Source organism: Novosphingobium sp. Leaf2 (genome assembly GCF_001421325.1).
Taxonomy (GTDB): Bacteria; Pseudomonadota; Alphaproteobacteria; order Sphingomonadales; family Sphingomonadaceae; genus Novosphingobium.
Genome location: NZ_LMJY01000001.1, coordinates 171,550 through 282,261, shown reverse-complemented (window position 1 = coordinate 282,261; position 110,712 = coordinate 171,550). Strand labels below are relative to the sequence as shown.

At 65.0% G+C, this 110,712-nt stretch carries 123 protein-coding genes and 2 tRNA genes (2 of these 125 cut by a window edge); 82 read left to right on the top strand and 43 right to left on the bottom strand.

The genetic code is table 11. The features are described from left to right. Together ASE49_RS01490 and ASE49_RS01485 are read left to right on the top strand one after the other, a co-directional pair. A protein-coding gene (locus ASE49_RS01490; RefSeq protein ID WP_056768631.1) for an AMP-dependent synthetase/ligase crosses the window boundary here: on the top strand, positions 1–537 show its end. Its footprint begins 1,293 nt before the window's first position; the window shows 537 of its 1,830 coding nt (coding positions 1,294–1,830); the start codon falls outside the window, past its left edge; it ends in the stop codon at positions 535–537. 60 nt (positions 538–597) lie between these two features. After that, positions 598–1,716, top strand: a complete 1,119-nt coding sequence (locus ASE49_RS01485; RefSeq protein ID WP_056767932.1) for a zinc-binding metallopeptidase family protein — start codon at positions 598–600, stop codon at positions 1,714–1,716. A gap of 10 nt (positions 1,717–1,726) precedes the next feature. Here the strand turns inward: ASE49_RS01485 and ASE49_RS01480 are convergent, their stop codons facing one another. The 3 genes from ASE49_RS01480 to ASE49_RS01470 all read right to left on the bottom strand — a co-directional run bounded on the left by ASE49_RS01480 (position 1,727) and on the right by ASE49_RS01470 (position 3,224). Next, positions 1,727–2,524, bottom strand: a complete 798-nt coding sequence (locus tag ASE49_RS01480; protein WP_056767929.1) for a bifunctional sulfur carrier protein/thiazole synthase protein — start codon at positions 2,522–2,524, stop codon at positions 1,727–1,729. A 52-nt stretch (positions 2,525–2,576) separates the two neighbouring features. Continuing rightward, on the bottom strand, positions 2,577–2,789 hold the full coding sequence (gene thiS, locus ASE49_RS01475) for a sulfur carrier protein ThiS (RefSeq protein WP_056767926.1): 213 nt from the start codon (positions 2,787–2,789) through the stop codon (positions 2,577–2,579). Positions 2,790–2,852: 63 nt separating this feature from the next. Continuing rightward, complete coding sequence (locus tag ASE49_RS01470) at positions 2,853–3,224, bottom strand: MerC domain-containing protein (RefSeq protein WP_056767922.1); 372 nt, start codon at positions 3,222–3,224, stop codon at positions 2,853–2,855. A 144-nt stretch (positions 3,225–3,368) separates the two neighbouring features. On the opposite strand from ASE49_RS01470, the gene ASE49_RS01465 reads away from it, so the two are divergent. The 3 genes from ASE49_RS01465 (at position 3,369) to rpsI (ending at position 5,594) form a co-directional block, all read left to right on the top strand. Beyond that, complete coding sequence (locus ASE49_RS01465) at positions 3,369–4,439, top strand: COX15/CtaA family protein (RefSeq protein ID WP_056767919.1); 1,071 nt, start codon at positions 3,369–3,371, stop codon at positions 4,437–4,439. A gap of 151 nt (positions 4,440–4,590) precedes the next feature. Beyond that, positions 4,591–5,070, top strand: a complete 480-nt coding sequence (gene rplM, locus ASE49_RS01460) for a 50S ribosomal protein L13 (protein ID WP_056767914.1) — start codon at positions 4,591–4,593, stop codon at positions 5,068–5,070. Further along, a complete protein-coding gene (rpsI, locus tag ASE49_RS01455) occupies positions 5,070–5,594 on the top strand; it encodes a 30S ribosomal protein S9 (RefSeq protein ID WP_056767912.1) in 525 nt (174 codons plus the stop codon). Before rplM ends, rpsI begins: the two co-directional genes overlap by 1 nt. A 19-nt stretch (positions 5,595–5,613) precedes the next feature. Here rpsI and ASE49_RS17990 read toward each other — a convergent pair whose 3' ends face one another. Then, positions 5,614–5,880, bottom strand: a complete 267-nt coding sequence (locus ASE49_RS17990) for a hypothetical protein (protein ID WP_156370021.1) — start codon at positions 5,878–5,880, stop codon at positions 5,614–5,616. Between the two features lie 115 nt (positions 5,881–5,995). Between ASE49_RS17990 and ASE49_RS01450 the strand changes: the two genes are divergently transcribed. Next, positions 5,996–6,991 carry a sterol desaturase family protein gene (locus tag ASE49_RS01450; RefSeq protein ID WP_056767909.1) on the top strand — a complete coding sequence of 332 codons (996 nt, stop codon included), beginning with the start codon at positions 5,996–5,998 and terminating at the stop codon, positions 6,989–6,991. Then, positions 6,988–7,662 carry a hypothetical protein gene (locus ASE49_RS01445; RefSeq protein ID WP_327195737.1) on the top strand — a complete coding sequence of 225 codons (675 nt, stop codon included), beginning with the start codon at positions 6,988–6,990 and terminating at the stop codon, positions 7,660–7,662. The genes ASE49_RS01450 and ASE49_RS01445 overlap by 4 nt, the downstream gene beginning before the upstream one ends. Before the next feature lie 72 nt (positions 7,663–7,734). Here the strand turns inward: ASE49_RS01445 and phbB are convergent, their stop codons facing one another. Both phbB and ASE49_RS01435 read right to left on the bottom strand, forming a co-directional pair. Continuing rightward, on the bottom strand, positions 7,735–8,457 hold the full coding sequence (gene phbB, locus ASE49_RS01440; protein ID WP_056767906.1) for an acetoacetyl-CoA reductase: 723 nt from the start codon (positions 8,455–8,457) through the stop codon (positions 7,735–7,737). A 137-nt stretch (positions 8,458–8,594) separates the two neighbouring features. Further along, entirely contained in the window at positions 8,595–9,365 is a 771-nt protein-coding gene (locus tag ASE49_RS01435) for a hypothetical protein (protein ID WP_200921936.1), read from the bottom strand. A gap of 292 nt (positions 9,366–9,657) precedes the next feature. On the opposite strand from ASE49_RS01435, the gene ASE49_RS01430 reads away from it, so the two are divergent. The 5 genes from ASE49_RS01430 (at position 9,658) to ASE49_RS01410 (ending at position 15,784) form a co-directional block, all read left to right on the top strand. Then, on the top strand, positions 9,658–10,122 hold the full coding sequence (locus tag ASE49_RS01430) for a DUF3576 domain-containing protein (protein ID WP_082456244.1): 465 nt from the start codon (positions 9,658–9,660) through the stop codon (positions 10,120–10,122). 41 nt (positions 10,123–10,163) lie between these two features. After that, on the top strand, positions 10,164–12,683 hold the full coding sequence (gene leuS / locus ASE49_RS01425; RefSeq protein WP_056767902.1) for a leucine--tRNA ligase: 2,520 nt from the start codon (positions 10,164–10,166) through the stop codon (positions 12,681–12,683). Then, entirely contained in the window at positions 12,680–13,180 is a 501-nt protein-coding gene (gene lptE / locus ASE49_RS01420) for an LPS assembly lipoprotein LptE (RefSeq protein WP_056767901.1), read from the top strand. The genes leuS and lptE overlap by 4 nt, the downstream gene beginning before the upstream one ends. A 6-nt stretch (positions 13,181–13,186) precedes the next feature. After that, positions 13,187–14,242 carry a DNA polymerase III subunit delta gene (gene holA, locus ASE49_RS01415; protein WP_056767898.1) on the top strand — a complete coding sequence of 352 codons (1,056 nt, stop codon included), beginning with the start codon at positions 13,187–13,189 and terminating at the stop codon, positions 14,240–14,242. 141 nt (positions 14,243–14,383) lie between these two features. Beyond that, entirely contained in the window at positions 14,384–15,784 is a 1,401-nt protein-coding gene (locus ASE49_RS01410) for a sugar transferase (RefSeq protein WP_056767895.1), read from the top strand. Positions 15,785–15,818: 34 nt separating this feature from the next. Here the strand turns inward: ASE49_RS01410 and ASE49_RS01405 are convergent, their stop codons facing one another. After that, the gene (locus ASE49_RS01405) at positions 15,819–17,111 is read right to left on the bottom strand and encodes a capsular biosynthesis protein (protein WP_082456243.1); all 1,293 of its coding nucleotides are present in this window, start codon (positions 17,109–17,111) and stop codon (positions 15,819–15,821) included. 243 nt (positions 17,112–17,354) lie between these two features. Here ASE49_RS01405 and ASE49_RS01400 point away from each other — a divergent pair, with 243 nt between their 5' ends. Together ASE49_RS01400 and ASE49_RS01395 are read left to right on the top strand one after the other, a co-directional pair. Then, positions 17,355–18,833 (top strand): LTA synthase family protein, encoded by a 1,479-nt coding sequence (locus ASE49_RS01400; protein WP_056767891.1) that lies wholly within the window; start codon positions 17,355–17,357, stop codon positions 18,831–18,833. Between the two features lie 77 nt (positions 18,834–18,910). Beyond that, positions 18,911–19,315: a hypothetical protein gene (locus ASE49_RS01395; RefSeq protein WP_056767888.1), complete on the top strand. Its 405-nt coding sequence runs from the start codon at positions 18,911–18,913 to the stop codon at positions 19,313–19,315. A 9-nt stretch (positions 19,316–19,324) separates the two neighbouring features. Here ASE49_RS01395 and ASE49_RS01390 read toward each other — a convergent pair whose 3' ends face one another. Beyond that, a complete protein-coding gene (locus ASE49_RS01390) occupies positions 19,325–20,140 on the bottom strand; it encodes an SDR family NAD(P)-dependent oxidoreductase (RefSeq protein WP_056767884.1) in 816 nt (271 codons plus the stop codon). A gap of 119 nt (positions 20,141–20,259) precedes the next feature. Here ASE49_RS01390 and ASE49_RS01385 point away from each other — a divergent pair, with 119 nt between their 5' ends. Together ASE49_RS01385 and ASE49_RS01380 are read left to right on the top strand one after the other, a co-directional pair. Then, positions 20,260–20,871 (top strand): sterol desaturase family protein, encoded by a 612-nt coding sequence (locus ASE49_RS01385; RefSeq protein WP_056767880.1) that lies wholly within the window; start codon positions 20,260–20,262, stop codon positions 20,869–20,871. 119 nt (positions 20,872–20,990) lie between these two features. Next, a complete protein-coding gene (locus ASE49_RS01380; RefSeq protein ID WP_056767878.1) occupies positions 20,991–21,836 on the top strand; it encodes an NAD(P)-dependent oxidoreductase in 846 nt (281 codons plus the stop codon). A gap of 18 nt (positions 21,837–21,854) precedes the next feature. On the opposite strand, the gene ASE49_RS01375 is transcribed toward ASE49_RS01380, so the two are convergent. The 9 genes from ASE49_RS01375 to ASE49_RS01335 form a co-directional block, all read right to left on the bottom strand. Continuing rightward, positions 21,855–22,670, bottom strand: coding sequence for a helix-turn-helix transcriptional regulator (locus ASE49_RS01375; protein ID WP_235522780.1), 816 nt, complete (start codon positions 22,668–22,670; stop codon positions 21,855–21,857). Next, positions 22,667–23,572 carry a nuclear transport factor 2 family protein gene (locus ASE49_RS01370; RefSeq protein ID WP_056767875.1) on the bottom strand — a complete coding sequence of 302 codons (906 nt, stop codon included), beginning with the start codon at positions 23,570–23,572 and terminating at the stop codon, positions 22,667–22,669. The genes ASE49_RS01375 and ASE49_RS01370 overlap by 4 nt, the downstream gene beginning before the upstream one ends. 17 nt (positions 23,573–23,589) lie before the next feature. Beyond that, positions 23,590–26,004: a TonB-dependent receptor gene (locus tag ASE49_RS01365; RefSeq protein WP_056767873.1), complete on the bottom strand. Its 2,415-nt coding sequence runs from the start codon at positions 26,002–26,004 to the stop codon at positions 23,590–23,592. A gap of 143 nt (positions 26,005–26,147) precedes the next feature. Then, a complete protein-coding gene (locus ASE49_RS01360; RefSeq protein WP_056767869.1) occupies positions 26,148–26,888 on the bottom strand; it encodes a glucose 1-dehydrogenase in 741 nt (246 codons plus the stop codon). A 2-nt stretch (positions 26,889–26,890) separates the two neighbouring features. Beyond that, the gene (locus ASE49_RS01355; RefSeq protein WP_056767866.1) at positions 26,891–27,349 is read right to left on the bottom strand and encodes a nuclear transport factor 2 family protein; all 459 of its coding nucleotides are present in this window, start codon (positions 27,347–27,349) and stop codon (positions 26,891–26,893) included. Positions 27,350–27,392: 43 nt separating this feature from the next. Then, positions 27,393–28,184 (bottom strand): SDR family NAD(P)-dependent oxidoreductase, encoded by a 792-nt coding sequence (locus ASE49_RS01350; protein ID WP_056767864.1) that lies wholly within the window; start codon positions 28,182–28,184, stop codon positions 27,393–27,395. Further along, complete coding sequence (locus ASE49_RS01345; RefSeq protein ID WP_056767860.1) at positions 28,181–28,957, bottom strand: ThuA domain-containing protein; 777 nt, start codon at positions 28,955–28,957, stop codon at positions 28,181–28,183. The genes ASE49_RS01350 and ASE49_RS01345 overlap by 4 nt, the downstream gene beginning before the upstream one ends. 22 nt (positions 28,958–28,979) lie before the next feature. Continuing rightward, positions 28,980–30,317 (bottom strand): aromatic ring-hydroxylating oxygenase subunit alpha, encoded by a 1,338-nt coding sequence (locus tag ASE49_RS01340; protein WP_082456242.1) that lies wholly within the window; start codon positions 30,315–30,317, stop codon positions 28,980–28,982. Between the two features lie 116 nt (positions 30,318–30,433). Then, positions 30,434–33,118: a LuxR C-terminal-related transcriptional regulator gene (locus tag ASE49_RS01335; protein WP_156370019.1), complete on the bottom strand. Its 2,685-nt coding sequence runs from the start codon at positions 33,116–33,118 to the stop codon at positions 30,434–30,436. Positions 33,119–33,305: 187 nt separating this feature from the next. Here ASE49_RS01335 and ASE49_RS01330 point away from each other — a divergent pair, with 187 nt between their 5' ends. The 4 genes from ASE49_RS01330 to ASE49_RS01315 all read left to right on the top strand — a co-directional run bounded on the left by ASE49_RS01330 (position 33,306) and on the right by ASE49_RS01315 (position 36,373). After that, positions 33,306–34,073: an SDR family NAD(P)-dependent oxidoreductase gene (locus ASE49_RS01330; RefSeq protein ID WP_056767849.1), complete on the top strand. Its 768-nt coding sequence runs from the start codon at positions 33,306–33,308 to the stop codon at positions 34,071–34,073. A 137-nt stretch (positions 34,074–34,210) separates the two neighbouring features. Beyond that, positions 34,211–34,558, top strand: coding sequence for a thiol-disulfide oxidoreductase DCC family protein (locus tag ASE49_RS01325; RefSeq protein WP_056767846.1), 348 nt, complete (start codon positions 34,211–34,213; stop codon positions 34,556–34,558). Further along, positions 34,555–35,049 carry a DUF427 domain-containing protein gene (locus tag ASE49_RS01320; RefSeq protein ID WP_056767844.1) on the top strand — a complete coding sequence of 165 codons (495 nt, stop codon included), beginning with the start codon at positions 34,555–34,557 and terminating at the stop codon, positions 35,047–35,049. The genes ASE49_RS01325 and ASE49_RS01320 overlap by 4 nt, the downstream gene beginning before the upstream one ends. A gap of 4 nt (positions 35,050–35,053) precedes the next feature. Further along, positions 35,054–36,373, top strand: coding sequence for an ABC1 kinase family protein (locus tag ASE49_RS01315; protein ID WP_056767842.1), 1,320 nt, complete (start codon positions 35,054–35,056; stop codon positions 36,371–36,373). A gap of 120 nt (positions 36,374–36,493) precedes the next feature. On the opposite strand, the gene ASE49_RS01310 is transcribed toward ASE49_RS01315, so the two are convergent. The 7 genes from ASE49_RS01310 to pepN all read right to left on the bottom strand — a co-directional run bounded on the left by ASE49_RS01310 (position 36,494) and on the right by pepN (position 43,732). Then, positions 36,494–36,567, bottom strand: a tRNA-Gly gene (locus tag ASE49_RS01310). A gap of 111 nt (positions 36,568–36,678) precedes the next feature. Further along, entirely contained in the window at positions 36,679–37,215 is a 537-nt protein-coding gene (locus ASE49_RS01305) for an adenine phosphoribosyltransferase (protein WP_056767839.1), read from the bottom strand. An 89-nt stretch (positions 37,216–37,304) separates the two neighbouring features. Beyond that, a complete protein-coding gene (locus tag ASE49_RS01300) occupies positions 37,305–38,165 on the bottom strand; it encodes a cytochrome c1 (protein WP_056767837.1) in 861 nt (286 codons plus the stop codon). A gap of 28 nt (positions 38,166–38,193) precedes the next feature. Beyond that, positions 38,194–39,534 (bottom strand): cytochrome b, encoded by a 1,341-nt coding sequence (locus tag ASE49_RS01295; protein ID WP_056767834.1) that lies wholly within the window; start codon positions 39,532–39,534, stop codon positions 38,194–38,196. Positions 39,535–39,560: 26 nt separating this feature from the next. Beyond that, a complete protein-coding gene (gene petA / locus ASE49_RS01290; RefSeq protein ID WP_056767832.1) occupies positions 39,561–40,094 on the bottom strand; it encodes a ubiquinol-cytochrome c reductase iron-sulfur subunit in 534 nt (177 codons plus the stop codon). A 226-nt stretch (positions 40,095–40,320) separates the two neighbouring features. Next, positions 40,321–41,085 (bottom strand): peptidoglycan editing factor PgeF, encoded by a 765-nt coding sequence (pgeF, locus tag ASE49_RS01285; RefSeq protein ID WP_056767829.1) that lies wholly within the window; start codon positions 41,083–41,085, stop codon positions 40,321–40,323. Further along, positions 41,078–43,732, bottom strand: a complete 2,655-nt coding sequence (gene pepN, locus ASE49_RS01280) for an aminopeptidase N (RefSeq protein WP_056767826.1) — start codon at positions 43,730–43,732, stop codon at positions 41,078–41,080. Before pepN ends, pgeF begins: the two co-directional genes overlap by 8 nt. Before the next feature lie 106 nt (positions 43,733–43,838). Here pepN and ASE49_RS01275 point away from each other — a divergent pair, with 106 nt between their 5' ends. Beyond that, positions 43,839–44,684: an NAD(P)-dependent oxidoreductase gene (locus ASE49_RS01275; RefSeq protein ID WP_056767825.1), complete on the top strand. Its 846-nt coding sequence runs from the start codon at positions 43,839–43,841 to the stop codon at positions 44,682–44,684. Here ASE49_RS01275 and ASE49_RS01270 read toward each other — a convergent pair. Continuing rightward, entirely contained in the window at positions 44,594–45,508 is a 915-nt protein-coding gene (locus ASE49_RS01270) for a DMT family transporter (RefSeq protein WP_056767822.1), read from the bottom strand. The two genes, ASE49_RS01275 and ASE49_RS01270, sit on opposite strands and share 91 nt — an antisense overlap. Continuing rightward, a complete protein-coding gene (locus ASE49_RS01265; RefSeq protein WP_056768626.1) occupies positions 45,505–46,500 on the bottom strand; it encodes a threonine aldolase family protein in 996 nt (331 codons plus the stop codon). Before ASE49_RS01265 ends, ASE49_RS01270 begins: the two co-directional genes overlap by 4 nt. Positions 46,501–46,564: 64 nt before the next feature. On the opposite strand from ASE49_RS01265, the gene ASE49_RS01260 reads away from it, so the two are divergent. Then, entirely contained in the window at positions 46,565–46,855 is a 291-nt protein-coding gene (locus tag ASE49_RS01260; protein WP_056767818.1) for a GNAT family N-acetyltransferase, read from the top strand. Between the two features lie 27 nt (positions 46,856–46,882). Here the strand turns inward: ASE49_RS01260 and ASE49_RS01255 are convergent, their stop codons facing one another. Together ASE49_RS01255 and ASE49_RS01250 are read right to left on the bottom strand one after the other, a co-directional pair. Beyond that, positions 46,883–48,097 (bottom strand): M20 metallopeptidase family protein, encoded by a 1,215-nt coding sequence (locus tag ASE49_RS01255; protein ID WP_056767815.1) that lies wholly within the window; start codon positions 48,095–48,097, stop codon positions 46,883–46,885. A 43-nt stretch (positions 48,098–48,140) separates the two neighbouring features. Next, positions 48,141–49,508 carry a lipopolysaccharide biosynthesis protein gene (locus ASE49_RS01250; protein WP_056767813.1) on the bottom strand — a complete coding sequence of 456 codons (1,368 nt, stop codon included), beginning with the start codon at positions 49,506–49,508 and terminating at the stop codon, positions 48,141–48,143. Between the two features lie 146 nt (positions 49,509–49,654). On the opposite strand from ASE49_RS01250, the gene ASE49_RS01245 reads away from it, so the two are divergent. After that, complete coding sequence (locus ASE49_RS01245) at positions 49,655–50,413, top strand: phosphocholine cytidylyltransferase family protein (protein WP_056767809.1); 759 nt, start codon at positions 49,655–49,657, stop codon at positions 50,411–50,413. Positions 50,414–50,447: 34 nt separating this feature from the next. Here the strand turns inward: ASE49_RS01245 and polA are convergent, their stop codons facing one another. Further along, positions 50,448–53,303 carry a DNA polymerase I gene (polA, locus tag ASE49_RS01240; protein WP_056767806.1) on the bottom strand — a complete coding sequence of 952 codons (2,856 nt, stop codon included), beginning with the start codon at positions 53,301–53,303 and terminating at the stop codon, positions 50,448–50,450. A 231-nt stretch (positions 53,304–53,534) separates the two neighbouring features. Here polA and ASE49_RS01235 point away from each other — a divergent pair, with 231 nt between their 5' ends. Further along, on the top strand, positions 53,535–53,861 hold the full coding sequence (locus ASE49_RS01235) for a hypothetical protein (RefSeq protein ID WP_056767802.1): 327 nt from the start codon (positions 53,535–53,537) through the stop codon (positions 53,859–53,861). Positions 53,862–53,933: 72 nt separating this feature from the next. Here the strand turns inward: ASE49_RS01235 and bla are convergent, their stop codons facing one another. The 4 genes from bla to ASE49_RS01215 form a co-directional block, all read right to left on the bottom strand. Next, on the bottom strand, positions 53,934–55,004 hold the full coding sequence (bla, locus tag ASE49_RS01230) for a class A beta-lactamase (RefSeq protein WP_082456240.1): 1,071 nt from the start codon (positions 55,002–55,004) through the stop codon (positions 53,934–53,936). Positions 55,005–55,164: 160 nt separating this feature from the next. Beyond that, complete coding sequence (locus tag ASE49_RS01225; RefSeq protein ID WP_056767799.1) at positions 55,165–56,466, bottom strand: amidohydrolase family protein; 1,302 nt, start codon at positions 56,464–56,466, stop codon at positions 55,165–55,167. Beyond that, a complete protein-coding gene (locus tag ASE49_RS01220) occupies positions 56,463–57,845 on the bottom strand; it encodes an amidohydrolase (RefSeq protein WP_056767796.1) in 1,383 nt (460 codons plus the stop codon). The genes ASE49_RS01225 and ASE49_RS01220 overlap by 4 nt, the downstream gene beginning before the upstream one ends. Positions 57,846–57,874: 29 nt before the next feature. After that, the gene (locus tag ASE49_RS01215) at positions 57,875–59,530 is read right to left on the bottom strand and encodes a peptide MFS transporter (RefSeq protein WP_056767793.1); all 1,656 of its coding nucleotides are present in this window, start codon (positions 59,528–59,530) and stop codon (positions 57,875–57,877) included. A 279-nt stretch (positions 59,531–59,809) separates the two neighbouring features. On the opposite strand from ASE49_RS01215, the gene ASE49_RS01210 reads away from it, so the two are divergent. Continuing rightward, positions 59,810–60,091, top strand: coding sequence for an integration host factor subunit beta (locus tag ASE49_RS01210; RefSeq protein ID WP_056767790.1), 282 nt, complete (start codon positions 59,810–59,812; stop codon positions 60,089–60,091). A gap of 1,127 nt (positions 60,092–61,218) precedes the next feature. On the opposite strand, the gene ASE49_RS01205 is transcribed toward ASE49_RS01210, so the two are convergent. The 3 genes from ASE49_RS01205 to ASE49_RS01195 all read right to left on the bottom strand — a co-directional run bounded on the left by ASE49_RS01205 (position 61,219) and on the right by ASE49_RS01195 (position 65,173). Next, on the bottom strand, positions 61,219–62,034 hold the full coding sequence (locus tag ASE49_RS01205) for a DNA adenine methylase (RefSeq protein ID WP_056767786.1): 816 nt from the start codon (positions 62,032–62,034) through the stop codon (positions 61,219–61,221). A gap of 143 nt (positions 62,035–62,177) precedes the next feature. Continuing rightward, the gene (locus ASE49_RS01200; RefSeq protein WP_082456238.1) at positions 62,178–63,251 is read right to left on the bottom strand and encodes a phage portal protein; all 1,074 of its coding nucleotides are present in this window, start codon (positions 63,249–63,251) and stop codon (positions 62,178–62,180) included. Positions 63,252–63,262: 11 nt separating this feature from the next. Further along, a complete protein-coding gene (locus ASE49_RS01195) occupies positions 63,263–65,173 on the bottom strand; it encodes a terminase large subunit domain-containing protein (RefSeq protein ID WP_056767783.1) in 1,911 nt (636 codons plus the stop codon). Positions 65,174–65,354: 181 nt separating this feature from the next. Here ASE49_RS01195 and ASE49_RS01190 point away from each other — a divergent pair, with 181 nt between their 5' ends. From ASE49_RS01190 to ASE49_RS01070, 29 genes are all read left to right on the top strand, one after another. Next, positions 65,355–66,194, top strand: a complete 840-nt coding sequence (locus ASE49_RS01190; protein ID WP_056767780.1) for a GPO family capsid scaffolding protein — start codon at positions 65,355–65,357, stop codon at positions 66,192–66,194. A gap of 50 nt (positions 66,195–66,244) precedes the next feature. Further along, entirely contained in the window at positions 66,245–67,342 is a 1,098-nt protein-coding gene (locus tag ASE49_RS01185; RefSeq protein ID WP_056767776.1) for a phage major capsid protein, P2 family, read from the top strand. Positions 67,343–67,473: 131 nt separating this feature from the next. Next, on the top strand, positions 67,474–68,262 hold the full coding sequence (gene gpM / locus ASE49_RS01180; protein WP_082456237.1) for a phage terminase small subunit: 789 nt from the start codon (positions 67,474–67,476) through the stop codon (positions 68,260–68,262). Beyond that, entirely contained in the window at positions 68,262–68,453 is a 192-nt protein-coding gene (locus ASE49_RS18415) for a hypothetical protein (RefSeq protein ID WP_162234209.1), read from the top strand. The genes gpM and ASE49_RS18415 overlap by 1 nt, the downstream gene beginning before the upstream one ends. Positions 68,454–68,572: 119 nt before the next feature. Further along, the gene (locus tag ASE49_RS01175; RefSeq protein WP_056767769.1) at positions 68,573–69,067 is read left to right on the top strand and encodes a head completion/stabilization protein; all 495 of its coding nucleotides are present in this window, start codon (positions 68,573–68,575) and stop codon (positions 69,065–69,067) included. Between the two features lie 34 nt (positions 69,068–69,101). Beyond that, positions 69,102–69,314: a tail protein X gene (locus ASE49_RS01170; RefSeq protein WP_056767765.1), complete on the top strand. Its 213-nt coding sequence runs from the start codon at positions 69,102–69,104 to the stop codon at positions 69,312–69,314. A gap of 3 nt (positions 69,315–69,317) precedes the next feature. Then, on the top strand, positions 69,318–69,806 hold the full coding sequence (locus ASE49_RS01165) for a phage tail protein (RefSeq protein ID WP_056767762.1): 489 nt from the start codon (positions 69,318–69,320) through the stop codon (positions 69,804–69,806). Between the two features lie 3 nt (positions 69,807–69,809). Next, on the top strand, positions 69,810–70,286 hold the full coding sequence (locus ASE49_RS01160; RefSeq protein WP_056767759.1) for a phage virion morphogenesis protein: 477 nt from the start codon (positions 69,810–69,812) through the stop codon (positions 70,284–70,286). A gap of 52 nt (positions 70,287–70,338) precedes the next feature. Continuing rightward, the gene (locus ASE49_RS01155) at positions 70,339–70,584 is read left to right on the top strand and encodes a BrnT family toxin (RefSeq protein ID WP_056767756.1); all 246 of its coding nucleotides are present in this window, start codon (positions 70,339–70,341) and stop codon (positions 70,582–70,584) included. Further along, entirely contained in the window at positions 70,581–70,847 is a 267-nt protein-coding gene (locus ASE49_RS01150; RefSeq protein ID WP_056767752.1) for a BrnA antitoxin family protein, read from the top strand. Before ASE49_RS01155 ends, ASE49_RS01150 begins: the two co-directional genes overlap by 4 nt. 77 nt (positions 70,848–70,924) lie before the next feature. Continuing rightward, positions 70,925–71,830 (top strand): baseplate assembly protein, encoded by a 906-nt coding sequence (locus ASE49_RS01145; protein WP_082456236.1) that lies wholly within the window; start codon positions 70,925–70,927, stop codon positions 71,828–71,830. After that, complete coding sequence (locus ASE49_RS01140) at positions 71,827–72,456, top strand: phage tail protein I (RefSeq protein ID WP_056767748.1); 630 nt, start codon at positions 71,827–71,829, stop codon at positions 72,454–72,456. Before ASE49_RS01145 ends, ASE49_RS01140 begins: the two co-directional genes overlap by 4 nt. Next, positions 72,456–73,592, top strand: a complete 1,137-nt coding sequence (locus ASE49_RS01135) for a hypothetical protein (protein ID WP_056767745.1) — start codon at positions 72,456–72,458, stop codon at positions 73,590–73,592. The genes ASE49_RS01140 and ASE49_RS01135 overlap by 1 nt, the downstream gene beginning before the upstream one ends. Before the next feature lie 10 nt (positions 73,593–73,602). Continuing rightward, positions 73,603–76,755, top strand: coding sequence for a hypothetical protein (locus tag ASE49_RS01130; protein WP_056767744.1), 3,153 nt, complete (start codon positions 73,603–73,605; stop codon positions 76,753–76,755). Between the two features lie 14 nt (positions 76,756–76,769). Beyond that, positions 76,770–76,928, top strand: a complete 159-nt coding sequence (locus ASE49_RS17985) for a hypothetical protein (protein ID WP_156370017.1) — start codon at positions 76,770–76,772, stop codon at positions 76,926–76,928. Further along, positions 76,928–77,632, top strand: coding sequence for a glycoside hydrolase family protein (locus ASE49_RS01125; protein ID WP_235522779.1), 705 nt, complete (start codon positions 76,928–76,930; stop codon positions 77,630–77,632). The genes ASE49_RS17985 and ASE49_RS01125 overlap by 1 nt, the downstream gene beginning before the upstream one ends. A 16-nt stretch (positions 77,633–77,648) precedes the next feature. Then, a complete protein-coding gene (locus ASE49_RS01120) occupies positions 77,649–78,026 on the top strand; it encodes a phage holin family protein (protein ID WP_056767741.1) in 378 nt (125 codons plus the stop codon). After that, the gene (locus tag ASE49_RS01115; protein ID WP_056767738.1) at positions 78,023–78,403 is read left to right on the top strand and encodes a hypothetical protein; all 381 of its coding nucleotides are present in this window, start codon (positions 78,023–78,025) and stop codon (positions 78,401–78,403) included. The genes ASE49_RS01120 and ASE49_RS01115 overlap by 4 nt, the downstream gene beginning before the upstream one ends. Beyond that, the gene (lysC, locus tag ASE49_RS18590) at positions 78,333–78,626 is read left to right on the top strand and encodes an Rz1-like lysis system protein LysC (protein ID WP_235522778.1); all 294 of its coding nucleotides are present in this window, start codon (positions 78,333–78,335) and stop codon (positions 78,624–78,626) included. Before ASE49_RS01115 ends, lysC begins: the two co-directional genes overlap by 71 nt. Further along, on the top strand, positions 78,623–79,180 hold the full coding sequence (locus ASE49_RS01110; RefSeq protein ID WP_056767736.1) for a phage baseplate assembly protein V: 558 nt from the start codon (positions 78,623–78,625) through the stop codon (positions 79,178–79,180). The genes lysC and ASE49_RS01110 overlap by 4 nt, the downstream gene beginning before the upstream one ends. A 19-nt stretch (positions 79,181–79,199) precedes the next feature. Next, positions 79,200–79,559, top strand: a complete 360-nt coding sequence (locus ASE49_RS01105) for a thermonuclease family protein (RefSeq protein WP_056767734.1) — start codon at positions 79,200–79,202, stop codon at positions 79,557–79,559. Between the two features lie 69 nt (positions 79,560–79,628). After that, a complete protein-coding gene (locus ASE49_RS01100; RefSeq protein WP_056767730.1) occupies positions 79,629–79,979 on the top strand; it encodes a GPW/gp25 family protein in 351 nt (116 codons plus the stop codon). A gap of 11 nt (positions 79,980–79,990) precedes the next feature. Continuing rightward, complete coding sequence (locus ASE49_RS01095; RefSeq protein ID WP_056767727.1) at positions 79,991–81,145, top strand: phage tail sheath subtilisin-like domain-containing protein; 1,155 nt, start codon at positions 79,991–79,993, stop codon at positions 81,143–81,145. A gap of 40 nt (positions 81,146–81,185) precedes the next feature. Then, complete coding sequence (locus ASE49_RS01090; protein ID WP_235522777.1) at positions 81,186–81,689, top strand: phage major tail tube protein; 504 nt, start codon at positions 81,186–81,188, stop codon at positions 81,687–81,689. A 127-nt stretch (positions 81,690–81,816) separates the two neighbouring features. Continuing rightward, positions 81,817–82,173, top strand: coding sequence for a phage tail assembly protein (locus ASE49_RS01085; RefSeq protein WP_056767721.1), 357 nt, complete (start codon positions 81,817–81,819; stop codon positions 82,171–82,173). Then, a complete protein-coding gene (locus ASE49_RS17560; protein WP_327195740.1) occupies positions 82,170–82,310 on the top strand; it encodes a GpE family phage tail protein in 141 nt (46 codons plus the stop codon). Before ASE49_RS01085 ends, ASE49_RS17560 begins: the two co-directional genes overlap by 4 nt. Next, on the top strand, positions 82,307–84,541 hold the full coding sequence (locus ASE49_RS01080) for a phage tail tape measure protein (protein ID WP_056767717.1): 2,235 nt from the start codon (positions 82,307–82,309) through the stop codon (positions 84,539–84,541). Before ASE49_RS17560 ends, ASE49_RS01080 begins: the two co-directional genes overlap by 4 nt. Next, a complete protein-coding gene (locus ASE49_RS01075; protein WP_235522776.1) occupies positions 84,541–84,945 on the top strand; it encodes a phage tail protein in 405 nt (134 codons plus the stop codon). Before ASE49_RS01080 ends, ASE49_RS01075 begins: the two co-directional genes overlap by 1 nt. Then, the gene (locus ASE49_RS01070) at positions 84,945–85,940 is read left to right on the top strand and encodes a contractile injection system protein, VgrG/Pvc8 family (RefSeq protein WP_056767713.1); all 996 of its coding nucleotides are present in this window, start codon (positions 84,945–84,947) and stop codon (positions 85,938–85,940) included. The genes ASE49_RS01075 and ASE49_RS01070 overlap by 1 nt, the downstream gene beginning before the upstream one ends. Before the next feature lie 5 nt (positions 85,941–85,945). On the opposite strand, the gene ASE49_RS17555 is transcribed toward ASE49_RS01070, so the two are convergent. Further along, on the bottom strand, positions 85,946–86,599 hold the full coding sequence (locus ASE49_RS17555) for an Ltp family lipoprotein (protein ID WP_082456233.1): 654 nt from the start codon (positions 86,597–86,599) through the stop codon (positions 85,946–85,948). A gap of 34 nt (positions 86,600–86,633) precedes the next feature. Further along, entirely contained in the window at positions 86,634–87,293 is a 660-nt protein-coding gene (locus ASE49_RS01065) for an XRE family transcriptional regulator (RefSeq protein WP_056767710.1), read from the bottom strand. Between the two features lie 85 nt (positions 87,294–87,378). On the opposite strand from ASE49_RS01065, the gene ASE49_RS01060 reads away from it, so the two are divergent. The 21 genes from ASE49_RS01060 to ASE49_RS00960 all read left to right on the top strand — a co-directional run bounded on the left by ASE49_RS01060 (position 87,379) and on the right by ASE49_RS00960 (position 98,127). Next, positions 87,379–87,723 carry a transcriptional regulator gene (locus ASE49_RS01060; protein WP_082456232.1) on the top strand — a complete coding sequence of 115 codons (345 nt, stop codon included), beginning with the start codon at positions 87,379–87,381 and terminating at the stop codon, positions 87,721–87,723. Beyond that, positions 87,720–88,181 carry a hypothetical protein gene (locus ASE49_RS01055; RefSeq protein ID WP_056767707.1) on the top strand — a complete coding sequence of 154 codons (462 nt, stop codon included), beginning with the start codon at positions 87,720–87,722 and terminating at the stop codon, positions 88,179–88,181. The genes ASE49_RS01060 and ASE49_RS01055 overlap by 4 nt, the downstream gene beginning before the upstream one ends. Continuing rightward, positions 88,178–88,546, top strand: coding sequence for an ogr/Delta-like zinc finger family protein (locus ASE49_RS01050; RefSeq protein ID WP_082456231.1), 369 nt, complete (start codon positions 88,178–88,180; stop codon positions 88,544–88,546). Before ASE49_RS01055 ends, ASE49_RS01050 begins: the two co-directional genes overlap by 4 nt. Positions 88,547–88,610: 64 nt before the next feature. Continuing rightward, positions 88,611–88,763 carry a hypothetical protein gene (locus ASE49_RS17975; protein ID WP_156370011.1) on the top strand — a complete coding sequence of 51 codons (153 nt, stop codon included), beginning with the start codon at positions 88,611–88,613 and terminating at the stop codon, positions 88,761–88,763. Beyond that, a complete protein-coding gene (locus ASE49_RS01045) occupies positions 88,760–91,405 on the top strand; it encodes a toprim domain-containing protein (RefSeq protein WP_056767700.1) in 2,646 nt (881 codons plus the stop codon). The genes ASE49_RS17975 and ASE49_RS01045 overlap by 4 nt, the downstream gene beginning before the upstream one ends. Further along, positions 91,402–91,920 (top strand): hypothetical protein, encoded by a 519-nt coding sequence (locus tag ASE49_RS01040; RefSeq protein ID WP_056767696.1) that lies wholly within the window; start codon positions 91,402–91,404, stop codon positions 91,918–91,920. The genes ASE49_RS01045 and ASE49_RS01040 overlap by 4 nt, the downstream gene beginning before the upstream one ends. Continuing rightward, complete coding sequence (locus ASE49_RS01035) at positions 91,920–92,114, top strand: hypothetical protein (RefSeq protein WP_056767693.1); 195 nt, start codon at positions 91,920–91,922, stop codon at positions 92,112–92,114. The genes ASE49_RS01040 and ASE49_RS01035 overlap by 1 nt, the downstream gene beginning before the upstream one ends. A gap of 15 nt (positions 92,115–92,129) precedes the next feature. Beyond that, positions 92,130–92,348 carry a hypothetical protein gene (locus ASE49_RS01030; RefSeq protein ID WP_056767689.1) on the top strand — a complete coding sequence of 73 codons (219 nt, stop codon included), beginning with the start codon at positions 92,130–92,132 and terminating at the stop codon, positions 92,346–92,348. After that, complete coding sequence (locus ASE49_RS01025; RefSeq protein WP_056767685.1) at positions 92,345–92,527, top strand: hypothetical protein; 183 nt, start codon at positions 92,345–92,347, stop codon at positions 92,525–92,527. The genes ASE49_RS01030 and ASE49_RS01025 overlap by 4 nt, the downstream gene beginning before the upstream one ends. Further along, positions 92,524–92,703: a hypothetical protein gene (locus ASE49_RS01020; protein WP_056767681.1), complete on the top strand. Its 180-nt coding sequence runs from the start codon at positions 92,524–92,526 to the stop codon at positions 92,701–92,703. Before ASE49_RS01025 ends, ASE49_RS01020 begins: the two co-directional genes overlap by 4 nt. Continuing rightward, a complete protein-coding gene (locus tag ASE49_RS01015; RefSeq protein WP_162234208.1) occupies positions 92,700–93,020 on the top strand; it encodes a LexA family protein in 321 nt (106 codons plus the stop codon). Before ASE49_RS01020 ends, ASE49_RS01015 begins: the two co-directional genes overlap by 4 nt. Further along, positions 93,013–93,273 carry a hypothetical protein gene (locus ASE49_RS01010; RefSeq protein WP_156370009.1) on the top strand — a complete coding sequence of 87 codons (261 nt, stop codon included), beginning with the start codon at positions 93,013–93,015 and terminating at the stop codon, positions 93,271–93,273. Before ASE49_RS01015 ends, ASE49_RS01010 begins: the two co-directional genes overlap by 8 nt. A gap of 27 nt (positions 93,274–93,300) precedes the next feature. Beyond that, positions 93,301–93,552, top strand: coding sequence for a hypothetical protein (locus tag ASE49_RS01005; protein ID WP_162234207.1), 252 nt, complete (start codon positions 93,301–93,303; stop codon positions 93,550–93,552). Beyond that, on the top strand, positions 93,549–94,070 hold the full coding sequence (locus ASE49_RS01000; protein ID WP_056767664.1) for an ASCH domain-containing protein: 522 nt from the start codon (positions 93,549–93,551) through the stop codon (positions 94,068–94,070). Before ASE49_RS01005 ends, ASE49_RS01000 begins: the two co-directional genes overlap by 4 nt. Next, positions 94,067–94,345, top strand: a complete 279-nt coding sequence (locus ASE49_RS00995; protein ID WP_056767661.1) for a hypothetical protein — start codon at positions 94,067–94,069, stop codon at positions 94,343–94,345. Before ASE49_RS01000 ends, ASE49_RS00995 begins: the two co-directional genes overlap by 4 nt. Beyond that, the gene (locus ASE49_RS00990; protein ID WP_056767658.1) at positions 94,342–94,572 is read left to right on the top strand and encodes a hypothetical protein; all 231 of its coding nucleotides are present in this window, start codon (positions 94,342–94,344) and stop codon (positions 94,570–94,572) included. Before ASE49_RS00995 ends, ASE49_RS00990 begins: the two co-directional genes overlap by 4 nt. Before the next feature lie 505 nt (positions 94,573–95,077). Further along, on the top strand, positions 95,078–95,836 hold the full coding sequence (locus tag ASE49_RS00980) for a DNA methyltransferase (protein ID WP_235522775.1): 759 nt from the start codon (positions 95,078–95,080) through the stop codon (positions 95,834–95,836). Further along, on the top strand, positions 95,833–96,135 hold the full coding sequence (locus tag ASE49_RS00975; RefSeq protein ID WP_156370005.1) for a helix-turn-helix transcriptional regulator: 303 nt from the start codon (positions 95,833–95,835) through the stop codon (positions 96,133–96,135). The genes ASE49_RS00980 and ASE49_RS00975 overlap by 4 nt, the downstream gene beginning before the upstream one ends. Next, positions 96,122–97,171 (top strand): tyrosine-type recombinase/integrase, encoded by a 1,050-nt coding sequence (locus ASE49_RS00970; protein ID WP_082456229.1) that lies wholly within the window; start codon positions 96,122–96,124, stop codon positions 97,169–97,171. Before ASE49_RS00975 ends, ASE49_RS00970 begins: the two co-directional genes overlap by 14 nt. 80 nt (positions 97,172–97,251) lie before the next feature. Then, positions 97,252–97,335: transfer RNA gene (locus ASE49_RS00965), tRNA-Leu, on the top strand. Between the two features lie 177 nt (positions 97,336–97,512). Next, the gene (locus ASE49_RS00960) at positions 97,513–98,127 is read left to right on the top strand and encodes a PilZ domain-containing protein (protein WP_056767645.1); all 615 of its coding nucleotides are present in this window, start codon (positions 97,513–97,515) and stop codon (positions 98,125–98,127) included. A 14-nt stretch (positions 98,128–98,141) separates the two neighbouring features. On the opposite strand, the gene ASE49_RS00955 is transcribed toward ASE49_RS00960, so the two are convergent. The 4 genes from ASE49_RS00955 to ASE49_RS00940 form a co-directional block, all read right to left on the bottom strand. Further along, positions 98,142–98,936: a COG4705 family protein gene (locus ASE49_RS00955; protein ID WP_056767643.1), complete on the bottom strand. Its 795-nt coding sequence runs from the start codon at positions 98,934–98,936 to the stop codon at positions 98,142–98,144. Positions 98,937–99,024: 88 nt separating this feature from the next. Next, positions 99,025–99,513: a peptide-methionine (R)-S-oxide reductase MsrB gene (gene msrB, locus ASE49_RS00950; protein ID WP_056768622.1), complete on the bottom strand. Its 489-nt coding sequence runs from the start codon at positions 99,511–99,513 to the stop codon at positions 99,025–99,027. Between the two features lie 56 nt (positions 99,514–99,569). Beyond that, positions 99,570–100,808, bottom strand: a complete 1,239-nt coding sequence (locus tag ASE49_RS00945; RefSeq protein WP_056767640.1) for an ABC transporter permease — start codon at positions 100,806–100,808, stop codon at positions 99,570–99,572. After that, entirely contained in the window at positions 100,805–101,797 is a 993-nt protein-coding gene (locus tag ASE49_RS00940; RefSeq protein ID WP_056767637.1) for an ABC transporter ATP-binding protein, read from the bottom strand. The genes ASE49_RS00945 and ASE49_RS00940 overlap by 4 nt, the downstream gene beginning before the upstream one ends. A gap of 19 nt (positions 101,798–101,816) precedes the next feature. Here ASE49_RS00940 and queG point away from each other — a divergent pair, with 19 nt between their 5' ends. Both queG and ASE49_RS17550 read left to right on the top strand, forming a co-directional pair. Beyond that, positions 101,817–102,923, top strand: a complete 1,107-nt coding sequence (gene queG, locus ASE49_RS00935; protein ID WP_235522774.1) for a tRNA epoxyqueuosine(34) reductase QueG — start codon at positions 101,817–101,819, stop codon at positions 102,921–102,923. Positions 102,924–103,370: 447 nt separating this feature from the next. Beyond that, complete coding sequence (locus tag ASE49_RS17550) at positions 103,371–104,285, top strand: alpha/beta hydrolase (protein WP_082456228.1); 915 nt, start codon at positions 103,371–103,373, stop codon at positions 104,283–104,285. A 126-nt stretch (positions 104,286–104,411) separates the two neighbouring features. Here the strand turns inward: ASE49_RS17550 and ASE49_RS00920 are convergent, their stop codons facing one another. After that, complete coding sequence (locus ASE49_RS00920) at positions 104,412–105,746, bottom strand: glycosyltransferase family 39 protein (RefSeq protein ID WP_056767625.1); 1,335 nt, start codon at positions 105,744–105,746, stop codon at positions 104,412–104,414. Between the two features lie 117 nt (positions 105,747–105,863). Here ASE49_RS00920 and ASE49_RS00915 point away from each other — a divergent pair, with 117 nt between their 5' ends. The 5 genes in view from ASE49_RS00915 to ASE49_RS00895 are tightly spaced (at most 49 nt apart) and all read left to right on the top strand, a layout consistent with a single transcriptional unit that may run on beyond the window. Next, entirely contained in the window at positions 105,864–106,631 is a 768-nt protein-coding gene (locus ASE49_RS00915) for an alpha/beta hydrolase (protein WP_056768621.1), read from the top strand. A gap of 6 nt (positions 106,632–106,637) precedes the next feature. Further along, complete coding sequence (locus ASE49_RS00910) at positions 106,638–107,528, top strand: tetratricopeptide repeat protein (protein WP_056767621.1); 891 nt, start codon at positions 106,638–106,640, stop codon at positions 107,526–107,528. 9 nt (positions 107,529–107,537) lie between these two features. Further along, entirely contained in the window at positions 107,538–108,542 is a 1,005-nt protein-coding gene (locus tag ASE49_RS00905) for an LLM class flavin-dependent oxidoreductase (protein ID WP_056767617.1), read from the top strand. 33 nt (positions 108,543–108,575) lie between these two features. Further along, complete coding sequence (locus tag ASE49_RS00900) at positions 108,576–109,802, top strand: NAD(P)/FAD-dependent oxidoreductase (RefSeq protein ID WP_056767614.1); 1,227 nt, start codon at positions 108,576–108,578, stop codon at positions 109,800–109,802. Between the two features lie 49 nt (positions 109,803–109,851). Beyond that, positions 109,852–110,712, top strand: the 5' portion of a protein-coding gene (locus ASE49_RS00895; protein ID WP_082456227.1) for a TraB/GumN family protein. 129 nt of this gene lie beyond the right edge of the window; 861 of the gene's 990 nt are visible here — the first part of the coding sequence; its start codon is at positions 109,852–109,854; the stop codon falls past the right edge of the window.

Genomic DNA, 110,712 nt, shown 5'->3' with positions numbered 1-110,712 from the left:
CTGGTGATGAACGGCTATTGGCAGAACGAGGCGGCAACCGCCAACGTGCTGAAAGATGGCTGGCTGCACACCGGAGACATCGGCCATATCGACAGCCAGGGGCGCATCGCGATCACCGACCGCAAGAAGGACATGATCGTGAACGACAAGGGCGACAACGTCTCGCCCCAGAAGATCGAATCGATGCTCACCCTGCAGCCGGAGATCGCGCAAGCCATGGTTTCCGGGGATCGCAGGCCTTACGTGGTCGGGCTAATCGTGCCGGATGCCGATTGGGCTTTGCAATGGACGCGGGACAACGGCGAGGTTTTCGACTTTCGCAAACTGCAGGATCTTCCCGCCTTTCGCACCGCCCTTCGCACCGCAATCGACCGGGTCAACGCCGACCTTTCCGTCACTGAGAAGGTCCGCCAGTTCGCCTTTGCCGAGGAGCCGTTCTCGATCGACAATGAGGAAATGACACCCAGCCTGAAAGTGCGCCGGCACAAGCTGAAAGAGCGTTACGGCGCCAGGCTGGACGCTTTGTATCGCGCATGATCGGAAACGCGCACGCAACTGCGGCGTTCATTGGCCAAAGTCATAGAAAGCCAATACCCGATGCGTGCGTTTCCTTGCCCCAATTGCAGCCGCCTGAACCATTTCGAGGTCCGGGTCTGTCCCGGCTGCAACGCCACCGTCGGCTTCGATCCCGCCATCGATGCGTTCCGCTTCCTGGCCGATGCAGCCACCGTATGGCGGGACCGCGCGGGCCACACCGCCGATGTGGTGGTGTGCGCCAACAATAACGACTTCCAGATCTGCAACTGGCTGGTGGACGCTGCCAGTGCCACGCCGTTGTGCCAGGCCTGCCGCCATAACCGCACCATCCCCGACTTGTCCGAGCCGTCGGTACCGGTGCGCTGGGCCAAGATCGAAGCGGCCAAGCGCCGGCTGTTCTACTCCCTCATCCGGCTGGGCCTCCCGCGTGAGACCAAGGCGCAGGAAGGCGCTGGCGTGCAGGGCCTGGCATTCGACTTTCTGTATGATGCGCAGGCTGAGCAAGACGGCAATCCCAAGATTTACACCGGCCACGATGGCGGGATCATCACGCTCAACCTGATCGAGGCGGACGATGCGCAGCGCGAACGCATCCGCCTGGCCATGCGCGAACCCTACCGCACGCTGCTGGGGCATTTCCGGCACGAAGTGGGCCATCACTACTGGTCTCGGCTGATCGAAAACGATCCCGCCCAGCTGGACGCGTTCCGCGCGGTCTTCGGTGACGAGCGCGAGGATTACCAGCAGGCCCTGCAGTCCCACTATTCCGACGATGGGTCCAAGATCTGGACCGACGATTTCGTCAGCTATTACGCCACCATGCACCCGTGGGAGGATTTCGCCGAAACTTTCGCGCATTATCTGCACATGGTGGACGTGCTGGCCACGGCCGGCGGCTTCGATTTGTCACTGGCGACGATGCCGGGCCAGGATGAAGGGCTTGCGGAACATTCCGCCTTCGATCCCTACACCGCCGACGCCCGGGCTCTGGCCGACGCAATGGGGCCACTGGCGTTCGCCATGAACGCCATCAACCGGTCCATGGGCCAGCCGGATCTCTATCCGTTCCGCCTATCGAACGCCGTCGTAACCAAGATCGCCTTCGTGCAGCAAATGGTCACCACGGCCCGCAACGCCCGGTCCGCCCCCGAACCTGAACCCCATGCGGTCGCCGCCTAAGCGGGCGCGATCAGATCAGTCCGGCCAGGGGGCTGGACGGATCGGCATACCGGCGCGTCGCCATGCGGCCCGAAAGGTACGCGTGCCGGCCCGCTTCCACCGCCAGACGCATCGCCCGGGCCATGCGGATCGGGTCTTTCGCTTCGGCAATGGCAGTGTTCATCAATACCCCGTCACATCCCAGTTCCATGGCCACGGCTGCGTCTGACGCGGTACCCACGCCCGCATCCACCAGCACCGGCACCTTGGCACCTTCCACGATGAGGCGGATCGTCACCCGGTTCTGGATGCCAAGCCCGGAACCGATCGGCGCGCCTAGCGGCATGATCGCCACCGCGCCTGCGTCTTCCAGCTGTTTGGCGGCAATGGGATCATCGACGCAGTAGACCATCGGCAGGAAGCCCTCGCGCGCAAGGATCTCGGTCGCCTTCAGGGTTTCGCGCATGTCTGGGTAAAGCGTGCGCGCTTCGCCCAGCACTTCCAGCTTCACCAGATCCCAGCCACCAGCCTCGCGCGCCAGACGCAGGGTGCGGATCGCGTCCTCGGCGTTGAAGCACCCGGCGGTGTTGGGCAGATAGGTCACCTGGCGCGGATCGATGAAATCGGTGAGCATCGGCGCGTTTGGGTCGGAGACGTTGACCCGCCGAACGGCAACGGTCACGATTTCAGCGCCGGATGCCTCCAGCGCCGCCGCATTCTGGGCGAAGTCCTTGTACTTGCCCGTTCCCACGATCAGCCGGGAGGTGAACGTGCGCCCGGCCACTGTCCAAGTGTCGGGCGTGGCAAGGGTAGTCGGGTTCTCGGTCACAGTTCGCGTCCTTTCGGGGAGCGTAAACGATCAGGGCTGGAACGCGGCAAAATCATCCACCGCCCACGAAGTGCACGATCTCCAAGGTATCGCCACTGTCCAAAATGGTGTGGGCAAGCTGGGAACGCGGGGCGATTTCGCCGTTGCGCTCCACCGCCACCTTTTGCGGGTCGAGGCCCAGCCCCGTCACCAGATCGGCAATGCTCGATCCGGGCGCGATGCGGCGTGGTTCGCCGTTGACGGTAAGCAGAAGTTGCGCAGTCATCAGCCGCAGATAGCGTTCAGCGCAGGGAGCGCAAGGTATCCCGGCGTGATGGCTGACGCATGTTCAGTGTGCGGCGTGCACGTTCCGGATATGGCCCAGCGCCACCAGGCTCACGCCCATGATCGTCAGCACGGCTTCGGGCGTTCCATGGCCCACCAGCAAGGCCCCGGCCATAAGCGACAACCCCGCCCCGCCGATGATAAGCGGCGCGATCCGGCCATGACGGCGCACACCGAGGCCCAGCGACAGAAGGCCGACGCCAAGCGCCAAGCCCAGCCCGACGCGATGGATAGCGGGCGACAGCAGCGCCTCTCCGCCCAGCCCCAGAACGCCCACCAGAACGACGCCCAGGATGCAGTGCACGGCGCAAAGGCCGCTCAGGATGATCCCGGCGCGGTCAAGGCGATCACGAATCGAAAGGAAGGCTGCTTGCATACCAAGGTATCTATGTGATGTTGTAACATCATTCAAGACCCTTTGCCGCAGCGTTGCTGGTGGCGGGCGCTTTGCGACGCTAGAGGGTTGCGAAAACCATCGCTACGCCGCACTGGTGAGCGGCATCAGGAGAGAAACGTCAGCATGAGAGTGAACGACGGCCGTCCGATCATCGGCACCAGCGACGACATCGCGCCCATGATCCGCTGGCTGCTGAGCGTGGCCGTGCTGGTGGTGCTGATGGTGGCGGTGGGGGGCATTACCAGGCTGACCGAGTCCGGCCTGTCGATCACCCAATGGAAACCCATTACCGGCGTGATCCCGCCGCTGACGGACGCGCAGTGGCAGGCCGAATTTGCCCGTTACAAGCAGATCCCCCAGTATCTCGACGTCAACGGCCCTGCCGGCATGACCTTGGCGCAATACAAGTTCATCTTCTTTTGGGAGTGGGTGCACCGGCTGCTCGGGCGCGTGATCGGCTTGGCTTTCGCGGTGCCGCTGGCGTGGTTCTGGTTCAAACGGACCATCCCTGGCGGCTACAAGCCGCGCTTGCTGGCCCTGCTCGCGCTGGGCGCGCTGCAAGGGGTGGTTGGCTGGTGGATGGTGTCCTCCGGGCTCAGCGCGCAGGCGATGGACCGGGTGAGCCACTTCCGCCTGGCCGCGCACTTGCTCACGGCGCTGTTCACGCTGGGCGGGTTGGTCTGGACCGCGCTGGACCTCAAAGCGCTGCAACGCGGCGCGGCGCGATCGCGGCTTACCGGCTTTGGCACGGTAGTGCTGGCGATGCTGGCGGTGCAGCTGTTCATGGGCGCGATGGTTGCGGGCCTGCGCGCGGGCTATGTCGCCGGCGCCGGCTGGCTGCGCTGGGATGCCTGGCCGCTGATGCAAGGCAGCGCCTTCCCTGACGGGGTGGACTGGTCACGCGGGCCGCTGCATGCGCTGGTGAATGACCCGTACCTCACCCATTTCGTGCATCGCTGGTGGGCATGGGCGGTGGTCGCCGCGCTGGTGGTGATGGGCCGCAAGCTGCGCGCCATGGGCCACCGCAACGTCTCCATGGCGGCGCACATCGCGGTCGGCACGCAAGTGCTGCTGGGCATCTTTACCGTGTGGTCGGGGGTGACGCTGTGGATCGCGGTGGCGCACCAGCTGTGCGGGGCGCTGCTGGTGGCCGCGACCGCGTGGGGCGCGCACACCCTGGGCCGGCGCGGTTGACACCGGCGTGAATCGCAGCGGTATTATTTTACCTCTCTGAAATGCCGCGGATTGCTTGACTTTGCAGGCCGTTTCGACGATTTGGCCGCTTCCGCGCTGCTCGGGGATTCCTCTCACGGGTGGCGCACGAATTTATAGGGATAGACCAGCCATGAAGGCGCTCACGAAGGTCACCCGGTCGATCAAGCCGGCCGAGGTGGAAAAGAAGTGGCATCTAATCGATGCCGAAGGGCTTGTTGTCGGCCGCCTCGCCGTCATCATCGCCGACCTGCTGCGCGGCAAGCACAAGCCCAGCTTCACCCCCCATGTCGATTGCGGTGACCATGTCGTCGTGATCAACGCGGAAAAGGTGCGCTTCACGGGCAACAAGCTCAAGCAGCAGACCTATTACAAGCACACCGGTTATGCCGGCGGCATCAAGGAAGTCACCGCAGACAAGGTTCTGGCCGGCCGTTTCCCGGAGCGCGTGCTTGAAAAGGCGGTTGAGCGCATGATCCCGCGCGGCCCGCTTGGCCGTGACCAGATGCGTGCCCTGCACCTGTATGCCGGCACCGAGCATCCTCATGGTGGTACCCAGCCCGAAGCGCTCGACGTCGCTTCCATGAACCGCAAGAACAAGGTGGGCGCGTAATGTCCGACAACGAAACCGTTCAGAGCCTGTCCGACCTCAAGGACATCACCGGCGACGTCACCGTTGCTGACAACGAAACCGCTGCCGTCACCCCGCGCGTGTCGACGATGCCGCTGCGCGAGCAGCAGATCGACGCCCAGGGCCGCGCGTATGCAACCGGTCGCCGCAAGGACGCCGTAGCCCGCGTCTGGATCAAGCCCGGCTCGGGCAAGATCATCGTCAATGGCCGTGACCAGGAAGTGTACTTCGCCCGTCCGACCCTGCGCCTGGTGATCAACCAGACGTTCCAGGTCGCTGGCCGCGAAGACCAGTACGACGTGATCGCCACCGTCAAAGGCGGCGGTCTGTCAGGTCAGGCCGGCGCTGTGAAGCACGGTATCGCCCAGGCGCTGACCCGCTACGAGCCGGCCCTGCGCGCCGCCGTCAAGGCTGCCGGCTTCCTGACCCGCGATCCGCGCGTCGTCGAACGTAAGAAGTACGGCCGCGCCAAGGCACGCCGCAGCTTCCAGTTCTCGAAGCGCTGATACGGGCCGCAAGGTACCTTCAGTTTACCAAAAAGGGTCGCGGGCAACCGCGGCCCTTTTTCTTTGCTTTGTGCAGGTTTGTTGATGAAATACACGCGCGCACGTGCTGTTTGAAATGCGCCATGGACCACGATTGCAAAGAGCCGATGCGAACATAGCGGCGTTTGCCGATGTAGGAAAATGCCAAGCGCTGAGCCTTGCCGGCGTGGGCATGATCTGGCCGGTTGCCGGCATCCCCGTCAGGGCGCTGCAAGCCAAAACATTTGGCGCTGACAATCAAGTTCAAACCCAGAGGCCGCCAATCGTCAAGTCTTGGCCATAGACTGCACTAAGTCCACGTATTACCATGCCTGCAAATAGTATTACTGAATCAGGCTGTCAAGTATTACGAGGCGTGGGCAATGAACGGAGTGCGTGTAGGTAACCGGATGATCGGCACCCAGTCCCCGGTCACCGTGGGTTGGGAGAACATCCCCCGTGTGCAAGGCGGGCCGTTCAAGCAGTTCTTCTTTACCTGGTTCCAGCCCACCGTCCTGTTCGGCCTGATCGCGTTCTGGTACTATGCCCCCAACTCCATCGCCAAGGCGTCCACCGCGATCGGCATCGGCATCGGCTTCAGGGTGCTGCTGCTGATCATGGAGTGGGCCTTTCCCCGCCATGAAAGCTGGAACCTGACGTGGAAGGAACTGGTCACCGACCTGTTCTACGTGGGGCTGGGGTACACTATCCTGCGCATGGTGGATGGCTATATCGGCGATGGCCCGATCATCGAAGGCATTCAGAACTATTTCCATTCGGAAAAGTTTACCTGGTTCACCGGCATGCCGCTGCTCGTGCAGGCGTTCATGATCTCGTTCATCTTCGATTTCGGGCAATATTGGATGCATCGCGGGATGCACAACTGGTACCCGCTGTGGCTGCCGCACTCCGTCCACCACTACATCACCCAGCTGAACATCAACAAAGGCGCGGTGGGCAATCCGGTAGAGCTGTTCCTGATCGGCCTGGGCGTCGGCGGGTTTTTCGACTTCCTGCCGCGCGCTGCGCTGCTGGCGGGTGCGATCGGGCTGGCGGTCGGCAGCTATCAGCACATCAACGTACGGTTCAATTCCCCACGCTGGTGGCGCTTCCTGTTCAACACCACCGAACATCACAGCGTCCACCACTCACAGGATTTCGAAGCCACCCGCAGCAATTACTCAAACACCTATATCTTCATCGACCGCATGTTCGGCACATGCATCGACGGCGAGGCTGAACTGCTGGGCATGGAAGGCGGTCGCCGCATGTCGATCCGCGAGCAGATGACCTACCCCTTCACCGAAGGCTGGAAGACGCTGCGCGAGCGGTATGGCCGCACGGCAAGCGCCACCGCAACTGCGGTGCCAGCGGAATGAGCGGCTCTGCGTCCACCATGCGGTATGATGCGGGGCAGGCCACGCCGGCCAAGCGCGGACCCATCAACCTGCGCCTGATCGACTGGATCTGGCACGTGCGCGGCAGCTTGCCGCTACCCTCCGGACAAACCGCCGACGAGGCTTTCGAAAAGCTGCGCCCGGTGTTCTTCCAGCCCGGCACGGCGCACGAGCAGGCGCAAGACATGCTGGTCTTCAGCAAGAAAGACCCCGCCGCGCAGGACAAGATGTCGATTTTCGATGGCGGTGTGCTGCGGGTGGACCACAGCCCGCAAGGCCCCGTGCTGCGCTACCACCTGATAAGCCGCGCCTTGCTGTTCTGCTTCCTGGCGCCGCTGCTGTTCCTGGCTTTCGCGCAACTGACCATCACTGTGGGCAAGTTCGAAAAGCCGGCGGCCGAAGCCAAGGATGAGGGCAAGAAGGCCAAGAAAGACACCGCCATCCAGCTTAACCCGATCGACAAGGCGCTTGGCGCGCCCGAACCGGAAAAGCCGAAGAAGGACGCGGACAAGGGCAAGGACAAGAAGCATTCGCCCACCGCCGCCTACGTCTTCGCCGCAATGTTCGCCGCGCTCTACGTGGTCGGACGCGTGCTGGAAGACCGGCTGGTGAAGGCGCTCTTCCGCAAGCGGCTGCGGGGCGTGCAGGCCTGATCTATCGGCCTTGACCGTTACGCGATGCTGCGGCCATGAGCGGCGTTACCCGCTTCATGGCCGCACCGCGCATCAATACATGTGCTGACCGCCGTTGATGCTCAGCGTCGATCCGGTGACGAAGCCGGCGTTATCCGAACACAGGAACGCGCAGCCACGCGCGATCTCGTACGCGTTGCCCAGGCGGCCGACCGGGATCTTGGCGACGATTTTCTCCAGCACCGGCGGTGGCACGGCAGCGACCATATCGGTATCAATGTAGCCGGGCGCGATGGCGTTGACGGTAACGCCGTATTTCGCGCCTTCCTGCGCCAGTGCTTTGGTGAAGCCGTGGATGCCGCTTTTGGCCGCGGCGTAATTGACCTGGCCGTATTGGCCGGCCTGCCCATTGATCGACCCGATGTTGACGATGCGACCCCATCCGCGGTCACGCATGCCCGAGAACGTCGCCTTGGCGGTGTTGAAGCAGCCGCCGAGGTTGACGCGCATCACATCGTTCCAGTCATCGAAACTCATCTTGTGCAGCACACCATCACGGGTGATGCCGGCATTGTTGATGACGATATCGATAGGCCCCACTTCGGCGGCGATACGCGCGCAGCTTTCCTGCGTCGCTTCGAAATCGCCGACGTCCCATTTGTAGGCGGAGATCCCGGTGCGCTGCGTGAAGGCCTGCGCCTTTTCATCGTTGCCCGCATAATTCGCAACCACAAGGTGGCCGCGCTCCTTCAAGGCCAGCGATACGGCCTCACCGATCCCGCGGGTTCCACCAGTAACAATCGCAACGCGCGCCATATGTTGAGCCTCTCACCGTTAAGCATCCGGAGCCAAGGCTATGCAAGGAACATGATGGCGGCAAGGCCTACCAGTGACATAAAGTGATTTGTCGCAAGACGTTGACGCGGCGCAAACCAACGTTGGCGTGACAGGGCTCAGAACTTGAACTGCGTACCTACGTACACTGCCTGGCTGTCCTGCTTGCCGTCGGTCAACGGCGCCAGCCGCTCGCGGTCCTGCGAATACCGCAGGCCGGCGGTCACATCGATGTGGTCGGTCACGCGATATGCGCCACCCAGATCGACTTCGCTGCCATCTGCCGCAAACGTGCGCGGCGCGCGCCCGGCCAAGCGCTTCTCGTCCACCGAAATGCGCGGCGAAAAGCGCGCGACATCCGGCTTGCTGGTGCTGGGCGCGAGGTTGAATTTCTTGAGGTCCGGCACCTCCGCCATCGGCCGCGAGGGGGTTGGCGTCACAAGGTTCTGGGCAAAGTTCTGATACCCGCGTGAGACGCCCAGGTTGAACGCGGTGGAGGAAATCCGCAGGTTGCCGGTTTCCGGCACGGTTTGGGCAAGGGGTGTGGTGCCGCGCACGATAATCGCCTGCGCGGCTTGGGGATCGACACGCACCGCCACCGTCACCGCCCGGTCCAGCCGGCTGGGCGCGCCCGCCGGCGTGAAGGGAAACGCCTGGTCCTTGACCAGCGAGCGCAGCGCGACTGCCTGCGACAGCGATTCGGGCGGCGATTCTGGATCAAGCGAATCGATCTGCCCGGCATTGCGGGCAGCATTGCGAAACGTGGTGGAGAATGCGAGCACAGCGGTAGGCAGAGCCAGCAAGGTGACGCAGCCGGCGAGCAGCAGCCCCGCCTTCATTCCGCCCCCGGGGGGTGCGGCAACAGTGCCCGTCCTCCCATTGCTGTTCATGCCGATTGCCCTGTATTCCCTGGCGCGAACCACGCCGCGCTGCAGATGGTGTTGTCGCTGCAGTCACCTTAACATGCACTGACCCGGCTTGGAAATGCCGTTATCGGGCAACCCCGCGTGCATACCCCGGTTCAGCCGGCGCTCAGCCGCGCGCCGCTTTAGGCAGGTGCGACGAAAAGGCGCTCTTGCCGCTGCGGGCGTGGCGGTTATAGAGGCGGATTAACGATGGGTGCGGCGCTGCCGGCTCTCGGCTCGGCTTTTGGGCCGCGAACACGCAAGACTGGGAACGAATATGACAGGCAGCACCGATACCGGCCTTCTTACCGTGCGCACGCTGACGACTGCAGGACTGTGCGCGGTGGCAGCCCTCGCTTTGGCCGGGTGCGGCGGCAAAAAGCCGGTGCGCGCCACGCTGGCGCCCTCGCAGGTCACCACGATCGGCGTGAACAGCTACCTGTGGCGTGCCAGCCTCGATTCGATCTCGTTCATGCCGCTGCTCCAGTCCGACAGTGCAGGCGGCGTGATCATCACCGACTGGTACGTGAACCCCAAAAGCCCGACCGAGCGCGTGAAGGTGTCGATCGCCATCCTCGACCAGGACCTTCGGGCCGATGCGCTGCGCGTCACCGTCGTGCGCCAGGTGCAGCAGGGCGGCGGCTGGGTGGCTGCGCCGGTCCAGGCCGCCACCGTCCAGAAGCTGGAAGACGTCATTCTCACCCGCGCCCGTGACCTGCGCCGCGATTCCATCGGCGGCTGAATTTCGCGGGGCCATGTGCACCCGCAGGAGACCTTGAAGACATGACCGAGCGGTTCGATCCCGCCCAGGCGGACACGCGCTGGCAAGCCGCGTGGGACGAAGCGCAATGCTTCCGCGCCGACGATACGTCCACCCGCCCACGCAGCTACGTGCTGGAAATGTTCCCGTACCCGTCGGGCCGCATCCACATCGGCCACGTACGCAATTACACGATGGGCGACGTGCTGGCGCGCTACAAGCGGATGCGCGGCCACGAAGTGCTGCACCCGATGGGGTGGGATGCGTTCGGGATGCCGGCGGAAAACGCGGCGATGGAAAAGGGCGTCCACCCCGGCGGCTGGACACGCGAAAACATCGCCAACATGAAGGCGCAGCTGAAGCGCCTGGGCTTCGCGCTGGACTGGAGCCGCGAGATCGCCACGTGCGAGCCGGAATATTACGGCCACGAACAGGCGCTGTTCCTTGACCTTTACGAACACGGACTGGTCTATCGCAAGGAATCGGCGGTCAACTGGGACCCGGTGGACCACACCGTGCTGGCCAACGAACAGGTGATCGACGGGCGCGGCTGGCGCTCCGGCGCGCTGGTCGAGAAGCGCAAGCTGAGCCAGTGGTTCCTCAAGATCACCGACTTTGCCGACGAACTGCTCGATGGGCTCTCCACGCTCGACAAGTGGCCCGAAAAGGTCCGCACGATGCAGGAGAACTGGATCGGCAAGAGCCAGGGCCTGCAGTTCCGTTTCGATCTTTCCACCGGCGGCACGGTGGACGTTTACACCACCCGCCCCGATACGATCTTCGGCGCCAGCTTCGTGGCGGTTGCCGCCGATCACCCGATTGCGCAGGCCGCTGCTGTCGGCCGGCCCGAGGTGGAAGACTTCATCGCGCTGTGCAAGCAGGGCGGCACCACGGCTGCGGAAATGGAAACGGCGGAGAAGCTGGGTTTCGACACCGGCATCACCGCGCGCCATCCCTTCACTGGCGACGCCCTGCCGGTCTACATCGCCAATTTCGTGCTGATGGATTACGGCACCGGCGCAATCATGGCGGTGCCCGGCCACGACCAGCGCGATTTCGAATTCGCGACCAAGTACGGCCTGCCGATCGTGCGCGTGGTCGCCGCCAGCGTTGAAGACGCGGCCACTCCCTTTGGTGACGAGGCCGAGGCGGGCGACGGCGTGCTGGTCAACTCCGGCTTCCTCGATGGGCTCAGCGTGGCCGATGCCAAGCGCCACGTCATTGCCCGGGCCGAGGCCGAAGGCTGGGGCGAGGGCAAGACGGTGTGGCGCCTGCGCGACTGGGGCGTTTCGCGCCAGCGCTATTGGGGCACGCCGATCCCGTTCATCCACTGCGAAGTATGCGGCGTGGTGCCGGTGCCCAAGAAACAGCTGCCGGTGGTGCTGCCCGAAGATGTCGATTTCGCGACGCCCGGCAATCCGCTGGCGCGGCACCCCACCTGGAAGCACGTGGATTGCCCGCAATGCGGCCACCCCGCGCGGCGCGAGACCGACACGCTCGACACGTTCGTGGACAGTTCGTGGTACTTCCTGCGCTTCGCCAGCCAGCCCGGCGACCGTCCGTTCGACCCCGCGCAGATCGCGCAGTGGTTGCCGGTGGAGCAGTATATCGGCGGCATCGAGCATGCGATCCTGCACTTGCTCTACGCCCGCTTCTGGACCCGCGCGCTGGCCCGGATCGGCAAGATCGAGGTGACCGAACCGTTCGCCAGCCTGTTTACGCAAGGCATGGTGACGCACGAGACCTATTTCCGCATCAACGACGCCAACGGCCAGCCGGTGTATTTCACGCCCGGCGAGATTGAGCGCGCTTCGGATGGGGCCCTGCTCAAGGCGGACGGCGCACCGGTCGAAGTGGGCCGCGTGATCAAGATGTCGAAGTCGAAGAAGAACGTGGTCGATCCCGACGAGATCGTGGCCACCTACGGCGCCGACGCAATTCGCTGGTTCATGCTGTCAGACAGTCCGCCCGAACGCGACCTGCCATGGTCCGAGGCCGGGATCGAGGGCTGTGCGCGCTTCGTCCAGCGGCTGTGGCGTCTGTTCGGCCAGTATGACGCTGCCGCCACCGGCGAGGACAAGGCGCTGGACCGCAAGGCGCACCAGACGGTGGACGCCGCCGCGCGCGATATCGAGGCGCTGGGCTTCAACAAGGCGGTAGCTCGCATCTACGAACTGACCGCCGCGACAGAGAAAGCCGCGCCCTCCGCCAGCCGCTCTGCCGCGATCCGCACCGTGCTGCTGCTGGTCGCGCCGATGATGCCGCATCTGGCCGAGGAAGCTTGGGCGACCATCGGTGACGGCCTCATCGCCGATGCTGCGTGGCCCGAAGTGGACCCAGCGCTGCTGGTGGACGACGAGGTGACCGTGGCCGTGCAGGTCAAGGGCAAGCTGCGCGATACGCTCATCGTGGCCAAGGGCACCTCCAGGGAAACGCTTGAGGCGCTTGCCCTTGCCAGCGAGAAAGTGCAGCGTGCGCTGGATGGAGCTGAAGTGCGCAAAGTGATCGTGGTGCCCGATCGTCTGGTCAATCTCGTCGCGTGAAGGGGCTTGCAGTTCTCCTTGGCGCGCTGGCGCTCGCGGGCTGCGGCCTGAAACCGATGTATGCGGGCGGTGGCAATGCGGCCGTGGCGCAAGGGCTCGCCGGGGTTCAGGTGTCCGCGATCCAGGGCAAGGCCGGCTGGCTGGTGCGCAATGCGCTGGTGGACGAGCTGGGCATGTCCGGCGCGAAGGGCGTGACCCCACGCTATCGGCTGGACATCCGGCTGGATGACAAGCTGGAAAGCTTCGCGCTCCTGTCTGACGATACGGTGGGCCGGGAACGGCGCACCCTGCGCGCCCGCTATCAGCTGGTGGATATCGGCAGCGGAGCAGTGGTGCTGGACGAAACCGCCGGCACCGATGCGGGCATCGATGTCGTCTCGTCAGACTATGCCACCATCGCTGCCGAGCAGACCGCGCTGGAAAACATGGCGAAGGATCTGGCCAGCCGCATCACCACCAATATCGCCCTGCGCCTGCGCGGCAATACCCGCCAGTAAAGGCCGATGAAGGCCACGCAGAAGGAATTTGCCGGCATCGCGCAGCGCGCCGCAAAGGAGGCGCGTGTGTTCTTCTTTTGCGGACCGGACGAATCCGGCGCAACCGATGCGGCCATGCGGATCGTCTCGCTGCTGCCTGATCCCGGCGAGCGAATCGAAATGGCGGGCGCGGACTTGCGCCGCGATCCGGTGCGGCTGGGGGACGAAGCGCGGTCCACCTCGCTGTTTGGGGGCGCCCGGCACATCTGGGTGCGGGCCGCCGGTGACGAGGCGCACGATGCCGTGCAGACGCTGCTGGAAAACGACGTGCCGGGCTGCCCGGTGCTGATCGTCGCCACCGCCGCGACCGACAAATCGCGGACCGCCAAGCTGCTGGCCGCCCGGCCCGATGCGCTGGTGGCGATGTTCTATCCGCCGGACATGGCCGCGATCACCGCCGCGGTGCGTACGATGGCGAACGCGGCCGGGCTCAAGCTGGGCAGCGAAATGGCCGAACGCATCGCGCGCGGGGCCGGCATGGATACCCGGCTCGCCCGCTCCGAAGTGACCAAGCTGGCACTCTATCTCGATGCCTCCCCGGAAACGCCGCGCGCTGTATCCCTCACCGATATAGATACGGTGAGCGCGACGACGGAGGATGATGATTTCGGACCGGTGGTCGATGCCGTGCTGGGCGGGCACCGCGATGCGATCGGCCCGCAGCTGCGGCGCATCCACGATCAGGGCATGAACCCGGTAGGACTGCTGCTGGCGATCGAGCGCCGCGCCGCGCAGCTGGCCGGGCTGAACGCGCGATTCGGTGACGGGCGTGATCTTGCCGGCTTTCTGAAGGTGGAGGCAGGCGCGCGCCGGATCTTCTGGAAGGATCAGGCTGCGCTTGGCTTGCAGATGCAGGCATGGCGCGGGCAGAAACTGGAGCGGCTGGTGGCGCGATTAATCGAACTGCATCAATCGCTGCTTGCCAATAGCCGCGACGCAGAACTGCTTTTGTCCAGTGGTTTGCTGGCAATAGCGCGCTCTGCGCGTGCCAACACTGGACGCCGGACAATAAACACGGCCTGACGGATTCGTCTTTTCCGATTGCTTGCTTCCAACATACGGGCGTATACGTACCGCATCGCAGCATGGCATGCCCGTGCAGCGGGACGACAAACTGCTTGAGGGGGCAGTCGGCGTGAGTTCGCAAGCAGGAGTGCACAACCGATGAACGCGCCACTCGCCGCGCGTCCGCTCCTGACGGAGCACATGGACGCCGAAGAACTGCTGGTCGCCCCATCGCGTGAGCGACGCCGGCTGCAATGCTATCTCGCCATGGTGGTTACCGATTCGCTGGCGATATTCGCCGGCTTTGCAGCTGTTGGCTATCTGCTTTCAGGCGTGCAGGGCATCCCCGGCGCGCTGGTTCACGCGCAGCTGATCCTCCCGATTTTCCTGACCCTGGCGCTGTACAACGGATCGTATTCGATCGCGACGCTGCAGGAAGGCTGGCGCGGTATCTTCCGGGCGGCGGCAGCCATGGTGATCGCCATAGCCGTGGTGGTCTTCGTGCAGTTCCTCATCCGCCCCGGCACTGACGTGTCACGCGCGGCATTCAACGGCGGCGCGCTGTGCGCGATGCTGGTGATATCGTGGGGCCGCCTGCAACTACGCAGTTTCGTGGCGTGGCGCTGCGGCGAGACTGTCATCAACGAGTTGATCATCGACGACGGCGGCCCGCAGGTGAACTTGCGCGGCGCGATTCGCATTTCGGCGGCGGCGATGGGCCTGCGCCCCAACCTCAGCGATCCGCATGCGCTGGACCGGGTCGGGCTGGTCCTGCGCAACATAGACCGGGTGATCGTCAGCTGCCCCGCAGGCCGCCGCGCCGATTGGGCGATGATGCTCAAGGGCGCCAACGTAGACGGCGAAGTGTTGGACGATGAGGTGGCCCGGCTGGGTGCGCAAGGCGCGCGGGTGGTGGGCAAGCACGGCCTGCTGATGGTATCCGCCGGGCCGCTCGGCCTGCGGGACCGCGCGATGAAGCGCCTGTTCGATATGGGTTTTGCCGGTTGCGCCATCCTCGCGCTGTCGCCGCTGCTGCTGGCGGTGGCGCTGGCGGTGAAGCTGCAGGATGGCGGGCCGGTGTTCTTCACGCAGCGCCGCATGGGCCGGGGCAACCGGTTCTTCAACATGTACAAGTTCCGCTCCATGACGCAGACCCTGGGCGATGCCACCGGCAGCGTCTCGGCATCGAAGGACGACAAGCGCATCACCCGCGTGGGGCGCTTCATCCGCAAGACCAGCATCGATGAACTACCCCAGCTATTTAACGTGCTGCTGGGTGACATGAGCCTGGTCGGCCCGCGCCCGCATGCCACCGGATCGCTGGCGGGCGACAAGCTGTTCTGGGAAGTGGACAGCCGCTACTGGCAGCGCCATTCGCTCAAACCCGGCTTGTCCGGTCTTGCTCAGGTGCGCGGCTTTCGCGGCGCCACCGATCACGAATCGGATCTGGTCAACCGTCTGCAAGCGGATCTGGAATACCTGGAAGGCTGGACCATCATGCGCGATATCCAGATCATCGTGCTGACGATCCGCGTGCTGGTGCACGACCGGGCATTCTAACCTGGCTGGCGACCGCCGCCAGCCTCTCGCTACGTTATTCCGGAAGCAGTGCGCGCCCTTCGAAGCGCGCGATCGCATGGCGCACCACCTTGTCCAGCGCTTCGTCCGAGAAGAAGCCGCCGGGGATCAGGCAGCGTTCCACCAGCACGCGCCGGAACGCGGCAAACGTCTGCACATCAGGCGCCACCGGATCGGCCCAGAAGGCGTCGATGCCCTTCTGGTAGGTGATGTCGGCAATGTCGTACACCGCATGGCCCAGCGCCACCACCGGAACGCCGGTGGCGAGCGCGAACGTGCCGCTGGTGCTGTTGATCGTCACCACGCCGCGCGCGCGCTGGGTGACCGGCACGATATCGCCCCACGCCAGGTAATCGACCCGGTCGGCCACGCCGAACAGCTCGGCGGTGTCTGCGGTCTCCTGCCGCCAGTCGCGCACGCCGTTGTCCAGCGGATGTTCCTTCACCACCAGCCGCACGTCCAGCGGCGCATGTGCGGCGAACGAGCCGATAATCAACCGCAAGGCATCGGCGATCCCGGCGAAAGGCGAGTGCAGCCGGATCTGCGCATCCGAATCGAGCTGCAACGGAAACAGGAAATACGTGGCGCCGGACGCTTCCAGGTCGTGCAGCAGCTGGATACTGCTGGCCTCGCGTTCCTTGCGGCGGCGCAGCTTGCGCACCCAGCCCATCGCTTCCACCAGCGGATGCCACGGGCGATGGTTGCTCCAGTGCGGATAGTGCCAGCGCGTCAACACATCGGCAGCGTTATACAGCAGCCCCTCGATCGCGCGTCGACGGAACGAGGAGGGGACCTGCGCATGCGGCGGCACCGGCGGCAGCGCGGCGGCGGTTTCCCGGTACCACGCGGGATCGCGCGGAAGCGACGAATGGCCGTTCACCCCGCCCAGTTCCAAGGTCACCCAGTCAGGCCGGATATACCCTTCCTCGAACACGTGGACCGGCACCCCCAGATCGCGGCACAGGCGAATCGCGGGCATGTGATGGTCCCGGCAATCGCCGAACAGCGTGACGTCGGTTACCCCGCGTTCACGGATAACCTGCTCCAGCCAGCCGGGCCAGTCTTCCAGCGAACCGCGATAGTCGATGCCGTTGGGCAACCGCCAGAACAGCCGGTCCCCGCCGTTGAAGTTGATCTTGTGGACGGTATGCCCGGCAGCAATCAGCCCTAGGCCCAGCTTGCGGAACAGCGGGCCCATCAGGCCCTGCAGCATCAGCACCGTGCGCTTGCCCGGCGCCGTGTGCGTGTCGGCAGCGCTGTCGATCGGCGCTGCAGCAACGCCGGCGGGCGCTGCGGGAAATCCTGACATCGAAAACCTGCTCCGTATGGGCGCATCCGCTAAATCACGGATTCGCCTGCCGTTCGGGGGCCCGCCGCCAACGCGCCTGTCATGTCATAACAGCCGTTAGTGTGCATGAACCCTTGCGGCAACCCTGCCGGCATTGCGTATACGCATGAAGGACTGGATGGATGACAGTCTCGATCATGGCGGTTATGAGCGCCGCTCACTTCACCAGGGCCCGGATGTCGCGGCCCGCAACCCTGCAGGACAGTGGCGCGCTTAGCAGTCATATTCACCGTATTGCAGGTGGCCGCCATCGTGCTGGACGCGTTGGTGCGCCCGCGTGTGGACCGGCGCGGCGGTGCGATGGTGCGCAGCGCGGCAGGACTGTGGCTGAATGCGTGCATGATTGCAGCGTTGCTGGGCCTGTTTCTGGCGCTGTGCGGCAACCCTGTGCTGGCCGCTTTGCTGGCGCTGGCGGCCCCGGCCCTGCTGGTGCTGGCGTCCAACGCCAAGCACGCCATGCTGGGCGAGCCGCTGCTGTTCTCCGATCTGGCGCTGGTGGGCGCCATTTTCCGTCATCCCCAGTTTTATCTGTCCGCCGTGCAGTTGTGGCAACGGATTGGCGTGGCGATAGTGGGCGCGGCGCTGCTGGCGATCGTGGGATGGCTGTTCGTACCGGCATTCGCGCCGCATCTTGCCGGCCTGGCGCTGACGGTAATCGCGCTGGCAGCCTTGGGACTTACCCGGCGCGCCGCGCCAATCGGCCGCCTTGCCACGATACCGGATGCTGCCGCCGACGTGCGCCGGCACGGCTTATTGCCCACCCTGCTGCTCTACTGGCTGCGCTGGCGCGACAGTCGCGACCCGCCGCCATGCGGTGCAATCGGGCGCAACCCCACCGCCGACGCGCCCGAACTGGTCGTGGTCATCCAGTGCGAAAGCTTTGCCGATCCAGTCGACCTGTTCGGTGATCCGGCTCTCGCGCTGCCCGGCCTGGCCGCCGCCCGCGCGCAGGCCTGCCACTGGGGTGATCTGCAGGTCAGCGGCTTTGGCGCCTACACCATGCGCACCGAATACGGCGTGCTGTTCGGCCGGGATGAGGACGCACTGGGCTTTCGGCGGTACGATCCGTTCCTCACCGCGCTGGGCGAGGCCTCGTATGCCCTGCCCGCGCGGCTGGGACGCCCGTGGCACAGCCTGTTCGTCCATCCCCATGACATGCGCTTCTACGGGCGCGATGCGATCATGCCGGCAGGTGGCTTTGCCGAGCTGGTCGGCGAGGACCGGTTTACCCCGCCCCGGCCAGAGGAGGGCCGCTACGTCACCGACGCGGCGATGACGGACGTGATCCTGGACCTTGCGCGGACGGCAGACGGGCCGGCGCTGTTGTATGCGGTGACGATCGAAAACCACGGCCCTTGGGCCTCCGACGATGCTGCCGGGGCCGGCAGCGCCGATCTGGTGGGCAGCTATTTGCGCCTGGTCAGCCATAGCGATGCGATGCTGACCGCGCTGGTCGACGGGCTCGCCGCTATCGGCCGCCCCGCGCTGCTGGTGTTCTTCGGCGATCATCGCCCCAGCATTCCGGGCGCGAGCATGCCGGGTGGCGTTCGCCACACCCCGTATGTCATGCTGCGAACCGATGGCGCGGGACACGTCATTGCCGGGGCGAACCGGCGACAGGACCTGACGCCCGCAGGCTTGCATCACGCCATCCTGGATGCGGTGCTGGGGCCGCCCGCCTGACTGCGATACCAAAGCGCAATAGAGCCAGCCGTTGCTGGGCTTAGACTGCCACAAACGCGTAGAGGAAAGGCGGCATCGTGCGGATCATCTATGGCTTGGGGATAACCGCATCATGGTGCATTCTGGTCGCTGCGGTGCCCTCTGGCGCGGCTAGCGCCGGAAACGGGTGGGACCAGACCTGGGGCGCCTATCGCGTCGAACTGGCCCGCCGGTGCCCTACCAAGCACTTGGAACTGCTGGCGCCGGCAGACCTGCGCGATGTGCTCGATACGTTCAAGGCGAAGCAACCCCCACACACGCGGCGACTGATGGATAGCGCGCAACATAGCGCGTGTGTTCACAGCATTGCCGGCACCACGTGCGACAATGCCGGCGATATCCGCGTGGCGCAAAGCCAGCGGCTGCTGCCACGCCTGGTCGCCGCGGTATGTGGCAGCTTCACCGGCTGTGCGAGCCAGTCCGACTGCACGGCCAAGCGCTGACGGCGCCCCTCATTGTCGCGGCGGCGCCAGGCTCAACAGCAGGCGGTCGCGAAGCGGAGTGGGCAGCAGGCGATCAAGCCAGCGTAGCACCGCGAACGGCCACGGCGTGATCAGATGGGCCCGGCCCCGTGCCGCCGCTTTCGCGATTCGTGCCGCCATAACATCGGGCGCGATCAGCAGCGGTTTGGGGCCGGGCACCGTCCGGCCCGCCGCGGTATCGATAAAGCCGGGCGACACCAGTGTAACCGTCACGCCATGGCGGCGCACGCTCAGCCGCAGCGCATCCGCAAAGCGCGCCAGCCCCGCCTTGGTACCGGCATAAGCAGCGGCAAACGGCAGCGCGTGGAAGCCTGCCGCCGACCCGATGAGGACAATTCCACCCCTGCCGCGCTGCACCATCCGCTCCCCCAATGCAGCAGCCATCGCCGCCGGCGCGGTGAAGTTGACGGTGCCGAGCAATGCCACCAGGCCTGCGTCCTCCACCAGATCGTCGGGCGCACGGATGTCGCCCCTGCCGGATGCAAACAGCGCAAGATCGATTGCATGCGCACTGTCGTCATCCAGCAAGGCCTTGATGGCCGCGTCGATAGCGGTGATATCCTGCGCGCGAATCGCAACTTGTGCACCGGCTGCCCGGCACTGCTCGGCCAGTGATTCGAGGCGGGGCATATCGCGGCCCCATAGCGCCAGTCGCACTCCGGATTTCGCGTAATGTCGCGCCAGTGCGCCGCCCAGGCCACCCGACGCGCCGGTAATCAAGATATGCGTCTCGGCACATGCCGCATTGCACAAAAGTATCGGTGCCGGGTGTGTCCGTTCGGCCATGAATCGCCTTTGTATATGGAAGAACACGCAAATCTGGGCTCGCCTTGCCCAAAGTTCATCTCGTTTGGAGGCATCCTGCCTTGACAGGCGCCGCCCCGTGCTGTCCAGAATTACATCCAATGCCCTCCCCCGTTTCCAGCCCCCCACGCATCCGGTTGTTCAAGAGTGAGCGTCTGGAACGGCTCACGCTGATATCACCGCGCTTGTTCGCGGTGGTTTGGGCGGTCCTGCTGCCGCTGTTTCTGCTCGCCGCGTGGGGTACTGCAACGCCATTTTGGGCGGTCGGGCTGCTGGCTGGCGGACTGTTGTTCTGGTCGGTGTTCGAATACGTGATGCACCGCTTCCTGTTTCACCTGGATTCCGATCAGCGTGTGATCAAGTGGCTGGTATTCCTGATCCACGGCAACCATCACGATAACCCGAACGACCCCATGCGCGGCATGATGCCCCTGGGTGTAAGCCTGCCGGTGGCGGCGCTGGTGTGGGCAGCATGCGTGGCGCTGATCGGCGCTCCGGGAACATGGCTGTTCCTGGGCTGGATCAGCGGATACGTGCTGTATGATGGCCTCCATTTCGCCTGCCATCAATGGCCGATGCGTGGCCGGCTGGGGAGTGCGCTGAAACGTCACCACATGCGCCATCACTATGTGGACGACGGCGGCAACTTCGCGATCACCGCCATCTTCTGGGATCGCGTACTCGGTTCTCGGATAGATTCGCTCAAGCGTTGAGCCCGTCGGTTTCGGACGGCGCTGCAATTTCGGATAAATCGCGGAAGGCGCGCATTGCCATGCGGTGACCGCGTTCGCACATAACCTGCCGAGAACCGCACACAGCAAGGAAACTGGGCATGGACGTCGCGTTTATCGGACTGGGCCAGATGGGTAGCGGCATGGCTGGCTGCCTCATGGATGCCGGCCATGCGGTTACCGTGTGGAACCGTGACCCGGCAAAAGCGCAGCCGTTTGCCGACCGAGGCGCCGCCCTCGCCACCAGCCCGGCGCAGGCAGCCGGATCCCGCGTGGTGTTCACGATGCTGGCCAACGACGACGCGCTCGAAGCCGTCTGCTTCGGTGATGATGGCCTGCTCGCCGCCGGGCCGGGCCTGCTGCATGTCTCGTGCAGCACCGTCAGCGTCGCCCTGACTGAACGTTTGACGCAGGCCCACACCGATGCCGGTCAACGCTTCGTTTCCGCGCAAGTGCTGGGTCGGCCGGACGTCGCCGCGGCGGGGAAGCTGTCGATCGTGGCAGCAGGTCCCCCAGCGGATCTTGATGCCGCGCAGCCCGGCTTCGACGCATTCGGCGCCAGGACGATCCGCCTGGGTGACCGGCCTGCCATGGCGGCAGCCGCCAAAGTCGCCCTCAACTTCGGGATCGCCGCCGTGATCGAGACGATCAGCGAACAGATCCGCATTGCCGGTGCGCACGAAGTTTCCGCCACGCAGATGGCGCAGCTGCTGGTGGAGAGCGAATTCGGCGCGCGGATGTTTGCCAGCTACGCGCCGATGATCGCCAGCGAACGCTTTGAGCCCGCGGGTTTTCCGTTGTACCTTGGTCGCAAGGATGTGGGGCTCGCCATCGCCGCAGCGGACGGTGCGCCGTTGCCACTGGCACAGCTGCTGGCCGAGCGCATGGACGCGATCATCGCTGCTGGCGGCGGCGCGCGTGACTGGTCTTCGCTAGGTCAGGTCTAGGCGGCCAAGGCCGCCTGTTCAATGCGAAGCGGGCAGGTAGCCCAGCTGGCTGGCCTTGAACACCGCATGGTCGCGGTTGACCGCGTCCAGCTTGGCGGCAGCGTTGCGAATGTGGAAACGCACGGTCGCCTGGCTCAGGCCGACGATGATCCCGGTCTCCACGTTGGTCTTGCCCGCCGCCGCCCAGCGCAGGCATTCGACCTCGCGGCAAGACAGCACCGGGGCACGGGCGAGGCGCGAAACCGTCTGAACCATGCCCGCATAGCTGCTAACGAAGCAGGAGGCGTAAAGCGCGAGCACGTCCGCGCAGGCATCGAACGTTTCGCCCAGATCGTCGCAGCCCGGATCGGGAGAGACGATGCCCGCAATCCCAATCTGGCCCAACGGCAGATGCACGGGAACGACGATTGCGCAGCGTGCCAAAGCGCGCTGCGCGAAATCCGCCAGATCCACCTCGGGCAGAATGCGCCGACCCCCGCGCGCCCAGATCCCGCGCGCATTGCACCAGAAGGGCTGGGCGCTCAGCCGCGCGGCGGCGATCAGGGGCGAGCGTAACGCCAGCGTCCGGTCCAACCACCAGCGCTGCGTACGTGCCACCGGGAATATGCGCGCCGCCAGCACTTCGCCCTCTGCGTCTCGCATCGGGCGAGCGCGGGCGATGCTGTCACTGGCAGTGATATCGAGCCCGGCATGGATCCGCACCGTATCGCGCAGGAGGATGGCGGCATCGCGTATATCGTTTGGCGTGGCTATGCGCAGGCGGCGGTAGACGGCGGGGTCGAACGGCATGCCGTGCACGCCGGCGTTAACGCCCGGATCCGCAAGCGCGGTCATGGCGCGGGGCCGAACGCCTGCAACACATCGAAGGGCGGCTTGATGCTGTGCGACGGAGCGGGAACGATCCGATTGCCAAACTGGTGCGCTTCGGCAGCCACCGTGTCGAAGAACACAGACAGGCAGCCGATGCGCGGGCCGTCAGCCTCGATGACCAGTCCGTATTGCTGCGCATAGCCCTGGCCCGCATGCGCGAGCACCACCGCCGCGCCGCGGTCTGCCGCCACGACACGGTATGGCCCCAGGCCATCGGCGAAGATGCGCGCGATCAACGCACTATCGTGGAAGCGGCCCGAAACCGGCGTCGATCCGATGACCCCAATTTCAGCCATATCGGCGATGCAGCCCTGCGCGGCGGCGAAGTCCTGGGCAGCAAGGCCTTGCGCGAAACGCTCGGCCAAGGCCACCATTCCTGCACGGTCCAGCGCGGAAGCCAGCGAGGGCGCGTCCAGGTCGAACGGCGCTTGCGGCAAGTGGCGCGGTGTTTCCAGGCGATTCTTCATCAGCGCCGTTTCCACCATCACCGTATCGAACAGTTCGACGATTTCGCGGATCAGACCGTTCTGAAAACGGAATATCTGCAGGTAGAACTGGTCATAACGCCCGCCGTCCTGCGCCGGCAGGCCACCGTGCAAGAGCCCCACGGCGAACGCCCCGTCCGTCAGCACCAGGCGCGAGCCTTTCACATAAGGCTCGGTGCCTGACACCAGCGGGCCGAGCACATGCTCGCCCATATGCGCATACAAAGCATCGCGCTGCTCGAACCGGCCCGAGACCAGGCTGGTGCCCGACATCCAGCAGGTGACGTCCGGATCGTGGAGGGAAACCACGTGCGCGAAGTCCCCCTCCCCCATGGCGCGGTAATAATCACGAACCGTGTCTTCGTTCGGGTTTTCGGTCATGGGCGTTGGCGATCCTGTCAGAACTTGTAGCCGACCTGCAGCATGACTTCGCGCGGGCGTTCGACATAGCCGATGATGTCGGCATTGGTCGAACTGGCAGTGCCTGCGCCCCGCCCGGTGCCCGGACGATCGCTGCCGCCTGCGATAACATACTTGTCGGTCAGGTTCTTGCCGATCAGCGCGACCGACCATCCCCCGTTGGGCTGGTAGAAGCGCAACGCAGCGTCGATCTTGAAGAAGCCGTTCTGCAACGTGCCGGGCCCTTCGGTTTCGCTGAAGAAGTACTTCGAGGTGCCGTTGACGTCGCCAGACAACGCCACGTTGAAGCTGTCGTTCACCGGCGCATCATAGGTTGCGCCGATGTTGCCCGACCAGTCCGGCGCGCGGACCAGCGGCGCGCCGCTCAGGTCCTGGCGCGTGAAGACGCCGGTATTATCGGGCTGCATGTTGCATCCATCGGCGATGGTCTGGCCCGCGTAGCATGCGGACAGAAAGTTGCGGTAGCGCGCCTTGTTGTAGCCAAGCCCGGCCCGGAACGTCAGCGCCGCGGTGGCCTTGTAGCGCAAGTTGAACTCCGCCCCCTTGGTGCGCGCCGATCCGGCGTTGAAGACCTGATAGGTCACCTTGGTGCCATCGAAGATATCGACCTGCAAGCCCTTGAAGTCGTACAGATAGACAGCGCTGGAGAACGTCAGCGCACCGCCCATGAACTCGCCCTTGAAGCCCACTTCGCCGCCCTTCACCTTTTCCGGCCCGAAGGTAAAGTCGGCGTTCGTGGTGCCGGTGCTGAGGATGGCGGGCAGGCCGAAACCGCCAGACTTGTAGCCGGTCTTGTAGGCCGCATAGAGCGTGGTGTGGTTGGTCGGATGCCAGGTCAGGGTAGCCTCTGGCGACCAGTTGTTACCCTTGAACTTGCCGGCGAATTCCCGGAGCGGGAACAAGCCGGCAAGCAGCGGGTGAACATAGATGTTGCGCTGCGCAACTTGCTTTTCTTCCCGCGTCCAGCGCACGCCGCCTGCAAGCTCAAGTTCCGGCAGGATCTTGTAAGTCAGCTGACCGAAGGCGGAATACGTCTTGCCGTCCAGCGTCCCGGTCTTGGAGATGCTGGAATAGTACCCGGTGGCCGGGTCCTGAGGCAGCGCGGCGATGCGGAAGGTCTGGCCGTTATCCAGCGACGTATCCTGGTAGAATGCCCCCACCATCGCGTTAAGCGGCCCGTCGAACGTGGTGAGCGCGCGCACTTCCTGCGAGAACGAATCGTATTTCTCGATCTGCGAGCCCAGGTTGTAGGCATAGCTCGATTTCTCGAAACCGTTCTGCAGGTAGCCCAGCTTGTAGCGGAAATACCCGGTGACCGACGTGACCGCGATCGTGTCCGACTTCCAGTTGGCCGTCAGCGAGGCCAGGATTGGCTTGTAATTGGAATACGGCGTTCCGTCACCGCCACCGATGTAGCCGGCCAGCAGCTGCGGCGGCGGGATGGCGCCCGCAACCTTGCGGTTCTTTTTGCAATCCTCGTACGGGTCCACCAGTCCGTTGACCGGGCCGCCGCCGCAATAGACGATCTCGCCGTTGGTACCTTCGCCGTTGTCTTTCGAAACGCCGGTGGTGAACTTGAAGTTGAAGTCCAGGTTCGGCGTAGGCTTGTAGACCAAGGTCACGCGGCCGATGATTTCTCGCTGCTTTGGCCCCCACTTGTCCGCCGCCAGCATGTCGAGCCCGGTTGCCGGTTCGTGGTTGGGGATGCCGGTGGCCGGCACCGTTTCCATCCATCCGCGCATCGTGCGGGCCTGAAAGGCCACGCGGATGCCCAGCGTGTCGGTGATCGGGGCGGAGATGTAGCCGGAACTCGTCCATTCGCGCGCGCGGAATTCATAGCCCGCCGTGATCCCGCCGGACAGTTCGGGCGTGGGGTCGGCAGTGCGCATCGAGATTACGCCGGCGGGGCTGTTCTTGCCGAAGAACAGGGCCTGCGGCCCTTTCAGCACTTCCACCTGCTGCACGTCGAAATAGCTTTGCTGGAGCGAGCGGCCACGCCCGGTCTGGACCCCGTCGACATTGATGGCGACGGACTGGTCGAAGCCGGTGTCCAGCGTGGACGAGCCGATGCCGCGAATGACGAACGAGGAACCGCCGCCGCTGGCCTGCTGGGCCACGCGCACTTGCGGCGCCATCTGGGCGATATCGCTCAGGCTGTTGGCATTGTAGCGCTGGATATCCTGTTGGTTGAGCGCGGTGACCGCAACCGGAACGTCGATCAGCCGCTCCGCGCGCTGTCGGGCGGAGGTGACGACGATCTCGCTCGCTTGCGGCGCGCTGGCCGGCGCATTCTGCGCCGTTGCAGCGGCGTCCTGCGCATGCGCCATTGCCGGCACGATGGCGACCAGCGCGACCGAGGCAAGCAGATAGGTCTTGGGCGAAAGCCTTGGCATCGTATTCTCCCCTGTTTTTACTTTTTGCTGAATACGCTGGTAGCCGTCCACGAAAGGGCCGCGAACCACCTGCAAGGGTGGGTGGGTGGCACCCGGCTGGCCCTACCCTTCCTTACGACGCGGTTTACCAGCGGCGGCGCTGCTCACCGGGCGGTAAAGCCGCCGTCCACCGCCAATTCCGCGCCGGTCATGAACGAGGCATCTGCGCTGGCCAGGAACACGACGCCGCGCGCGATCTCCATCGGATCGGCAAGCCGGCCCAGCGGATGCAGGATGCGCAGCGCCTCCTGCTGCTCATCGTTCAGCGTTTCGGCAACGGACGGCGTGCGCACATAGCCGGGGTGGATGGAGTTCACCCGGATGCCGGTGCCCGCCTCGGCACATTCCAGCGCCACCGCTTTGGTCAGCATCGTCACTCCGCCCTTGCTGGCGCAATAGGCCGCCGTGCCAGAATTGCCGACCGTGCCATACATCGACGACATATTGACGATCGCGCCGCCCCCGCTGCGCTCCATCAGTGGGATCGCGTGCTTCATGCCCAGGAACATCCCGTCCAGATTGACCGCCATCAGCCGCCGCCAGTCGGCAAGCGCGATCTGCGTCACCTTGCGCAGCCAGCCGAACCCGGCATTGTTGACCAGCACGTCAAGCCTGCCGAAATCCGCCTCGACTTGCGCCACCAGCGCCTGCCACCCGGCCTCGTGCGCCACGTCTTGCAGATGCGCGATCTGTCCCAGTTCAGCGGCAAGCGCGTGGAGTTGATCCTCCAGCAAGTCGGTCATCACCACTGTTGCGCCTTCCTCATGAAAAGCGCGGGCAATGGCCGCACCGATGCCGCGCGCGGCGCCGGTGACGATGCACACTTTGCCGTCCAGCTTTCCCATCGTCAGTACTCCATCCGGGCAACGCCGTGCGCGCGCGGCTGGGTCAGCGGGTTGTGGAACAAGGCCCGCTCGGCCAGCGCTGTGTCGAAAAAGGCGTGCATTTCGATGATCTTGCCGTCCTGGAAGCGGAATATCTCGCAGTACGTCTGGTCGTAGCGGTCGCCCGCCGTGGTAGGGCCGCCCCCTTCCATGATCGCCACCACGCGCACCTCGTCGGCGCACATGATCTTCCAGCGGCTGGCAAAGCGGATGGCTTCGGGCACCAGCGCGCCGTGGACCTGCTCGGCGATCAATGTGTCGGTCACCGCCGCTTTGCCCGCCAGCCGCCCCGATGCAGGCGTGGTGCCGGCCATGTGGATCACGATGTCGTCGTGATACATAGCCTCCACCGCCTCCCATGCGCCTTCCTGCATCAGCGTGAAGTAGCGGTTCAGCAGATCGATGTTGTCCTGGCGGCTCACAGATCACTCTCCTCTTAATATGATGGGGGCAAGACGATCGGCGTTACCCGCGCCGCGCGCCATCCATCGCTGCCAGCACCTGCGCCTTCGACGGATTGCCGCGCAGCATAAGTCCGCCGCTGACGTGCAGGTTCTCGCCGGTCATGAAGCATTCGTCTTCGGCCAGGAACAGCGCCGCCGCCGCAATCTCGTCCACCGTCGCGGTGCGGCCCAGCGGAGAGGTTCGCGCGAATGCGGCGACCGCGCCTGGATAGGCCCAGACCGCCTCGGTCATCGGGGTGCGCACCGCGCCCGGGCTGATCGAATTGACGCGGATACCGCGCGCGCCGAACTCGTCGGCAACGCTGCGCGCCACTTGGTCCATCGCCGCCTTGGTGCCGCGATAGGCCGCGTAGTCGTCCAGCAGGATGGTGCCGGCGGCCGAACTGATGCGGATGATCGCGCCGCCGTGAACCATAGCCTCGACCATGACCTGCAGGAACTGGAACGGGGCCCTGAACTGCAATTCGAACAGAGCGGCAAGGTCTTCGCCGGTGGTTTCGAGAAACGGCCGGGCGAAATTGCGCCCGGTGCAGTCCACCGCGATATCGATCCGCCCGAACGAGGTGATGGCCGTTTGCGCCAGCGCCTCGACGGAGGCGCGCTTGCACGCATCGCACAGCGCGGTCACGCCGCCGATCTCGTCTGCAAGCGTATCAAGGACCGCCGCATTCCGCCCGGCCACGACCACGCGCGCGCCTTCTGTGGCGAACCGCCGGGCAATCGCCTGCCCCATGTTGTCCTGCCCGCCAGCGCCCAGCACGATCGCCACTTTGCCGGCCAGCCGTGCGCTCATTGCCCGTCCGCCCCGACGGCCCAGGCCACCGCGCGGTCCAGTACCTGCCGGAAGCCCGGCGCTTCCCACGGCCCGCGCGTGACCGGGCCCTCCTCCATCAGCGGCTGGAAATCGTGCCTGCCGCTGCTGTGGCCCAGCGCGAGATACAGCACACTACCCTTGCCATGCGGGCGCAGGTACATCTGCACGCGGTCGACCGGGTCGGGCCAGTCCGACAGCACATAGCCGGGATTGGAGCCGGAAAAGCGCGCAGTCAAAAGCACTTGCGCCGGTGCGGTCAGCTCTAGAACGTAGGGTTCATCCTCCACCGCGAAGGGCGCGATACCCGCCACCAGCGGGTGGTCTGGCGCTGCGATGTCCACCTGCATCGGCGCCAGCAGCAGGTGCGCCAGGAACCGGCTGCCCAGCAGGCGGGTGAAGCGTGGATTGGTGTCCGTGGTGTCCACCTGGCCGGGGATCGCGATGCCCTGCGCCACGATCGGCGGCCCGTCGGTAAACCGGATCAGTGCATTGGTGGCATGCATCGCGAACAGCCGCCCGCCGCGATCAAGGAACGCCTCCAGCGCGTCCAGCGCCGCCGCATCCGGCGACACATTGCAAGTGTACGCCACGATAGCGTCGGCAGCCACGATTTTGGCGATATCCGAAAAGTCGTCACCCACCGTCACCCACGCGTCCTCATGGCGTTGCAGCGCCGTGAGCAGTTCCACCCGCACGTAGCCGGTGTCATGCGTGGGCGCGCCGCAGATCACGTGGATGCGTCTTGCCGCCATGGCGATGCCCCTTGTTTGCGCGTCAGGTGCCCGGATGGGCGTCGGCCTCGACCGGGTTGACCGCGATCAGGTCTCGTACTGACCGGCCCTGGATCAACGCATCGATGTTTTCGTGAAAGTGCGTGATGCGCCGCTCGTCCGTGCTGAGGATCGCGTCGGTAAAGCTTTGCGAGCGCTGGCCGCGCTGGACATGCTCGACCAGCCCGACGTCCTGGCCCAGCACTTCGTCAACGATGGGGTGCTTGCGCACGCCCCACTTGAGCACCTCCTCAACCGGCTCGTCGCCGCCGCGCACCACGCGGTGGGTATAAGGCGGCACCGTCTCGCCCGCTTCCATCGGCGCGCACATGATGAAGTCGAAATACATCTTCTCCGGATCGCCGCCGGGGTGCGGACGATAGCGCAGCGCGACGTAGAACTCGGGGAACAGATTGAAGTGCGTGGTGGGGAACAGCATGTAGTGATAGGCATCGCTCAGCTGGCTGTCAGTCAGGTTCTCATACGGAAACACCGCCTGCCCCTGCCGGGCGCGCTTGGCTTCCTGCACGGCGCGGCGCACGTCGGTGGCCTTGCCGGTGAAGCTTTCCACGGCGATGCCGTTGGTCGTCAGCAGCATCTCCAACTGCGGGTTCAGCGCCTCCTGCTCGGGATACAGGGTGCTGGGCTTGCCATATTCGTTGACCATGTAGCTGTGGATACCCAGCAGGGTGATCGGCGCATCCTCGTTGCCCCAGGCGAGGATTTCGGAATGCAGCGTCTGGAAGTGGTAGCTTTCGTTGAACGCGTCAAACGTGGTCTTCCAGTTGCAGGCGAATTCGAACGTCTTGTAATCGACGATCGTCGCGCGCTCCATCTTGTAGGCGTCCAGCCGGTCAGCCAGCGGGCCCAGATAGTCGCGCAAAGGGGGCGCGGCCGCGTCCAGCGTGAACCACAACCAGCCGGCGAACGCCTCGACGCGGAAGGTGCGCAGCGACGAGCAGGCCGGATCGTCTATCACCGCCGGGTCGAACCGCTCCTTGTACGGTGCATGGACCAGCGTGCCTTCCAGATCATACACCCAGCCATGGAAAGCGCAGGTGAACTGCGGTGCGTACACCGGCCCGTCCTCGGCCAGCAGCAGCCGGTTGCCGCGGTGCCGGCACACATTGTAATAGCCGCGCACGCTGTCATCGGCCATGCGCACGAACAGCAGGCCTTCGCGGCCAAGGGTGTGGACGAAGACGTCGCCCTCTTCGGGGATTTCCTCCGCGCGCGGGCCCATGTGCCAGACTTTCGCCCACATGTGCTCCCACTCCTGCGCCGCGCGCTCGCGGCTCCAGTACCAGGACGGGTCAACCCGGAATGTGGCTGCCGCTGTCATCTCGATCGCTCTCCTCGGCGCGCGCCGCGCCTTGTCTTTGCACGTTGGGCCAGGAATGGAGCGCGAAGCCGCAGGGCGGAACCACCCTGTCGCTTGGGTAGGGTGGGTGGAGCGCTCTACAGCAGCGCCAGGTTCGCCAGTTCGGAGCGGCGGGTGATGCTGGCCTTTTCGAAAATATTCTTGAGATGCCACTTGATGGTGTTCTCACTCACCCGCATCCGCTCTGCGATCTGCCGGTTGGTGAGGCCGGCGCGCACGAAGCGCACCAGTTCGATCTCGCGTTCGGTGAGCAGGCTATCCGGGTGGTCGCGCCGTTGGCCGCCCGTTTCCCGCACCGCCAGGCTGGGATCGAAGGCTTCGCGCAACTGCTGCATCAGTCGTGCCTGATGGCGGTCTGCAGGCTGCCACCCCTGCGCGATGATCGCATCGAGCATGGCGCGGATATCGCGTCCGCCATCGATCAGCGTGCGCTGGATGCCGCTGCGCGCGGCATAGCGCACCAGCCGCCGCAGGATGGACAAGGCGCGGGCCGACTGGCGCATACGCCACAAGGCGCGCACGCCCAGCACCGCGTGATGAAACGCGCGCAGGTTCCAGCCGCCCGCCAGGTCAAGCGCAACCGCGCGCCGCAGCGGGTCGAGCGCGCGTTCGGGCGCGCCGAGTTCGATATCCAGATGCGCCTGCGAGCCCAGGATCGCGGCCTCCACATAGGATTCAAGCGGATGTCCGGTCGGCAGCCGGTCCCGCTGCTCGCTCAGCGCACGCGCATAGGCGCCCGCCGTGCGCGTATCGTGGTGATCGAGCGCGACAATAACCTTCTCGGACAGGACATCGACCTGCAAGCGCGTCAGCCGGATCGCCGGGCCGGCATCCAGCACGGTTTCCAGCGCGGTGATCGCGGCGCGATATTGGCCGCGCAGCGACAGCATTCGTGCCTTGGCACGATAGGCCTGGAAGCGGGCATCGGTGAACAGGTGCGCGTGCAGCGACCAGGCGAACCCCTCGATCACCTGCTCCACCCGGTCCAGTTCGTTCTGCTCGTACAGCGCGCCTGCCAGCAGGCCGGCCGCCATCACGGTGCCGGTGGACTGCTGGCTCATGTCCGCCTCGGCGCGCTTGAGGGCGCTGGCGAAATGCGCTTCGGCATGGCGCACCTGCCCGTCTCGCAAGTCGATCAGTCCCAGGATGCACCGCGCATAGATGGTGGCGTACGGGTTGGTTTCGTAGCACGCCGGCAGATAGGCGCTCTCCAGCGTGAGGCGCGCTTCCGCGACCTCTCCAGTGAGCGCGAGGCAAAAGGCGATCGAATTGTCGACCACCCGCCCGAACCAGTCGCTCGCCCCCGGATTGCGTGCGCGCCAGAGCCGCCCTTGCGCACTTGCATGCGTAAAGTCATCGTGCATCGACAGCACCATCACCTGCAGCGCCGACAGGTTCGCCACCAGCGCCGGGTCGGGCGCGGGATCGCTGGCCAGCTGCGCCGCAAGCGGCGCCACCAGCGCTTCGGCCTCGTCAAGCCGGTACAGCAGCGACAGCGCCCAGGCCACGGCGAGCAGTGCCGTTGGCCGCTTGCGCAGATCGTCCACCGGAAAGCGCGGCAACCACGATTGCAGTTCGAGTACATAGCCCTGCGCGATCATCGCAAAGCCGCAGCGCTCCACCAGTTCGATGGCGCGGCTGACATCGCCGCCGTCCATTGCGTGGGCTGCGGCCAGCGCGGACTGCCCCCGCGCCTCGAACCAGTCACAGCAGCGCAGATGCAGCGCGGCCTGCTCCTCGGGGCTGCACAGGCTCTGCACGCGCGAGACGTCGACCAGCAGCGGCATCGCTTCATACGTGGTGCCGGCACCCTTGGACTGCCGGGTCAGCAGGCCCTGGGCGCGATACTCCTGGATATGCGCCTCGGCATCTTCGTGGCCGGCCAGCGCGACCATCAGGTCATGATCGAGCCGGTGCGGCACCAGCATGGCATCGAGCGCACCACGCGCCGCGTCCGACAAGTCTCGGAACAGCTCCTCCTCGAAGTATTCCAGAATGTCGCGCCCGATCGCGAAGCCGCCGGTCGCGCTGCCCTCTCCGCTCTTGCGCAGGCGGTTGCGCGCCAGCAGCCGCACTGCGGCCACCCGCCCGCCGGTGCGCGCCCACAAGGCCCGTGTCTCCGCCAGAGTGAGCGCGGGCACGCCCGCCTCCGCGATCAGCTCGGCGACCTGCTTGAAAGAGACCGCCAGCTTGCCGTCGTCGATTTCGAGCAGGGCATCCTCGTTGCGCCAGCGCGCCAGGTGCAGCCCCGTGGGCAGGCGGGACGCCATGACGATCCGCAGGTTGCGCGGCGCGCCCGCAACAATGCGCTGAAGGTCGCCCATCGCCGCCACGTCCGCCGCATGAAGGTCGTCGATGAACAGCGCCACTTCGCCGCCGAACGCCGCCACTTCGCTCAGCATGACGGCCAACAGCACATCCGCATCCACGCCGGGAGCCATCAGCAGGGCCGCCGTGGCGCTCTTGGCGCCCAGCACGCTGCGCGAAAGCACGATCGCGATCTGGCGCGTAAGTGTGCCCTGCCCGCTGGTCCCCGGTGTCAGGCGCAGCCAGCAGCATACGTGCAGGCTTGTTTCCAGGTGGCTGGAGAGGCGCGCCATCAGCCGGGTCTTGCCGCTGCCTGGCGATGCGGTGATCATGACGATGCGATACGGCGCGATGGCGCCGGCCATATCGCCAAGCGCGGCAGGCGCCACCCATTTGCCTTTGAAGCGCGGCATTTCCATCGCACTGGGCAACAACAGCCCGGACCCCAAGCTCATCATCCCGAACCTGTTTTTCTTTTTTGTGGTCGCAGACTATCACTGCGTTTCGGCCCTGTCTTGCACGCAAATTGCCGCGCTACGGCCCGGCGTGTGCCATCGCGAGCCACTGACGGATTGGGCAGGTTGAGGGCTGGCTTCGTACGGATATGGCCGTGCATTGGGCACGGCGCGAAAGGGAGACGAGATGAAGCTCGACGTGACAGACAAGCGCGTGCTGATCACCGGCGCGTCCAGCGGCCTTGGCGCCCATTTCGCGCACGTGCTGGCTGCAGGCGGCGCGCGCGTGGCGATCGCAGCGCGCCGCCGCGACCGTCTCGACACGCTTGCCCGCGAACTGACCGGCACCGCAGCAGAGGTGTCCGTGCTGGAACTCGATGTGGCGGATCCGGGATCGATCGCGCGCGCCATGACCGAACTTGCCGAAGCGTGGGGCGGGGTGGACGTTGTCGTCAACAACGCGGGCGTCACCCAGACCCGCCCGGCGATCGACATCACCGCGGACGACTTCGACGCCGTGCTGGACGTGAACCTGCGCGGCGCTTTCCTCGTGGCGCGCGAGGCGGCACGGATCATGCGCCGTGACGGGAAGGGCGACGGTGGCGCGATCATCAACATCGCCTCCATCCTGGGTCTGCGCCAGGCGGGCCACGTCACCAGCTATGCAATCTCGAAGGCAGGCGTGGTGCAGATGACCAAGCAGCTCGCGCTGGAGTGGGCGCGCTTTGGCATTCGCGTCAACGCCCTTGCGCCCGGCTACATCGAGACCGAACTCAACGCGGATTTCTGGGGAACCGACGCCGGAAAGGCGCTGATCGCCCGCATCCCGCAGCGGCGCCTGGGCCGGCTGGACGAACTGGACGCCCCGCTGCTGATGCTCGCGTCCGATGCGTCGCGCTTCATGACCGGCTCGATTATCGTGATCGACGGTGGGCATGCGGTGTCCGGCCTCTGACAACGGCATGCGCCGCGTTCATAATGCACTCGGCCATAATACACTGGGCAAGGCTCTGGGCGCTTCGACGCCGTGTGATCGCCCACTGGACCAGCACGCCGGCTTGAACGGCAGGCCGGATCACCCCACCTAAGCGCATGGCCAAACTTATCGTATGGCATGACGGCGCATGCCCGCTTTGCCGCCGCGAGATCGCTCTGATGCGCCGGCTGGACGTGCAGCGGCGGATCGTGTTCATCGACGCGAGCGAGGAGGGCGCAGCCTGCCCGATCGATCGGCAGGCGCTTCTCAACCGTTTCCATGCGCAGGAGGATGGCGTGCTGCTCTCCGGCGCGGCGGCGTTCGCCGCGATGTGGCGCGCGATCCCCGTGCTACGCCCGCTTGGCCTGCTCGCCCGCTCGCCCACTGTGCTCAGGATACTGGAGCGCGCGTATCTCAAATTCCTGACGCTGCGGCCCCGCCTCCAGAAGTTGGCGGGCGCATGAGGCCGGTCCCGGAGCCAGCGTCGCCCGGCCAGGAAAGCGTGTGGGACTATCCGCGCCCGGCCATCGCCCAACCCGTTTCAGCACGCGTCGTCATCGAACATCGCGGCACCATCGTGGCCGATACGCGCCGGTCGGTACGCACGCTGGAGACCAGCCACCCGCCCAGCTACTACATACCCAGGGACGACATCGCCCCCGATGTGCTGCGCCAGGCTGGCGGCGGCTCGATCTGCGAATGGAAGGGATCGGCGGTGTACTGGGACGTCGTTGTCGATGGCATCACCCTGCCACGGGTGGGCTGGAGCTACCCGTCGCCCACCCCTGACTTCCAGTGCCTTCGCGATTACGTGGCGTTCTACGCCGCGCCGTTCGATCGCTGCTCGGTTGACGGGCAGACCGTCATCCCGCAGGCCGGCGGCTTCTACGGCGGCTGGATCACTCCTGATCTTGCCGGCCCGTTCAAGGGCGAGCCCGGCAGCATGGGGTGGTAGCGCGTTGAGTTCCGGCGACCGGCGAGACCGCAGCATCCCCAAGGGCCGCTTGTCTCGGCTCGGCCATTTCGGCCGCCTGGCAGGCGGCGTTGCGGGCGGCATGGCGGCCGAAGGCATGCGCCGGCTTGCCAGTGGAGAACGACCACGGCTGAGCGACCTGCTGCTCACGCCAGGCAATGCCAAGCGCATCGCAGACCGCCTGTCGCACTTGCGCGGCGCGGCCCTGAAGCTGGGCCAGATGATCTCGATGGACGCCGGCGATATGCTGCCGGCCGAACTCTCCACGATCCTGGCAACGGTGCGCGACCAGGCCTATCGCATGCCGCCCCAGCAGCTGGACGCTGTGCTCAAGCGCGAATGGGGCGCGGACTGGCGTCGCCATTTCGCAAAGTTCGATGCCATACCGATCGCCGCTGCGTCCATCGGCCAGGTCCACCGCGCCGTCCTTGCGGATGGGCAATCACTGGCGATCAAGGTGCAGTATCCCGGCGTGCGCGCCAGTATCGACGCCGATGTGGACAACGTGGCAACTTTGCTGCGCATCTCCAACCTCGTTCCCTCCTCGCTGGACTTGTCGCCGCTGCTGGCAGAGGCCAAGCGCCAACTGGCCGAGGAAGCGGACTATCTGCGCGAGGGCGAGCAGATGCGCGCCTACCGCGAGCGTCTGCAGGGCGATGCCCGCTATGCGGTTCCCGCCCTCTATCCCGAATTGACGACGCCATCGGTGCTGACGATGCAATTCGTGGATGGGCAGCCGATCGAAACTCTGGCCGATGCCGCGCAGGACGTGCGAGACCGCGCGATGACCGCACTGATAGAACTGGTGCTGCGCGAGTTGTTCGAATTCGGCGTCATGCAGACCGATCCCAATTTCGCAAACTTTCGTTGGCAGGCGGACACGCAAACGCTGGTACTGCTGGACTTCGGCGCAACCCGGGACGTGCCGGCCCGAACCGCCGCGTCCTATCGCGCGCTATTGAGCGCCGGCCTGGCGCACGACCATGATCGCATCCGCGAAACCGCGGTCGAAGCCGGGTTCCTGGGCGCCAGCGCGGTGGCCGCCCACCGCGCCACGGTGGACCGGATCATCGCCGCGATCGTCGAAACGCTTGGCAAGCCCGGCCCCTTCGACTTCGGCGACCGGGCCTTCGTGCCCGTCGTGCGTGCGGAGGCGCCCGCCTTGGTCGCGGATCGCGCCACGTGGCATGTTCCCGACGTGGAAACGCTGTTCGTCCAGCGAAAGGTCAGCGGCACCGCCCTGCTCGGCGCCCGCCTCAAAGCCCGCGTCGATCTGGTCGGCCTGGCGCAGGCCGCAATCGCGTAAACAGCGAACGTATCTCGCAGGCGTGGATGATTTCGGCTGCGCTTTGCCGGCCCGTCAGGCCCACGCGCTGACCCGCTGCAAAGAAAGCGATGCCCGCTTGCGCCATGCTGCGCTGAGAATTGGAGCGGGTAGCGGGAATCGAACCCGCATAGCCAGCTTGGAAGGCTGGAGCTTTACCACTAAGCTATACCCGCCCATCTACGCGCTGGGCAACGACCCCGCGCACAGCAGCATCGACGAACGGTCGCTTGCCATGAGAGGGGCCCTTCGTCAACGCCCCCGTTATCGCCCGGTATCCGGACGCGTTAATGGCCGTCAAATTCCAGCAGTGCGTCCACGCTGACACCCGCATCGCGCAGACGGTCTGCGCCGCCAAGGTCCGGCAGATCAATGACGAAAAGTGCGGAGGCCACACGCCCGCCCGCCCGGCGCAGCAACTGTGCGGCGGCCAGCGCCGTGCCACCCGTGGCGATCAGGTCATCGACCAGAACGATGCGGGTGGCAGCGGCGACCATGCCGGGATCGATTTCCAGCGTGCCGGTGCCGTATTCGAGCGCGTAGTCGACAGACAGCACCGGTACCGGCAGCTTGCCGGGCTTGCGGACCGGAATGAAGCCCAAGCCCAAAGCCGCCGCAATGGCGGCACCAAAAATGAAACCGCGCGCGTCGATGCCGGCGATTACGTCTGCTTCGGCAGCGGCAGCACGATCGCTCATATGGGCGATCGCGGCGCGAAAGCCCGCGCCGTCCCCCATCAGCGTCGTCACATCGCGAAACAGGATGCCCGGCTTGGGAAAGTCCGGCACGGTGCGCACCAGCACACGCAGTTCGTCAAGCGTCATGGGCGCCCTCCGGTAAGGTTGCAGCGGACAAAGAAACGCCCCGCCATCGTTTGACGGCGGGGCGTGATACCATTTGCAGGGCCGGCGCGTCAGTGCTTCTGGTTCGCCCAGACGTTGCGATACGCCATGTAACCCAGCACCGTGGCGAAGATCAGGAACAGCACCACGGCCAGACCGGTTTGCTTGCGCTTTTCCAGCTTGGGCTCTGCGGTCCAGATCAGGAACGCCGACACGTCCTTGGCCATCTGGTCAACGGTCGGCTTCGGGTTGCCGGGACCGTATTCCACCTGCCCGGTGCTGGTGAGCGGCGGCGCCATCGCCAAGTTCAGGTTCGCGAAGTACGGGTTGAAATGCAGGCCATTGGGAGTCTTGGCGTCCGGGAACTCCTTCAGGATTTCCTGGCCCTTGGCGTTGCGGAACCCTTCCTGCGACCGGAAGCCGGTGAGCAGTGAGTAGACGTAGGCCGGGCCATCGTGACGGGCCTTGGTCATCAGCGACAGGTCCGGCGGGATCGCGTTGTTGTTGGCAGCGCGCGCGGCGATGTCGTTGGCGAACGGCTTGGGGAAGTAGTCCGTCGGCATGCCGGGGCGCATGTTCGCCTCGCCCGTGTTGGGATCGACGCCCGGCACCTGGAAGCCGGCGGCAATCGCCTTCACCTGGCCTTCGGTATAGCCCAGCTGCGACAGGTCGCGGAAGGCGACGTGGCTCAGCGAGTGGCAGGCCGAGCATACTTCCTTGTAGATCTGGAAGCCGCGCTGGAGCTGCTGCTTGTCGAACTTGCCGAAAGGCCCGTCACTGGCGAAGTGGACTTCCTTGGGCGCAAGGTGAAATTCGTGCTCGGCAGTGACGGCGGGCGGCTGGGTGATCTGCGTGTACGCGCCATTGGCGAACGACCACGCCAGAGCCAGCGTGAAGAACAGCCCGACGAGGATCGAGAGAATGCGTGCCATGTCTATCGTCTTTCGTTCTAGCTGTGGCTCACGCGCCCTGGAGCGGCGGGTTCACGGCGGCATCCGCGTGCACGGCTTCGGTGGCGCCGTGACCGGGACGCAGCTGCGCGCCTTCGTCGTTGCCCAGCACCGATTCGGTGATCGAATAAGGCAGCGGCAAAGGCTTTTCGATGGCGGATACGATCGGGATCACGATCAGGAAGTGGGCGAAGTAGTACAGCGCCGCCAGCTGGCTGAGCATCACGTACGGTTCCGCTGCCGGCGCGCCGCCGCAGTAGAACAGCACCAGCATCGTGGGCACCAGGCCGAACCAGAAGAACTTGCGGTACAGCGGCCGGTAGTTGCTCGAGCGCACCGGCGACTTGTCGAGCCAGGGCAGGAAGAACCACACCAGGATCGCGCCGAACATCGCCATCACGCCCATCAGCTTGGCCGAGATGAAGAAGAAGTCCGACGTGAAGGCGCGCAAGATCGCGTAGAAGGGCCAGAAGTACCATTCGGGCACGATGTGCGCCGGCGTGCTCATCGGGTTGGCGGGGATATAGTTGTCCGGGTGGCCCAGCTGGTTCGGGAAGTAGAACAGCATGATGCTGAACAGCACCGCGAACAGGCCCACGGCCCAGCCGTCCTTGGCGACGAAGTAGGGGTAGAACGGAACGGTATCGCTCTCGGTCTTCACTTCCACGCCGGTGGGGTTGGACGAGCCGGGAATGTGCAGCGCCCAGATATGCAGGATCACCACGCCCGCGATCACGAACGGCAGCAGGTAGTGGAGCGAGAAAAACCGGTTGAGTGCGGCGTTATCAGGCGCAAAACCGCCCAGCAGCCACTGCTGCAGCGGTTCGCCCACGAAAGGGATCGCGCCGAACAGGCCGGTGATGACCTTGGCGCCCCAGAAGCTCATCTGGCCCCACGGCAGCACGTAGCCCATGAACGCGGTGGCCATCATCAGCAGGAAGATGACGACGCCCAGCAGCCACACCATTTCGCGCGGCGCCTTGTACGACCCGTAGTAGAACCCGCGGAAGATGTGCAGGTAGATGACCACGAAGAACGCCGAAGCGCCGTTGGCATGCGCATAGCGCATCATCCAGCCCCAGTTGACGTCGCGCACCGTCATCTCGACGGTGTCGAACGCCACGGCGGTGTTGGCGGCATAATGCATCGCCATGACGACGCCGGTGACGATCTGCAGCACCAGGCACAGACCGGCCAGAATACCGAAGTTCCAGAAATAGTTGAGGTTGCGCGGCACCGGATACCCGGCCCCGAGCGCGTTGTAGATCAGGCGTGGCAGCGGCAGCCGTTCATCGACCCACTTGGTCAGCGGGGAGGCAGGCTGGTATTCCTTGGCCCAGGGAAAGCTCATTTTCGTGATCCTCTCGTCCTTGGCCTTCAGCCGATTTTCACGACGGTGTCGCTGGCGAACTCATACTTCGGAACCTCAAGGTTCTTCGGAGCAGGGCCCTTGCGGATGCGCGCAGCGGTATCATAGGTCGATCCGTGGCAGGGGCAGAAGTACCCGCCGAATTCACCCTTGGTTTCGCCTTCGCCCGCGCCCAGCGGGATACAGCCCAGGTGGGTGCACACGCCCATGGTGATAAGCCAGTTTTCCTTGCCTTCCTTGGTACGCTCCTTGAGCGTCTGGGGATCGCGCAGCGTGCTGACGTTCACCGCGTCCGCTTCGGCGATTTCCTTGGCCGTAAGGTTGCGCACGAACACCGGCTGCTTGCGGAAGATGGCCTTGATGGCCTGGCCGGACTTGATGGCGGAAATGTCCACTTCCGTGGAAGATGCCGCCAGAACGTCAGCCGAGGGCGACATCTGGCTGATCAGCGGGACGACGATCCCGACGCCCGCCACACCCACGGCGCTCACTGCGGCGATATTGATGAAATCGCGCCGCCGCACGCCCTCTGTTTCTGCCATGTCTGCCCTTGCCTTGCTTTCGACAACCTACTGCAGGGGACCGGCAGGACGGTCAATCAGACCAACGGTATCCTGTTATCCCCCTTGTCGGTCATAGCCACGGGCCATGCCCGCTTTTCTCCCGACTTTGAGGGCCTGATATACACGAATGCCGGACGTGCCAACCGCCTTTTTGGTCAAAAGCGGGCAATCTGTCAGCGCCTATTCAGGCAGCGGGCGAAACCACTTACCCCAATCCGATCAAGGATATCTGCCGGCCATAGCTGGCTTCGCCGCGGTGCGTGGACCGGCGATAGGAATAGAACTGCGCCGGCGCATCGTAGGTGTCGAGCGCAGCGCCCTGCGCCCGGCCAATCCCTGCAGCGCGCAGGCGGGCAAGGACATAGCCTTCCAGATCGAACTGATAGTGGCCCGGTTTCCCGGCCACGAAGTGCGCGGAATTAGCGGGATCATCCCCGATGAACCGGTCGCGGAACGCCTGGTCCACTTCGTAGGACGCCTGCGCGATGCAGGGTCCGACGGCGGCAACGATCCGCTCGCGGCGCGCGCCAAGCGATTCCATCGCCGCGATCGTGGCATCGGTGACGCCGCCCAGTGCGCCCTTCCAGCCAGCGTGGGCGGCGCTCACGACGCCGGCCTCTGTGTCCGCGAACAGTACCGGCGCGCAGTCTGCGGTGAGAATGCCGAGCAGGACACCGGGCCGGTTCGTCACCAGCGCATCGGCATGCGGACGGGCGGCATCGTCCCAGTCCTGCGCCACCACGCACTGCGCAGAGTGCACCTGATAGACCGTGACCAGACGTGCGCCCGGCAGCACCGCATCGCGCGCAAGCGCTCGGTTTCGGGCAACGAGCGCGGGCGCATCGCCCGATCCCAGCCCCACGTTCAGACCCGCCGTCTCGCCGGTGCTGACACCGCCGCGCCGGCCCAGAAACCCATGCGCCAGCCCGGACAGCACCGGTGCAGTGATGACCTCGACCGGTTCAGCCAAGGCTTTTCGTCACCTGTTCGCGCACATCGCGCGAAAGATCGGGCGAGGCGGCGATGCGTTCCAGTTCGCTGCGCATCAGGGCCGCGCGCGCAGGCTCCACCCGCCGCCAGCGCCCGAGCGAAGGCACGAAGCGCGCGGCAGTTTGCGGGTTGATGGGGTCCAGCTGGCGGATGAGATTACCGATCATGCGATAGCCCTCTCCTCCCTCGTGGTGGAACACGCGCGGGTTCACGGCGGCGGCCATATACAGCGCGCGCACCCGGTTGGGGTTGCTCATCGTGAAATCGGGGTGGCGCGCCAGCGCCTCGATATGCGCCAGCACATCGGGGTGGAAGGCGCTGGCCTGCAGTGAAAACCACTTGTCGATGACCAGGGCATTGCCCTGATAGCGCTGGTGGAAATCGGCCAGCGCCCGTTCGCGCTCAGGCGCATCGAGGCTGGCCAGCACCATCAGCGCGCCTTGGCGGTCGGTCATGTTGTCCGCCGCGCTGTATTGCGCGTAGGCGCGGCGGGCGCCTTCCTGCGGATCGCCGGCGGCAATGAGGACAAGCGCCTGGGTCTTGATCTTGCGGGCACCGCGCGCCGCCGCATCACGGCTGTACGGCACCGCCACGGCGCGATCGTGCAGTGTGCGAAGCTGGGCAGCCAGTTCGCGCCCCAGCCAGACCTTGAGCGCTTCACGTTCGGCATGGATGGCGCCGGGATCGGAAACCGGCAGCTGCTCGGCGATGTAGGCTTCTGCGGGCAGGATCATCAGCTCGCCGCGCATCAGGTCGTCGAGCGCAGGGTCCGCGATCACCGCCGCCAGCGCCTGCCCGATGGCGGCGCGGCCCTGTTCACGCGCCGCATCGTCCAGCTTCTCGCTAACGCCGGCCACCAGATACTGGAGCATCAACCCCTGCATCGCTTCGTAACGCGCAAAAGGATCGTCATCATGCGCGGCCAGGAAAACCAGATCGGCGTTGTCCCGCGCAAAACGGATCGCCACCGGGGCGGAAAACCCCCGGTTGATCGACAGCACCGGGGGCTGCGAAAACCCGTTGAACACGAAGCTGTCCGCCGCCTTGTCCAGCACGATCAGCTGTTCGCCGCCATGCTTGCCGGTTTCGCGATCGTATAGGGCGATGCGCAAAGGAATGGGCATGGGCTGCTTGTCCGGCTGGCCGGGGGTGGGCGGCACGATCTGCGTGAGTGTCAAGGTTGCGCGCGTGCCTTCGTGCGTAAGCTCAGCGGTGACCTGCGGCGTGCCGGATTGCGAATACCACAGGCGGAACTGGCCCAGATCAAGCCCCGCGCCATCCTCGATCGCGGTGACGAAATCCTCGCACGTCGCGGCCTCGCCGTCATGGCGGTCGAAATACAGGTCGGTGCCCTGACGGAACCGTTCCGGGCCGGCCATGGTGCGCATCATGCGGATCACCTCGGCGCCCTTGTTGTAGACGGTGGCGGTGTAGAAGTTGCTGATTTCCTGGTACGAATCGGGGCGGATCGGATGCGCCAGCGGGCCGGAATCCTCAGGGAACTGGGCGATGCGCAGCACCCGCACGTCCTCAATCCGCTTCACCGCCTCGCTGCCCATCGCCGAGCTGAACAGCTGGTCGCGCAGCACCGTGAAGCCTTCCTTGAGGCTGAGCTGGAACCAGTCCCGGCAGGTGATGCGGTTGCCCGACCAGTTATGGAAATACTCGTGCCCGATCACCCCTTCCACCGCGTCGTAATCAGCATCGGTGGCGGTTTCCGGGTCGGCCAGCACGTAGCGCGTATTGAAGACGTTGAGCCCCTTGTTTTCCATCGCGCCCATGTTGAAGTCCGACACGGCGACGATGTTGAACAAGTCCAGGTCATACTCGCGCCCGAACGCGTCCTCGTCCCACTTCATCGAATTGACGAGCGAATCCATCGCGTGCTGCGTGCGCCCTTCGTCGCCAGGCCGCACCCAGATGTTGAGCGTGACTTCGCGCCCGTTCATCGTGGTGAAACGGGCGGTATTAGCGATCAGGTCTCCGGCCACCAGCGCGAACAGGTAGCTGGGCTTGGGCCAGGGGTCGTGCCACTGCGCCCAGTGCGTGCCGTCCGCCTCCTCGCCGCTGGCAGTGCAGTTGCCGTTGGCCAGCAGGATCGGGAACGCCGCCTTGTCGCCGCTCATCCGCACAGTGTAGGTGGACAGCACGTCCGGCCGGTCGGGGAAGAAGGTGATGCGGCGAAAACCCTCCGCCTCGCATTGCGTGCACAACATCCCGTGGGACGCATACAGCCCCATCAGCTGGCTGTTGGCGGCAGGGTTGAGCGCGGTTTCGATCGCAACTTCGTGCGCCTCGCCCGTAAGCTCGACGAGCAGATCGGCCCCGTCCATCCGCCAGCCTTCGGCATCCGCGCCATCGATGCGCACCGCCAGCGGTGCGATCTGGTCACCGTTGAGGCGCAGCGTGGACGTGCCGTTGCCATCCGGGTTGCGCTGCACCGAAAGCGTCGCCAGCACGTGGGTGGCGTCCAGACCCAGCCGGAAATCGAGCGAGACCTGCGGCACCAGCCATGCGGGCGGCAGATAATCCTCGCGGCGGATCACCGGCGGCGCGTGCGGCGGCGGCGCGGCATCGGCGATCTGGGTGTTTTCGGCAGGGTCGGCGGGGGTGGTGGCGATATCCATGCCGCATATCTAGAGCCTCCGGGCAGGAATGCCAGCACGGCTGCCGTCATTTGCGGGCGCCACGCGACGCTTTCGCCCGCGCCGCGCCTGCCCTAGGATCGCCAGCATGCCCCGCATGTTCATCTTCGGCCTGGGTTACACCGCACAGGTCATCGCCGCCCACCTTGTCGCGCAAGGGTGGGACGTCATCTCCACTGGCCGGGAGGGCACCTTGGGGTTCGACGACGAGAGCAGCGTACGCGTTGCCCTGGCCGATGCGGACCATGTGCTGTCCAGCGTCCCGCCGGGGCGCGAAGGCCGGGGCGAGCCGCTGGACCCGGTGCTCGATCGCTACGGTGACGCGCTGGGCGCCCTGCCGCTGTTCTACCTGTCCGCAACCGGAGTCTACGGCGATACAGGCGGCGCATGGGTGGACGAGGACGCGCCCGTCGGCACGGGGCGGCGCACGGCGCGTGCGCAGGCGGACGCGGCCTGGCTGGCGATGGGCGCGCGGGTCTATCGGCTGCCGGGGATCTATGGTCCGGGGCGCTCCATTTTCGAGCGGCTGGCGCAAGGGCGCGCGCATCGCATCGACCTGCCGGGACAGGTATTCAGCCGCGTCCATGTGAACGATATCGCCGGCGGCGTGCTGGCCGGGCTGGATGCACCGCCCGGTGCCTACAATCTGGCGGACGACCTACCGTGCGGGCAGAACCTGCTGGTGGAAGAAGCGTGCCGCCTGTCCGGCATGGCGCTGCCGCCGCTGCAAACGCTGGAGAAGGCCGACTTGTCCCCGATGGCACGCGGGTTCTATGCGGAGAACCGGCGGATCGCCAACGGCAAGGCCAAGCGCGTGCTGGGCTGGCGCCTGCGCTATCCCACTTACGTCGAAGGCTTGCGCGCACTGAGCGCGACGACCAGCCCGGCGGTGGCGAGCACGACCCCGGTTATCGCCAGCGGCGACCAGCGATAGCCTTCCAGAAGGGTGGAAAACACCATTGCGATCACCACCACCAGCACGCCGTTGTAGCCCGCTTTGCCCGCCCCGAGCTTGCGAATGAGCGTGTAATACAGCGGGAAGGTGACGACCGATCCGAACAGCGCGAGATATGCGGTGCCCAGCCAGTATGCGGGCGCAGACGGCAGCACCGGCAGCCCTGAGGTGGCCAGCGCCAGCACCGCATCGCACCCGGTGCCGTACAGCATGGCCCACGCCAGCAGGCTCGCCATCGGGGTGCGGTGCCCCACCGCGTTGGCCTGCATGACATTGGAAACGGACGCGCACAACATCGCGATCAGCGCGAAGGCGACGCCCAGCCACACTTTGCCACCCAGCGGCGCCAGGCGCGCCTCGTGCAGCAACAGCAGGCCGATACCGGCGATGGCGATGGCGCTGCCGATCGCGAAGCGGCGCTGGATCGGCTGGCCCAGAAACACCCGTGCCAGCACCGTGTTGGGCACCAGCAGCAGCGAAATCATCAGCGCCACGATCCCCGATGTCAGGTGCGCCTCGGCCCGGTAGACGAAGTTGTAATTGCCGCAAAACTGCGTGAGCCCCACCACGAACGCCAGTCGGTGACCGTCCGCCCCGATCCGCAGCGAGCGCCCGGTGACCATCGCAACCAGGAACATCGCGGGCGTCGCCAGCGCGAACCGGTACGTGACCGACCAGCTGGCCGGCACATCGCCGATCTGCCCGGTGATCACCCACCAGGTCGAACCCCAGATCGCCGCCACCAGCAGGAACGGCAGCGCCACCGAAGGTCGCAGCAGCGAATGCGCCGGCTGACCGCTCATAGCGCGGCGATGGCGCGGGCCAGCGCGGCGACGTGCGCGTCCTGCGCATCCCATGACGCCACCAGCCGCGCCGCATCGCTACCCCAATCGTAGAAGGCGAAGCCGGCCCGGCGAAGGGCGTCCCGCTCGGCAGCGGTGCAGCGCAGGAACACTTCGTTCGCCTGCACCGGATGCAGCAGACGCTCGCCCGCAGCCGCGCCGATGGCGGCGGCTGCGGCGTTGGCCGCGCGGGCGTTGGCAAGCCACACGTCACCCTCCAGCATCGCCAGAATCTGCGCGGCCAGGAACCGGCCCTTGGATTGCAGGTGCCCGGCGCGCTTGCGGCGATAGCGGATGACGTTGGCCGCCTCCACGTCGAAGAACACGATCGCCTCTGCACCCAGCCCGCCATTCTTGACGAACCCGAAGCTCAGCGCATCGACATCACCCGCGGCCTCGGCGGGAGTACACGCCAAGTGCGCGACGGCATTGGCGAAGCGCGCGCCATCCATGTGCAGGCCAAGCCCGCGCGCCCTGGCGAACGCGGCGATGGCCTCCACTTCATGGGGCGCATAGACGCAGCCGTATTCGCTGGCCTGCGTAATCGAGATCGCGTGGGGCTGCACCTGATGCACGTCATCACGGATCGGGTCGATCACGGCGGCGAGGGTATCAGGCGTCACCTTCGCGCCGTGGCCGTCGGCCAGCAGCAGCTTGGCGCCATGCAGATAAAATCCCGGCGCGCCGCCTTCGTCCATCTCGATATGCGCCTCGCGGTGACACACGACCGCACCGTGCGGGGGCACCATCGCCGCCAGCGCCAGGCAGTTGGCCGCCGTGCCGCTCGCCACCCACAGCACCGCACACTCGCGTCCGAACAGCGCCGTGAAGGCCGCGTCCAGCGTGCGGCTCAGCGCATCGCCATCGTACGGCGCGTCAGGCGCATCGGCGGCCATCATCGCGTGCCAAACGGCGGGATGGACGCGGGCGGCATTGTCGGACAGGAACTGCATGGCCATATGCCCTGAAAGGGTGCGACGCCCGCGTCAAGCACCGGCAGCCAAAGGAGATACCCGCATGGTCGGCGTTACCATCACCAAGCACGAGGACGGCGCGTCCGGCGAATACCACGCTCATGTGGCGGATGCGGACCAGATCGGCCGGCTGACGTGGAGCGAGCGCGGCGGGGTGCGCTATGCGGAACATACGCTGGTGCCGCCTGCCATCGGCGGACAGGGCGTGGCGATGCGGCTGGTGGAAGCGATGGTAGCGGACGCGCGGGAGAACGGCTTTAGGATCGGACCTGTGTGCAGTTACGTCGTGACTGCGTTCAAGCGCCACCCGGAATGGGCCGACGTCGCCGCCTGAGGGGCAGGCGCACCGTGTTAGAGCCGCTTAACCAAAGCCGTTCGCCAGAAACTGCTCGGCAAGGCCGGCCAGGAACGCGGCGCCGGTAGGCAGGACGCTTTCGTCCACCAGCATCTTCGTGGAATGGATGCCGCAGCAGTGCTGCCAGTCAGCGCCCCGGTGCGCCACGCCCAGGAAGAACATGGCCCCGGCCACTTTTTCCAGTACGTAGGCGAAATCTTCGGCGCCCATGATAGGATCGGCCAGCCGCTGGAACCCGGCCTCTCCGACGATGCTGCGCGCCACGCTTTCACCGAAATCGACGGCGGACGGGTCGCAGATCGTGACCGGGAAGCCCTCCAGGATCGATACCTCGGCAGACAGCCCGTGCGCCGCGGCGATGCCGGACGCGAGCCTGGGGATCTCCGCCTTCAGTCGCGCACGGTTGGCGGCAGACAACGTGCGCATCGTGCCGGTAAGGCGGGCACTGTCGGGAATGACGTTGTGCGCGGTGCCGGCCTCGATCTTCGCAATGGTGACCACCACTGGATCGAACACGCTGAAACGGCGCGCAACCATGGTCTGCAACGCGCTGACGATCTCGCACGCGATCGGCACCGGGTCCATCGTGTCATGCGGCATCGAGGCGTGGCCGCCGCGCCCGGTTACGGTGATCTGCAACTGGTCCGCCGCCGCCATCAGCGGCCCGGCCCGACCCGCGATCAAGCCGTGGGGCGCATTGGGCATGATATGCAGCGCGAACGCCGCATCGGGCAGCGCGGTGTCGAAACCCGCGCCGCCCAGCAGCCCGTCCTCCAGCATGAAGCGCGCGCCGTGCCACCCCTCCTCGCCCGGCTGGAACATGAAGCGCACTTCGCCCGCCAGCGTGTTTGCCCGCGCAGCCAGGATCTGCGCCGCGCCGGCCAGCATCGCCACGTGGGTGTCGTGCCCGCAGGCGTGCATCACGCCGGGTACGTGCGAGGCAAAGTCGAGCCCGGTTTCCTCGGGCATAGGCAGGGCATCGGTATCGCCGCGCAGCAGCACGCTGCGCCCCGGCCCCGCGCCGCCTTTCAGCGTGCCGACGAGCCCGGTGGTCGATGGCCCTTGCGCCCATGTGATAGGCAGATGGGCCAGCGCGGTGCGGATCTTGTCCCGCGTCTTGGGGGTATGCAGGCCAAGTTCCGGTTCGCGGTGTACCGCCCGGCGCAAGGCGACGATGCTGTCGGAAAAAGTGGCGGCTTCGCTGAGGAGGGACGCGGTCATCGCTGCATGATACCCGTGCGCCGCCCGCTGTCGAGCGGCCAGATCAGCCCAGCCCGTCCTCGCCCGCATCCTCGGGAACGCCGACCAGGATCTGGCCGTGCTCCACCTGTTGCAGCGTGCGCCAGGCCATGACGCCCATTGCCGCGTAGGACACCGCGCCCGCCAGCGCCACCGCCCACGCTGCGCCGCTTGGCCCCAACGGGATGAACTGCCACAGCCCGATGCCCAGCGCGACCAGCGCGATCAGCCGCGCCACCAGCGACTGGCGCGCGCGCCCGGTGGCGTGCAGCACCGGCTCGAAGGCCACGCTGGCAAGGTCGAAACAGGCCGCGACCGTCAACGGCACCAGGATACCGACGCCGCCTTCGAACGCCTTGCCGCCGATAAGCTCAAGCAGCTTTTCGCCCGCCAGCATCGCCACCGCGACCACGGCGAGGCCGGCGATCGCCGCGATCAGGCTGGTCTGCAAGGCAAGCTTGCGAAACTCCGCCGCTTTCGACGACACCCGCGCGCGCGCCACTTCGGCATAGACCGAGCGGGTGAGCAGGCTGGACAGCTTGCTGAGCGCCTGCGAAAGCTGCGAGGCCAGCCGGTAAAGCCCCGCCGCGCGCGTGCCCACCCAGCCGCCGACCACCAGCAGCGGGCCATTCTTCATCGCCGCATCGATCGCAGAGCCAGAATACGTGACGAAGAAGAACTGCGTCAGCCCCGGATTTTCGCGCAACGCCTCCCGCCATTTCGGGGCGTTGGACAGCCGCACCGCCTGAGGCGCCAAGCGCCGCGCCATGATCCAGTACAGGATCGCCTCAAGGATATCGACCGCCGCCCAGGCGGCAAGGAACCGGCCCACGCTGGGCCCGGTGACCCAGATCACCAGCGCCGCCGCCAGCCGACCGCTGGGCACGATCGCCTCCACATAGACCGCCATGTCGAAGCGGTTGAGCGCCCGCACCACGCCGGTAGGCGCGGAGACCAGCGCCCACAGCGAGGCTACGCAATACCAGAACGCGACGTCGACATAGCGCGGGTTCAATTCCAGCACATGGGCAAAGCCATAGATGACCACGGCAGCCAGCACGCAGCCTATCACCGCGCCGACGGCATCGATCATGCCGCACAGCATCGCCAGCCTGCCGAACTTGCCCCAATCCTTGGTGTGGACGTGTTCGGACCCATAGCGCACCACCACCCGCCAAGTCTGGAAACCGGCCAGCGCCACCAGCGCCTGCGCGGTGCCGAAGATCAGCGAAAAGTGGCCGAAGTCCTTCAGGCCCAGGGTGCGTGTCAGGATCGCCAGATAGGCCAGCCCGCAAATCGCGCCAAAGCCCTTGCCTCCCAGCAGCCAGGCGGTGTTCTGGACGATCCGCCTGAGGGGAGAGGCGGCCTCCGGGCGAGCTTGCTTGAGCGACATCGGTCCGCATTTGAACGAGGCCGCAGGCCCTTGCAAGCGTGTCGCGCGCGTCAGCGCGGCTGACGCCACCCTTGCGCTCGCGCTTCCCCTTTTGCGCGCCAACGCCTAGAGGGCGACCCATCCCATCAGCAGACCGAACCAAACCCATGATCGAACACGCCATTCTCCTCAGCGCCGGCCAAGGCTCGCGCCTGCTGCCGCTCACCGCCGAGGCCCCCAAGTGCCTGATCGATTTTTCGGGCCGGTCGCTGATCGCGTGGCAGGTGGAAATGCTGGCGCGCGGCGGGGTGAAGCGGATCGATGTCGTCACCGGTTTCATGACCGACATGCTGGAGGAGCACCTGGCCGAAATCCGCGATCCGCGGGTGGAGATCACCGTGCGGTTCAACCCCTTCTTCAAGGTGGCGGACAACCTGGGATCGTGCTGGATCGCGCGCGAGGCGATGCACGGCGACTTCCTGATCCTGAACGGCGATACCCTGGTGTCTGAGGATATCGTACGGGCGGTGCAGCAAGGCGCTGCAGGGCCTGACGGCAAGCCCTGGCCCGTCACCGTCACGGTGGACGTGAAAGCGGACGGCTACGACAGCGACGACATGAAAGTGCAGCGCGAGGCCGATGGCCGCCTGGTCCACATCGGCAAGACGTTGGCCGCGGCGCAGTCCAACGCCGAATCGATCGGCTTCCTGGCCTTTCGCGGGGAGGGTGCGGACCTGTTTCGCGAAACCGTGCGCCGTGCGATGCGCACCCCCGAAGGGGTGCAGCACTGGTATCTCAAGGTCATCGATTCGATCGCGCCCACCGGCAAGGTCGGCACCGTGTCCATCGAAGGGATGGACTGGGCCGAGGTGGACTTTCTCAACGACATCGAGATCGCCACCGCGCTGACCGACCGCTGGGTCTGATACCGGCCCGGCGCGAAGCATCGGCGCGCCGATATCAGTGTGCCGCGCCCCAGCTTTCGCCCGAGCCGATCTCGATCCCCAGCGGCACGTCCAGCGTCACCGCCGGCAATGCCGCATCGGCCATCACCCGCTCAATCACGGGTGAGGCCGCGGCGACGTCGCCTTCGGGCAGTTCGAACACCAGTTCGTCGTGCACCTGCAGCAGCATCCGCACGTGGCCCAGCCCGGCGTCGGCCAGCGCCGGGCCCATGCGCACCATCGCGCGCTTGATGATATCGGCGCTGGTGCCCTGGATCGGCGCGTTGATGGCGGCGCGTTCGCTGCCCTGCCGTTCGGCCTGGTTCTTGGAATTGACGCGAGGGAACCACGTCTTGCGGCCGAACAGGGTTTCCGAATAGCCCTTGGCGCGCACGCTCTCCAGCGTTTCGTGGATGTAGCGCTGGATGCCGGGGAACCGCTCGAAATAACGGTCGATCATCGCCTGCGCCTCGTCAGCGCCAACGCCCAGCCGTCCACCCAGCCCCCAGCGCGAAATGCCGTACAGGATGGCGAAGTTGATCGTCTTGGCCCGTCCGCGCGTATCGCGATCGACGGTGCCGAACATCTCCGCCGCCGTGCGTGAGTGGATGTCTTCCCCGGCGGCGAAGGCTTCCTTCAAGCTGGGCACGTCGGCCATGTGTGCGGCAAGGCGCAGTTCGATCTGCGAATAGTCCGCCGCCAGCAGCACGTGGCCCGGCTCGGCCACGAAACAGTGACGGATCTGGCGACCGATCTCGGTACGGATCGGGATGTTCTGCAGGTTGGGATCGGTTGACGACAAGCGCCCCGTCTGTGCGCCGACCAGGCTGTAGCTGGTATGGACGCGCCCCGTCGCCGGGTTGATCGCGGCCTGCAGCGCCTCGGTATACGTAGAGCGCAGCTTGGATAGCTGGCGCCATTCAAGCACTTTGGTGGCGACCTCCGCCCCCTGCCCCGCCAGCCCTTCAAGGATCGCCTGGTCGGTGGAATACTGGCCGCTCTTGCCCTTGCGGCCACCTTTGTAGCCCAGCTTGTCGAACAGGATGTCGCCCAGTTGCTTGGGGCTGCCGATGGTGAAGGACTGGCCGACTTTCTCGAAAATCTCCGCCTCCAGCGCGCCGATCGCCTCGGCGAACTGGCTGGACAGGCCGGCCAGCTTGTCGCGGTCCACCTTGATGCCGTGCCGCTCCATCTGCGCCACCACCGGGATCAGCGGACGGTCCACCCGCTCGTAGATCCGCGTGCCACCTTCGTAGGACAAGCGCGGCTTCAAGTGGCTGTGCAGCCGCCACGTCACGTCCGCATCCTCGGCGGCATACTGCGTCGCCCGGTCCAACGGCACTTCGCCGAAGGGGATCGCTTTCTTGCCGGTGCCGCAGATGTCCTTGAACGTCAGGGTGGTGTGCCCCAGGTGGCGCTGCGCAAGTTCGTCCATCCCGTGCCCGCCGCCGATCCCGTCCAGCGAGCGTCCGGCATCAAGGCAGAAGCTGGCGATCATCGTATCGTCGATCGGCGACACGTGAATGCCGTGGCGGGCCAGGATGTTGAGGTCGTACTTGATGTTCTGCCCCACTTTCAGCACCGCATCGCTTTCCAACAGCGGCTTCAAGCGGCGCAGCGCTTCGCCCAGCGGCACTTGGCTCGGACGCTCGGCGAACATGTCGGTGCCGCCGTGCCCCAGCGGGATGTAGCACGCTTCATTGGGGCCAACAGCAAGGCTGATGCCGGCAAGATCGGCGCGCATGGCATCCAGCATCGAGGTTTCGGTATCGATCGCGACCAGGCGCGCCTGCGCGGCGCGGGCGATCCACTGGTCCAGCTGCGCCTCGGTGGTCACGCATTCATACGCGGTGCGATCCACCGCCGGCCATTCTGGCAACGGCTGGCGCGCCGCGCCCGCCATAGTGCCAGTGCCTGCGGCAACGGGCTTGGCGGGGTGCAGCTGGGTGGTGCGTTCCGGGCTGCCAGTGCCGGTATCCAGCCGCTTGAGCAGGCTGGTGAAGCCGTGCATCGTCAGGAACTCTGCCAGCGGCGCAGGCGGGATCGCGTCCAGCTTGAAATCGTCCAGCGGCATCGGCAGCGCGCAATCTTCCTTGAGCGTGACCAATACCTTTGACAGCCGCGCCTGGTCCGCCTGTTCGATCAGGCGTTCCTGCAGCTTGGACTTCTTCATCGCCGGGGCGGCGGCCAGTGCCGATTCCAGATCGCCATGGTCCTGGATCAGCTTGCTCGCGGTCTTGGGGCCGACCCCGAAAACGCCGGGCACGTTGTCCACCGAATCGCCCATCAGGGCCAGCACGTCGCCCACCTTGTCCGGCACGACGCCGAACTTTTCGACCACTTCGGCCACGTCGATGCGCTGGTTCTTCATCGTGTCCAGCATGTCCACGCAGCCGCCTTCGATGCCGTCGTGACCCTTGGCGCACTTGCCCACCAGCTGCATCAGGTCCTTGTCGGACGACACGATTGTCACGTCCCAGCCGCGCCGCGTAGCCTCGCGCGCGTAGGAGGCGATCAGATCGTCCGCCTCCAGCCCCTGCTCCTCGATGCACGGCAGCGAAAAAGCGCGCGTGGCATCGCGGATCAACGGGAACTGCGGCAGCAGATCCTCGGGCGGGGGCGGGCGGTGCGCCTTGTATTGCGGGTAGATGTCGTTGCGGAACGAGATCGAGCCCGCATCCAGGATCACTGCCAGATGGGTGGGACCATCGGCCTTGTTCAGATCCTCGGCCAGCTTCCACAGCATCGTGGTGTAGCCATAGACCGCACCCACCGGGGTGCCCGCCGGGTTGGTCAGCGGTGGCAGGCGGTGATAGGCGCGAAAGATATAGGCCGAACCATCGACGAGGTAGAGGTGCTGTTTGGGACTCATGCCTGATCTCTAGCAGCGCCGCGCACCCGCGTCAGCAGCGCTGTCCTAAGCCGGAACCTGGCCGGTCCAAAAAACTTTGCGAGAGGGGAACCGCCGCGCCCGTGGACCGTTTCGGCGGGGCGCTTGATGCGCGGTGTTTTGCCTTCTACCCATGGTCGCCGATCCCATGCGCAGATTGCACCGCAAGTCCGGCCATGGGGTATATCGCAGTTCAAGAGGGATACTATAACAATGCGCAAGATCGTTTTCGCAGCCGCCGCGGCAGCAGCAGCCATGACGCTGGGCGCCTGCTCGGAGAAGACCCAGGATGCGACGGAAGCCGCTGCATCGTCTGCCGGCAATGACATTTCCAGCACTGCGACGGATGTGGGCGACCACCTCGACAACGTAGGCGCCAAGGCTTCGGACGCGGCGAACGACACCGCCGATGCCGCCAAGGACGCTGCTAAGAGCGCGGAAAAGACCCTCGACGATACCGCTGCCGATGCGCAGAAGGCTGCCAACGACGTGGCCAAGGAACTGGACGCCAAGACCGACGGCAACCCGAAGACCAACTGATCTTCGGCTTGGCGAACGCGAAAAAGGGGCCTTCGTCGGCCCCTTTTTTTATGTCTGGACGATGTGTGTACCTTACCGCGCAGCGGTGCGCGGATATGTGGGGCCTTCGGTGAGATAGCCGTTGTAGATCGTGCGCGCGATGCTGGCGATCCGCGCTTCACGGCCCGGCCGTCCGCCCTGCCCGGTCACGTAGATCGCCACCGCGAAGGCGCGCCCGTCCGGCGTCTGGATGATCCCCACATCGCTGGACGTGTTGTTGAGCGATCCGGTCTTGTGCGCCACCTGCACGCCTGCAGGCACGCCTGCCGAAATGCGGCGCTTTCCGGTCACGCACCGGCCCATGGTGTTCAGCAGCACAGCGCGGCTGGACGGGCTGAGCCATTTGCCCTGGTAGATCCCCGCCAGCAGGTTGACGACCGCCTTTGGTGTTGCGCTGTCACGCTTGTCGACCACGCGGGCCGGGTCGATCGCGCCGTCGTCGCGCACCAGGGTGGCGATGTCGCGATCGATATGCCAGTCCTCGATCCCCGCCCGCTCTACCCAGGCGTTGACCGCGCGCGGCCCGCCCACCACGCGCAGCAGCGCATCGGTGGCGTAGTTGTTGGAGCGCGTCAGCATCAGTTCGATCAGGCGCTGGGCGGACATGTATTCACCGGCCCGCACCGGCGCCACGGCGGTGGAAAACGGGGCCGAAGGCACGGGCACCATCATGGGAAATTCGCTGGACAGGGTCCACTTGCCCTTGTCCACGCCATCCAGGAACGTGGCGGCGATGGCGACTTTGCTGGTGCTGGCCATCGGAAACCGCTGGTCGCCCAGCACATCGACCATTCGCCCTGTGGCCAGGTCCATCGCGGCAACGCCGATGCGGCCCTGCGAGGCGTTGGCAACGGCGGCAAGCTGCTGGCCGAACGGGGTGGAATAAGTACGCGGGGCGCGCTGTTCGGTGCCGAAAAGAGTGTCGAAGCTGCTTTGAACCTCAACGACCTGATCGGTCGCCCGCGTCAGCGGCTCCAGCGATTGCGCCAGCGCGCCGTGCGGCATTGCCACTGCAGCAAGCCCGATTCCCATCAGGTTCACTGCGGCAAAAGCGCGTCCGACGCCTGTACGGCACCGTGCGAAAAGTCGGTCTGCCCCGGTCATGCAGCCCTTACCTTAGCTTTGTCCATGTTCCCAAACGGTTAACGCGATGGCGACGAAACGCCAGCCAGCAGCGACGAACTGCATCTAGCTTGCGGTGATTGCAGGAACCCGCATTTTCCTGTCGCCACGACGAACGATTGCAACACCGTTGCGCGCACGCTCACCAACTATAGGCCTTGGGCAGATAGGTACGATCCAAGTCCTTGTAGCGTTGGCGCAGACGGGACTGGTGGTTGTCCAGCGGCTGCTTCACGCCGTCTATCCATACGTCCACGGGGGCGGAGGACAGCTCCAGCGGATCGCCGTCCCACAGCACCACATCGCCCACCGCGCCCGGTGCCAGCACCCCGGCCTTGCCGCCCATCCCGCTGATCTGCGCAGGGATCGAGGTGATCGCGGCCAGCGCCTCGCCCCAGGTGAGGCCAGTGGCGCCGGGAACCTTGTTCAGCGCCACCAGGTTGCCCGCCTGCTGCGGCGCGTAGCGGGGCTGGTCCATGCCCTCGAACATGCCGATGGCAACGGTCACGCCCGCCTTCTTCATGCGCCCGACGTTGGACAAGGTGGCGGCCAGCGTCTCGAAGCTGGCGGGCAGGTCGCGCATCGGCATGGTGATGACGGGCACGTGGGCGGCGGCGATCTGCCCGGCCACCAGCCACCCTTCGGTCGCCCCCACCAACACGAGATCCAGTTTGGGGAATTCGGTCTTGAGCGCCAGCACGTTGCGGATGTCGGATGCGCGCTCCACGCCGACGTACAGCGTCTGCGTGCCGTCCACCACTTTGCCCAGCGCCGCTGCATCGGCGCGGGTGAGCAGCACATCGCCCTGCCGCTGCGCGCCGGCGGGCAAGGCCGCAACCTCGCGCGCTTCGCGCAGCGCATTGCGCAGCGCGGTGTGCGCGGCCACCCGGCTGCCCCCGGCCAGACGCGCGCCCGCTTCGCCCAGTTGCACGTACTGGAACGCGCGCGGGCGCACCACCAGCGCGGCGTCCGCGCCAAGATCGATCACTGCGCCTTGCCCGGCAAAGATCGCGCTGCCGTTGAACGGCGTCACGCTTGCGCGCGTGACACCCCCTTCGCGGCTGACGGCGATGTGTTCGCTGGCGGGATTGAGCGCGGTCGTCACATCCAGCGCGGCGTTGAACGGGCTCTTGTCCGCCGACAGGTCGTTGCTTTCCTTCACCCCGTCCACGTCCCACAGGCCAAGGTCGGTTACGGCGGAAAACAGGCCCGGCGTCACCCACTTGCCGGTGCCGTCCACGCTGGGAACCCCGGCGGGCACGGCAACGCCGGCGCCTGCGGCAACGATCCTGCCGCTCCGCACCACGACGGTGCCATGCTCGATCGGCGCGCCCCCATCGCCGGTGGCCACGGTGGCGTTGGTGATCGCAAAGTCCTGTGCATCAGCGGCGGCAGGGGCAACGGCGCTGAACCCAAGCGCGGCGGCGATGACGATCCGGTTCACTTCACGTCTCCTTCGCCGGGCTGGCCCAGTTCGAAATCGCTGACCGGTTTCAGCTTGGGATTATCCGCATCGTACAGCATCGCGCCGTCCACCCAGACTTTCTCGGGCCGCGAATAGACCGACAGCGGATTGCCGTTCCACAGCACCACGTCCGCCATCTTGCCCGCTTCCAGGCTTCCGGTCTTGTCGGCGATGCCCATCGCCTTGGCGGCGTTGTACGTGAACCAGCCGATGACCTGCGCATCGGGAATGTCCACGCCGATCCGCCGCCCGGACGCCTGCGCCCGCGCCGCCGCCTGATTCAGACGCTGGATGCCGTTCTCGTCGTCGGAATGGATTATGACGCAGGCGCCCGCCTTGGCCAGCAGCGCCGCGTTTTCGGGGATGCCGTCATACGCCTCCATCTTGAAGCCGTACCAGTCCGCCCATACTGCGGCGCACACATCATTGGCCTTGAGCATGTCAGCGATCTTGTACGCTTCGACGGCGTGGTGGAAGGCGGTGACCTTGTAGCCCATCTCCTTGGCCATATCGAGGACCTGCGCCATTTCATCGGCGCGGTAGCAGTGGTTCTGCACCAGGATCTCGCCCTTCAGCACGCCTTCCAGCGTGTCCTTGCCCAGATCGCGCTCGGCATGGTCGCCGTCCTTGTATTTCTTGGCATCGATCCACGCCTGCCGGTCCACCGAGAAGTTGCCCATCCGGGTGGACGGCTTCTGGTTGCGCTCGCCGTAGACGCGCTTGGGGTTTTCGCCGCAGGCCATCTTGAGGCTGTAAGGCGCGCCGGGAAACTTCATGCCCTGCACAGTGATGCTGGGCACGTTCTTGAGCGTGACCGAGCGTCCGCCCATCAGATTGCCCGACCCCGGCAGGATTTCCAGCGCCGTCACCCCGCCGTTGACCAGCGCGCGGGTAAAGCCGGGGTCCTGCGGCCAGACCGAATGCTCGGCCCAGACGTCGGGCGTGGTCGGCGACGTCATCTCGTTGCCATCGGCCAGCGCTTCCACCGCCGGGCTGGGATAGACGCCCAGGTGCGAGTGGATGTCGATCACGCCCGGCGTCACGAACTTGCCCGCACCTTCGATCCGGTCATACCCGGCGGGCACCGCAAGGTCTGCCCCGCCAACGCCGACGACCTTGCCGTTTTCGAACAGCACTGTGCCGTTGTCTATGCGCCCGCCGCGCCCGTCATAAACGGTGGCGCCGACCAGCGCGGTGGGCCGGCCGGGGTACGGCCTATAGGTGGACGCATAGGGCGCCGGCTGATCCTTGGCGTCCTTGTCCTTCTTGCGGGCGTCTGCGGCCTGGGTGGTCAGGCACAGCGCCAGCCCCAGCGCGACCCCCGATGCCAGACGCCGCTTTCCTGCCATTACCCTCATGCCGCTATACCCCCGCTGGAATGTTCGTTTCAGGTGTTCTTGGTGGCCGGGTGGAAACCCGCCTGCTGCGCTTCGAGCCCCATTTCGCTATAGCCGGCAAGATCGGCGTCGGAGGCGCGATCGGCCAAGGTATCCAGATGCATCCAGCGCTTCACGATCGGCGATAGCACCAGCACCAGCACCGCGATGCCCAGCGTGATCCAGCCGATCTTGGAATAGATCGACAGTGTCAGCGCCTTGTTCATCGCGCCGCTTTCGCCCCCCGTAGCCTCGCCGATCTTGCCGGCCACGAAGTTGCCCACCGCAGTCATGTAGAACCACGAACCCATGATGAAGCTGCCCAGATGCAGCGGTGACAGCCGCGTCATGGCGGACAGGCCGACTGGAGACAGGCACAGCTCACCAGTGGTGTGCAGCGCATAGATCAGGAACACGAACAGGACAGAGGTCATCACCGCCGGATCGCCGGTGCCCGCGCCCCACACGAAGACGAGGAACCCCAGCCCCACTTGTGCCAGCGCAAGCGCGAACTTGGCCGGGGCGGACGGCTCCAGCCCCCTTTTCCCCAGCACTGTCCACAGACCTGCGAACAGGGGCGCGAACAGCACGATGTAGATCGGGTTGATCGACTGGAACAGGCTGGTGGGCACCCCGCCGCGATCGACGAACTTTTCGGTGTACAGGCTCAAGGAGCCGCCCGCCTGCTCGAACAGACCCCAGAACACCGGGTTCAGTGCGATGAGGAACAGGATCGCGAAGATCCGCTCACGCGGTTCCTTGGGCAGCTTGAACGCTTCGTACAGCGTATACAGCAGCATGCCGATGCCCGAGACCACCAGCAGGCTCTGGATGACGTTCACGTACTGGATCAGGAACCAGATCACCGCCACGGCGGCAATGCCCACCCCGTACAGCACCATCTCGCTGTTCTTGGCCAGCGGTTTTGGCGGCTCGCCCCGGCCGCGCAGGGCAGGCCTGCCCGCCACGAAAATGATGAGGCCCAGAACCATGCCGATGCCTGCCAGGCCAAAGCCGTAGGACCAGCCGATCGTCTCCCCCAGATAGCCCACCAGGATCGTGCCAAGCGCAGCGCCGGTATTCATGCCCATGTAGAAGATGGTGTAGGCAGGGTCGCGGCGCGTATCGGTCATCTTGTACAGCTGACCCACGATCACCGAGACGTTGCCCTTCAGGAAGCCCGAACCCACGATGATGAGGGCCAGCGCCAGCCAGAACACGTTGATCGCCGGATCGCCCTGCTTGGTGGCCGGATCGGTCACGCCCTGCAGGCCTTCGTAGGCCATGAACAAGTGGCCCACCGCCAGAACGATGCCGCCGAACAGCACCGCCTTGCGCTGCCCCAGCCAGCGGTCGGCCAGATAGCCGCCCAGCACCGGGGTGATATAGACCAGGCTGGTGTAGGCCCCATAGATCAGATTGGCCGAACCATCGGAAAACAGCCAGAACTTGGTGAGATACAAGATCAGCAGCGCCCGCATGCCGTAGTAGGAAAACCGCTCCCACATCTCGGCGTAGAACAGCACGAACAGGCCGCGCGGGTGGCCCACGAACTCCTCGCTCTTGCGGGTGGCGATCACGCCCCCCACCGCCAGCACGGCGAACAGGACGATCGCGCCGATCGCGCCGATCCAGTCCCCTTCGTTCCACAGTGCGATGTCTTTCATGAAACGCGTGATCCCTGTGTCTGTGTCATTGCCGTCATCCGGGCTTCTGGCGTCCCCTGCGGCTAAGGTCACGAAACGTAGCGGGCAATTTCGTGCTGTAAATGGGCGCTTTGTTGGGCCCTTGTGCCGTGCGAGGGCCGGGATCGACCGGATTTACAAATGTTAATGGAGCCATTGCGCAAAGCGCCCCTTGGTGGCATTTCCGTGTCGGGTCGCAGGCACCGACCGCGTAATATTATATGCCGGCGGGCGCGTGCTTTTTTCGGGGGAAATATCGCCATGATACGGTCGGAACTGCTGCAGGTGCTCGCCAGAGACAATCCCGAGCTGCGCGCAGAGGATGTGGAGCGGGCGGTAGACACCTTCTTCGAGGAGATCAGTCAGCGCCTTGCCGACGGCGGCCGGGTCGAACTGCGCGGCTTCGGCGCATTCTCCACCCGCCAGCGCGAAAGCCGCAGCGGCCGCAACCCACGCACCGGCGAAAGCGTGGAAGTGCCCGAAAAGCGGGTGCCCTATTTCAAGCCCGGCAAGGAAATGCGCGCCCGCCTCAACGTCAGCTGATTGCGCAGGCCACGGCCCGCGTCTAGGAGCATTCCCGCAGCCGCGTGCGGGCGTGGCGGAATGGTAGACGCTGCGGACTTAAAATCCGGGACGGCACCGCGTCAAAACTCGATCTTCCGCAATTCAGGCAGTCCGCTTTCCCACGGAAGAGTGCGGGCTGCAGACGCGTAGTGCGGAAAGAAAAGCGCCCTGGTACGGGCTGCCGGTGTCCTTAATCCTTGCTGCGATTTGCATCGCTTCCATCCATGACGGCGACACCATTCGCCTTTGCCAGGAAGAGCGGGTCCGCCTCGAAGGTATCGACGCGCTCGAAGTGGTCGGTTCACCTCGCTGCCGCGCGAAAAGCCGTGCGCGCCTCGCCTCTTCAAAACATCCTGCCTGGTGTGATTCGCGTCTTGTCGCGCTAGTTCGGCGCATCCGCTCACCCCCCGGTCAAGCCGGCCACGCCCGCCTTGCGGTTGCGCACAGATCTGCACAGCCCGCTGTCTTGCTCGTCCGGTGATTACATCAAGCGCGATATGGCGCTGAAAGCCGCAGGCCCCCGTGGATAATCAGGCAGTGGCGGGTAGACCGCGCATCCATCTAACATTCCTAACATCCTATATTTTTCAAACGGTTACTCCCTAATATATTCATAATATTGATCTAACGAGATTATATAGATTGAAGGTAATATTTCGGGTTAGGGAAATCGTTGTTTTTCAATGATGTAAGGTCAGGCCGACAAAAATATTATGTATGATTAGGGCAGCGGCCTAACCTCAGAAACAGCGGATTTCCGCCACTCTCCGGGCCGTTTTTTGGGGAGATTAGGAATATTAGGTGATTGCGAGGCATGGGGGTGCCTGTTGGCTGCACGGCCACCCGTCCCAGATGCACAATTCTCGATGAAGAAGGAGCGAGCGAGGCGTGGGGGTGAGCGCCTTTGTCGCCGGAGGAGGCGTAAAGGAATTCATCCGCGCGCAATAAAATTTCGCAGAAAAATGGGGTCGGCCAAACGTAATTTTATTACGTGCACCAGCAATTTATGATGCGTAATTTTATTGCGTCAGGCGTGCGAATGATGCCACGAAAAAAGGGCCGGAGATCACTCCCCGGCCCTTGCCGCCTGACGCCGTGTGAGGAGCTCAGTTGGTAATGATAACCTCGCCCACCGCCTTGGCCTTGTCGTTGCCACCGATGCTGTAGGACAGGCGCTCCTCGCGGAAAGTGAAGCCCGCGAAGATCCGGCGCACCTCCGGGTGGTCGTTGAGCGACAGCACGAACCGGCCCCGGATCCCGCGCAGCTGGTCGGACATGGCCTCGAACTGGCTGCGATCGAACAAATCCCGGCCATAGTCGCCTTCGCTGCCGTAGTAAGGCGGATCGAGGTAGAACAGCGTGCCAGGGCGATCGTACCGCTGGATGAAGTCTCCCCATGGCAGGCGCTCGATCACCACCCCGGCAAGCCGCTCGTGAACGGCCTCGATCATCGGCCCCAGCTTGGTCACGTCGAACCGCGCCGGGGTCTCGACCACGACGCCGAAATTCTTGCCCCGCACCTTCCCGCCGAACGCCAGACGCTGAAGATAGAGGAACCGCGCCGCGCGCTGCATGTCGGTCAGCGAGCTGGCCTCCATCGCCAACAGTTTTTCGAACCCGGCCCGGCTCGTCACCTGCCAACGCACCATGTCGAGGAAGGCGAGGTAGTGGTGCTGGATCACCCGGAAGAACGTCGCGACGTCCTCCGACCAGTCGTTGATGATCTCGGCCTTGGGTCGCCGATCGCGGCGCAGGAACACCCCGCCCATGCCGACGAAGACCTCGGCATAGGTGGTATGTTCGATCGAGTTGATGAGCGCCACCAGGCGCTTGGCCAGCTGGCGCTTGCCGCCGATGTAGGGCGCGAGCGGACGCACCGGATCAACCGGCGCAAACATGCATTCGGGTATCGACACTGACATGACCGTTCTATATTTGTTCCCGTGCCGAATCGGCAGGCGGGATGGTCCCGAGGCGGGACCGGTCTGGATCATGACGAGCGTTGTTCGTCGGGCTTGGGGCGTTGGCGCGCCCCGGCCCCCCGCCTTTCGGACGGGCGGAAGGATTAGCGCGCGGAAGCGGGCAGTTTCTGGAAGCCGCTACCGACCTGCCGAATGACCGTGCCGTCGGCGCACACGTAATCGGCGAAGGCGAGCAGCTGCACACCGAACCAATCGTTCATCCGCAACATACGCCGCGCGATCGGCACGATTTCGGTTTCGTAATAGGCATCACGAGTCTCGCCCACTTTGCCGAAGCCGCCGTTGTTCTGCGGGATCACGCCGATCAGCTGGGGCGGCGTGCGGTGCGCGGCCAGCATGTCGTCGCGGCTGATGTTCTTGACCGCTGAAAATTCGTCCTTCGCGGTCACGTCGGCGATCGGCATCAGCTGGATGCCATCCTTCTTGCCGCCGGGAATATGCACGAACAGGTTCTTGAAGTTGCCGATGCCCTTGGACTTGCCCAGCTTCTCGGTGATGGCGTCGGCCGTTTCCTGGTCGGCCAGCGCCTCGTTCAGATAGAACACGAAGCCCGCGTGCGCGCCGTTGAGGTAATAGCGGCGGCGGAACAGCGTCGCGTTTTCCGACAGCAGGCCCGATTGTAGCGCCGACAGCCATTCCGGCAGGCCGAATACCTCCTGGGCGACGTCGGGCTGCTGCAGATGGTAGATGCGCCCCGGCTCGAACTCATGAATGTCGCCGCCAAAGCCGTTTACGAACCAATACTGCCCCGGATCCACGCCTGGGCGAAGATGCAGCGCGGGCGCATGATCGGCCCGCGCGAGGCGCCCGGCCATGTTCGGGATCCACTCCAGATAGGCATTGCCCATCTGGATGAAATCGAGCGCGAATCGCTCGAAGGCGTCCGAGCCCAACCACTGCGACGGCGTCTGCTGCGACACCAGCAGATTGACCTTCAGCGCCACGGCGCTGCGGTGATACGGGCTCATATTAAACGTCTGGGCAAGCCGCCCCATCGGCATCGGCGGTTCGTACCAGCGCCCGTTATGCCACATCTCGAAATACTGCCCCAGCTCGCGCCGATCGAGGACGCCCTCGGGATCGCCGAAGCTGAAAGCGGTGGGCTTCACCGCCGCCTGGCCGGCCGGGGCGGCGGGTACGATCTCGGTCTGGGTCATGACGGCTCCTGTCAGTCGAAAAATACGACACGGCCGCCGGTGGCCTGACTGGCGCTGCCGGCGGAAAGTGGTTCGTTGGAAAGCGCGTGCAGCAGTGCGAAGGCGATGTCGGCGTGGCCGATCTCCCCGTTGCGCTTGGCGATGTACGTCACGCCCTTCTTGCTGCCGGTAAGCGCCGGGCGGATCGCCATCAGCGCGGCCATCAGGTCGGTCCAGCCCGCGTCAAACTCGATGCGGTGGTTGCGGAAAACGTTCTGCGCCTTCACCACCATCGCCGTCTTGCTGGCGACGGAATATTCGATCTTGCGGGCGGTGGGGAACCAGTTCTTCACCAGCTGCCACACGGCATCGCCATGGCCGGTGGTGTCGATGGAAATGTCGGTCACGCGGTAGCGCGCTGCGACCTGCCTGATGAAATCAGCCTGCGCCGCGTAATCGCGCCCGTTGAGGCGGTGTTTTTCCAGCACGCGGAATTTGCCCACGCCCGCCTGGTCGGGCGGCGCAACGACGATCAGCGCGGCATCGTCACGGCCCTGCTTGTTGGGATCGTATCCGATCCAAACCGGCCTTTCGCCGAACGGGCGCGCGCCGGGAATGTCGATCAGCGCCGGTTTGAAATCGCGCCAGGTCAGGAAGCTGTTGACCCGTGCGGACGACACCAGCGAGTACGGGAAGCTGCTCTCGGAATCGTCGACGTCCTCGCACTCGAACAGGTTGCGAAAGGCATCGGTCGCGTAATCCATCAGCAGCTGGGCGACATTGACCAGCTTGCGCAGGCCCATCTCCACGGCGTCGTGGATCGTCAGCACGTGCTGCCAGCTGCCGTCGGGCATGATCGCGCCGCGCCGCAGGTTCTTGGTGCTGATGTCGAACGGCTTTTGCTCGCCCTTCGGCCGGCCAAGGTTCCATGCCTCGCCCGCCCACCAGCCATAGCTGCCATGCGTCTTGGTCGATGGGGTGGAGAAATAGGTCTTCTTGTAGATCTCGTGCGTCGCCATGCCGCTGGCCACGCGGTTCAATTCCTCGAAATTGTGCACCCAGGCATATTCGTCGAAGTAGAAATCGCCGCTTTCGCCCTGCGCCGTCGCGCTGTTGGTGGACAGGAAGTAAAAGCCCACCGTGTCGAGCGAGACGGGCTTGGCGTCGCTGTCCTCGTCCACCGGGTATTGCCCGGTGAAGTCCAGCTCGATGATCTTGCCTTTCAGCTCCACGCCGGTGACGCGGCGCACCCAGTTGACGATCTCGCGCCGGAACTTCAGCGCCTGGCGCTCGGACGCGGACAGAAATATCTGGTTGCGCGGCTGCTCGCCGTTGAGGACGGCCTCGGCGATCTTGGCCAGCGCTTCGCGGGCGAAATACCACGTCGCGCCGACCTGCCGGCTCTTGCGGATCTTGCGGGTGCGCTGTTCGCGCTGTTCCCACCACAGTTCCTGGTATTCGAAGTTGCGCGCATGGAAGTCGTCGAGCAGGTCCTGCCACTGCTCAAGCGTGATATGGTTTTTGCGCTTTTCCGCTCGCTTAGCCTTGGCCTCGTCGTTGTTGCGGTTCGCGACCTTCGGGTTGAGGTCGCCTTCGCGCCCGGTCTGGTCGTATTTGCGGATGCGGGCCGTCCGCTCGAGCTGGCGCGTGAGGAAATCCACCCGCTTCATGTCGCCCTCGGTGAAGGGCTCCTTGTCGAGCAGATTGGCGATCTTCACTTCGAGGCGATCCTCGATCACCGCGACCGCCGGGTCCGTTTCCCAACCGTCACGGCGCGACCAGCTGGCCAGCGTGTTGTATTTGACGCCGATCTCGTTGGCGATCTCCGTCAGCGGCCACCCGCGCCAGAACAGCGAACGCGCTTCGCGGCGCATTGCACGGCCCACCTGCCGACTGATTGCGGCGTCTTCGCCCGTGGCGGTCAGGGAGGCGGCTGTGGGCATGGCCCAGCCATGCACCGCGATTACCCCCCTCTGGCGATGGCCTGCGCGGGTAGAAGCCAGCGCTACCGCGCCCGCGCGTTGCAAGAATGTCCGCGCTCGGGCCTGAAGGCATCTCAGACGCTGGGCGCCCGCAACCGCCCCTCTTGCCTAACGCACCAGGACCGAAAGCGGAGCCCGACCCATGAAGACCAAGCCCTTCCTCCTCGCCACCGCCGGCTCCACCGTCGACGGTCGCGACATCGACGACAAGTTTCTCAAGGAAATGGCGACCAGCTACGATCCCAAGACCTATGGCGCGCGGCTGAATATCGAACATATCCGCGGTGCCACCGGCCAGGCCCCGTTCCGCGCCTTCGGCGACGTGCTGGAACTGTCCACCGCCGAGGTGGACGTGAACTTCAACGGCAAGACCGAAAAGCGCCTGGGCCTCTACGGTGTGTTCGACGTAACCGACGAAGCCAAGGCGCTCAACGAAGGCAGCCAGAAGGTCTATCCCTCGATCGAGATCGAGCCCAATTTCGGCGGCAAGGGCTTCGCCTATCTGATGGGTTGCGCGCTTACCGACAGCCCCGCCTCGATCGCCACCGAGCGCCTGCAGTTCAACCGGCAGATGCCCGGCACCCTCCACCTTTCGCGCGACGATGCCGCGTTGATCGAATTTGCCGAAAGCGGCGGCGATGCCGGCGACACCTTTCTGACCAAGCTGGGCACGATGATCGATAGCGCCTTCGCCAAGTTCACCGGCGGCAAGGTTGAAGATAAGCCGGCCTCCAAAGAAGATGCGAAAGACCCGCCTGCGCAGGCCTTTGATTTCAACGCCTTCAAGGCGCTGTTCACCGCGCATGGTGAGGCGATCACGAACGAGATTGGCGCGCTGCGCACCGAACTGCGCACCGAAGTGGACGCTCTCGGCGTGAAATTCGCCAAGCTCGAAAAGGAGCAGGAAGCCGCGCCCGACCGCAACTTTCGCGCCCGCCCGATCTCGGACGGCGGGGCCGCTGGCTACGCCGGAATTTTCTAAGCCCAACCTTCCCCCGCCGCCCCGCACCACTCTCCCACAGGACCATCATCATGGGTTATAATCTTTCCGATCGCGGCCGCCGGGCTCTTGACGGTCTTTTCACTGCCATCGCACAGGCCAACGGCGCCCGCGACGTATCGCGCAATTTTGCGCTTGCCCCGGCCAGCGAGCAGCGCCTTGAAGATCTGCAGCGCGAACAGGTCGGCTTCCTCGATCGCATCAACGTCATCGGCGTGCGTGACATCCTTGGCCAGGTCATCGGCATGGGTGCGAACAACATGATCGCGAGCCGCCGCTCGCGCGCCAACCTGCCGCGCAAGCCGCAGTATGTCGGGCGGCTGCAGGATCGTCAGTATCAGCTTTACAGCACCCTGTTTGACACCTGGCTGCCGTGGGAGATCATTGACGCCTGGTCGAAGTTTCCCGACTTCGCGCAGCGCTACGCCCGGCACGTTGCGACGTCGGTGGCGTTGAGCCGCATCACCGTGGGCTGGCATGGGATTACCGCCGCCGCCGATACCGACCCGGTTGCGCATCCGCTTGGCGAAGACGTGAATATCGGGTGGCTGCAAAAGCTGCGCCTTGAAAACTCCGACCACGTCATGGGCCGCAACATTGTTACCGCTGGCGACATCCATACCGCCACCGGAACGGCCAAGCCGATTTACATCGGTCCCGACGCCAACGAGGCCCAGGGCGACTACAAGAACGTCGATGCCCTCGCCTACGACCTGATCGCCGGCATGCCCAGCTGGGCGCGCTCCTCGACCGACCACGTCGTCGTGGTCAGCCAGGATCTGGTGGACGAGAAGTATTTCCCGATGATCAACCGCCCGCTGGCGGATACGATGGACGGTGGCAAATCGACCAGCGACCAAGCGGTATCGGACATCGTGATGTCAGCGCGACAGATCGGCGGGCGACCGGCGGCGATCGTGCCTTTCTTCCCGGAAGGGACCATGCTGGTCACTCCGCTCAAGAACCTGTCGATCTACTATCAGGAAAGCTCGCGCCGCCGGTACATCAAGGATGAACCGGAAAACATGGCCAGCCTGGTGGACTACAACTCGGTCAACGAAGGCTACGTTTTCGAAGATACTGACTTCGCGGTCATGGCCGAAAACATCACCTTCGGCGATCGCCCGTAATACCCGAGGGCGTTGAGGGCGGCACCTGGCATCCGGGCCGGGCCGTCCGAGCCGATAGACAGGGGGTAGCGTCGACGCTCCCCCGCCCGCCGCCGGATCGAGCGGGCATCAATCGAACAGGAGAGCCCAGCATGGTCAGTCCCTTCCGACGCCACCAGCAAATGGTTCGAGGCCTCAAGAGCGCAGGCCCCAATCACGTCAGCCACCGCACGCCCACCACCGCGCCCGAGCCTGAAACGAACACCGCGTCCGGGCAGGAGTATGCCGCCTTGCGCGTGCTGCTGCACGACAACCTGCGGGCGCTGGCGGACACCGCCTCGATCGAGGCGCGCAATCCCATGAAGGCCGAATTCGCAAAGGCATTTGCCGACTGGATCGAGGGCGTGCTGAAGGCCGGTGAACAGGGCACGGCGGTGCAGGATGAAATCCTCGTCACCAATATGGTCTGGGCGATCGACTATCGCGATTTCGATTATGCGCTGCGCCTTGGCGCGCATGCCTTGAAGCACGGCCTGGTACTGCCCGAACGCTACAATCGCACCGTCGCGTGTTTCCTCGCCGAAGACATCGCCACCGTGGCACTTGCCCAGCACGAACTGGTTAGCCTCGAACAGCTGCTGCAGGTCCTCGCGCTGGTGGACGGCGCCGACATGCCCGACCCGGCCAAGGCCAAGCTGCACAAGGCGATCGGTCGCGCATTCCGTCGCCGCGCCGAGACCTTCGATCCATCCGCCGACAATGCCCCGGCGGGCGGTAAGTCCGCCTTTGCGACCGAGGCCCTCACCCATCTGCAGCGCGCCCTCGCGCTCTACAACGACGTAGGCGTCAAAACCGACATCAAGGATCTGGAGCGGCTGCTCAAGGCGCTCGGCGATACCGACACGCAAACCGACCAGCCCACCAGCAACGGAGATCCGTAATGTCCCGACCTCACCGTTTCAGCCTTGCTCGCGCCCTCATTGGGGCCCTTGCCTTCTGCACCATGCCGGCACTCGCTTTTGCCATCGCCGTCATGGAGACCATCGCTTTCCCCTTCATCGGCGCTGCCGCAAAGCCTTACCATGCGCAGCCCCGGTCGATCTTCGAGACCCGGCGCGCCGGCCTCGCTTGAGGCCGCCGCCACATAGACGCCCCACGGCGCTCGGGGGGCGGACGGTCTGACAGGTAGCCGCTTGCGGTCTGCCAGCCAGCCCGTCCCCACCCCCCGACAACCGTTTTGAAGGATCGACGATGACCGGCCTTGTCGCCTATCCCGCCTCCGCTGCCGACCCGGTAAACGCCGAAGTCGTGGCAGACGGGTGGTTCCCGCCGATCCAGCTCACCACGGTGCGGGAGATACCCCGGCTTGGCGATGGCGCCGTTCCCACCCCGCGCCTGATCGCCGCGATCGAAGGCGGCATGCTGCACGCTTTCCGCGAATTGTCGAGCTGGCGCAGCGAGCGCGCCGGTGCCGGCCTTACCGGTCTCGCGCAGACGACGGCGCTTACGCTCAACGGGCGCAACATGGCGGTCGCGCTGTGGGAACGTGTCGTCATCTACTTCGCCGCAGCTGAGTTGCAGGGCCAATATCGCGACATCGCAGCCACCGACGATGGCCTGGATCGCGCCGCTGAAAAGGTACTGACCGCCGACGATTCGCGCCGCATCGCGCTGGCTGCGGTTGCCGATTTGCGCAGCATCGGAGCCGCCGTGCCTGTCCCCCGCAATCGAGTGGATTTGATCTGATGCCTTCGTTCGCTCTCTGCACACGCGCGCCAGAATGACCATCGCCATCGCTCTTGCTGGCGACACAGTCGACGCGATCTGCTGGCGCGAGCTAGGCCGCACGCGCGCGGTGACCGAACAGGTGCTGGCGCTCAACCCCGGCCTTGCCGCGCTTGGCCCGCGCTTGCCCGCTGGCACCGCCGTCGCGCTGCCCGATATGGCGCAGGCTGCACCCCCCGTGCTCGAAACCGTAAAGCTGTGGGACTGACGGATGCGCAAGATCGACACCCTGAAGGTCGCGATCCTGACTGCGCTGCCTGAGTTGGCGAAGGACCCCGATCGCTTAAGGCTCTGGATCGAGCGCGGGTCTGCCCGCTCGACACAAACCGCAGGCCGGGGTCTGACTATGGCCTTCCAGCTCAACGTCCTGGTTGTGGAAATGGCCAGCGACATCGCCGTCCTGTTTCTTGCCGTATTCGAATGGGCAAGGGCCAATCAGCCGGACCTGATGATGCCAGCGAAAGACGCGATCAATTTTGATGCCGACATCCTCGACAACGCCACTGCCGATGTGCTGATCCAGTTGCAGCTTGACCAGGCGATCAGCGCCACCCCTGGCGCTGCCGGAGGCTATGCCATTGAATATCGCAACGAGCCGGACCCACTGTTTGATGACCTTCTCAGCATCATCCATCCCGAGCCCGCACCGATATTGAAAGGCTACGAGATCGATGAAGACGCGCCGCCGTGGGATCCCTGATAAGTGGCGCAAGACCTATCCGAATTCGAACGGTGGTTTTCCCACATTCTCGCGGCGATCGAGCCCGAGAAGCGGCAGCGCGCGATCATGCAGCTGGGGCAGGCAATCCGGCGGGCCAACCTTCAGCGGATTGCCACCAACGTTGACCCGGACGGTCGCGCAATGGAGCCGCGCAAACCACGTCTGGACGGACGTGGAAAGCTGCGGAGGCAGGGCGGCAAAATGTTCAAGGGCCTGCGACGCCTGCGCAACTGGAAGATCCTTGCGGACGGCGATGGCGTCGAAATCAAGCCCGCGTCCAGCAGCGTCGATCGGGTCGCAGCGGTCAGCCAGTTCGGCGAAGTAGACGTCGTCGGTCGGCGCAGAAGCGGCGAGCCTATCCGATACCGTTATCCGGTGCGCGGTATCCTTGGCATCGGTGCTGAGGACGAGCGGCGCGCCTTGGAAATCGCGGAATCGCTGATCTCGCCTCCTGACTGATGTAGTAACAATTTGCCTTGACGTATTAGCAAATTGTTACTACACAAAATACATGATCATCGTATGGGACGAACCGAAGCGTAACGCCAATCTCGCCAAGCACGGGATTGATTTCGCTGCGATCGGTGAGGACTTCTTCGCATCGGCCATCGTGGCACCCGCCAAGGATGGCCGGTTCGCTGCTATCGGCCACCTCAACGGCGTGATCGCGGTGATCTTTGCGGTGCTGGGTTCGGAAGGGGTCTCGATCATCTCCGCCCGCCCGGCCAGCCCGAAGGAACGGAGGTTACTGGAATGACGAAGCCCGATTACACGCAAGCAGACATGGACGCGGTCAGCGACAACCCGGAATGGACCGAGGCGGATTTTGCCAAGGCGGTGCCGTTCACCGAAGCATTCCCGCAGCTGGCCAAAACGATGCGGGGGCGTGGGAAAGCGCCCACCAAGGTCAGCACGACCATCCGTCTGTCGCCCGAGGTGATCGAACACTTCAAGGCAGGCGGGCCGGGCTGGCAGTCGCGCATCAACGATGCCCTGCGGGACTGGGTGAACGCCCACTAATCTTTGTTTCTGCGGCGCTTGCGGTAGCACCCACCTTTACCGTGCCAGCCTCTACCGCGCGCGCATGAACCTGCGCCATGCCTGCGGGTATGGTCGGTTCCATCGCCTCCTCCCCCGCCGTCGATCTGTCGACCTTGCCCGCACCCGTCCTGGTCGATCAGCCCGACTATGAGACGCGGCTCGCGGGTAAGATCGCGCGTCTGGTCGCGCAAATGCCTGCGTTCACAGCGCTGGTGGAAAGCGATCCGGCGATCCTGCTCCTCGAAGCGGATTGCTACGATGAGGTCGTGCTGGCGCAGGCGTTCAACGACGCGGCGCGCGGCATGTTGCTGGCCTTTGCCGCAGGCGCCAACCTCGACCAGCTCGGCGCTTTGATGGATGTGCCGCGTCTGGTGGTGGCCCAGGCCACCGGAACGACGCCTGCCGTAATGGAAAGCGATACCGCTTTTCGGCAGCGCATCCAGCTCGCCCCGCACAGCTTTTCGGTGGCGGGGCCGGAACTCGCCTACGTTTTCCATGCCCGCTCTGCTCACGGCGATGTCGCGGACGCGACGGCCATCTCCCCGTCACCCGGCGAAGTGGTCGTCACGGTTCTTTCGGCCAGCGGCACCGGCGTGCCCGCCCCTGCGGTCATCGCGGCTGTCGAGGCTGTGCTGCAAGGCGACGTGCGCCCGTTGACCGATCATGTCACCGTCCAGCCCGCGCAGCTGGTGAATTTCACGGTCGAAGCGCGCTTGTTCGTGTTCGCCGGCCCGGATCAGGGGTTGATCCTTGCCACGGCGCAGGCCTCGGTGGCGGCGCATCTGGCCGAAGTGCGCAAGCTGGGCCGCGATGTCGCACGCTCGGCGCTGGTCGCGGCCCTGCATGTCGGCAATGTCCAGCGCGTAGAGCTGCTGCAACCCGCCGCCGATGTCGCGATCGATTTCAGTCAGGTCGCCACCGCGACGTCCGTTTCGGTCAGCATCGCGGGGACCGAACTGTGAGCCTGCTGACACCCGCCGAAAATGCTGCTGAGCGCGCGCTGGAAGAGGCGATGCTGGCGCGCATCGATCTCTCCGCGATCGGCACGTCGTGGAACCCGGCAACGTGCCCGGCGGCTGATCTGCCGTTCCTCGCGTGGGGGCTGGCCATCAGCCATTGGGATACGGACTGGACCGAGGCGCAAAAGCGCGCCGCCATCGCCGACGCCATCCCGTTTCACAAGCGCAAAGGCACCCGTGCCGCCGTTGCAGAGGTGCTGGCACGTTTCCACCCGCTCCTCACCATTACCGAGTGGTGGGAAGCCAATCCGCCACTGCCGCCTCATACGTTCGAGGTTCGGGCGTCCGCGCTGGAAATTCCGGCCAGCTTTTTGACGCTGGAGACAGCAGAAGCGATCATTCGGGATGTCGCCGCCGCCAAGCCGCTGCGCGCGCACTTCGATTTCGTGCAGACGCTGGAAGCGCAGGCAGCGCTCTACATGGCGGCGGGCGGCTTGGCCGGCGCGATGTTCCGCAGCGACTTTGCCGCCACCCTCGACACGAGCCGCGACTGGAACGCCGTTCTCCAGACCGAGATCGGAGAGCCGGTGCTGACCGAGGACGGCCTTGATTATTGGGAGACCAGCTGATGGCCGCGCTTGAACTCAAGCTCACGAACGCGGGCCTCGCCGCCGTGCAGGGCGCGTCCGGTTCCGATCCCGTGATCCTATCGCACCTCGGCTTGAGCGCCACGCCGTTTGCCTATGCGCCCACGCTCACCGCCCTGCCGGGCGAATTCAAGCGCGTCGTGGTCGAATCCGGCATCGCCGCTGCGCCCAACATCACGCACCTGACGGCCTATGATACCTCAGGCGATGTCTGGTCGATGACCGGCTTTGGCCTGTTCATGGACGATGGCGTGCTGTTCGCGGTGCATACCAGCCCCGACGTGGTGATGTCGAAGGCGGGACCAGCGTTTGCGCTGATCGCGCTCGATATCGCGTTCGAGGCCGATCTCGCTGCCAGCATCTCCTACGGCAACGCGGTCTTCACCTATCCGCCGGCCACCGAGAGCATGCGCGGCGTCGCCGAGATCGCCACGCAAGCGGAGGTCGATGCAGGCACGGACGACGCCCGCTTCGTCACGGTGCTAAAACTGGCCAACCGCTTGCTGCCGTTGATCCAGTCGATCGCGAATGAAGCGCAGGCGCGCGGCAATGCCGACGCGGCGCTCAACGCCGCGATCGGCAACGAAGGACAGGCTCGCATCAACGGGGACAATGGCCTGATCGCCGCCCTCAACGTCGAAGCGGCGGCGCGCCACGATGCGGACGTTGCGCTGCAGGCGGATATCAACACCCGCCTGCCCGCCGCCGCCTACACCGCCGCCGATGTGCTGGCCAAGCTGCTGACCGTCGATGGCACCGGCTCGGGCCTCGATGCCGACCTGCTCGACGGGCACGACGCTGCGGATTACGATCGGATCGCCCAGAGCAATCTGGTGGCGAACGGCGGGTTCGAAGTTTTCGCCTCGGGCAAAAAGGTCACCTGGGGGCAGATCACGATCGGGCAGGATGCCTATGCCGTCTACAACCTGCCGGTGGGCCATCAGGCGTGGGTGCATCCCACCTTCGGGCTCAGCACCGAGGCGGCGAACACGCAGATCCAGCAGAACACCGGCATCACCGCGATCCTGACTGACGGCAATGGTGCGCCCACCGGCATCCGCTTCTGGAACGCCGACGATCGCCTCGTGACAATCTGGGTCCGCACGATCGGCGTCTGAGGAAACACACATGGCAAAGATCACCCAGCTTCCCGCGCTCGCCCCCGCCGACATCGACGGCAGCGAAACCGTGCCCGTCGTGAAGGCCGGCGTCATGCGCCGCTCGCCGATCGGCGCGCTCATCGGCGCGCTGGCGCAGCCGTTCATCGACCTTTCGGCAAAGTGGGCCAGCGGCACCGCTCCCGGCGGTCCCGGCACCAAGTCGTCGCGCGAATATGCGCTCGACAGCGCCGGCAGCGCATCGACCGCCTTGGGTGCCGCCGATATGGCGCACGCCTTTTCCGAACTGGTGGCCAGCACCGGCCAGAACTATGACACCAAGGCCGCAGCAACGGCAGCGCTGGCCGGCATCCCGGCCAACGCCGTGGTGCAGGTCTTCACGGACGAAAGCCAGGGTGGACGCCGGGCGCTGTATCGCAAGACCGGCAACGCTCTCGTGTTCATCCGGGTGATGACCGATGGCCCGGCCACGTTCTGGGTGGATATCGCTGCAGGTTCCAACGCCGCCGGCTCGGGCAGCTACGCCAACCCTTTTGCGACGATCATGAAGGCGGTGCAGATTTCGCTGCCGGGTGACACGATCGCGATCAAGCCGAACGCCAACGGCAATGTCGTCATCGTGAAGGAAAACGTCGCCGCCGGAGCTTATCCGGGTCGCAAGTTTGTGGGCAACGGCTGTTTCTTCGACGCCTATGATCCCTTCGTGGCCGCGTGGACGCAGCCCGATGCTGCCAATTATCCCAACGTCTGGAAGGCGCCCGGCGTCTATTGGACCGTCGGCAGCGGCGGCGTGGCCGCGCACGGCCAGGCGAACAAGGAATACACCGGCCTGTTCGCCGGCTACGTCCCGTGCGCGGTGAACAATACCACCGGCCTGCAAAGCGAGGCGCAGATCCTGACCGCTCTGCAAGCCGCGCCGGATTACAACTACTCCCAGCGCAACGGGCCGGTGGTCGGCGGCACGCCCAGCGGCACCACCAACGGGTTCGTCTGGGGCAATCACGATATCTATGCCCGGTTGCCGGCCGGCATCGATCCCAATGGACTGACGTGGACCACCCAGCAGCGCCAGCAGCCGGCATTCGGTGTGGGCTGGACATTCGAGACCAACTTCACCGTCTTCGGTGGCTGGGCACACAACGGCGTCGAACTGTTCGACGCCAACACCCGGGATGCCACGATCGACGTCTACTACCCGTCATGCCACGGGTCGTTCATCTGCGGCTTGCAAGGCCGGCTTCCCAACATGCGCGGTCGCAACCCGACCGGGTCGGCGGGGTATGCCTGGCACATGTTCAACGGTGGCCCCAAAAAGCGGGCGACGATCAGCTATGGCGGCGAAGCATGGGGCTACAACGGCCAGCTGGACAAGCTGTTCGGCGGGCACGGCTCCAACCAGGGCAATGACATTGCGGACGCGCTGGTCGTGTTCGATCTGAAGGCGACCGAGTGCCAGGCGCTGGGTGCTGGCGGTGATGCAACGCCCGGCAGCACGTATGGTCCGCTGACGCGCGGCACCTTCTTCATCCGGCCCGTGCTGCAGGGCATCAAGTCCATGGGCATCGGCTCGGCGGCCTGTGTCTATGAGCCGCTGATCGTCCATACCGGCACTGGCAGCAACGGCGCGTGCTGGTCGCCACCGGCGCTTGCCGGGCAGAAGGTTTCCGTATTCGGCGGATCATGCGGCGGATCGCGCGAGGGGCTGTTCCTGCGCAGCATCAACGCGCCCGGCTCCCTGGAATTTTTCCATCATGAAGCGCTGGTCGGCGGCGATCGGGTGCTTGGTCAGTGGTGGTCGGCGACCGGCACCGCCTCGGTGTCTTTCACGAATTGCGTGATCGAGGGCGAAGGCTCGAATGAATTCACCAATTGGGCGCAGTCCAACACCCTCACGGTGCCCTTCACCGATAGCGTGATCACCGGTGTCACGCCGCCCACGGGTGCCACCTTCGTGCGCACCCAGCGTGGTGGCACCGCCGGCCTGCTGCGCGGGCCGCAGGGGCAGGTGATCGGCGACGATGGCATCAAGGCCGCTGCGTCGCTGGGCGAAGAAATCCTTGGCGCGTGCTGGATACAGAACGCATCGTCTGCCGCATACCAGCAGTTTCACGTGCTGACCCAGAAGGGCGTCTACGTTTTTGCCCCCAACGTCTCGGGACAGACGGGCCTCGTGTCGCCGAAATGGACCGCGCTCAGTGGCTATGCCCTGACCGGCCTTGCCGGCGTATTCAAGGTGAACGTCGGCAACTGGGTCATTGCTTACGGCAAGGATAGCGGCGGCAATGCCGTGATCCTTCGCTATGCTGTGGGCGATCTCAACAACAGCCTCCCCGCCGCTGTGGATCTGGCCACGCCGGGCCTTGCCGGCAAGACGATCACGTGCGCGGTGACCGGCAACGGCACGGACGGCAAGGTCTGGTTCGGCTGCGCGGACGGTACGATCATCGAATACGACGCGGCGGCCAATACCGTCCAGGCGCGCGCCTCGGGCGTCACGTATCAGCTGCGCGGCGGCACCCGTAACGGCGCCACGATCGTGCTGTGCGGTTCCGATGCTGCGGGAACCACCGGCACGGTCGGCGGCGCGGTGGTATCGGCCGATACCGGGGCGACATGGGCCAACAGCCTGACGGCAACCGACGCCGCGCCCGCCGGCATCGGCGGGTGGGCAGTGCGGCTTACGCGCGCCGCGTACCGCAACGGGCTGTACTTCCTGTTCGGCGCGCGTGGCACGATGCTGACGTCTACCACGGGCCTGAGCGGCTCGTGGACTTCGCGCACGATCAAGGCGGACGTCGATATCCGGCATGTGGCGTCGGACCCTGCATCGAACCGCCTGCTCGTGGCCGGATATCCCGGCCTCGGTCAGGATTACCGGGGCAACCGGATGTTCATGATCGATGTCAGCGCGGCTGTGCCCGATGCCGCCAACCTGCCCATCACGGCGGTGAACTGCCCGGTGTCGCAGGTGGGTGCGCTGCTGGTCGGTTCGACCGCGCAGGGGCCGGCCACCAATCCCATGTGGGCGGTGTGCGGCAAGCTGCGCCAGGTCTCGGTCAGCGAGGACCCGCGCGCCGGCTACCGCAAGGTCGAATGGCCATCGCCGATGCGCACTTTCTACACGCCGCTCGACCAGCTGCTGCCCTCTCTGCTCGCCCTGTAACGAAGGACCCCGTCATGCTCGAAAAGCTACAAGCCGCGTACCAGGAGGCCGTCGATACAGGCAACGAGGACCTCGCTTACATGCTGGGCGAATCGATCCGGCTCTACACCGCCCAGCTGACCGCTGGCGTGGTCGGAAGCGGTGATACGCCGGCTGTCGAAAGCGACGCATGATGAGCGAGGTGGCACGAACCCTCGGCGCTGCCGGCAAGGGCCTCATCCAAAAATGGGAAGGCTGCGCGAAAAAGCGGAAGGATGGCAGGTTCGATGCCTATCCCGATCCCGGCAGTGCCGATGGCAAGCCGTGGACGATCGGGTGGGGCTCGACCGGTGCCGACGTTAAGAAGGGCGTGATCTGGACACAGGCGCAGTGCGATGCGCGCTTCGACGTCGATATCCAGCGATACGTCCGCGAAGTCGCCACCTTTCTGGGCACCGCACCCACCTCACAGGCACAGTTCGATGCGCTGGTGTCGTTTCATTACAATACCGGCGCGATCCGGTCGGCGACACTGGGCCAGCTGCACAGGGCTGGCCGGTTCGACGACGCAGCCGCGCAGTTTCCGCGTTGGAATCAAAACGACGGCAAGGTGATGGACGGCCTCAAAGCGCGGCGCGCCGATGAAGCTGCACTCTACATCAGCTCAATGCCAGTTGCCGTGAGGCATCCGCTGCCGATCGCGACCACGGACGTGCGCGTGGTGAATGCCGCATCGGGTCTTAACGTGCGCTCCAAGCCATCGGCCAGCGCTACGCGTTTGGGTGCGCTCAAACGCGGCACGCCGGTCACCGTGCTACACGATGCCGGCGACTGGGTGCGCTTCATCTATCAAGGTAACGAGGCGTGGGTGAACGATCAGTTCCTCACGCCATCGTGATGCAGCCGGGGGCCTAATGGAACATTTCTCACTGTCGGATTGGCTTACCTCGATCGGCTACACCGTGCTTGCCGGTGTCGGCGGTCTGCTGGGCTACGTGATGCGGGAGCATGACAAAGGCAACGAGCTGAGCGGATGGCGCGCGCTGACCGAGGCGGTCTCATCCGGCTTCGTCGGCTTCCTCGTCATGCTGCTATGTCGCGCGATGGCGATCGACCCGCTGTGGTCCGGCTTCGTCGTGGGTATCTTCGGATGGTTGGGGGCAAACGTCTCGATCCGCCTGCTCGAGCGCATCGTTTACGAACGGCTTGGCATCAAGCTGCGGGCCAACACCGATACGCGTGTCGCAGCGGCCAAGCACAGGGAGAACGCAGCGCAGGGAGACCAGCCATGATCAGCCTGTTGAAACCTTTCCGATCGCAGATTTTTGCCATGGTTGGTGTCATGGCGGTGTGCGGCCTCGGCGCCACCGTTGTGGCCTGGCTACACATCCAACGGCAGAACGCGCAGCTTGAGGCGAAGGAAGCCCAGATCGGCGAACTCGTCGCCACCAATAAGGGGTGGGCTGCGCACGCTGCCGAGCAGAACCGGCTTCGCGAGCTGGAACAGCGCAACGTCCTGCTGCTCGAGGACAAGCTGGCGCTGATCGAACAGCAGAACACCGCCGCCGCCACGCAACTCAAGGAACTGGAAGCCAGCAATGCCGAGGTCAAAGAATATATGTCTCGCCCTATCCCTGCTGATTTGCGCCGGCTGCTCGACAAGAAGTGAAGTCGCATCGGCGCCCCCGCCCGTCTACGATGGCATCCCCGCCGGGCTGATGACGCGATGCACGGTGCAGGACATCGCGCTGGTCTCTACCGGCGACATCGTCACCAGTCGCGGAATCTACAAGGAGGGCTTTGAAAAGTGCGCGGCCAAGGTGGATGCCATCCGTGACCACGATGCAAAGGCGCGGGCCGCTGCGCGGGTCGTTGAGCAGGCCGCGCCGTGAGGGAACAGGAAGACATCCCCGCCGACCTGTCCGAACTGATCCGCCTGGGCACGATCGCCAGCGTGGATCTGAACGCCAGGCGCTGCACGGTTCGCTATGGCGCTGCCGATGATGACGATGCCGGCGGAGCGACGACCCCGTCTATCCGCTGGCTCGCGCCACGCTGCGGCAAGACCCGCGTGTGGAGCCCACCCAGCGTCGGCGAGCAGGTGATCCTGCTATGCCCCGATGGCCAGCTTGCCGCAGCGATCGCATTGCCCGGCATCGAACAGGATGCCTTCCCGCTCCCAGCTTCCGGGCTCGCCGAACTGGTAGAATACGAGGACGGCGCGCGCATCGGCTACGATCCCCAGCTACACGCTCTGACGGCCATCTTGCCTGGCGGGGGAACCGCCCGCATCGAAGCACCGGGCGGGATGACGATCCAGGGCGACGTGACGGTGGAGGGCAAGATCACGGCGACCGGCGATGTCACCGGTCAGGGCGTCAGTTTGAAAAACCATGTCCATTCCGGTGTCAGCGCGGGTGGGGCGAAGACTGGCGCACCCGAGTGATCGAGGCTACGTTCCAGTCATGTTCTCGTCCCTGATCCTGCTCGCCGCCGCTTCGCAATGCGTGGCCTACGTCCATGATGGCGATACGCTCAAGCGATGCGATGGACAGCGGCTGCGCCTTGCGCTGATCGATGCCCCCGAGGTTGCTGGGTCCCCGTCATGCCAGCCAAGGAAGCGGACCACACACTGGTGCGACAACGCAAAAGGACAAGCTGCCAAGGCCGCATTGCAGCGGTTCATGGCGTCGGGTCCGGTCACGATCAAATACATCGGGCAGCAGGATTTCTATGGCCGGCCCTTGGTCAAGGTTATCGTCGACGGCAAAGACGCCGGAGATTATCTGATCGCGCGCGGCCTTGCGCGCCGGTGGGCGCGTTGAACAGGTAACGCCACCCTCTACCCAGCCCGCCACTGGATAATACGCGCGCGAAAGCGCTTGGCTTCTCCCATGATCGGGATGAACGCCACCACCGGAAAGCAGATCGACGGCACCGCGCACCTTGCGCAGTCGATTGGCAAGATCCTGTGCACGCCGCTCGGCACACGTATCCGGTATCGCGACTTCGGATCGCTGCTGTTCGAACTTATCGACCGTCCGATCAATGCCGCCACCATCATGCTCATGCGCGCCGCAACCGCCGTTGCCATACGGCAATGGGAGCCTCGCATCGCGATCGGCAAGATCGGCGTGGCAGGCACGTTTGCGGACGGCAACCTCACTATCTCGATTGCCGGCAAGCGCACCGATGTCCCCGCGCCCAACGCGCAAGTCACCCTTTCCATTCCCATCGCGAGCTGAGGCACGTCCCCATGACCCATGGCCTGACCCTTACCGAATCGTCCGACAGCACCGTCATCGCCACCCTCGCCAGTATGGCGAAGATCGGCCTGATCGCCACCAGCAAGCCTGGCGTGGGGGACGATGCCGCCCAGATCAACGCTGCCTTTCCACTCAACACGCCGGTTCTCATCACAAGCGTTGATATCGCTGCGGGTAAGGCGGGCAAGCTGGGCACGCTAAAGCCGGCGCTCGAAGCGATCGGCGATCAGTCCAGCCCCATCATTGTGGTGGTGCGGGTGGAAGAAGGCGCAACTTCGGCGGAAACGGATGCGAACGTCATCGGCGAAACGGACGGCAGCACTTACACCGGCCTGCAGGCCCTGCTCGCTGCGGAAAGTCTGGTGGGCGCTCGCCCTCGCATTATCGGCGCACCGGGGCTCGACACCCAGGCTGTAACCACCGAACTGGTCATCACCGCCAGGAAGCTGCGCGGCTTCGCCTATGCCCGCGCGATCGGCGCCGATATCGCAGCCGCGATCCTGTATCGTGAGAACTTCTCGGCCCGCGAACTGATGCTGATCTGGCCGGACACGAACGCGTGGACCGGCGATGCCGTGGCGCGCGCGCTGGGCCTGCGCGCCCGCATCGATCAGGAGATCGGGTGGCACAAGACCTTGTCCAACGTGCCGATGGACGGTGTGCTGTCGATCACCAAGGATGTGCATTTCGACCTGCTCGACCCGTCTACCGACGCCGGCTTGCTCAACGACGCGCCCGTCACCACGATCATCCGCACCGATGGCTATCGCTTCTGGGGTAACCGCACCACGGCAGGCGAAGAGCAGCCAGACTTCGCGTTCGAAAGCGCGGTGCGCAGCAGTTACGCGCTGCAGGATATCATCGCCACCACGATGCAGCCGTTCGTCGATCAGCCGATCACTGTCGGCCAGATCAAGAACCTGCTGGAAAAGATGAACGCCGCCGCGCGCGCGCTCGTCACCCAGGGGCGGATCGTTGGTGCGAAGTTCTTTTTCGATGCAGCGCGCAACACCTCGGATCAGCTCGCCGCCGGCAAGCCGACCTTCCGGTTCCAGTTCACGCCCTGCGCACCGATGGAAAACCCAACGGTCGATCTGGTCATCACCGATTTCTACTACTCGGATTTCGCAGACCAGCTGGTCTGATCCGCAGCACCCTCTTTCCTGAAAGGATCCGGCCATGGGCATGCCGCGCAAGCTCGTAAACATCAACGCCTACGCCGATGGGCAGGGTTTCCTCGGCGATATCGGGGAATTTGAAGAGCCCAAGCTCGCCATCGCCACCGATGATTGGCGGGGCGGCGGCATGCTGGGCCCGGTCAAGCAGGACATGGGGCTGGAAGCGCAGGAAGCCACGCTCACGATGGGTGGTCACACCGCTGCGCTCATCCGCAAGTTCGGCACCACCGCGATCGATGGCGTGCAGCTGCGCCTTGTCGCTGCCTACCGTGCGGACGATGGCAGCGCCGCCCAGGCGGTGGAAATCTACCTAGGTGGCCGGTTCTCCGAAATCGACCTCGGCAAGGGCAAGCCGGGCGAAGGGACGGAACACAAATACACCGTCCCCGTCGCCTACTACCGCCGCGTCGTCGATGGCGTGGTCGAGGTCGAGATCGACATGCTCAACGGCGTTTTCATCGTCGACGGCATCGATCGCTACGCCGAGATCATGGCGATCCTGCTGAGCTGATCCACTTCGTTGCAGATCCATCGGGCAGTCCTGTTGCGGGGCGCTGCCTGGATGGCTGGCCGGGGAGGATCGCCAATCTTCTCCCCCTCCCCGGCCTTACCCGCCCCGCCCAACTGGAGCCCCGCACATGGCCGATCAATCCGACATTGCCGCCGCCACCGAACCGCGCAACCGCTTCAGCACCGTTACCTTGGGCACGCCCATCGTGCGCGGCAGCACCACGATCGAGCAGCTGACCATCCGCAAGCCCAAGGCCGGCGAGCTGCGCAACCTGACGTTGCAGGACATCATCAGCACCGATGTCACCGCGCTGCTGACCCTGATCCCGCGCATCTCGGAACCGCCGCTGCTGGCCGACGAAGTGAACGATCTTGAGCCGGAAGACCTGTCCGAGATCGGCGGCACCATTCGCGGTTTTTTTATGACGAAGGCGGAGCAAGCCGCGATCGAGGCGCTGATGGCCCAGCATCGGCCAACGACCTGATCGCGGAAATCGCTGCGGTCTTTCACTGGCCGCTGAGCGAACTGGCGGCAATGCCGATCGATGACCTGCTGGACTGGCGTGAACGCGCCATCGCCATCTGGAACCGGATGCACGCCAGCAAGGAGGGCGGATCGTGAGTAGCAAGCTCTCCCTGGTGGTGAACTTCCTCGGCGTGGACAAGATGTCCGGCGCGCTGCGCAACATCGTCGGCCTTGGCCGGCGCGGTTCCACTTCGCTACGCCAGCTAACTGGCGAATCGCGCAAGCTTGAGAGAGAGCTTGCCGGCGTGCGTCGTGCAATCGCGGCCGGCTCAGGCAACATGACCGAGCTGATCAACCGCGAACGTGCGCTCGAACGCTCGATCGCCGGCACCAACCAGCAGCTGGCTCGCCAGCGGCGGTTGCTGGAGATCGCGGCTGATCGTCAGGCGATGCTCAACCGGGGGCAGGAACTGCGGTCGCAGGGCCAGAGCAACGTTATGCAAGGCGCAGCGATGGCAGCGCCGCTGATCCTCGCCGTTAAGGCTGCAGGCGATTTCTCATCCGGCATGGTGGATATCCAACAGAAAACCGGCCTCACAAATCGGCAAACCGATCTTTTCGCCAACAAGATCCTCGCCCTGTCGGCGTCGGCAAAACAGATGCCCGAGGACATGCGCGCCGGGCTGGACGTGCTGCTATCCAAGGGCATGAACCTCGATGCCGCCACCCAGGCTATCGGTCCCGCCGGACGCCTGGCGACCGCGTACAAAGTCGAACTTCCCGACGCGGCGGACTCCGCCTTCGCAGCCATCAGCAACCTCAAGGTCGCCAGCAGCCAGACGGCGCAAATTTTTGATGCCATGGCCGCAGCTGGCAACGCGGGCGGCTTCGAAGTGCGCGACATGGCGCGCTATTTCCCTGCCCTCACGGCGCAGATGCAGGCGCTGGGGGAAAAGGGCATGCCCGCCGTCGCCGATCTTTCCGCTGCACTTCAGGTGGCTATGCACACGGCGGGCGGTGCCGATGAAGCGGGCAACAATATCCAGAACCTGTTGGGCAAGATCAACGCACCCGGCACGATCGCCGCATTCAGGAAGAACTTCGGGATCGACCTGCCTGCCGCGATGAAGAAGTTTACCGATGAAGGCTACAGCTCACTCGAAGCCATATCGCTCATCACCAAAAAGGCGACCGGCGGTGACATGAAGAAGCTGGGCTTCGCGTTCGAAGACCAGCAGGCCCGCATGGGCATCCTCGCGCTGATCCAGAACATGGAGGAATACCGCGATATCCGTCAGCAGGCGATGCGGTCAGGCGGCACGGTGGACAAAGCCTTCGGCCAGCGGGCGGCTCGCGATGCCACCGTCCAATGGCGCACGTTCATGGGCAGCGCCTCCCGCCTGGCGATCGTGCTGGGCACCACGCTGCTGCCGGTGATGACGGACGTGATGGGCAACGTGTCGCATCTGGTCGGCCGATTTGCTGATTGGGCGCAAGCCAACCCTCAGCTGGCCGGTGCCCTCATGAAAAGCGTGGCGGCGCTGATCACATTGAAGATCGGTCTCGGCGCTGCCCAGTTCGCGCTCGGCGGCATTCTCGGGCCGCTCGCGCGCGTTATCCCGTTTTTCCGCAAAGTGGACGGTGTCTCGAAGTTCGGGATCCTGCTGGGTCGCTTTGCCAACATCGGCATCCGTGCTGGCGGCATGTTGAGCCGGGGCTTCGGGATGATCCGCATCGCTGCCATGTTCCTTGCGCGCGGCGTGATGCAGGCGGGCATGATGATGATGGCCAATCCGATCGTGCTGGTCATTACATTGATCGTCGCCGCGCTCGCGGGCGCCGCATACCTGATCTATACCCATTGGGATAAGATCAAGGCCGCGTTCTGGGGCGGCGTCGCATGGGTGAAAAAGACGATCGGCGGCCTGCCCGATTGGCTCAGGAACATCGGCTCGATGATGATGAGCGGCCTGCTGCTGATGATCAACCCGATGGCGCTGGCCAACAAGCTGATCGAAGTGGCGAAGAACGGCGTTGCTGCCTTCAAGAAGTATTTCGGTATCAAGTCGCCGTCCCGCCTGTTCATGGCGATGGGCGGACACCTGACCGCCGGCCTAGAACGCGGCATCGATCGCAACCGGCATGGCCCGGTGCGCGCGATCGGACGGATGGCCAGCGGCGTGGCGGCGGCGGGCGTGATGTCGCTCACCCCAATGCAGTCGGCGGCGCGGCCCGGATCGAACGGCGGCGTGGGCGCTGGTGATACCTACCACCTCCACATCAAGCAGCAGCCGGGCGAAAGCGCGGAAGCATTTGCCGATCGTATCATCGAAACTATTGAGCGCCGCAAAAAGAAGAAGCGCCGCTCAGAATACGAGGATCGCTGATGGCCTCGCTTCCCATGATGTCGCCCGCCCAGCTGCTCACGCTCGGCATGTTCCTGTTCGGGATGGACACTGCCGCCTACGCCGATCTCCAGCGCAGCCAGGCTTGGCGCCATGAAGGCACCGATCGCCACATGGCCCGGCCAGCCACGCAGTTCGTCGGCCCCGGCGAAGATACCATCACGCTCGCCGGTGTCTTGGTGCCCGAAATCGCGGGCAGCTACAGCGCGCTCGATCGCCTGGTGGAAATGGCGGACACAGGCGGCAACTGGCCGCTGGTGGATGGCACCGGGCGGGTGCTGGGCCATTTTCGGATTGACCAGCTGGATACCGGCCATCGCATGGTGCTGGCCGGCGGGATCCCGCGCGCCGTGGAATTCCAGATCAAACTGACGCGGGTGGACTGATGGCGGACGCGAACATCGCCGGCCTTCGCCTTACGCTCGATGGCGTGGATCTGGCGGACAGGATCAACCCCCGGTTTGTCGAACTGTCGCTGTCCGAAAAGCGCGGCGGCGAGGCGGACGAACTGTCCCTCACCTTGCAGAACGCGGACGGCAAGCTGGAGATGCCCGAACCCGGCAAGGTCATCGCGCTGGCGCTGGGCTGGACGTCCGGCGCCGACGTGCCGCTTGGCCTGGTCGACAAGGGCCGCTTCACCGTGGACGAAGTGGAGATGACCGGCCCGCCCGATCAGATCCAGATCACTGCCCGCTCGGCAGACCTGAACGGCGATTATCGCAAGCGGCGCACGCAGGTGTGGCAGGACACCACCGTGGGCGCGATCCTTGAAACCGTCGCCGGGCGCAATGGCATCACCGCGCAGGTGCATCCCGATCTGGCCGGCAAGCCCGTCGCCACGCTTGATCAGCAGGGCAAAAGCGACATGGCCTTGGTCAAGGACCTGGGCAGCCGTTATGATGCGGTCGCCACATGGAAGGACCGCCAGCTGATTTTCATGCCGGTGGGCAGCGCCACCACCGCCAGCGGCAAGGCACTGGCCGCGATCACCCTGACTAAGCGCGATGGCTGGTCCTGGCGCTTCACCCGCGCCCAGCGCGACGATTACGATGGCGCGGAAGCAACCTGGCACGATCAGGACAGCGGAGAGCGCAAGACGGTCTCCACCGGCGGGAAAAAGGCCAAGCGCCTGAAACGCAGCTACCCCAGCGAGGCGGACGCGAAACAGGCGACCGAAGCGGAAGCAGCCAAGCGCCAGCGCGGGGCCTATCAGTTCGAATACGAACTGGCCGTGGCCGATCCGCGCCTGCAGAACAACCTGCCGGTCACCCTGTCAGGATGGAACAGCAGGATCGATGCGATCAAGTGGCTGGTGGTCTCGATCGACACCACCCACGGCAGCGCCGGGCTCAAGCAGCGGATTTCGCTGGAGAGCGCTTGATACGCTCAACAGGCCCCGGCTTGCTGCGCACCGTAAGTTGCCTGGCTCTTGGTGAATTGCGCCCCATGGTCTGATGACAGTTGTTGAATTAACCCGCTGCAGGAAAAGCCCGACATTTCGAGGTATGACCTCGCAGACTTTTCAGCTTGCTGGTTCCAGTCAACATTTAGACTATCAACTGCGACGGTCGCATCAGATACATCGAACCCGGCGCCATACTCTGACGAGAGCTGGTGAATGAGGCCATCGCGCGAAAAAGCGCCCGTATCGAGATACTCTGCTGCGGATCTGGCGGCATTGTTCTGCGGACCGGTCAGGCTGTTAGCTGGCGCTTCGACTTTAGCGCTTGCGGCTTCTGACTTCCCTGTTGGGTATCGCGCTGCCTTCAGCTCAGCTGTAAGATTGGCGTCATCGGCCTCAGTAAGGTTTTCAGATTTACCCGAACAATAAGTCACGGCGCAGAGCAGCACGATCAACAAAATGCAGCCGCCCAGAATATTCTGCCAGTGCTCCTTTTTTCGGTTTGCAACTTCCTCGCGGGTAAATTCCGTACGGCAATACGGGCATATCTCGGCACTGATAGAGATAGGCTCCTTGCATCGCGGACATGCGATTTCGTTCGACCTCGGCTTTTTAGGCAACAAACTTCCCCCGTTCATCGAACCTGCCGAACGCTGCCCACGTCCCGCCGGTTCACATCTTCCTGACGATCGCCACCACACGGCCAATCACGTGCATTTCACCGTCATACGCAACGGCGTTTGGCACGTGCGGATTGTCGGACAGCATCTCCACCCCGCCGTTCGGCAGGGGTCGCAGACGCTTGATGGAGCCGAAACCGGCGTAGCTGATCGCCCAGATTTTATCGGCAAGCTTGATGGATGTCTGCGAGCAGTCGACCAGCAGCAGGTCCTGATCGCGCATCGTCGGCTCCATGGAATCGCCCATGCCCTGGGCGAAGAACAGCTGGTCCGGGGCGGCGCGGGTGTAAAGGCGCAGGAACTCGATAGGAAAATGCCGGACGTTTTCCGTCACCGGCACATCCAGAAACGTGGCTCCCATCCCGAAATTCAGATCCAGCTCCCGCACAGGCACCAGCCCCAGCTCTGCCGCGATCAGTTCCGTAGAGGGAACCGGGACATATCCTTCGCTGGCATCGTCAGTTTCGCCGGAAAGATAAGCCGGGGTCGTTTCAAGCACCGCTGCGATCTTGTGGAGATGAGATGATCCCCCCGCCCCGCGCTTGATGAGATGATTGATACTGGGCTGTGACACTCCCACGCGCCGCGCCAATTCGGCCTGCGACAGGCATTTTGCTTCAAGCCGTTCTTTGATCCGTGCGCCGAGCGTCATCGCACTCGACCCTATAACCATTGGAATAGGATGATAGTTCAATTTATCTATTGCCTAGGGAATAGACGTTGTTATAGATGCGCCTATGTCCAGCGCACCAACCCCCTACGAAGCCCTTTCGGAAGCCGTTGAAATCGCGGGATCGCAATCCGCGCTCGCGCGGATTTGCGGTGTCGGTCAGCCCGCCGTCTGGAAGTGGGTGCAAAGCTCCAAGCGCATCCCCGCCGAATATGTGTTGCGCGTGGAAGCCGCGACCGGCGTTTCTCGTCATCATTTGCGCCCCGATATCTACCCTGTCGAAATGCCCGAGGCGTCCTCACGCTGGTCCGGCGTCGATCACTGCGCCGGTTCGCGTCGCAACGGGATAGACGGGCGGGCAGCACCGGTCGCGGTCAATCGCCGCCAGATTTTGAACGGAGCGCGGGCGTGACCAAGGTGCGCGAACCCCTCACATACGAATGGACCTTGACCCGGATTGCCGCGCGCATCGGGTGGGATCGCTGCGCCGCCATCTGCGGTGTTACCTCCGAACGCACGGTTCGATACTGGTCCGACCCGGACTGCGAAAAGGAAATCCGGCTGATCGATGCCGAGCGCCTTGATCGCGCCTTCATGGACCACGGCGGCGATCATGCCCCGTTCCACCGGCTCCACGCCCTGCGCCTGGACATTGCCGGGCGTGACGGTGCGGATCACAGCCTGGCCGCTGTCGCGGGCAAGGTGGCCAAGGAAGGCGGCGAGGCGGTAGCAGCGTTGATCACCGCCAGCAGCTCGTCCGACGCGCGCCTGCGCCGCCGTGCCCGGCAGGAAGTCCACGAAGCGATTGAAAGCCTCACCGATGGCCTGGCCGCGCTGGACAAGAAGGAAGCGGAGGGACAACGGCAATGAGTGGTGAAGGAATACTGCGCGGCGGTCCATTGATCCACGCCCCGCTTGATTTTCGCCTGCGGTCCGGCGGCGCGCTGTCAAAGGATAGCGCGCTGATCACCTGCCCAAAGTGCGAAGCGCCGGCTTTCATCCGCCGCAGCACCCGCGTGACGGTGACGGTCAAGCACTTGCACGCGCACTGCACCAACACCGGCTGCGGGCACACGTTCATGTCCGAGATCGTGTTCGTGCACAGCTTCAACCCCGGCCTGATCGACCGGCCTGACCTGAACCTGCCGCAATGCCCGGCAGATCAGATACCCCACGTCCTGCCGCCTAAACGCGATGGGCCAGACGATCAGATGAGCATGTTCGCCCCGGCCTGACGGCCACCGGACCACCACACACTACCGAAATTCAAACGGCTGCGCTGCAGCCGAGGGGGAAGCTTTGCCTGCCAACATCATCCCGCGCGCCGCAGTCGAGCGCATCACCATCTACCACGGCTCCCTTAACCGGCGGGCAAAGGGCCTGCGGTTCTGGTTTGCTTGGCTCGGCTTTGATCTCGATATCACCTGCACCCGCGAGGTCGCCGACCGGTGAACCTGCAGGACGAAATCATAAAGGGCCTGACGGCCCGCTTTAAATTCAAGAAGACCGGCGGGGAATGGCTGCAGGAGGGCGTGTGCCCGGAGTGCCGGAAACCCTCGGTTTTCTGCGCCGCCAAAGAACCCAAGATCGTTCGGTGCGGCAAAGGCAAGTGCCAGTGGGAAGATAGCGTCCGCAACCTGCTGCCGGAATTGTTCGAAGACTGGTCGAAGCGCCATCCCCGCACCGACGAAAACCCGCACGCCTCCGCCGACGCCTACCTGCTCAATGAGCGCGGGCTCGATCTCCAGTTGCTGCGCGGTGCCTACACGCAGGAGGTCTATCAGGACCGCAAGACGCGCGAAACCAGCGCCACTGTCCGCTTCCCGGTCGGCCCAACCTACTGGGAACGCATCATCGACAAGCCGGGGCGGTTCGAAAAGAAGGCCCACTTCGCGGCCGGCGGCAAGCCCGGTGGCCATTGCTGGATCCCGCCCAAGATCTCGCTCGAGGATCTCGCGCGCGCCGATGACATCTGGATCACCGAAGGCATCTTCAACGCCGCCGCGCTCCACCAGGGCGCGCACCTGATCGCCGTCTCGGCGATGTCATGCAACTTCTGGCCCGAACACTTCCTTGCGATGCTCCGGGGCGGCTTGCAGGGCATCCAGCGCGCCACCCGCCCCCGCCTCGTCTTTGCATTCGATCCGGGCGAAGCCGGCGTCAGCTGGTCGCGCCGGTTCGTCAGGCAGGCCAGGGCCGAAGGCTGGGATGCCACCGCCGCCCAGGTGCGCCCCGATGGCGAAGGCACCACGAAGGACTGGAACGACCTTCTCCTCGATCATCTCGAATGGCGCGGTGACAGGGATCGTGCCCCTCTGGGGCCGGACGCCATCGAAACCTACTTGTGGAACGGCGCTGTCACCATCGCCGCATCGCCGCGCGAAAAGGCGAAGATGCTGCACGAGCGCCGCAAGCTGGCCTCGTTCGACTTCCGCCACGGCAACAGCCTGTGGTGGTGCAAGGTCAGCTACGACGACGACGAGAAGCGCAATCTCATGATCGAGGAGATCGCGAACTGCGCTTTCAAGCTGCTCTATCGTGAGCGGGACGAGATCGCGGACGAAACCAACTACTTCCTGCAGGTCGATTTTCCCGGCGCCGAACCCACCGTCAAGGCGCGCTTTTCGTCCTCGGCATGCGCGAACTCGGGCGAATTCAAAAAGCGCCTCATGGCATTCGCCGGCACGTGGACGGGTAGCGGCGAGCAGCTGGACCGGCTGATCCGCAATCAGACGCGCGGCCTCAAGGTGGTCGAGCCTGTGCCATTCACCGGGTATTCCGCCCCGCACCGCGCGTGGCTGCTCGGCGATATCGCGGTGCGCGATGGTCGCCTGGTCGATCTCAATCAGGAAAAGTATTTCGACTTCGGCAAGCAGGCTGTGAAGCTGCGCAGCGCGGAGCGCCTGCTCGAAATTCACTACGACGCGGACAAGATCGGCTTCGATTGGGTGTCCGTGCTGTGGACGGCTTACGGCCCCAAGGGGCTGGTCGCCCTGGCATTCTTCACCATGTCGTTCTTCGCGGTGCAGATCCGCGAAAAGCACAAGTCGCTCGGCTTCCTCGAAATCACCGGCCTGCCCGGCTCGGGCAAGTCCACCCTTATCGAGTTCCTGTGGAAGCTGGCGGGACGCGCCGGATACGAAGGGTTCGACCCTAACAAGGGCACCGTCGCATTCCTCGCGCGCAGCCTGATGAAGGTATCCAATCTCCCGGTCGGCCTGATCGAGGGTGGCCGCGATGACGACAAGCGGGGCGGCTACAAGCAGTTCGACTATAACGAGCTGCTGGTCCTCTACAACGGGCGCTCGCCGCGCGGCACCGGCCAGAAAAGCGGCGGCTACGAAACCAATGAGCCGCCCTTTCTCGGCTCGATATACCTCATGCAGAACGAGCGGATCGACGCGATCCCCGCGGTGCTTGAGCGCCTCATGTCGATGGACATCGACAAGTCGCGGTTTTCCCCGGCGACCAAGGCGGCAGCGGTGAAGCTGGAAGGCTGGCCGATCGAAGAGCTGTCGGGGACCATCGTCCACGTCATCCGCAGCGAGGCGAAATACCTCCCCTTCTATTTCGAGCGGTTCGCCCACCATGATCAGGACATGCCTCGGCGGGTGGACGGGCTGCACAACACGCGCCCGATCAAATGCCACAGCCAGCTCGCCGCCGGGGTGGAGGCGCTGGAAGCGCTGTTTCCCTCGATCCGGCCCGAGTGGATCGAAGAAACGCTCAGGCTGGTCGATGGAATGGCGCTCGATCGCCAGAATTCATGCGGCGGTGACCACCCCGTCGTCTCCGATTTCTGGGACAAGGTTCAATATCTGGTCGAGCGCGAGAAGCCGGACGATCACGCCAACGGCACCTCGGTCAACCAGCACCGCGATCGGGAAACCCAGATCGCGGTAAACTTGGTCGACTTCGAAGCCCGCTGCCGCAACGCCGGCATCGCGCCGCCGAACATGGACCAGCTCAAGAAGCTGCTGCGCAATTCCAAATCCCGCAAATGGCTGGCGACAAAGAACGTCAACAACCCGGCAGGGCGCGTCATGTCGTGCTGGGTCTTCGAACAACCCAAGAAGGCGGAGCGGATCATATGAACCGCCCCCGCTTCATGGAACGCTTCGCCAAGGGCATCTGGCGCGGTCTCAACGTGCAGGACCCGCCGTGGGCCGCTGGGGATTATCCCGACCTGCTCGCAATGGCTGAGGGCATGCTGGCATCGCGCCAGCGCCGGTTCCCCGAATTGGTGCGCGCCGGCACGATGGAACAGGCCACCGCCGATGCCCAGCTGGCTGCGTATGCCGCGATCGTCGCCGATTGGACGTGGATCGTCAGCGGCCAGGGCGAACGCGCCCACCTCGCCACGCTTGATGCCCGCAAGGCCGCGCTGGACGCCAGCATCGACACCATCGCCGAGATCGCCAGCGAACATGGCGGCTTCTCGCTCGCGCTCGCCCTGCAGGCCCAGCATGTCATCGCCTTGCGCTGGCACCTCGAGCCCGAGAGCGACGTCCACTTCTACGCCGCCATCACCCACCAAATCCGCGCCGATCTGGCGCGCAAGAGCGCCGAGGCCAGCACGGCCCCGGCGCAGCTGAGGAGCGCTGCCTGATGTCCAAGCCTCGTATCCACGCCGCCTATTGCCGCTGCGCGCAATGCGCACCGCGCCATCCCGCTGCCACCGACATTTCGCCTGCGCTGACAGCCGGCCTGCTCACCTTCGCGATCGCGGCGGGAATGGCCCTGCTCGCCTGGGCGGGATCGTGCCTGACCGAGCAGCTGTCCACCTGGTCCTCTTCCCTCTGATGCCGGACGTTTGCCATGCCCACAACGAACCCACAGACCACCGCCGCGAAAGCGCGCGCCGCCATGCGCAGGCCGATCCCGTTCACGTTCCAATGCACGGCCTGCGAAGTGGTGGAACACCGCCCTACCCCGACCCTGCCGACAGGATGGGAGATCGAGAAGGTCGGCGCGGACATCTATGCATTCTGCGCCGGCTGCGCGATCGACCTGCCGTCGCGGGAACCGCTCCAGTGACCCGGCAAGGCAACGTAATTGTCCTTGAGCGGGACCACGAACTGGACTCGCTGCAACGGCGCGTCGCACTGCTGGCCGGCTTCTATCAACGCCGCCTCCTGCCAACCCTGACCGGCGCCGCCGTGATGCTCGGCACCGTGGTGATTGTTGCCCAGCTCGCGAAGTGGATCGCCCCATGATGGTATCCACCCGCGTCCAGCGCGAAGCCCGCGACGCCGTGATCGCCGCGCGGTTCAAGAACGGGCCGGCCCCGGCAAATCCTTACCGCGAGGAAAGCCGGTCACACATCTGGTGGAACATGGGCCGGCGCAAGGCCGAGATCGCCGCTGCGGAACTGCTTCGGGTCGGCGCGTGAGAATGTCGCCCACCCCCCACCAGCTCGCGCTCTTGCGTTACGTGCATGGCTATCAGCTTGCCCATGGCGGCGCGTCGCCTTCGTACAGCCGCTGCGCGCACGCTCTGGGCATCAAATCCAAGTCGGGTGTGCACCGCCTCCTGCACGGATTGGTGGAGCGCGGGCTCGTGCGCGTGCGCCCCGGCCACCTCGGCGGCATCGAAATTCTGGAGCCGCCAGTCATCCCCACCATCGACGGCGCACCGCTTTACGCCGTGCCTCTGCCCGCGATCGAGCGGCCACCATTCCACCCCGGCAAGGAGAATGCCCGTGCCTAAAGCCCACCTCTGCGATGTTCCCGGCTGCAACACCACGCGCAAACGCTGGCAGCGCCTGTGCGAAAAGCACTTCGCGGCGCTGCCCGGCGACATCCGCACCGGAATCATCGGTGCCCACGCAGCCGGCCGCAAGGCGGACCACCGCCGCGAATGCCGCCGTGCCGCAGCACACCTGTCCGCCGCTGCGGGCCAGGCGACCGTCACGCCCGAGCGCGCCTTCGAACTCAGCCAGCGCCTGCTGGGCGAGCGCTGATCCTTCCCTGCAGGAGTACCCCGCAAAATGTCACATGCACCGATTGATCCACGCCACCGGGCCAACATGAACATGCTTGCCGCCGCCATCGACGAAACACTCAACGGCAAGGCAAAGCCCAAAACCCTCGCCTTCGTCATGTTGGTCGCCGAGTTCGGCCAGATCGACAATGGCCGCGTCAACTACATTTCCAACGGCACGCGCGCCGACATGATTGCGATGATGAAGGAATTCATTGCACGCGCAGAGGGCCGTTACGCTGAAGGCGGCAACGCATGAAAGCGCTCACCATCTGGCAACCGTGGGCCTCGCTGATCGTCGCGGGCGCCAAGCCCTACGAATTCCGGGGCTGGCGCACGCCGCGCGCGTTGATCGGCCAGCGCATCGTCATCCACGCCGCATCGCGCAAGATCGACGAGCGGGAAGCGGCGGACCTGTTCGTCACCCTGCGAGACCGTGGACAGAGCGAGGTCAACAGTCTCGATGCGGCGGCGACGTGCCTCATCGCCGAAATGGCGCTTCCGATCCTTGCGAGGGCATGGTCGCCCGGCAGCGAAAGCCCGCTGCCGATCGCTGCCGGCATCGGCACCGCGGTCATCGGCGAACCGCGTAACGGCCTTGAGATCGCCGAGGAATTCGGCGTCCCCCGCGCCAATGACGGTGATCGTGACCAGCACGCAAATTGGGGCTGGCCGATGCTCGATGTCGAGCGGTGGGACGTGCCGATCGCGATGAAGGGCAAACAGGGCTTCTGGAATTGGCCCACCCCCGACGATCTGCTCGGAGGTGCCCTGTGATCGAACCAATCACCCCGGCCGACGAAGCCGTGGCGGATTTTCTGGCGAGCCTCGAAACCGTGAAAGCCCGCCGCGCCAGGGGCGAGCCTGCACTGACGTCGCGTCCGTTCGATGGTGCCCGCCTGGCCAACGCCTTCCGCGCAAAGCCGCGCCCGCCCGAACCCGCCCCGCCGACCCGTCGCGCCAGCAGCGCAGCCCCCTGCCGCCACTGCGCCGCGCGCGGCGACATCGGCTGCAACCACTTCCTTCCTTTTCTTGGAGTGCCGCGATCATGACGATTGAACACCTGACTGCCGGGAGCTTGATCGAACTCGCGCGCGCGGCCCGCACGGTGCCGGTCACTTCAGATGACCGCATCGAATTTGGTCGTGCGCTCATTTTGCAGGGATACGCCCCCGCGCCTGCCGCTCGAATGTCCGCTGTGGAGATCCTCGACAACGATGGTGCGCTGCAGATGCTCGCTCGCCACCGAATTCGTTTCAGCTCGCAGGTGCGCCAATGACTGCACTCCTGCCGCTTGCCGTCTGGGTTCCGATCCTTGATGGCGATCGAACAGCCGCCCTAATCTACGATCAGCATTACGCTAGTGAGCGCAGCCGCGCGAGACGTAGGGACAGAGGCACGCTTTTGATTCTCGGCCCCGGTCAGAAACTGTTGCTCTCCACACCATGCCGACGCGCCCTCTTCGCGTGGCGAAAGTTCATCGATGACGGAGGGCAGGACGGCGTCAACTGCGCTGTGTTCGCCAATCTTGGAGCCGGCCTATCTAGCGATTTGATCCAGGCTGCTGATGAGATCGCCGATCGACGTTGGCCTGGAGAGCGGCACTACACCTATGTCGACCCGCGCCATGTTAGCGCGAACCCCGGGTTCTGCTTCAAGATGGCTGGCTGGCGATTTTGCGGGCGGAGCTCGCGGCGAGGCCTCCACATACTAGAGCGCGCCAGATGAAACCGATTTGCGCTATGTGCGCTGGCACCCGCTATAAAGATTTCGCGGGCTTCCGCATGGACCTGTGCGACTGCGTCGGCGAAGCACAGCCGGTGATGATCGGCTATGACGCCGGGGCACCTGAGGGCGATTACGGGGTGGTCAAGATCGGCCCGCACACGCTGTACCAGGCAGACGCCTACCACTTGCGCCCAAAGCTGGGCTTCTTCGATGCCGAATTCATGGATCCCCCCTATCGGTTCGATAATCGGGGCGGCGGCGCTTTCCGAAAGAGCCGCGCCGGCGCGGACATGATCGTCGCCGAGGAACTGGATCAAGGGTTCGACGTGTCGATCGTCAACCCGCTGCGCGCGGGCGCAGTCGTGATCTTCTGCCACAACGACCAGCTCCCCGAGCTGCTCGAATATGTCAGCCGGCGCTACCAGCGGTTTTGCGTCCTGGGGTGGATCAAGAAGAACCCTAGCCCCATGCGCAACAAGCACTACCTCGCGGATGTCGAGCCTTATGTGCACGCCTGGAATACCGGCTTTCACCCGGTTGGGGACCACCATGACATGCATCGTTGGGTGATGTCGGGCACGATGGCTGCGAAGGCCTACGGCCACCCGACCGTGAAGCCGCTCGACGTCATGGACAAGATAGTGCGCAACCTCTCGGGTAGCACCATCATCGACCCATTCATGGGCACCGGCAGCACCGCCATTGCCGCGATCAGCCAAGGCAAAGTGTTCACCGGCATCGAGAAGAACCCCAAGCACTTCGCGACGGCAGTCGAGCGAATCACTGCAGCCTGGGAACAAGCGCGGGCAGCATGACCGCGTCTGCTCGCCTTTCAGTCGATCGCGGCACATTGCCCGATTGGCCGCGCTTGATGCGGGAGGGGATGGCCGCCGCCTACCTCGGCATCAGCGCGTCCATGTTGCGCGAGCATGGTCCTGCATCGAAGCACATCGGCCGCTGCGCGGTATGGGACCGCCAAGACCTCGACCGTTGGGCCGATGCTCTAGGCACCGTGGGCACTGACCCTCAACCGCTCGATCATCTACAACGCCAAGCAGAAGCCGATTCGATTGCCGATCGCGTGCGGAGACGCCTTGCAAATGGTCCGAACTGACCTCCCTTACGTCTACTGCAGCAGCAAGAAGCTCGCTTCGGGCAAATACCGCGACTACTGGCGCTTTCGGCGAAACGGTATTGATACTCCGCTGCCCGGCCAGCCAACAGAGCCTGCATTCCACACACGCTATGGCGAGCTGATGAAGCAGGCCGAAGTGCGCGCGCAGTCGACCGCAGATCGCGAGGCAGACCGCTACAGCTTCGCCTATCTATGCCGCCGCTTCCTTGCCAGCGCCGAATTCGCGTCGCTCGCGCCGAAGACACAGTCGGATTATCGCAGCACAATCGAGGACCGCCTTGTCCCGATCCTTGGACCGGAGCGGTTCGACTGCATCGATCGGGCCAGCGTGAAGGTGGTCCGCGACGATGTCGCGCGTAAATTGTCGCCACGCACGGCGCATAAGGTGAAGCAGATGGTCAGTCGGCTGTACAGCTGGGCGGAGGAGGAAAGCCTTTTACCAGCAACCTTCATCAATCCGGCTTCCGGCATCCGTCGCATCAAGGGCAAGACCACGCCGATCGAGGTGTGGTCGATTGAGGAAATCCGACTGTTCCTTGGCCATTGCCAGCCATGGCTCCAAACGGTGGTGCTGCTCGCCCTCTATACAGGTCAGCGCCGCGAGGACCTCGTCACGATGGAATGGACGGCGGTCCAGGGGAGCACCCTGCGCGTGCGCCAGAATAAAACCAAAGAACCTTTGACCATCCCTGCCCACCCCGAATTGGCGAAGCACCTTAAGAAGGTCCGCACCAAGTTCGGTGGCACGGTGATTCGCGACCGCAAGGGAAAGCCCATGACGGCCGATGCCCTGAGCTATGAAATCTACCACGCCGTGCGCAAGATCGACGGCATGCCGAACCGCTCGCTCCACGGCCTGCGCTACGCCGCCGCCGCAATGCTCGAGGAAGCCGGCTGCTCAGTGATCGAAATCAGCAGCATTATCGGCCATCGCACATATCAAATGGCGATCAAATATGCCCGCCAGCGGCGCGACGCCGAGGCCGCAATGCGCCGCGTCGAGCTGCTCGGCTGACCGTAAACTGCGGAACGCAATCGGATTGCACTGCGGAACGCGGACAGCTAGACGGCAAAAACCACGGTTTCTCTAGGTGTGCGGGCGTGGCGGAATGGTAGACGCTGCGGACTTAAAATCCGTTTGGGATTCCAGTGCGGGTTCGAGTCCCGCCGCCCGCACCAGGCTGGCAATACCCGCTCGTGGGTCGTATCAGTAATCGTGGCCGACAGCGGGGCAAAAGACTGTCGGCGGCAACAATATTTACAAATGCGTAACTGACACGGCGTATGTGTTACTAGGTGCACACTTCCAAGGCATCGCCGCCAGCTGGGATTGTGGGCACGGGGGGCTTGTTCGACATGACTTTCGTGAACCGCCTGTCTGTCGACGACGTCGGCAAGCCGAGCGACCTGCGCGCGACGCCGCGATTCGCGCTGCTGCTGCGTGCGGCCAAGCTGATCGGTCCGCGCGGGGAATACCTGTGCATCGTGCGCGACGTTTCGGAAACGGGCGTGCGGCTGCGGCTGTTCCATACCCTGGCCGGAGAGCGCCGGCTGGCGCTGGAAGGCCCGTCCGGCGAGCCGATCCCCATGGAAATGGTGTGGGAGAACGAAGGCGAGGCCGGCTTTCGCTTCGACCAGCCGATCGAAGTCTTGCGCTTCGTGGCCGAATCCGGGCCTTATCCCAAGCGCCAGATCCGCCTTGCGGTGGATCACCCGGCCACGCTCACCGTGGCCGGCGTCATCGTCGAGGCGCGGCTGTGCGACGTGTCACGCCAGGGCGCGAAGATCGAGACGGACCATCACCTCGCGATCGGACAACGCCTGCGCCTCACCGCCACACACCTGCCGGACTTTGAGGCCACGGTGTGCTGGCGCGCGCAGCCTACCTACGGCCTGGTGTTCCACCAGTTGATGGGCCTGGAAGAACTGGCCCAGCGCACCCATCGCATCCAGACCGCACGGGGCGGGTGAGGCTTCAATATGCCTCAATGCGAGGGATGTCGTCCGGCGCGCTGGGGTAAAAGGACGATGAGCAGCACGATCGCCGCCGCCAGCACGCCGGTCGCCAGCGATCGGCTGAAGGCGAGGCCGCCATGCGCGACCGGCTTGTCCAGAAAATCGCCCACCGTGGCGCCCAGCGGGCGGGTCAGGATGAACGCCGTCCAGAACAGCGCGACGCGCGAGACATGGGTCCTGAAATACAGCGCGGCGACCACGGCCAGCGCGGCGCCGAAGGTCAGCGCGGCGCCGGAATAGCCCAAGCTGCCGTCTGCCGCCCAGTCCCCCAGCGCCGTGCCCAGCGTTTGGGAAAACGTGATCGTGATCCAGTAGAACGTCTCTGCGCGCGGCCCGGTGACGCGATCGACCGCAACGTTGCCCAAGCTGCGATGCCACGCGAACAGCGAGGCCAGCACCCCGCACAACAGCAACAGCGTGCCGCCCGGATAGCCGATACCCAGCGACCGGGTGGTGAAATCGGCAAGCGTGGTGCCTGCCGTGGTCGAGGCGATGATCGTGGCCCAGTACAGCCACGGATTGAACCGGCGCGCCCGGATCTGCAGCGCCACTAGCGCGATCAGCAGAACCCCGAAGATTGCGGTTGCAACGACGTAACCGTTGATGCCCGCATGGCCGGCAGCGGGCGTGGTTTCGCCCAGCCACGACATCGACACCGCATCGCCGCCGGTCTCTCCCAGCGTGGTGGCCAGGATCTTGATGATCCAGAACCCCAGCGTCACCGCCGGGAGCTTTGAGACTACGCCCTCCGTCCGCCGATCCATCACCCTCACCATGCCGAATGCCGTTTATGGCGATCTGCTGGAAAACCGGGGCGGATGCAAAGCAAATGGTTAGGCCCGCGCCTAGGGATCAGGCCGGCTTGAACTTCATGGCCGCGCCATTCATGCAGAAGCGTTTTCCGGTGGGTGGGGGGCCGTCATCGAACACGTGGCCCAGGTGTCCGCCGCAGCGCGCGCAGCGCACTTCGGTGCGAGACATGCCCAGCGTCGAATCGGTCGCGGTGTCGATCGCACCGGGCAGCGGCTTCCAGAAGCTGGGCCAGCCGGTGCCGCTGTCAAACTTGGTCTTGGAGGAAAACAGCGGGTTGCCGTCCGCCGCGCACAGGAATGTGCCGGCGCGGTGCTCGCTGTTGAGTGGCGAGGAATAGGGCCGCTCGGTCCCCGCCTGGCGCAGGATGCGATACTGGTCTGCGGTCAGCTTGCGGCGCCATTCGGCATCGGTGAAGTGGACGGGATACGCCTTGGCCTGCGCGGCCTCTCCGCACGCAGCCAGCACCGGCAGGGCAGCGCCTGCACACAGCCAGCCCAATGCGGTGCGACGGTTCGTTTGTGGGTTCATAAAGCGTCGCTCCTGCAGGGCCCCTGCGTTGAAAATGGCGTTGCCCGGCGCGGGTTTCAATCCCCCGCAGGCGCCGGCCTAGCGCGCCCAAGCAACCGGCGCCTGGCCTTGACGCGCACCTTGGGGCCGGACTGCATCACCCGCCGCCGGAACAGACCCGATCCCAGCCGCACCAGCAGCGCTACCCACCCTGCCTGCCATAGCAGCGCGGCGGCGTGGGGCCACAGGGCGGGTTCCTGCGCCGCGCGCGCCAGCATCGTGTAGGGCGAGCTGAACGGAAACAGGATCGCGCCGATCTCGACCGCGCTGCCCGGCCGGGTCATCGCGAAGCTGGCCAGGAAGAACAGCAGCACTTGAAGCATCGTTACCGGCATGGAAATCGTCTGCACTTCGCGTACGGTGGCGGCCAGCGACCCGATCGACAGGAATACCGAGCCCAGCAACAGGTACGCCATCGCGAAATAGACCACGCCCAGCCCGATCAGCATCGGCCAGCCCACCGCCGGTTCGGGCAATTGCAGCACGTTCGGTCCCGCCGCCAGCACCAGCGCGCCGCCTGCCGCGCCCCACGCCGCGATGCCCACCAGCGAAACACCCAGCATCGCGAACAGCTTGCCGAAGAACACCGCCTCCATCGGGATCGCGGCGGCCAGCACTTCGATGATCTTGTTGGCCTTTTCCTCCACCAGATTGGACAGGACCATGCCCGCCAGCATCATGGTGAGCAGGAACAGCAGCGTCTGTGCGCCCTGTGCGGTGCGCAGGCCCGCCTGCCGGTCCGCCTTGGGCCGGGCGGCGGTGGCGTCTATCCGCACCGCCGGCCAGGGACGCAGCGGCCCGGCCTGCGCCTGCGCGGCGATCATCGCCACCGCGCCGCTCCATCCCTCCACCCGTTCACGCGGGCCGGACAGCACCGGCGCTGCGGGCGTGCCGGTCAGGACGGCAGAAACCTTGTGACGTTCCATGACTGCAGACGGCCTGGCGGGCGCAACGATGCGAAAGGCCGGCAAGCCCTCGCCCAGCCGCGCGCTCAGCGCATCGCGGGCACGGGTCATCGCCTGCGCATCCGCCGGCGCCATCGCGACGGCCACCACCGGATCGGCATTGGCGCCCGCGCTGGAATCGACCTGCCGGCCAACGCTGCCGGCCAGTCCGCCTACGATCAGCGGGAACAGCGGGCCAAGCAGAAAGAAGAAGAATGTGCGCGAAAACAGGATCGCGGTGAAATCCCTGCGCGCGACCACCAAGGCGGCGGCCAGGATGGACAGGCGTCCGCTGTGCGATTGCGCGTTCATCGTGCCGCCTCCTCGGGCTTGGCCTGTTCCAGCGCGCGCGCGGCAGCAGCCCCTGCGATCGCCACGAAGGCATCGTGCAGCCCCGCCCGCTCGATCGAGAGCGACAGGATGCCGGCCTCCCCCGCGATCAACGCGCGCAGCAGCGGCTCTATCCCGGTGTCCGGCAAGGGGAAGCGCCAGAACTGCCCCTCGCGCTGGGCGTCTGCCGGCAAGGCTGCGCGCCAGGGACCATCTCCGGCCCGCGTTTCCAGCCGCACTTGCGCCGGGATACTGTCCCGCGCGACGTCGACGGGCCCGGCGAACGGAACTTTCCCGCCCGCGATGATCGCCACTTCATCACACAGGCGTTCGGCGTGCGCGATGACGTGGGTGGAAAATATCACCGTGGTTCCCTGCTGCGCCAGATCGCGCATCATCACTTCCAGCTTGCCCTGGTTAAGCGCGTCGAGCCCGGAGAACGGCTCGTCGAACACCACCAGCCGGGGCTGATGGACCAGGGTGCCCAGGATCTGGACCTGCTGCGCCATGCCTTTGGACAGCTGGCGGATCTGGCGCTCTGCGGCATAGCCCAGGCCGTGCCGCTCCAGCAGATCGTGCGCACGGCGGCGGCCTTCCTTCAGCGGCAAGCCGCGCAGCGCGCCCAGGAATGCGATCGCTTCGGTCGCCTTCATCGACGGGTAGAGGCCGCGCTCCTCGGGCAGGTAGCCGATGGCATGGGCCAAATCGTGGGGCCGGTCCGCGCCCAGAATGCGGCGATAGCCCGAATCGGGGTCGATGATGCCCAGCAGCATGCGCAAGGTCGTGGTCTTGCCCGCGCCGTTGGGGCCAAGGATACCGTAGACCGAGCCTTGCGGCACGGACAGGTCCACCCCGTCCACCGCCTTGAACCCGTCGAAGCGCTTGACCAGCGCGCGGGCCTCGATCGCCAGCGGCACCTGCCCTTCTGCGGCGTTGCCGGTTTCCTGCGGATCTCCTACGTGCGTATCCATGAGGCCCCCTGGCGCCAGCTTGTCCGACCCTGATCGCGCAGACCCGGTTAAGGTCGCCCTAAGCGCGTTCGCACAGGATGTGGAGGCCCAAGCGCGCACGCTGGGATTTTGTGCGTTCGGCGTGGCGAGCGCGGTGCCGGACGCGGCGCTGGGCGCGCGGCTGGACGCATGGCTGGCCGCCGGCATGCACGGCACGATGGGGTGGATGGAGCAGCGCGCGCACCAGCGCCGCAGCCCGCAGGACTTGTGGCCCGACGCGCGCAGCGTCATCGCGCTGGGCATGAGCTATGCCCCCGCGCTCGATCCGCTCCGGCTGGCGGACGAAGCGCAGGTCGGGCGCATTTCCGTCTATGCGCAAGGGGCCGATTATCACGACGGGCTGAAAAAGGCGCTCAAGCATCTGGCCCGCTGGATCGTAACCGAAGGCGAGCGGCGCGGGCTGGCGGACGCGGTGGGCGTCAAAGTGTTCACCGATACCGCGCCGGTGCTGGAAAAGCCGCTGGCCGCCGCCGCGGGCCTTGGCTGGCAGGGCAAGCATACCAACGTGGTCAGCCGCGAGCATGGATCGTGGCTGTTCCTGGGCGAGATCTACACCACGCTGGACCTTGCCCCGTCCGCCCCGGCACGCGACCGCTGCGGATCGTGCCGCGCCTGCCAGGATGCGTGCCCGACCGACGCGTTCCCCGCCCCCTACCGCCTCGATGCGCGCCGCTGCGTCAGCTACCTGACGATCGAGCACAAGGGCCCGGTGCCCGAAGACCTGCGTCCCGGCCTCGGCAACCGCATCTACGGCTGCGACGATTGCCTGGCGGTGTGCCCGTGGAACAAGTTCGCAAAAGTCGCCCACACGATGAAGGCATTCCTCCCGCGCGCCGAACTCACCGCACCGGACCTGGCCGACCTGCTGACGCTGGACGACACCAGCTTTCGCGCCCTGTTTTCCGGCAGCCCAATCAAACGCATCGGCCGCAACCGCTTCGTGCGCAACTGCCTGTACGCGGCGGGAAACAGCGGTGAGGCGGGGCTATCAGCGCAAGTCGCCCCGCTGCGGGACGATGCGGACCCGGTCGTTGCCGACGCGGCGCGGTGGGCATGGGAGAAGCTGGGCGGCGGCCGTTCAGAGTGACCGATTGGATGTCTGCTATCGCCCCAAAGCGGACATTCACATCTTGCATGGTGGGCTTCTTAGTGGATATTATGCCTACGTTCCCCTTCGCGGTTGAGGCTTGTCGTATGAATGATCCACGGCTTTGGTTCGGCCCCAAGCGCTTGGGATTCGGCATCACCCCTAGAACCCGCGAAGGCTGGCTCATAACCCTTGCCCTCGTCCTCGCCGTAATTACCGCGAAGCAGATGATGTGATCCAATCCTGAGGTTCATTGCGGCGCCCATCCGAACCTGACGTCGATTACCGGCAACTGAGCTGTTTCGTGTGCCTGCAGGAGAGCGGACCGGCAGCTTTCCGCAGCTTTCGAAGAAAAGCAGCCTATCCGGACACGCCCCAAAGCGGTCATTGGCACTGGTTAAAAAGGTAGACATAGGGGGTCAGCATTCCTCGTGAGGATCAGACCCATTGCAACCTAAGCCTTCTACAGCTCTTTTTACCTTGCTCTTGGCTGCATGTGGCGTCAGCGCGCAGGATGCCGCTACGACGGAAAAGAAACCATCATTCGCAGCATCAGGCTCTCGGAAGCCAGAGCCGTTCGCAGTCGAGGACAGTGCCGTCCTGCAAGCGAGTTCGCAATCCGGCCGACAGTATGAAGTCTATGTCAAAACCCCCCCAGGATATGGCAAACCCGAGAACGCCTCGCGTACTTACCCCGTGGTATATCTTACCGACGGAGCATACACGTTTCAGGTTGCGTCTGGGGTATCTCGGCTACCCTTCAGTCAAAAGCGGTTCGACGAATTCATATTGGTAGGGCTGTCTGGTGCCAAAGGAGAAGACCCCGCCGCATCACGCAGGCGCGACCTCACACCTTGGCAGGACACCGACGTTGCTGGTTTCAGTGGAGGGGCCAGTACTTATCTCGAATTTATTCAAGCAAAAGTAATTCCGCTTGTAGAAGGGAATTATCGCGTTGATAAATCTAACCGCACACTCGTAGGGCAATCGTATGGGGGTTTGTTCACATTATGGGTTGCACTAAAACGACCAGAGCTTTTTCAGAACTATATTGCCTCAAGCCCCAGTCTCTGGTTTGATAAACATCGCCTTTTGCATCAAGAGGCCGAATTCGCCAAAACCAACTCGGACTTGAAGGCGCGCATATATATTGCGGTCGGGTCACGCGAACATCCGCAGCCTGGGGGCTGTGACTGTGAACACGATATGGTCACCGATAGCGCAAGGTTTGCCGCCGCTTTGCGGAGCAGGCATTATCATGCGCTCGATCTGCGCGACGAGGTGGTGTCGGGAACTTTTCATGAGACGACCTTCCCAATCGTGCTTACATTAGCCCTGCAATGGTTGTTCATGCCCTCGTAGCTCATGTCAGAATAAAGGAGGATGTCAGACACCCTACGTCCGCTCTCCACCACAATCACGCCTTTCGCGGGCCAGGATAAGTCGCATCCACCCGCGCTTACCCATGCCCCACGCCGCCCCCACCGCTCAGTGCAGCGTCGGCTTCGCCCGCCTTTCGCTGATCCGCCCCAGGGACGTCACTATCAGCCACCCTGCCGTCATGCACACCCACGGCATCACCGGGTAATGAAAGCGCGACTGGCCGGAAAACACCACGCAGATCAGCGTGGGATACAGCGCGATGCCGTAAGGCAGCAGCCACCAGCCGATCCAGCGCTGACCGTCGCGCCGGCGCCGGGCGATCATCACGAAGAACGCCGCGCCGAATGCCAGCATCAGCAGCGCGTAATACCCCTGATTGAGCGCGCGCGCACCGCGATAGACCAGTGCGAACCGCGCGTATCCGGGCGCGCCGCCCTGATAGGCCCATTCCGCCTCCCCGTCCGGCAGCCATAGCCGGGCAAGCTTCTTCGGGATCAGCCGGGCGAACCTGTCAGGATGCTGGGTGATCCACGCCATGCCCAGTTGCCGGGCCTGCGCATCGCGGGTCACTTCGTCGAGCCTGGGCTTGGCCATCAGCGCTTTGACCACCGGCGCATCGGGCGTGTAATCGCCGGTCGCGGTATCGTGGTTGCCCGTCAGCAGCGTGTAGCCGCCGTTGGTGGACACGGCCACCCAGTGGCCCAGCTGCGCATGGTTGCGGATCGACCAGGGCACGACCGCCAGGCCCGCCACCGCCACCACGATCAGCCCGTCCACCAGCAGGCGCGGCAGGCGCTGCCACAGATTGCCGGCGCGCATGCAGTCGATCGCGAACAGCAGCGGCACCACCACCAGCGTCTGCGCCTTTACCAGCGTGGCCAGCCCGAACAGCAGCCCTGCGCCGACCAGCTGCCAGCGGTTGGTGCGGGTCACCACCGCCCAGCACCCGGCCATCAGCAGCGCGGTGTAGAACACCTCCGTCAGCGCCAGCGGCACATAGCCGATGGCGTTGGGATAGACCGCCAACGCCAGCAGCCCGGCGCGCGCGGCGCCTTCCGATCCGAACAGGCGCCGCCCCAGCGCCAGCGTCATCACCCCGATCAGCATCGCGCTCACAAGGTTGAACAGGCCGAGCGAAACCGTCGATACCCCGAACTGTGAGAACACCAGGCTCAGCGCGATCGGCCAGCCCGGCGGCCAGAAAGCGGTGGGCGCACCGGAATTATCGAGGTAGCCGTTACCCGCAGCCAGGCTGGCGGCGCGGGCGAAATACCATTCCGCGTCAGATATGGGCGCAACATCGATCAGCAGCACCACGGCGCGCAGGGCGAAATACAGTGCCCATATCCCCAGCAACACCGAACGATCGGTGGCGAACCACTCCAGCTTCAGGGCAAGCCTGGAGGGACGGGCGGGAAAGTGGATGACCTTGGCGCTCATGGACGGCCTGGATAATGGCGGGGAGGCTTTAAGATCGGATTACGGCCTGCCCGTCCAGCCCTATCGTCGTCCGGTATGGCCTTGCCCTTGCGCCGCGCCGTTCCCACTAAGATGGTGATGACCGACACGCGCTTTCTCGATCTGTCCGATGGGCGTTCCATCGCCTACCGCTTTACCCCCGGCCCCGGCCCGGTGATCGTGTTCCTGCCCGGCTACATGTCCGACATGGCCGGTTCCAAGGCCGCCGCGCTGTTCGAGATGGCGCGCGACAGCGGCCTGCCGTGCCTGCTGTTCGATTATTCGGGCTGCGGGGAAAGTCCGGGCTTTTTTGGCGAAGGCACGCTGTCGCGCTGGAAGGACGAAGTGCTGGCGCTGGTTGCCGCGCTGGAGACCGACGAGAAGGTCGTGCTGGTCGGCTCGTCGATGGGCGGGTGGCTGATGCTGCTGGTGGGGCAGGCGCTGGGCGATCGGCTGGCCGGGCTGGTGGGCATTGCCGCCGCGCCGGACTTTACCGACTGGGGCGTCGCGCAAATGGACAAGGCGTTGCTGGCCGATGGCGAGACCATCTTCGAGGACAACCCCTATGGCCCCGAACCCACGCCCACCCATCCCGGCTTTTGGGCGGATGGGCAGGCCAACCTGATGCTGGACACCGATATCGCGATAGACTGCCCTGTGCGCCTGCTCCACGGCCAGCGCGATGCGGACGTGCCGTATGACGTATCCCTCCAGCTGGCGGAGCGGCTGCGTTCAGCCGATGTGCAGGTCACGCTGATCAAGGACGGCGATCACCGCCTGTCGCGCGATGCCGATATTCGCCTGCTGCTGCGCACGGTGGCCGAACTGGTGCTGCCGCGCGCGCCGGCGGCCTCACCGGAGTCCTGATCTGCCATGTCCTCGCTGTTTTTCCTCCTGCCGCTGTTCGCCCAGGTCGGCCCCGCGTCCTCGCTGCCGAGCAATGCCAGCCCCTATGCCTCGCAACTGCCGCTCGAAATCATCGAGAAGAAGGACGCCGAGGCCGCCAAGCGCGCGCGTGAGACGCAGAGCGTGGCGATGCCCACGGCGCGCAGCAACACCGGCTGCATGAGCGCGGTGGAAGCAGACCCAGAAAAGTCCGCCGAACTGGCCCGCAGCGCGCTTGGCGATGCCGTGGGCCGCGAAAAGGTGCGCGCCGGCCTGTGCCTTGGCGTGGCGCTGAGCGATCTGGGCCAGTGGGACGAGGCGCGCACCGCCTTTGCCAATGCCCGCGATGCGGCCGCGCCCGAAGATCATGCCAGCCGGGCGCGCTTGGGCGCGATGGCGGGCAATGCTGCGCTGGCGGCGGGGCAGCCGGGGCAGGCGCTGTCGCTGCTGGCCCCTGCCGCCACCGATGCCAAGATCGTCGCCGATGCGGACCTCACCGCCTCGATCGCGCTGGACCGGGCGCGCGCGCTGGTCGCGGTCAAGCAGCCGGACGAGGCCGCCGCCGCGCTTGCCGAAGCGCGCGCCGCGCAGCCGGATAATGCGCAAGCATGGCTGCTGTCCGCCACGTTGTCTCGCCGCCAGAACAATCTGGCGCAGGCGCAGGCGCAGATCGAAAAAGCCGCCACCCTTGCGCCGCAAGACCCGGAGATCGGACTGGAAGCCGGCGTGATCGCCATGCTGTCGCATAACGAGGCGGCGGCGCGGCGCAGTTGGAACTCGGTGCTTGCCGCCGGCCCCGGCAGCGATGCGGCCGCCACCGCCAAACAATATCTCTCGCAGCTTGGCCCGGAAAAGACGCCGGGCGCAGCAGCCAAATAGGAAACGATCATGATCCCGCTTTCCGTTCTCGACCTTGTCACCGTCCGCGAAGGCGGCACCGTGGCGCAGGCGCTCGACATCACCGTGAAGACGGCGCAGGCCGCCGAACGTGCGGGCTACGCCCGCTACTGGGTGGCCGAGCATCACGGGATGGACGGGATCGCGGGCGGTGCAACCTCCGTGGTGCTGGCCCATCTGGGCAACGCCACGTCGACGATCCGCATCGGGTCGGGCGGGATCATGCTGCCCAACCACACGCCGTACGTCATCGCCGAGCAATTCGGCACGCTAGCCGCGCTGTTTCCGGGCCGGGTGGACCTTGGCCTTGGCCGCGCTCCGGGTGCCGATGGCCGGCTGGCGCAGGCCCTGCGCAAGGACATCCATGCGGCGGCGGAGCGGTTTCCCAACGATGTGGTGGAGCTGCAGGCGCGCTTTGCTGGCCAGGCGGCAGGCGGCGTGCCCTCCCCCCAGGCGGCGGGCGCCGATGTGGAGATGTGGATCCTGGGCTCCAGCCTGTTCGGTGCGCAACTGGCAGCGATGCTGGGCCTGCCCTATGCTTTCGCCTCCCACTTCGCGCCCGGCGCGCTGGATGAGGCGGCGCGCGTCTACCGCGACCGGTTCCAGCCTTCCGAGCGGCTCGATCGCCCGCATTTCATGGCCGCGATCAATGTCGTGGCGGCGGATACCGAAGAGGAGGCGCATTACCTTTCCTCGTCCACGGACCAGAGCTTCGTCGCTTTGCGCAGTGGCACGCCCGGTCGGCTGAAGCCGCCAGTCCGCGATTACCGCGCCGGCTTGCCCGCCCCGGCGCGCGCAATGCTGGAGCAAGTACGCTCCGTCAGCGCGGTGGGGACACCCGATATGGTGCGCGAACAGCTGGAAGCGTTCGCCGCACGCGTTCAGGCGGACGAGCTGATCGTCAGCATCGCAACCTATGATCCCGCAGCCCAGATCCGGTCCCTGGAATTGACGATGGACGCGTGCAAGCAACTAAATTCATGTCCCGCCCATTGACCGCACCCGAAAATTGCGAGAACTGACCGGGCCATGGAAAAAGCAGACGTCGTCATCGTGGGAGCGGGACACGGCGGGGCCCAATGCGCCCTCGCCTTGCGCCAGAACGGGTTCACCGGAACCATAACCGTTGTCGGACGCGAGGCGGAGCATCCGTACGAACGCCCACCCTTGTCCAAGGAATACTTCGCGCGGGAAAAGACGTTCGACCGCCTGTATATCCGCCCGCCCACCTTCTGGGCGGACAAGGAAGTCACCTTCAAGCTCAGCACCGAAGTGGTGGGCGTCGATCCGCAGGCCAAGGTGCTCACGCTGTCGGGCGGTGAGAGCTTCGGGTATGATAAGCTGGTGTGGGCCACGGGCGGCGATCCGCGCCGGCTGTCATGTGCGGGATCGGAACTGGCCGGCGTCCACGCGGTGCGCACCCGCGAGGACTGCGATACGCTGATGGCGGAGATCGACGCGGGGACCAAAAAGGTCGTTGTCATCGGCGGCGGCTATATCGGGCTGGAAGCGGCGGCGGTGCTGTCGAAGATGGGCCTGCAGGTTACCCTTCTGGAAGCGCTTCCGCGCGTGCTGGCGCGGGTCGCCGGAGAGGAATTGTCCGCTTTCTACCAGAAGGAACATCGCGATCACGGCGTGGATCTGCGTACCGGCGTTGCCGTCGATTGCCTGGAAGGCAACGGCCACCGCGTCACCGGCGTGAAGCTGGCGGACGGTGAGATCGTGCCGGCGCAGGCGGTGATCGTGGGGATCGGCATTGTGCCCGCGGTAGGCCCGCTCATCGCGGCAGGCGCATCGGGCGCGAACGGCGTGGACGTGGACGAATACTGCCGCACCACGCTGCCCGATGTCTACGCCATCGGCGATTGCGCGGCGTTCGCCTGCGATTTCGCGGGCGGCAATGTAATGCGCGTCGAATCGGTGCAGAACGCCAACGACATGGGCACTTGCGTCGCCAAGGCGATTTGCGGCGATGCCAAGCCCTACAAGGCGTTCCCATGGTTCTGGTCCAACCAGTACGACCTCAAGCTGCAGACCGCCGGCATCAACATGGGCTATGATCAGGCCGTGGTGCGCGGTGATCCGGATACGCGCAGCTTCTCGGTGGTGTACCTGAAGCAAGGCCGCGTGGTGGCGCTGGACTGCGTGAACGCGGTGAAAGACTACGTACAGGGCCGCAAGCTGGTGGAAGCCGGCGCCACGCCTGACGTGGATGCGCTGGCGGACGCGGGGGTGCCGCTGAAGGAGCTGGTGTAGGGGCTGGTTTTGGTGGTTAGCAGACGTTTGGGTCAGGCTTCACCGGCGAATGTCCGCCGCTGGCGGCAAGGATATAGCCGCCCTCGCGTCAGTTGTCGTACCATGTGTGTTTGTGTACCAACACACCATGAGACGTTCCATGATTTTACATGCTCCGACCTCCAGTCGGCGCTGCTTCATTCGTCATAGCTTCCTTGCCGTAGGCGCTGCCGCTCTCCCAACAGTAGCCTGGGCAACTCCCGACGCCTCGGTACCGATCTGGACGGTCCGCAAGCGAGGAAGAAGCGTCTATCTCTTGGGAGAAACTCTGCCGCGCCCCCAAGCTTGGCATGTGCCAGCAGTCGAAGCGCTGCTGCTTCGGTGCGGCAAGCTCTGGACCGAGACGAACCAAACTTACCGCGAGTCAACTGCCGCGCTGGTGAAGAGATTCGGTATGTCCGCGTCGCCTTCACCTCTAGGCTTGCTGTCACCAAGCCAGGAATCTCGGCTGGAGCGAGCGGCCGTCAGCGCAAAGGTGAACCTTGCAGAGTTCGTTGGCATTCGACCCTGGCTAGTAGGCGCGACGCTCGAAGATGCTGGCTACAACGCATTCGGTCTGACGGGCGCATCTGCAAATACCGTTCTAAGCGCTCAAGCGAAGAACGCAGGCATTCCCCTCGCCAGCGAGTTCGCGACCAAAGACGACGTCTTTTCATGGTTTGGCGGCATGTCACCGATCCAAGAAACCCAATTCCTGTGTTTCGCTGTCGATGGCGTCCTGCTCGGGCGAGATGGCTGCGAGCGATTGTCTCGCAGTTGGCTGGCCGGCCGGATTGCGCCGGTCGAGGCGTTCGTCGAGTACGAGCGTCGCAGCTATCCAGAGTTGTATATGAAACTCACCGCAGATCGTAATCTAGCGTGGGTGCGGCGG

Coding starts and splice junctions, on each gene's coding strand:
- ASE49_RS01485 (WP_056767932.1), top strand. CDS start 598: ATGCGTGCGTTTCCTTGCCCCAATTGCAGCCGCCTGAACCATTTCGAG.
- thiS (WP_056767926.1), bottom strand. CDS start 2,789: ATGACTGCGCAACTTCTGCTTACCGTCAACGGCGAACCACGCCGCATC.
- ASE49_RS01470 (WP_056767922.1), bottom strand. CDS start 3,224: ATGCAAGCAGCCTTCCTTTCGATTCGTGATCGCCTTGACCGCGCCGGG.
- ASE49_RS01465 (WP_056767919.1), top strand. CDS start 3,369: ATGAGAGTGAACGACGGCCGTCCGATCATCGGCACCAGCGACGACATC.
- rplM (WP_056767914.1), top strand. CDS start 4,591: ATGAAGGCGCTCACGAAGGTCACCCGGTCGATCAAGCCGGCCGAGGTG.
- rpsI (WP_056767912.1), top strand. CDS start 5,070: ATGTCCGACAACGAAACCGTTCAGAGCCTGTCCGACCTCAAGGACATC.
- ASE49_RS01450 (WP_056767909.1), top strand. CDS start 5,996: ATGAACGGAGTGCGTGTAGGTAACCGGATGATCGGCACCCAGTCCCCG.
- ASE49_RS01445 (WP_327195737.1), top strand. CDS start 6,988: ATGAGCGGCTCTGCGTCCACCATGCGGTATGATGCGGGGCAGGCCACG.
- phbB (WP_056767906.1), bottom strand. CDS start 8,457: ATGGCGCGCGTTGCGATTGTTACTGGTGGAACCCGCGGGATCGGTGAG.
- ASE49_RS01435 (WP_200921936.1), bottom strand. CDS start 9,365: ATGAACAGCAATGGGAGGACGGGCACTGTTGCCGCACCCCCCGGGGGC.
- ASE49_RS01430 (WP_082456244.1), top strand. CDS start 9,658: ATGACAGGCAGCACCGATACCGGCCTTCTTACCGTGCGCACGCTGACG.
- leuS (WP_056767902.1), top strand. CDS start 10,164: ATGACCGAGCGGTTCGATCCCGCCCAGGCGGACACGCGCTGGCAAGCC.
- holA (WP_056767898.1), top strand. CDS start 13,187: ATGAAGGCCACGCAGAAGGAATTTGCCGGCATCGCGCAGCGCGCCGCA.
- ASE49_RS01410 (WP_056767895.1), top strand. CDS start 14,384: ATGAACGCGCCACTCGCCGCGCGTCCGCTCCTGACGGAGCACATGGAC.
- ASE49_RS01405 (WP_082456243.1), bottom strand. CDS start 17,111: ATGTCAGGATTTCCCGCAGCGCCCGCCGGCGTTGCTGCAGCGCCGATC.
- ASE49_RS01390 (WP_056767884.1), bottom strand. CDS start 20,140: ATGGCCGAACGGACACACCCGGCACCGATACTTTTGTGCAATGCGGCA.
- ASE49_RS01385 (WP_056767880.1), top strand. CDS start 20,260: ATGCCCTCCCCCGTTTCCAGCCCCCCACGCATCCGGTTGTTCAAGAGT.
- ASE49_RS01380 (WP_056767878.1), top strand. CDS start 20,991: ATGGACGTCGCGTTTATCGGACTGGGCCAGATGGGTAGCGGCATGGCT.
- ASE49_RS01375 (WP_235522780.1), bottom strand. CDS start 22,670: ATGACCGCGCTTGCGGATCCGGGCGTTAACGCCGGCGTGCACGGCATG.
- ASE49_RS01370 (WP_056767875.1), bottom strand. CDS start 23,572: ATGACCGAAAACCCGAACGAAGACACGGTTCGTGATTATTACCGCGCC.
- ASE49_RS01365 (WP_056767873.1), bottom strand. CDS start 26,004: ATGCCAAGGCTTTCGCCCAAGACCTATCTGCTTGCCTCGGTCGCGCTG.
- ASE49_RS01360 (WP_056767869.1), bottom strand. CDS start 26,888: ATGGGAAAGCTGGACGGCAAAGTGTGCATCGTCACCGGCGCCGCGCGC.
- ASE49_RS01350 (WP_056767864.1), bottom strand. CDS start 28,184: ATGAGCGCACGGCTGGCCGGCAAAGTGGCGATCGTGCTGGGCGCTGGC.
- ASE49_RS01345 (WP_056767860.1), bottom strand. CDS start 28,957: ATGGCGGCAAGACGCATCCACGTGATCTGCGGCGCGCCCACGCATGAC.
- ASE49_RS01340 (WP_082456242.1), bottom strand. CDS start 30,317: ATGACAGCGGCAGCCACATTCCGGGTTGACCCGTCCTGGTACTGGAGC.
- ASE49_RS01335 (WP_156370019.1), bottom strand. CDS start 33,118: ATGAGCTTGGGGTCCGGGCTGTTGTTGCCCAGTGCGATGGAAATGCCG.
- ASE49_RS01330 (WP_056767849.1), top strand. CDS start 33,306: ATGAAGCTCGACGTGACAGACAAGCGCGTGCTGATCACCGGCGCGTCC.
- ASE49_RS01325 (WP_056767846.1), top strand. CDS start 34,211: ATGGCCAAACTTATCGTATGGCATGACGGCGCATGCCCGCTTTGCCGC.
- ASE49_RS01320 (WP_056767844.1), top strand. CDS start 34,555: ATGAGGCCGGTCCCGGAGCCAGCGTCGCCCGGCCAGGAAAGCGTGTGG.
- ASE49_RS01305 (WP_056767839.1), bottom strand. CDS start 37,215: ATGACGCTTGACGAACTGCGTGTGCTGGTGCGCACCGTGCCGGACTTT.
- ASE49_RS01300 (WP_056767837.1), bottom strand. CDS start 38,165: ATGGCACGCATTCTCTCGATCCTCGTCGGGCTGTTCTTCACGCTGGCT.
- ASE49_RS01295 (WP_056767834.1), bottom strand. CDS start 39,534: ATGAGCTTTCCCTGGGCCAAGGAATACCAGCCTGCCTCCCCGCTGACC.
- petA (WP_056767832.1), bottom strand. CDS start 40,094: ATGGCAGAAACAGAGGGCGTGCGGCGGCGCGATTTCATCAATATCGCC.
- pepN (WP_056767826.1), bottom strand. CDS start 43,732: ATGGATATCGCCACCACCCCCGCCGACCCTGCCGAAAACACCCAGATC.
- ASE49_RS01275 (WP_056767825.1), top strand. CDS start 43,839: ATGCCCCGCATGTTCATCTTCGGCCTGGGTTACACCGCACAGGTCATC.
- ASE49_RS01270 (WP_056767822.1), bottom strand. CDS start 45,508: ATGAGCGGTCAGCCGGCGCATTCGCTGCTGCGACCTTCGGTGGCGCTG.
- ASE49_RS01265 (WP_056768626.1), bottom strand. CDS start 46,500: ATGCAGTTCCTGTCCGACAATGCCGCCCGCGTCCATCCCGCCGTTTGG.
- ASE49_RS01260 (WP_056767818.1), top strand. CDS start 46,565: ATGGTCGGCGTTACCATCACCAAGCACGAGGACGGCGCGTCCGGCGAA.
- ASE49_RS01255 (WP_056767815.1), bottom strand. CDS start 48,097: ATGACCGCGTCCCTCCTCAGCGAAGCCGCCACTTTTTCCGACAGCATC.
- ASE49_RS01250 (WP_056767813.1), bottom strand. CDS start 49,508: ATGTCGCTCAAGCAAGCTCGCCCGGAGGCCGCCTCTCCCCTCAGGCGG.
- ASE49_RS01245 (WP_056767809.1), top strand. CDS start 49,655: ATGATCGAACACGCCATTCTCCTCAGCGCCGGCCAAGGCTCGCGCCTG.
- polA (WP_056767806.1), bottom strand. CDS start 53,303: ATGAGTCCCAAACAGCACCTCTACCTCGTCGATGGTTCGGCCTATATC.
- ASE49_RS01235 (WP_056767802.1), top strand. CDS start 53,535: ATGCGCAAGATCGTTTTCGCAGCCGCCGCGGCAGCAGCAGCCATGACG.
- bla (WP_082456240.1), bottom strand. CDS start 55,004: ATGACCGGGGCAGACCGACTTTTCGCACGGTGCCGTACAGGCGTCGGA.
- ASE49_RS01220 (WP_056767796.1), bottom strand. CDS start 57,845: ATGAGGGTAATGGCAGGAAAGCGGCGTCTGGCATCGGGGGTCGCGCTG.
- ASE49_RS01215 (WP_056767793.1), bottom strand. CDS start 59,530: ATGAAAGACATCGCACTGTGGAACGAAGGGGACTGGATCGGCGCGATC.
- ASE49_RS01210 (WP_056767790.1), top strand. CDS start 59,810: ATGATACGGTCGGAACTGCTGCAGGTGCTCGCCAGAGACAATCCCGAG.
- ASE49_RS01205 (WP_056767786.1), bottom strand. CDS start 62,034: ATGTCAGTGTCGATACCCGAATGCATGTTTGCGCCGGTTGATCCGGTG.
- ASE49_RS01200 (WP_082456238.1), bottom strand. CDS start 63,251: ATGACCCAGACCGAGATCGTACCCGCCGCCCCGGCCGGCCAGGCGGCG.
- ASE49_RS01195 (WP_056767783.1), bottom strand. CDS start 65,173: ATGCCCACAGCCGCCTCCCTGACCGCCACGGGCGAAGACGCCGCAATC.
- ASE49_RS01190 (WP_056767780.1), top strand. CDS start 65,355: ATGAAGACCAAGCCCTTCCTCCTCGCCACCGCCGGCTCCACCGTCGAC.
- ASE49_RS01185 (WP_056767776.1), top strand. CDS start 66,245: ATGGGTTATAATCTTTCCGATCGCGGCCGCCGGGCTCTTGACGGTCTT.
- gpM (WP_082456237.1), top strand. CDS start 67,474: ATGGTCAGTCCCTTCCGACGCCACCAGCAAATGGTTCGAGGCCTCAAG.
- ASE49_RS18415 (WP_162234209.1), top strand. CDS start 68,262: ATGTCCCGACCTCACCGTTTCAGCCTTGCTCGCGCCCTCATTGGGGCC.
- ASE49_RS01175 (WP_056767769.1), top strand. CDS start 68,573: ATGACCGGCCTTGTCGCCTATCCCGCCTCCGCTGCCGACCCGGTAAAC.
- ASE49_RS01170 (WP_056767765.1), top strand. CDS start 69,102: ATGACCATCGCCATCGCTCTTGCTGGCGACACAGTCGACGCGATCTGC.
- ASE49_RS01165 (WP_056767762.1), top strand. CDS start 69,318: ATGCGCAAGATCGACACCCTGAAGGTCGCGATCCTGACTGCGCTGCCT.
- ASE49_RS01155 (WP_056767756.1), top strand. CDS start 70,339: ATGATCATCGTATGGGACGAACCGAAGCGTAACGCCAATCTCGCCAAG.
- ASE49_RS01150 (WP_056767752.1), top strand. CDS start 70,581: ATGACGAAGCCCGATTACACGCAAGCAGACATGGACGCGGTCAGCGAC.
- ASE49_RS01145 (WP_082456236.1), top strand. CDS start 70,925: ATGCCTGCGGGTATGGTCGGTTCCATCGCCTCCTCCCCCGCCGTCGAT.
- ASE49_RS01135 (WP_056767745.1), top strand. CDS start 72,456: ATGGCCGCGCTTGAACTCAAGCTCACGAACGCGGGCCTCGCCGCCGTG.
- ASE49_RS01130 (WP_056767744.1), top strand. CDS start 73,603: ATGGCAAAGATCACCCAGCTTCCCGCGCTCGCCCCCGCCGACATCGAC.
- ASE49_RS17985 (WP_156370017.1), top strand. CDS start 76,770: ATGCTCGAAAAGCTACAAGCCGCGTACCAGGAGGCCGTCGATACAGGC.
- ASE49_RS01125 (WP_235522779.1), top strand. CDS start 76,928: ATGAGCGAGGTGGCACGAACCCTCGGCGCTGCCGGCAAGGGCCTCATC.
- ASE49_RS01120 (WP_056767741.1), top strand. CDS start 77,649: ATGGAACATTTCTCACTGTCGGATTGGCTTACCTCGATCGGCTACACC.
- ASE49_RS01115 (WP_056767738.1), top strand. CDS start 78,023: ATGATCAGCCTGTTGAAACCTTTCCGATCGCAGATTTTTGCCATGGTT.
- lysC (WP_235522778.1), top strand. CDS start 78,333: ATGCCGAGGTCAAAGAATATATGTCTCGCCCTATCCCTGCTGATTTGC.
- ASE49_RS01105 (WP_056767734.1), top strand. CDS start 79,200: ATGTTCTCGTCCCTGATCCTGCTCGCCGCCGCTTCGCAATGCGTGGCC.
- ASE49_RS01100 (WP_056767730.1), top strand. CDS start 79,629: ATGATCGGGATGAACGCCACCACCGGAAAGCAGATCGACGGCACCGCG.
- ASE49_RS01095 (WP_056767727.1), top strand. CDS start 79,991: ATGACCCATGGCCTGACCCTTACCGAATCGTCCGACAGCACCGTCATC.
- ASE49_RS01090 (WP_235522777.1), top strand. CDS start 81,186: ATGCCGCGCAAGCTCGTAAACATCAACGCCTACGCCGATGGGCAGGGT.
- ASE49_RS01085 (WP_056767721.1), top strand. CDS start 81,817: ATGGCCGATCAATCCGACATTGCCGCCGCCACCGAACCGCGCAACCGC.
- ASE49_RS01075 (WP_235522776.1), top strand. CDS start 84,541: ATGGCCTCGCTTCCCATGATGTCGCCCGCCCAGCTGCTCACGCTCGGC.
- ASE49_RS01070 (WP_056767713.1), top strand. CDS start 84,945: ATGGCGGACGCGAACATCGCCGGCCTTCGCCTTACGCTCGATGGCGTG.
- ASE49_RS17555 (WP_082456233.1), bottom strand. CDS start 86,599: ATGAACGGGGGAAGTTTGTTGCCTAAAAAGCCGAGGTCGAACGAAATC.
- ASE49_RS01065 (WP_056767710.1), bottom strand. CDS start 87,293: ATGACGCTCGGCGCACGGATCAAAGAACGGCTTGAAGCAAAATGCCTG.
- ASE49_RS01060 (WP_082456232.1), top strand. CDS start 87,379: ATGTCCAGCGCACCAACCCCCTACGAAGCCCTTTCGGAAGCCGTTGAA.
- ASE49_RS01050 (WP_082456231.1), top strand. CDS start 88,178: ATGAGTGGTGAAGGAATACTGCGCGGCGGTCCATTGATCCACGCCCCG.
- ASE49_RS01040 (WP_056767696.1), top strand. CDS start 91,402: ATGAACCGCCCCCGCTTCATGGAACGCTTCGCCAAGGGCATCTGGCGC.
- ASE49_RS01035 (WP_056767693.1), top strand. CDS start 91,920: ATGTCCAAGCCTCGTATCCACGCCGCCTATTGCCGCTGCGCGCAATGC.
- ASE49_RS01030 (WP_056767689.1), top strand. CDS start 92,130: ATGCCCACAACGAACCCACAGACCACCGCCGCGAAAGCGCGCGCCGCC.
- ASE49_RS01020 (WP_056767681.1), top strand. CDS start 92,524: ATGATGGTATCCACCCGCGTCCAGCGCGAAGCCCGCGACGCCGTGATC.
- ASE49_RS01005 (WP_162234207.1), top strand. CDS start 93,301: ATGTCACATGCACCGATTGATCCACGCCACCGGGCCAACATGAACATG.
- ASE49_RS01000 (WP_056767664.1), top strand. CDS start 93,549: ATGAAAGCGCTCACCATCTGGCAACCGTGGGCCTCGCTGATCGTCGCG.
- ASE49_RS00990 (WP_056767658.1), top strand. CDS start 94,342: ATGACGATTGAACACCTGACTGCCGGGAGCTTGATCGAACTCGCGCGC.
- ASE49_RS00980 (WP_235522775.1), top strand. CDS start 95,078: ATGGACCTGTGCGACTGCGTCGGCGAAGCACAGCCGGTGATGATCGGC.
- ASE49_RS00975 (WP_156370005.1), top strand. CDS start 95,833: ATGACCGCGTCTGCTCGCCTTTCAGTCGATCGCGGCACATTGCCCGAT.
- ASE49_RS00970 (WP_082456229.1), top strand. CDS start 96,122: ATGGTCCGAACTGACCTCCCTTACGTCTACTGCAGCAGCAAGAAGCTC.
- ASE49_RS00960 (WP_056767645.1), top strand. CDS start 97,513: ATGACTTTCGTGAACCGCCTGTCTGTCGACGACGTCGGCAAGCCGAGC.
- ASE49_RS00955 (WP_056767643.1), bottom strand. CDS start 98,936: ATGGATCGGCGGACGGAGGGCGTAGTCTCAAAGCTCCCGGCGGTGACG.
- msrB (WP_056768622.1), bottom strand. CDS start 99,513: ATGAACCCACAAACGAACCGTCGCACCGCATTGGGCTGGCTGTGTGCA.
- ASE49_RS00945 (WP_056767640.1), bottom strand. CDS start 100,808: ATGAACGCGCAATCGCACAGCGGACGCCTGTCCATCCTGGCCGCCGCC.
- ASE49_RS00940 (WP_056767637.1), bottom strand. CDS start 101,797: ATGGATACGCACGTAGGAGATCCGCAGGAAACCGGCAACGCCGCAGAA.
- ASE49_RS00920 (WP_056767625.1), bottom strand. CDS start 105,746: ATGAGCGCCAAGGTCATCCACTTTCCCGCCCGTCCCTCCAGGCTTGCC.
- ASE49_RS00915 (WP_056768621.1), top strand. CDS start 105,864: ATGACCGACACGCGCTTTCTCGATCTGTCCGATGGGCGTTCCATCGCC.
- ASE49_RS00910 (WP_056767621.1), top strand. CDS start 106,638: ATGTCCTCGCTGTTTTTCCTCCTGCCGCTGTTCGCCCAGGTCGGCCCC.
- ASE49_RS00905 (WP_056767617.1), top strand. CDS start 107,538: ATGATCCCGCTTTCCGTTCTCGACCTTGTCACCGTCCGCGAAGGCGGC.
- ASE49_RS00900 (WP_056767614.1), top strand. CDS start 108,576: ATGGAAAAAGCAGACGTCGTCATCGTGGGAGCGGGACACGGCGGGGCC.